Annotated in this window: 119 protein-coding genes, 6 tRNA genes and 2 riboswitches (2 of these 127 running past the window's edge); of the genes, 104 read left to right on the forward strand and 21 right to left on the reverse strand. The window is 40.5% G+C overall.

Going from position 1 to position 115,343, the window contains the following annotated elements; all coding sequences use genetic code 11:
* From dnaJ to ABD010_RS09595, 30 genes are all read left to right on the forward strand, one after another.
* Positions 1 to 546: the final stretch of a molecular chaperone DnaJ gene (gene dnaJ / locus ABD010_RS09450; RefSeq protein ID WP_343812385.1), read on the forward strand. Its footprint begins 576 nt before the window's first position; only the last 546 of its 1,122 coding nucleotides appear in the window; its start codon lies beyond the left edge, outside the window; it ends in the stop codon at positions 544 to 546.
* 64 nt (positions 547 to 610) lie between these two features.
* Positions 611 to 1,549 carry a 50S ribosomal protein L11 methyltransferase gene (gene prmA / locus ABD010_RS09455; RefSeq protein WP_343812387.1) on the forward strand — a complete coding sequence of 313 codons (939 nt, stop codon included), beginning with the start codon at positions 611 to 613 and terminating at the stop codon, positions 1,547 to 1,549.
* Positions 1,550 to 1,559: 10 nt separating this feature from the next.
* On the forward strand, positions 1,560 to 2,327 hold the full coding sequence (locus ABD010_RS09460) for a 16S rRNA (uracil(1498)-N(3))-methyltransferase (RefSeq protein WP_343812617.1): 768 nt from the start codon (positions 1,560 to 1,562) through the stop codon (positions 2,325 to 2,327).
* A complete protein-coding gene (gene mtaB, locus ABD010_RS09465) occupies positions 2,327 to 3,679 on the forward strand; it encodes a tRNA (N(6)-L-threonylcarbamoyladenosine(37)-C(2))-methylthiotransferase MtaB (protein WP_343812619.1) in 1,353 nt (450 codons plus the stop codon). The genes ABD010_RS09460 and mtaB overlap by 1 nt, the downstream gene beginning before the upstream one ends.
* Positions 3,680 to 3,771: 92 nt before the next feature.
* Positions 3,772 to 4,443 (forward strand): deoxyribose-phosphate aldolase, encoded by a 672-nt coding sequence (deoC, locus tag ABD010_RS09470; protein ID WP_343812389.1) that lies wholly within the window; start codon positions 3,772 to 3,774, stop codon positions 4,441 to 4,443.
* A gap of 112 nt (positions 4,444 to 4,555) precedes the next feature.
* Complete coding sequence (gene rpsU, locus ABD010_RS09475) at positions 4,556 to 4,732, forward strand: 30S ribosomal protein S21 (protein ID WP_343812391.1); 177 nt, start codon at positions 4,556 to 4,558, stop codon at positions 4,730 to 4,732.
* 16 nt (positions 4,733 to 4,748) lie between these two features.
* A complete protein-coding gene (locus ABD010_RS09480) occupies positions 4,749 to 5,195 on the forward strand; it encodes a GatB/YqeY domain-containing protein (protein ID WP_343812393.1) in 447 nt (148 codons plus the stop codon).
* Between the two features lie 275 nt (positions 5,196 to 5,470).
* Positions 5,471 to 6,754 (forward strand): NfeD family protein, encoded by a 1,284-nt coding sequence (locus tag ABD010_RS09485; protein WP_343812622.1) that lies wholly within the window; start codon positions 5,471 to 5,473, stop codon positions 6,752 to 6,754.
* Positions 6,754 to 7,743: a flotillin-like protein FloA gene (gene floA, locus ABD010_RS09490; RefSeq protein WP_343812395.1), complete on the forward strand. Its 990-nt coding sequence runs from the start codon at positions 6,754 to 6,756 to the stop codon at positions 7,741 to 7,743. Before ABD010_RS09485 ends, floA begins: the two co-directional genes overlap by 1 nt.
* Before the next feature lie 27 nt (positions 7,744 to 7,770).
* Complete coding sequence (locus ABD010_RS09495) at positions 7,771 to 8,232, forward strand: hypothetical protein (protein WP_343812396.1); 462 nt, start codon at positions 7,771 to 7,773, stop codon at positions 8,230 to 8,232.
* A gap of 94 nt (positions 8,233 to 8,326) precedes the next feature.
* The gene (gene yqfC, locus ABD010_RS09500) at positions 8,327 to 8,608 is read left to right on the forward strand and encodes a sporulation protein YqfC (RefSeq protein ID WP_343812398.1); all 282 of its coding nucleotides are present in this window, start codon (positions 8,327 to 8,329) and stop codon (positions 8,606 to 8,608) included.
* 27 nt (positions 8,609 to 8,635) lie between these two features.
* Entirely contained in the window at positions 8,636 to 9,838 is a 1,203-nt protein-coding gene (gene yqfD, locus ABD010_RS09505; RefSeq protein ID WP_343812400.1) for a sporulation protein YqfD, read from the forward strand.
* Between the two features lie 2 nt (positions 9,839 to 9,840).
* Positions 9,841 to 10,800, forward strand: coding sequence for a PhoH family protein (locus tag ABD010_RS09510; protein ID WP_343812401.1), 960 nt, complete (start codon positions 9,841 to 9,843; stop codon positions 10,798 to 10,800).
* Positions 10,801 to 10,880: 80 nt separating this feature from the next.
* Positions 10,881 to 12,998, forward strand: a complete 2,118-nt coding sequence (locus ABD010_RS09515; protein WP_343812402.1) for an HD family phosphohydrolase — start codon at positions 10,881 to 10,883, stop codon at positions 12,996 to 12,998.
* Positions 12,998 to 13,462, forward strand: coding sequence for an rRNA maturation RNase YbeY (gene ybeY / locus ABD010_RS09520; protein ID WP_343812403.1), 465 nt, complete (start codon positions 12,998 to 13,000; stop codon positions 13,460 to 13,462). Before ABD010_RS09515 ends, ybeY begins: the two co-directional genes overlap by 1 nt.
* Complete coding sequence (locus ABD010_RS09525) at positions 13,452 to 13,823, forward strand: diacylglycerol kinase family protein (RefSeq protein WP_343812404.1); 372 nt, start codon at positions 13,452 to 13,454, stop codon at positions 13,821 to 13,823. Before ybeY ends, ABD010_RS09525 begins: the two co-directional genes overlap by 11 nt.
* A gap of 565 nt (positions 13,824 to 14,388) precedes the next feature.
* Positions 14,389 to 15,291: a GTPase Era gene (gene era / locus ABD010_RS09530; RefSeq protein ID WP_343812405.1), complete on the forward strand. Its 903-nt coding sequence runs from the start codon at positions 14,389 to 14,391 to the stop codon at positions 15,289 to 15,291.
* Between the two features lie 96 nt (positions 15,292 to 15,387).
* Positions 15,388 to 15,540 (forward strand): YqzL family protein, encoded by a 153-nt coding sequence (locus ABD010_RS09535; RefSeq protein WP_343812406.1) that lies wholly within the window; start codon positions 15,388 to 15,390, stop codon positions 15,538 to 15,540.
* A gap of 33 nt (positions 15,541 to 15,573) precedes the next feature.
* Positions 15,574 to 16,317: a DNA repair protein RecO gene (recO, locus tag ABD010_RS09540; protein WP_343812407.1), complete on the forward strand. Its 744-nt coding sequence runs from the start codon at positions 15,574 to 15,576 to the stop codon at positions 16,315 to 16,317.
* A 301-nt stretch (positions 16,318 to 16,618) separates the two neighbouring features.
* On the forward strand, positions 16,619 to 17,497 hold the full coding sequence (glyQ, locus tag ABD010_RS09545) for a glycine--tRNA ligase subunit alpha (protein WP_343812408.1): 879 nt from the start codon (positions 16,619 to 16,621) through the stop codon (positions 17,495 to 17,497).
* Positions 17,497 to 19,581 (forward strand): glycine--tRNA ligase subunit beta, encoded by a 2,085-nt coding sequence (gene glyS, locus ABD010_RS09550; RefSeq protein ID WP_343812409.1) that lies wholly within the window; start codon positions 17,497 to 17,499, stop codon positions 19,579 to 19,581. The genes glyQ and glyS overlap by 1 nt, the downstream gene beginning before the upstream one ends.
* A 98-nt stretch (positions 19,582 to 19,679) precedes the next feature.
* The gene (ccpN, locus tag ABD010_RS09555) at positions 19,680 to 20,306 is read left to right on the forward strand and encodes a transcriptional regulator CcpN (RefSeq protein ID WP_343812410.1); all 627 of its coding nucleotides are present in this window, start codon (positions 19,680 to 19,682) and stop codon (positions 20,304 to 20,306) included.
* A gap of 18 nt (positions 20,307 to 20,324) precedes the next feature.
* Positions 20,325 to 21,125 carry a pyruvate, water dikinase regulatory protein gene (locus ABD010_RS09560; protein WP_343812411.1) on the forward strand — a complete coding sequence of 267 codons (801 nt, stop codon included), beginning with the start codon at positions 20,325 to 20,327 and terminating at the stop codon, positions 21,123 to 21,125.
* 511 nt (positions 21,126 to 21,636) lie between these two features.
* On the forward strand, positions 21,637 to 23,451 hold the full coding sequence (gene dnaG, locus ABD010_RS09565; protein WP_343812412.1) for a DNA primase: 1,815 nt from the start codon (positions 21,637 to 21,639) through the stop codon (positions 23,449 to 23,451).
* Between the two features lie 31 nt (positions 23,452 to 23,482).
* Positions 23,483 to 24,604: an RNA polymerase sigma factor RpoD gene (rpoD, locus tag ABD010_RS09570; RefSeq protein ID WP_343812413.1), complete on the forward strand. Its 1,122-nt coding sequence runs from the start codon at positions 23,483 to 23,485 to the stop codon at positions 24,602 to 24,604.
* A 468-nt stretch (positions 24,605 to 25,072) separates the two neighbouring features.
* Positions 25,073 to 25,486 carry a c-type cytochrome gene (locus tag ABD010_RS09575; protein ID WP_343812414.1) on the forward strand — a complete coding sequence of 138 codons (414 nt, stop codon included), beginning with the start codon at positions 25,073 to 25,075 and terminating at the stop codon, positions 25,484 to 25,486.
* Between the two features lie 99 nt (positions 25,487 to 25,585).
* Positions 25,586 to 26,326, forward strand: coding sequence for a tRNA (adenine(22)-N(1))-methyltransferase (locus tag ABD010_RS09580; protein WP_343812415.1), 741 nt, complete (start codon positions 25,586 to 25,588; stop codon positions 26,324 to 26,326).
* Positions 26,289 to 27,407 (forward strand): Nif3-like dinuclear metal center hexameric protein, encoded by a 1,119-nt coding sequence (locus tag ABD010_RS09585; RefSeq protein ID WP_343812416.1) that lies wholly within the window; start codon positions 26,289 to 26,291, stop codon positions 27,405 to 27,407. Before ABD010_RS09580 ends, ABD010_RS09585 begins: the two co-directional genes overlap by 38 nt.
* 45 nt (positions 27,408 to 27,452) lie before the next feature.
* Positions 27,453 to 28,769: a DEAD/DEAH box helicase gene (locus ABD010_RS09590; RefSeq protein WP_343812417.1), complete on the forward strand. Its 1,317-nt coding sequence runs from the start codon at positions 27,453 to 27,455 to the stop codon at positions 28,767 to 28,769.
* 15 nt (positions 28,770 to 28,784) lie between these two features.
* On the forward strand, positions 28,785 to 29,678 hold the full coding sequence (locus tag ABD010_RS09595) for a deoxyribonuclease IV (RefSeq protein ID WP_343812419.1): 894 nt from the start codon (positions 28,785 to 28,787) through the stop codon (positions 29,676 to 29,678).
* Positions 29,679 to 29,843: 165 nt separating this feature from the next.
* On the opposite strand, the gene ABD010_RS09600 is transcribed toward ABD010_RS09595, so the two are convergent.
* Complete coding sequence (locus ABD010_RS09600; protein WP_343812421.1) at positions 29,844 to 30,125, reverse strand: DUF2624 domain-containing protein; 282 nt, start codon at positions 30,123 to 30,125, stop codon at positions 29,844 to 29,846.
* 155 nt (positions 30,126 to 30,280) lie between these two features.
* Here ABD010_RS09600 and ABD010_RS09605 point away from each other — a divergent pair, with 155 nt between their 5' ends.
* The gene (locus tag ABD010_RS09605; protein WP_343812423.1) at positions 30,281 to 30,676 is read left to right on the forward strand and encodes a hypothetical protein; all 396 of its coding nucleotides are present in this window, start codon (positions 30,281 to 30,283) and stop codon (positions 30,674 to 30,676) included.
* Positions 30,677 to 30,740: 64 nt separating this feature from the next.
* On the opposite strand, the gene ABD010_RS09610 is transcribed toward ABD010_RS09605, so the two are convergent.
* The gene (locus ABD010_RS09610) at positions 30,741 to 31,067 is read right to left on the reverse strand and encodes a hypothetical protein (protein WP_343812425.1); all 327 of its coding nucleotides are present in this window, start codon (positions 31,065 to 31,067) and stop codon (positions 30,741 to 30,743) included.
* A gap of 77 nt (positions 31,068 to 31,144) precedes the next feature.
* On the opposite strand from ABD010_RS09610, the gene ABD010_RS09615 reads away from it, so the two are divergent.
* The 16 genes from ABD010_RS09615 (at position 31,145) to ABD010_RS09690 (ending at position 44,615) form a co-directional block, all read left to right on the forward strand.
* A complete protein-coding gene (locus ABD010_RS09615; RefSeq protein ID WP_343812427.1) occupies positions 31,145 to 31,801 on the forward strand; it encodes an NfeD family protein in 657 nt (218 codons plus the stop codon).
* A gap of 198 nt (positions 31,802 to 31,999) precedes the next feature.
* On the forward strand, positions 32,000 to 33,628 hold the full coding sequence (locus ABD010_RS09620; RefSeq protein WP_343812429.1) for a Na/Pi cotransporter family protein: 1,629 nt from the start codon (positions 32,000 to 32,002) through the stop codon (positions 33,626 to 33,628).
* Between the two features lie 739 nt (positions 33,629 to 34,367).
* Positions 34,368 to 34,442 (forward strand) — tRNA-Asn (locus ABD010_RS09625).
* A 3-nt stretch (positions 34,443 to 34,445) separates the two neighbouring features.
* Positions 34,446 to 34,522 (forward strand) — tRNA-Met (locus tag ABD010_RS09630).
* 18 nt (positions 34,523 to 34,540) lie between these two features.
* Positions 34,541 to 34,616: transfer RNA gene (locus ABD010_RS09635), tRNA-His, on the forward strand.
* Between the two features lie 13 nt (positions 34,617 to 34,629).
* Positions 34,630 to 34,706 (forward strand) — tRNA-Ile (locus ABD010_RS09640).
* 10 nt (positions 34,707 to 34,716) lie between these two features.
* Positions 34,717 to 34,809 (forward strand) — tRNA-Ser (locus ABD010_RS09645).
* A 190-nt stretch (positions 34,810 to 34,999) separates the two neighbouring features.
* A tRNA-Phe gene (locus tag ABD010_RS09650) sits at positions 35,000 to 35,072 on the forward strand.
* 182 nt (positions 35,073 to 35,254) lie between these two features.
* Entirely contained in the window at positions 35,255 to 35,866 is a 612-nt protein-coding gene (gene sodA / locus ABD010_RS09655) for a superoxide dismutase SodA (protein WP_343812431.1), read from the forward strand.
* 120 nt (positions 35,867 to 35,986) lie between these two features.
* On the forward strand, positions 35,987 to 37,258 hold the full coding sequence (locus ABD010_RS09660) for an MFS transporter (protein ID WP_343812433.1): 1,272 nt from the start codon (positions 35,987 to 35,989) through the stop codon (positions 37,256 to 37,258).
* A gap of 71 nt (positions 37,259 to 37,329) precedes the next feature.
* Positions 37,330 to 39,396: a peptidoglycan D,D-transpeptidase FtsI family protein gene (locus ABD010_RS09665; RefSeq protein WP_343812434.1), complete on the forward strand. Its 2,067-nt coding sequence runs from the start codon at positions 37,330 to 37,332 to the stop codon at positions 39,394 to 39,396.
* Between the two features lie 262 nt (positions 39,397 to 39,658).
* A complete protein-coding gene (locus ABD010_RS09670) occupies positions 39,659 to 40,624 on the forward strand; it encodes a PstS family phosphate ABC transporter substrate-binding protein (RefSeq protein ID WP_343812436.1) in 966 nt (321 codons plus the stop codon).
* Between the two features lie 117 nt (positions 40,625 to 40,741).
* The gene (gene pstC, locus ABD010_RS09675; protein WP_343812438.1) at positions 40,742 to 41,668 is read left to right on the forward strand and encodes a phosphate ABC transporter permease subunit PstC; all 927 of its coding nucleotides are present in this window, start codon (positions 40,742 to 40,744) and stop codon (positions 41,666 to 41,668) included.
* A 1-nt stretch (position 41,669) separates the two neighbouring features.
* Complete coding sequence (gene pstA / locus ABD010_RS09680; protein WP_343812440.1) at positions 41,670 to 42,548, forward strand: phosphate ABC transporter permease PstA; 879 nt, start codon at positions 41,670 to 41,672, stop codon at positions 42,546 to 42,548.
* Between the two features lie 56 nt (positions 42,549 to 42,604).
* On the forward strand, positions 42,605 to 43,381 hold the full coding sequence (gene pstB / locus ABD010_RS09685) for a phosphate ABC transporter ATP-binding protein PstB (RefSeq protein ID WP_343812624.1): 777 nt from the start codon (positions 42,605 to 42,607) through the stop codon (positions 43,379 to 43,381).
* A gap of 280 nt (positions 43,382 to 43,661) precedes the next feature.
* A complete protein-coding gene (locus ABD010_RS09690; RefSeq protein WP_343812442.1) occupies positions 43,662 to 44,615 on the forward strand; it encodes a calcium/sodium antiporter in 954 nt (317 codons plus the stop codon).
* 59 nt (positions 44,616 to 44,674) lie between these two features.
* Here the strand turns inward: ABD010_RS09690 and ABD010_RS09695 are convergent, their stop codons facing one another.
* Positions 44,675 to 45,244 (reverse strand): hypothetical protein, encoded by a 570-nt coding sequence (locus ABD010_RS09695; protein WP_343812444.1) that lies wholly within the window; start codon positions 45,242 to 45,244, stop codon positions 44,675 to 44,677.
* A 13-nt stretch (positions 45,245 to 45,257) separates the two neighbouring features.
* Entirely contained in the window at positions 45,258 to 45,473 is a 216-nt protein-coding gene (locus tag ABD010_RS09700; RefSeq protein WP_343812446.1) for a hypothetical protein, read from the reverse strand.
* 175 nt (positions 45,474 to 45,648) lie between these two features.
* Here ABD010_RS09700 and rpmG point away from each other — a divergent pair, with 175 nt between their 5' ends.
* From rpmG to ABD010_RS09720, 4 genes are all read left to right on the forward strand, one after another.
* Complete coding sequence (gene rpmG / locus ABD010_RS09705; protein ID WP_021291115.1) at positions 45,649 to 45,798, forward strand: 50S ribosomal protein L33; 150 nt, start codon at positions 45,649 to 45,651, stop codon at positions 45,796 to 45,798.
* Between the two features lie 122 nt (positions 45,799 to 45,920).
* On the forward strand, positions 45,921 to 46,466 hold the full coding sequence (locus tag ABD010_RS09710) for a 5-formyltetrahydrofolate cyclo-ligase (RefSeq protein WP_343812450.1): 546 nt from the start codon (positions 45,921 to 45,923) through the stop codon (positions 46,464 to 46,466).
* A gap of 23 nt (positions 46,467 to 46,489) precedes the next feature.
* Positions 46,490 to 47,503 carry a ThiF family adenylyltransferase gene (locus tag ABD010_RS09715; RefSeq protein ID WP_343812452.1) on the forward strand — a complete coding sequence of 338 codons (1,014 nt, stop codon included), beginning with the start codon at positions 46,490 to 46,492 and terminating at the stop codon, positions 47,501 to 47,503.
* 356 nt (positions 47,504 to 47,859) lie between these two features.
* Positions 47,860 to 49,416 carry a rhomboid family intramembrane serine protease gene (locus ABD010_RS09720; protein ID WP_343812454.1) on the forward strand — a complete coding sequence of 519 codons (1,557 nt, stop codon included), beginning with the start codon at positions 47,860 to 47,862 and terminating at the stop codon, positions 49,414 to 49,416.
* An 87-nt stretch (positions 49,417 to 49,503) separates the two neighbouring features.
* On the opposite strand, the gene ABD010_RS09725 is transcribed toward ABD010_RS09720, so the two are convergent.
* Positions 49,504 to 50,367 carry a hypothetical protein gene (locus tag ABD010_RS09725; protein WP_343812456.1) on the reverse strand — a complete coding sequence of 288 codons (864 nt, stop codon included), beginning with the start codon at positions 50,365 to 50,367 and terminating at the stop codon, positions 49,504 to 49,506.
* A gap of 139 nt (positions 50,368 to 50,506) precedes the next feature.
* On the opposite strand from ABD010_RS09725, the gene ABD010_RS09730 reads away from it, so the two are divergent.
* The 3 genes from ABD010_RS09730 (at position 50,507) to ABD010_RS09740 (ending at position 53,796) form a co-directional block, all read left to right on the forward strand.
* Positions 50,507 to 50,725, forward strand: coding sequence for a YqgQ family protein (locus ABD010_RS09730; protein ID WP_343812458.1), 219 nt, complete (start codon positions 50,507 to 50,509; stop codon positions 50,723 to 50,725).
* Positions 50,718 to 51,674, forward strand: a complete 957-nt coding sequence (locus ABD010_RS09735) for an ROK family glucokinase (RefSeq protein WP_343812460.1) — start codon at positions 50,718 to 50,720, stop codon at positions 51,672 to 51,674. Before ABD010_RS09730 ends, ABD010_RS09735 begins: the two co-directional genes overlap by 8 nt.
* A 208-nt stretch (positions 51,675 to 51,882) precedes the next feature.
* The gene (locus ABD010_RS09740) at positions 51,883 to 53,796 is read left to right on the forward strand and encodes an LTA synthase family protein (protein ID WP_343812461.1); all 1,914 of its coding nucleotides are present in this window, start codon (positions 51,883 to 51,885) and stop codon (positions 53,794 to 53,796) included.
* 42 nt (positions 53,797 to 53,838) lie between these two features.
* Here the strand turns inward: ABD010_RS09740 and ABD010_RS09745 are convergent, their stop codons facing one another.
* Complete coding sequence (locus tag ABD010_RS09745; RefSeq protein WP_343812462.1) at positions 53,839 to 54,009, reverse strand: DUF2759 family protein; 171 nt, start codon at positions 54,007 to 54,009, stop codon at positions 53,839 to 53,841.
* 147 nt (positions 54,010 to 54,156) lie between these two features.
* On the opposite strand from ABD010_RS09745, the gene ABD010_RS09750 reads away from it, so the two are divergent.
* A complete protein-coding gene (locus ABD010_RS09750) occupies positions 54,157 to 54,786 on the forward strand; it encodes an MBL fold metallo-hydrolase (RefSeq protein ID WP_343812463.1) in 630 nt (209 codons plus the stop codon).
* Between the two features lie 239 nt (positions 54,787 to 55,025).
* On the opposite strand, the gene ABD010_RS09755 is transcribed toward ABD010_RS09750, so the two are convergent.
* From ABD010_RS09755 to comGA, 8 genes are all read right to left on the reverse strand, one after another.
* Complete coding sequence (locus ABD010_RS09755) at positions 55,026 to 55,268, reverse strand: DUF2626 domain-containing protein (protein WP_343812464.1); 243 nt, start codon at positions 55,266 to 55,268, stop codon at positions 55,026 to 55,028.
* A 129-nt stretch (positions 55,269 to 55,397) separates the two neighbouring features.
* The gene (locus ABD010_RS09760) at positions 55,398 to 55,772 is read right to left on the reverse strand and encodes a hypothetical protein (RefSeq protein ID WP_343812465.1); all 375 of its coding nucleotides are present in this window, start codon (positions 55,770 to 55,772) and stop codon (positions 55,398 to 55,400) included.
* The gene (locus ABD010_RS09765) at positions 55,744 to 56,196 is read right to left on the reverse strand and encodes a competence type IV pilus minor pilin ComGF (RefSeq protein ID WP_343812466.1); all 453 of its coding nucleotides are present in this window, start codon (positions 56,194 to 56,196) and stop codon (positions 55,744 to 55,746) included. Before ABD010_RS09765 ends, ABD010_RS09760 begins: the two co-directional genes overlap by 29 nt.
* Positions 56,144 to 56,488: a competence type IV pilus minor pilin ComGE gene (comGE, locus tag ABD010_RS09770; RefSeq protein ID WP_343812467.1), complete on the reverse strand. Its 345-nt coding sequence runs from the start codon at positions 56,486 to 56,488 to the stop codon at positions 56,144 to 56,146. Before comGE ends, ABD010_RS09765 begins: the two co-directional genes overlap by 53 nt.
* Positions 56,472 to 56,903 (reverse strand): competence type IV pilus minor pilin ComGD, encoded by a 432-nt coding sequence (comGD, locus tag ABD010_RS09775; protein ID WP_343812468.1) that lies wholly within the window; start codon positions 56,901 to 56,903, stop codon positions 56,472 to 56,474. The genes comGE and comGD overlap by 17 nt, the downstream gene beginning before the upstream one ends.
* A complete protein-coding gene (gene comGC, locus ABD010_RS09780) occupies positions 56,904 to 57,218 on the reverse strand; it encodes a competence type IV pilus major pilin ComGC (protein ID WP_343812470.1) in 315 nt (104 codons plus the stop codon). It abuts the gene before it with no gap.
* Between the two features lie 11 nt (positions 57,219 to 57,229).
* Positions 57,230 to 58,285 carry a type II secretion system F family protein gene (locus ABD010_RS09785; protein WP_343812472.1) on the reverse strand — a complete coding sequence of 352 codons (1,056 nt, stop codon included), beginning with the start codon at positions 58,283 to 58,285 and terminating at the stop codon, positions 57,230 to 57,232.
* Positions 58,245 to 59,255 carry a competence type IV pilus ATPase ComGA gene (comGA, locus tag ABD010_RS09790; RefSeq protein WP_343812474.1) on the reverse strand — a complete coding sequence of 337 codons (1,011 nt, stop codon included), beginning with the start codon at positions 59,253 to 59,255 and terminating at the stop codon, positions 58,245 to 58,247. The genes ABD010_RS09785 and comGA overlap by 41 nt, the downstream gene beginning before the upstream one ends.
* Positions 59,256 to 59,345: 90 nt before the next feature.
* Between comGA and ABD010_RS09795 the strand changes: the two genes are divergently transcribed.
* Positions 59,346 to 59,861: a shikimate kinase gene (locus tag ABD010_RS09795; RefSeq protein WP_343812476.1), complete on the forward strand. Its 516-nt coding sequence runs from the start codon at positions 59,346 to 59,348 to the stop codon at positions 59,859 to 59,861.
* A 51-nt stretch (positions 59,862 to 59,912) separates the two neighbouring features.
* Positions 59,913 to 60,095, forward strand: a complete 183-nt coding sequence (locus tag ABD010_RS09800; protein WP_343812478.1) for a YqzE family protein — start codon at positions 59,913 to 59,915, stop codon at positions 60,093 to 60,095.
* Positions 60,096 to 60,131: 36 nt separating this feature from the next.
* Here the strand turns inward: ABD010_RS09800 and ABD010_RS09805 are convergent, their stop codons facing one another.
* Both ABD010_RS09805 and ABD010_RS09810 read right to left on the reverse strand, forming a co-directional pair.
* Positions 60,132 to 60,908 (reverse strand): YqhG family protein, encoded by a 777-nt coding sequence (locus ABD010_RS09805; protein WP_343812480.1) that lies wholly within the window; start codon positions 60,906 to 60,908, stop codon positions 60,132 to 60,134.
* Positions 60,898 to 62,550 carry a DEAD/DEAH box helicase gene (locus ABD010_RS09810; RefSeq protein ID WP_343812482.1) on the reverse strand — a complete coding sequence of 551 codons (1,653 nt, stop codon included), beginning with the start codon at positions 62,548 to 62,550 and terminating at the stop codon, positions 60,898 to 60,900. Before ABD010_RS09810 ends, ABD010_RS09805 begins: the two co-directional genes overlap by 11 nt.
* Positions 62,551 to 62,690: 140 nt before the next feature.
* A riboswitch (glycine riboswitch) is annotated at positions 62,691 to 62,778 on the forward strand.
* A 3-nt stretch (positions 62,779 to 62,781) separates the two neighbouring features.
* Positions 62,782 to 62,881: riboswitch (glycine riboswitch) on the forward strand.
* 58 nt (positions 62,882 to 62,939) lie between these two features.
* Between ABD010_RS09810 and gcvT the strand changes: the two genes are divergently transcribed.
* From gcvT to gcvPB, 3 genes are read left to right on the forward strand one after another with little or no spacing between them, the layout of a single operon-like run.
* Positions 62,940 to 64,046: a glycine cleavage system aminomethyltransferase GcvT gene (gene gcvT, locus ABD010_RS09815; RefSeq protein WP_343812484.1), complete on the forward strand. Its 1,107-nt coding sequence runs from the start codon at positions 62,940 to 62,942 to the stop codon at positions 64,044 to 64,046.
* A gap of 12 nt (positions 64,047 to 64,058) precedes the next feature.
* Positions 64,059 to 65,408: an aminomethyl-transferring glycine dehydrogenase subunit GcvPA gene (gcvPA, locus tag ABD010_RS09820; RefSeq protein ID WP_343812486.1), complete on the forward strand. Its 1,350-nt coding sequence runs from the start codon at positions 64,059 to 64,061 to the stop codon at positions 65,406 to 65,408.
* Entirely contained in the window at positions 65,401 to 66,873 is a 1,473-nt protein-coding gene (gene gcvPB / locus ABD010_RS09825; protein ID WP_343812488.1) for an aminomethyl-transferring glycine dehydrogenase subunit GcvPB, read from the forward strand. The genes gcvPA and gcvPB overlap by 8 nt, the downstream gene beginning before the upstream one ends.
* A gap of 211 nt (positions 66,874 to 67,084) precedes the next feature.
* On the opposite strand, the gene ABD010_RS09830 is transcribed toward gcvPB, so the two are convergent.
* A complete protein-coding gene (locus ABD010_RS09830) occupies positions 67,085 to 67,450 on the reverse strand; it encodes a rhodanese-like domain-containing protein (protein WP_343812490.1) in 366 nt (121 codons plus the stop codon).
* A 381-nt stretch (positions 67,451 to 67,831) separates the two neighbouring features.
* Here ABD010_RS09830 and ABD010_RS09835 point away from each other — a divergent pair, with 381 nt between their 5' ends.
* From ABD010_RS09835 to ABD010_RS09845, 3 genes are all read left to right on the forward strand, one after another.
* Positions 67,832 to 70,396 carry a vitamin B12-dependent ribonucleotide reductase gene (locus ABD010_RS09835; protein WP_343812492.1) on the forward strand — a complete coding sequence of 855 codons (2,565 nt, stop codon included), beginning with the start codon at positions 67,832 to 67,834 and terminating at the stop codon, positions 70,394 to 70,396.
* 203 nt (positions 70,397 to 70,599) lie between these two features.
* Positions 70,600 to 71,019, forward strand: a complete 420-nt coding sequence (gene mntR, locus ABD010_RS09840) for a transcriptional regulator MntR (protein ID WP_343812495.1) — start codon at positions 70,600 to 70,602, stop codon at positions 71,017 to 71,019.
* Positions 71,020 to 71,094: 75 nt separating this feature from the next.
* On the forward strand, positions 71,095 to 71,982 hold the full coding sequence (locus ABD010_RS09845) for a patatin-like phospholipase family protein (protein ID WP_343812496.1): 888 nt from the start codon (positions 71,095 to 71,097) through the stop codon (positions 71,980 to 71,982).
* Between the two features lie 14 nt (positions 71,983 to 71,996).
* Here ABD010_RS09845 and ABD010_RS09850 read toward each other — a convergent pair whose 3' ends face one another.
* Positions 71,997 to 72,371, reverse strand: coding sequence for an SA1362 family protein (locus ABD010_RS09850; RefSeq protein ID WP_343812498.1), 375 nt, complete (start codon positions 72,369 to 72,371; stop codon positions 71,997 to 71,999).
* Between the two features lie 273 nt (positions 72,372 to 72,644).
* On the opposite strand from ABD010_RS09850, the gene ABD010_RS09855 reads away from it, so the two are divergent.
* From ABD010_RS09855 to spo0A, 26 genes are all read left to right on the forward strand, one after another.
* Positions 72,645 to 73,154, forward strand: a complete 510-nt coding sequence (locus tag ABD010_RS09855; RefSeq protein WP_343812500.1) for a YqhR family membrane protein — start codon at positions 72,645 to 72,647, stop codon at positions 73,152 to 73,154.
* Between the two features lie 80 nt (positions 73,155 to 73,234).
* Positions 73,235 to 73,663, forward strand: coding sequence for a type II 3-dehydroquinate dehydratase (gene aroQ / locus ABD010_RS09860; RefSeq protein ID WP_343812502.1), 429 nt, complete (start codon positions 73,235 to 73,237; stop codon positions 73,661 to 73,663).
* 81 nt (positions 73,664 to 73,744) lie between these two features.
* On the forward strand, positions 73,745 to 74,806 hold the full coding sequence (locus tag ABD010_RS09865) for a M24 family metallopeptidase (RefSeq protein WP_343812504.1): 1,062 nt from the start codon (positions 73,745 to 73,747) through the stop codon (positions 74,804 to 74,806).
* An 18-nt stretch (positions 74,807 to 74,824) separates the two neighbouring features.
* Positions 74,825 to 75,382, forward strand: coding sequence for an elongation factor P (gene efp / locus ABD010_RS09870; protein WP_343812505.1), 558 nt, complete (start codon positions 74,825 to 74,827; stop codon positions 75,380 to 75,382).
* Positions 75,383 to 75,566: 184 nt separating this feature from the next.
* Positions 75,567 to 76,493, forward strand: a complete 927-nt coding sequence (gene spoIIIAA, locus ABD010_RS09875; protein WP_343812506.1) for a stage III sporulation protein AA — start codon at positions 75,567 to 75,569, stop codon at positions 76,491 to 76,493.
* The gene (gene spoIIIAB / locus ABD010_RS09880; protein ID WP_343812507.1) at positions 76,490 to 77,002 is read left to right on the forward strand and encodes a stage III sporulation protein SpoIIIAB; all 513 of its coding nucleotides are present in this window, start codon (positions 76,490 to 76,492) and stop codon (positions 77,000 to 77,002) included. Before spoIIIAA ends, spoIIIAB begins: the two co-directional genes overlap by 4 nt.
* Before the next feature lie 18 nt (positions 77,003 to 77,020).
* On the forward strand, positions 77,021 to 77,227 hold the full coding sequence (spoIIIAC, locus tag ABD010_RS09885; protein ID WP_343812508.1) for a stage III sporulation protein AC: 207 nt from the start codon (positions 77,021 to 77,023) through the stop codon (positions 77,225 to 77,227).
* Positions 77,228 to 77,232: 5 nt separating this feature from the next.
* Positions 77,233 to 77,625 carry a stage III sporulation protein AD gene (gene spoIIIAD, locus ABD010_RS09890; RefSeq protein WP_343812509.1) on the forward strand — a complete coding sequence of 131 codons (393 nt, stop codon included), beginning with the start codon at positions 77,233 to 77,235 and terminating at the stop codon, positions 77,623 to 77,625.
* Between the two features lie 29 nt (positions 77,626 to 77,654).
* Complete coding sequence (gene spoIIIAE / locus ABD010_RS09895; RefSeq protein WP_343812510.1) at positions 77,655 to 78,857, forward strand: stage III sporulation protein AE; 1,203 nt, start codon at positions 77,655 to 77,657, stop codon at positions 78,855 to 78,857.
* Positions 78,858 to 78,868: 11 nt separating this feature from the next.
* Positions 78,869 to 79,495 (forward strand): stage III sporulation protein AF, encoded by a 627-nt coding sequence (gene spoIIIAF, locus ABD010_RS09900; RefSeq protein WP_343812511.1) that lies wholly within the window; start codon positions 78,869 to 78,871, stop codon positions 79,493 to 79,495.
* Positions 79,492 to 80,127, forward strand: coding sequence for a stage III sporulation protein AG (gene spoIIIAG / locus ABD010_RS09905; RefSeq protein ID WP_343812512.1), 636 nt, complete (start codon positions 79,492 to 79,494; stop codon positions 80,125 to 80,127). The genes spoIIIAF and spoIIIAG overlap by 4 nt, the downstream gene beginning before the upstream one ends.
* A gap of 9 nt (positions 80,128 to 80,136) precedes the next feature.
* The gene (locus tag ABD010_RS09910; protein ID WP_343812513.1) at positions 80,137 to 80,691 is read left to right on the forward strand and encodes a SpoIIIAH-like family protein; all 555 of its coding nucleotides are present in this window, start codon (positions 80,137 to 80,139) and stop codon (positions 80,689 to 80,691) included.
* 469 nt (positions 80,692 to 81,160) lie between these two features.
* Positions 81,161 to 81,667: an acetyl-CoA carboxylase biotin carboxyl carrier protein gene (gene accB / locus ABD010_RS09915; protein ID WP_343812515.1), complete on the forward strand. Its 507-nt coding sequence runs from the start codon at positions 81,161 to 81,163 to the stop codon at positions 81,665 to 81,667.
* A 13-nt stretch (positions 81,668 to 81,680) separates the two neighbouring features.
* A complete protein-coding gene (gene accC / locus ABD010_RS09920) occupies positions 81,681 to 83,042 on the forward strand; it encodes an acetyl-CoA carboxylase biotin carboxylase subunit (protein ID WP_343812517.1) in 1,362 nt (453 codons plus the stop codon).
* A 15-nt stretch (positions 83,043 to 83,057) separates the two neighbouring features.
* A complete protein-coding gene (locus ABD010_RS09925; protein ID WP_343812519.1) occupies positions 83,058 to 83,447 on the forward strand; it encodes an Asp23/Gls24 family envelope stress response protein in 390 nt (129 codons plus the stop codon).
* Between the two features lie 158 nt (positions 83,448 to 83,605).
* Complete coding sequence (gene nusB, locus ABD010_RS09930; protein WP_343812626.1) at positions 83,606 to 83,986, forward strand: transcription antitermination factor NusB; 381 nt, start codon at positions 83,606 to 83,608, stop codon at positions 83,984 to 83,986.
* Between the two features lie 15 nt (positions 83,987 to 84,001).
* Entirely contained in the window at positions 84,002 to 84,853 is an 852-nt protein-coding gene (gene folD / locus ABD010_RS09935; RefSeq protein ID WP_343812520.1) for a bifunctional methylenetetrahydrofolate dehydrogenase/methenyltetrahydrofolate cyclohydrolase FolD, read from the forward strand.
* Positions 84,850 to 86,202 carry an exodeoxyribonuclease VII large subunit gene (xseA, locus tag ABD010_RS09940; RefSeq protein WP_343812522.1) on the forward strand — a complete coding sequence of 451 codons (1,353 nt, stop codon included), beginning with the start codon at positions 84,850 to 84,852 and terminating at the stop codon, positions 86,200 to 86,202. The genes folD and xseA overlap by 4 nt, the downstream gene beginning before the upstream one ends.
* On the forward strand, positions 86,192 to 86,425 hold the full coding sequence (gene xseB / locus ABD010_RS09945) for an exodeoxyribonuclease VII small subunit (protein ID WP_343812524.1): 234 nt from the start codon (positions 86,192 to 86,194) through the stop codon (positions 86,423 to 86,425). Before xseA ends, xseB begins: the two co-directional genes overlap by 11 nt.
* A gap of 2 nt (positions 86,426 to 86,427) precedes the next feature.
* A complete protein-coding gene (locus ABD010_RS09950) occupies positions 86,428 to 87,312 on the forward strand; it encodes a polyprenyl synthetase family protein (RefSeq protein ID WP_343812628.1) in 885 nt (294 codons plus the stop codon).
* A gap of 675 nt (positions 87,313 to 87,987) precedes the next feature.
* Positions 87,988 to 88,566: a hypothetical protein gene (locus tag ABD010_RS09955; RefSeq protein ID WP_343812526.1), complete on the forward strand. Its 579-nt coding sequence runs from the start codon at positions 87,988 to 87,990 to the stop codon at positions 88,564 to 88,566.
* A gap of 34 nt (positions 88,567 to 88,600) precedes the next feature.
* Positions 88,601 to 89,422, forward strand: a complete 822-nt coding sequence (locus ABD010_RS09960; protein ID WP_343812528.1) for a TlyA family RNA methyltransferase — start codon at positions 88,601 to 88,603, stop codon at positions 89,420 to 89,422.
* A 13-nt stretch (positions 89,423 to 89,435) separates the two neighbouring features.
* A complete protein-coding gene (gene ahrC, locus ABD010_RS09965; protein ID WP_343812530.1) occupies positions 89,436 to 89,885 on the forward strand; it encodes a transcriptional regulator AhrC/ArgR in 450 nt (149 codons plus the stop codon).
* An 18-nt stretch (positions 89,886 to 89,903) separates the two neighbouring features.
* Positions 89,904 to 91,610 carry a DNA repair protein RecN gene (recN, locus tag ABD010_RS09970; protein ID WP_343812532.1) on the forward strand — a complete coding sequence of 569 codons (1,707 nt, stop codon included), beginning with the start codon at positions 89,904 to 89,906 and terminating at the stop codon, positions 91,608 to 91,610.
* A gap of 396 nt (positions 91,611 to 92,006) precedes the next feature.
* The gene (spoIVB, locus tag ABD010_RS09975; RefSeq protein WP_343812533.1) at positions 92,007 to 93,209 is read left to right on the forward strand and encodes a SpoIVB peptidase; all 1,203 of its coding nucleotides are present in this window, start codon (positions 92,007 to 92,009) and stop codon (positions 93,207 to 93,209) included.
* 245 nt (positions 93,210 to 93,454) lie between these two features.
* A complete protein-coding gene (gene spo0A, locus ABD010_RS09980; protein WP_343812535.1) occupies positions 93,455 to 94,237 on the forward strand; it encodes a sporulation transcription factor Spo0A in 783 nt (260 codons plus the stop codon).
* Positions 94,238 to 94,315: 78 nt separating this feature from the next.
* On the opposite strand, the gene ABD010_RS09985 is transcribed toward spo0A, so the two are convergent.
* Both ABD010_RS09985 and ABD010_RS09990 read right to left on the reverse strand, forming a co-directional pair.
* Positions 94,316 to 95,671: an aspartate kinase gene (locus tag ABD010_RS09985; protein WP_343812537.1), complete on the reverse strand. Its 1,356-nt coding sequence runs from the start codon at positions 95,669 to 95,671 to the stop codon at positions 94,316 to 94,318.
* 71 nt (positions 95,672 to 95,742) lie between these two features.
* Entirely contained in the window at positions 95,743 to 95,976 is a 234-nt protein-coding gene (locus ABD010_RS09990; RefSeq protein WP_343812539.1) for a DUF2627 domain-containing protein, read from the reverse strand.
* A gap of 147 nt (positions 95,977 to 96,123) precedes the next feature.
* Between ABD010_RS09990 and ABD010_RS09995 the strand changes: the two genes are divergently transcribed.
* The 9 genes from ABD010_RS09995 (at position 96,124) to ABD010_RS10035 (ending at position 106,955) form a co-directional block, all read left to right on the forward strand.
* Positions 96,124 to 98,187 (forward strand): sigma 54-interacting transcriptional regulator, encoded by a 2,064-nt coding sequence (locus tag ABD010_RS09995; RefSeq protein WP_343812541.1) that lies wholly within the window; start codon positions 96,124 to 96,126, stop codon positions 98,185 to 98,187.
* A gap of 182 nt (positions 98,188 to 98,369) precedes the next feature.
* The gene (gene bcd, locus ABD010_RS10000; RefSeq protein WP_343812543.1) at positions 98,370 to 99,464 is read left to right on the forward strand and encodes a branched-chain amino acid dehydrogenase; all 1,095 of its coding nucleotides are present in this window, start codon (positions 98,370 to 98,372) and stop codon (positions 99,462 to 99,464) included.
* Positions 99,465 to 99,494: 30 nt separating this feature from the next.
* Positions 99,495 to 100,601, forward strand: a complete 1,107-nt coding sequence (gene buk / locus ABD010_RS10005) for a butyrate kinase (RefSeq protein ID WP_343812544.1) — start codon at positions 99,495 to 99,497, stop codon at positions 100,599 to 100,601.
* Between the two features lie 4 nt (positions 100,602 to 100,605).
* Positions 100,606 to 102,027 (forward strand): dihydrolipoyl dehydrogenase, encoded by a 1,422-nt coding sequence (lpdA, locus tag ABD010_RS10010; protein ID WP_343812546.1) that lies wholly within the window; start codon positions 100,606 to 100,608, stop codon positions 102,025 to 102,027.
* Between the two features lie 21 nt (positions 102,028 to 102,048).
* Positions 102,049 to 103,041, forward strand: a complete 993-nt coding sequence (locus tag ABD010_RS10015) for a thiamine pyrophosphate-dependent dehydrogenase E1 component subunit alpha (protein WP_343812548.1) — start codon at positions 102,049 to 102,051, stop codon at positions 103,039 to 103,041.
* A 15-nt stretch (positions 103,042 to 103,056) separates the two neighbouring features.
* Positions 103,057 to 104,040 (forward strand): alpha-ketoacid dehydrogenase subunit beta, encoded by a 984-nt coding sequence (locus ABD010_RS10020; protein WP_343812550.1) that lies wholly within the window; start codon positions 103,057 to 103,059, stop codon positions 104,038 to 104,040.
* Positions 104,041 to 104,061: 21 nt separating this feature from the next.
* Positions 104,062 to 105,321, forward strand: coding sequence for a dihydrolipoamide acetyltransferase family protein (locus tag ABD010_RS10025; RefSeq protein ID WP_343812552.1), 1,260 nt, complete (start codon positions 104,062 to 104,064; stop codon positions 105,319 to 105,321).
* A gap of 89 nt (positions 105,322 to 105,410) precedes the next feature.
* Positions 105,411 to 105,842, forward strand: a complete 432-nt coding sequence (locus ABD010_RS10030) for a BrxA/BrxB family bacilliredoxin (protein WP_343812554.1) — start codon at positions 105,411 to 105,413, stop codon at positions 105,840 to 105,842.
* A 132-nt stretch (positions 105,843 to 105,974) separates the two neighbouring features.
* Positions 105,975 to 106,955 (forward strand): aromatic acid exporter family protein, encoded by a 981-nt coding sequence (locus ABD010_RS10035; protein WP_343812556.1) that lies wholly within the window; start codon positions 105,975 to 105,977, stop codon positions 106,953 to 106,955.
* Between the two features lie 34 nt (positions 106,956 to 106,989).
* On the opposite strand, the gene prli42 is transcribed toward ABD010_RS10035, so the two are convergent.
* The gene (gene prli42, locus ABD010_RS10040) at positions 106,990 to 107,127 is read right to left on the reverse strand and encodes a stressosome-associated protein Prli42 (RefSeq protein WP_343812558.1); all 138 of its coding nucleotides are present in this window, start codon (positions 107,125 to 107,127) and stop codon (positions 106,990 to 106,992) included.
* Positions 107,128 to 107,242: 115 nt separating this feature from the next.
* Here prli42 and ABD010_RS10045 point away from each other — a divergent pair, with 115 nt between their 5' ends.
* The 6 genes from ABD010_RS10045 to argC form a co-directional block, all read left to right on the forward strand.
* Entirely contained in the window at positions 107,243 to 108,895 is a 1,653-nt protein-coding gene (locus tag ABD010_RS10045; protein ID WP_343812560.1) for an acyl-CoA mutase large subunit family protein, read from the forward strand.
* Positions 108,896 to 108,907: 12 nt separating this feature from the next.
* Complete coding sequence (gene mce / locus ABD010_RS10050; RefSeq protein WP_343812562.1) at positions 108,908 to 109,732, forward strand: methylmalonyl-CoA epimerase; 825 nt, start codon at positions 108,908 to 108,910, stop codon at positions 109,730 to 109,732.
* Entirely contained in the window at positions 109,732 to 111,279 is a 1,548-nt protein-coding gene (locus ABD010_RS10055; protein WP_343812564.1) for an acyl-CoA carboxylase subunit beta, read from the forward strand. The genes mce and ABD010_RS10055 overlap by 1 nt, the downstream gene beginning before the upstream one ends.
* A 44-nt stretch (positions 111,280 to 111,323) precedes the next feature.
* Positions 111,324 to 112,448 (forward strand): M20/M25/M40 family metallo-hydrolase, encoded by a 1,125-nt coding sequence (locus ABD010_RS10060; protein ID WP_343812630.1) that lies wholly within the window; start codon positions 111,324 to 111,326, stop codon positions 112,446 to 112,448.
* 182 nt (positions 112,449 to 112,630) lie between these two features.
* On the forward strand, positions 112,631 to 113,872 hold the full coding sequence (locus tag ABD010_RS10065; RefSeq protein ID WP_343812566.1) for a DNA polymerase IV: 1,242 nt from the start codon (positions 112,631 to 112,633) through the stop codon (positions 113,870 to 113,872).
* 681 nt (positions 113,873 to 114,553) lie between these two features.
* Positions 114,554 to 115,343, forward strand: partial view of an N-acetyl-gamma-glutamyl-phosphate reductase gene (gene argC, locus ABD010_RS10070; protein WP_343812568.1) — the 5' portion only. 251 nt of this gene lie beyond the right edge of the window; only the first 790 of its 1,041 coding nucleotides appear in the window; its start codon is at positions 114,554 to 114,556; its stop codon lies off the right edge, out of view.

Raw genomic sequence — 115,343 nt, forward strand, 5'->3', positions numbered from 1 at the left:
GGTAAAATTATTCCTGAAAAATGCGGCACTTGCGGCGGAAGTGGAAAAGTGACCAAAAATAAAGAAATTCATATTTCCATCCCAGCAGGAATTGACGAGGGACATCAAATCAGAGTCTCCGGAAAAGGTGAAGCAGGCGTAAACGGAGGTCCTCCCGGCGATTTGTTCGTTGTAATTCAGGTACGGCCGCATGAATTTTTCCGGCGTGAAGGCGATCATATCCATTGCGAACTGCCAATAACGTTTGCACAGGCTGCACTTGGTGATGAAATGGAAGTACCGACCGTACATGGCAAAGTTATGCTGAAAGTACCAGCAGGAACGCAGACCGGCAAAACATTCCGCTTGAAAGGGAAAGGTGCACCAAATGTTCGTGGATACGGCCATGGGGACCAACATGTTCAGGTAAGAGTAATTACACCAAGCAAGCTGACTGATCACCAAAAGGAATTGATTCGCGAGTTTAATGAAATTGGCGGAAATGAAGCAACTGATGAACAAGGCGGTTCATTCTTTCAAAAGTTCAAAAATGCATTTAAGAACTAAACGGTGTTTTCTGAAACACCGTTTACATAAATGAGTCTATATTATCAGGAAATGAGTGAATTACATGAAATGGTCGGAAATATGCATTCATACAACAAATGAAGCTATTGAACCAATTTCTAACATTCTTCATGAAACAGGTGCCAGTGGAGTTGTGATCGAGGATCCAACAGATCTTACAAAGGAACATGAAAGTAAATTTGGCGAAGTGTATGAGCTGAATGAAGAAGAATATCCGGAAGAAGGCGTATATATTAAAGCATATTTGCCGGTTAACAGTTTCCTGGGTGAAACCGTTGATGAAATTAAACAGGCAGTCAATAACCTGATGCTGTATGATATTGATCTCGGCAGAAACCAGGTTACGCTTAGTGAAATCCGGGAAGAGGAATGGGCGACTGCATGGAAAAAATACTACAAGCCTGTTAAAATTTCAAAAAAGACTACTATTATTCCAACCTGGGAAGAATATGAACGTGTATCAAGTGACGAATTGATTATTGAGCTTGATCCGGGAATGGCATTTGGAACAGGAACACATCCGACAACCGTATTAAGCATTCAAGCAATCGAACAATATTTGCAGCCTGGTGATCTGGCGATTGATGTTGGTTGTGGTTCCGGTGTGCTCAGTATTGCATCAGCATTGCTTGGCGCAAGCGAAGTTTATGCTTATGACCTGGATGATATTGCAGTTAAAAGTACTTCGATTAACTCCAAGCTAAATAATACCGATAAGCAGATTCATGTCAGGCAGAATAATCTGCTGGACCATATTGATATGGAAGCAGATGTTATTGTGTCCAATATACTGGCAGAAATTATCGTCAGGTTTACTGACGATGCATGGAATAACCTGCGTACCGGTGGTGTTTTTATCACGTCAGGAATTATCCAGGCTAAGAAACAGCTGGTGTTGGATGACTTGGAGAAACACGGGTTCAGGATTTTGGAAGTAAATGAAATGGAAGATTGGGTGGCTATAGTTGCCAAGAAGATTTAGTTGAAAAGTGGTGCTGATATTGCAACGCTATTTTGTCCCTGAAGAGAACTGGCGGGAATCTATTGTTTTGATTCATGACGATGATGCACATCATATTCACCGTGTTATGCGTTGTCATGAAGGAGATCGGATTATATGCAATCATCCGGGTGGAAGCGCAGCAATATGCCGGATTATCTCTATCGGTCCAGCTGAAGTTCGCACAAGTATCGATGAGTGGCTGAGTGAATCTGCGGAATTGCCGGTTGATGTTACGATTGCCCAAGGGATTCCGAAGAGCGATAAATTTGAACTTGTGCTGCAGAAAGGCACAGAACTTGGTGCAAATGCTTTTATACCAGTTCAATCTGAGCGATCAGTTGCTTTATGGAATGACAAAAAAATGGAAAAGAAATTAAGCAGATTCCAGAAGATTGTTAAAGAAGCAAGTGAACAAAGTCATCGGAACAGGATACCTGATATTTTGCAGGTATTATCTGTGGAGAAGATGGCTGCATATTTGGACAAGTATGATGTTAAATTGTTTGCATATGAGGAAGAAGCAAAGAGTATGCCGGGTAAATCGCTTGGCAGTGTAATTAATAATCTGGAAAAAGGAAGTAATGTACTTGTCTATATCGGTCCGGAAGGCGGTATTTCTGAAAAAGAGGCGGCCGTCTTAACAGAACATTATTTTACGCCAATCAGACTGGGTCCCCGGATACTTAGAACAGAAACGGCCAGCTTATATGTATTGGCAAGCATTTCCTATCATTTAGAAGAATTGAGGTGTACATGATGACAACTGTTGCCTTCCATACGTTAGGATGTAAAGTGAATCATTATGAAACAGAGGGAATCTGGAATATGTTTAAGGATAACGGGTACGAACGTGTGGATTTCGACCGCCAGTCAGATGTTTATGTTATCAATACCTGTACGGTAACCAATACCGGTGATAAAAAAAGCAGGCAGGTCATCCGCAGAGCAATTCGTAAAAATCCTGACTCCATTATTTGTGTAACAGGCTGCTATGCACAAACATCGCCTGGTGAAATTATGGAAATTCCAGGTGTGGATATTATTGTTGGAACACAGAATAGAAAGAAAATGCTTGATTACATTGAAGAACACAAAAAGACCCGTGAACCGATTAATGGTGTATCCAACATTATGAAAAATCGTGTGTTTGAAGAGATGGATGTCCCTGAATTCACCGATCGGACAAGGGCTTCGTTAAAAATTCAGGAAGGCTGCAACAACTTTTGCACATTCTGTATTATTCCATGGTCACGTGGTCTGCTTCGATCAAGAGACCCTGAAAATGTGGTGAAACAAGCACAAAGCCTCGTTGATGCGGGGTATAAGGAAATTGTGCTTACAGGTATCCACACTGCCGGCTATGGAGAAGATATGAAAGATTATAATTTTGCAAAACTTCTCAGAGAATTGGAGACGAACGTTGAAGGTTTAAAACGGATTCGCATTTCATCGATTGAAGCCAGTCAGATTACGGATGAGGTAATTGAAGTGCTTGACAAGTCGGAAAAAATTGTGCGTCACCTGCACATTCCACTTCAGTCCGGTTCTGACTCTGTGCTCTCAAGAATGCGTAGAAAGTATTCCAGTGACTTTTATAAACAAAAGGTTAATAAAATCCGAAACGCACTTCCTGGATTGGCGATAACATCAGATGTCATTGTCGGTTTTCCGGGTGAAACGGAAGAAGAATTTACAGAAACCTGTAACTTCATAAAAGATATCGGCTATTCCGAGCTGCACGTATTTCCATTTTCGAGACGGACCGGAACGCCTGCTGCCAAAATGGATAACCAGGTAGATGATGATGTAAAAAATGAACGGGTTAGCCAAATGATAGAGCTTTCCGATCAGCTTGCCAAAGAATATGCTGCAACGTATGAGAATGAGGTGCTTGAGGTTATTCCGGAAGAGCATGCATCAGAAGGTGATCAAAACATGCTTGTTGGCTATACAGATAATTATTTGAAGGTACGATTTAACGGTTCACAGGATTTAATCGGAAAAATTGTCCGTGTGAAAATTACCAAGTCCGGTTATCCGTATAATGCAGGAACCTTTGTGCGTGTTATGGATAATGCGACAAACGCCAATATCGGAGCTGCACAATAATCCCGGATCGTTCCGGGATTTATTTTTGTGCAGTATCATGCTATGATGAAATTAGAGGTACGTACAACTTAAATGAAAGGAAGAACCCTTAAATGACTATGGATCTGGCAAAATATATTGATCATACCCAATTAAAACCTGATACGAAGAAGGAAAAGATTGAACAGATTATCACTGAAGCAAAAACACACGGATTCGCTTCTGTTTGTGTAAACCCGTATTGGGTTCCGTATTGCTACGAGAAATTACAGGAAACGGATGTAAAAGTATGTACAGTTATCGGATTTCCGCTGGGGGCTACCACTACTGCCGTAAAAGAATTTGAAACGAAGCAGGCTATTCGGGATGGAGCAACAGAAGTGGATATGGTTATCAATGTTGGTGAACTTAAGTCCGGGAATCAGGATGCTGTACTTGCTGATATTCAGACTGTCGTGGAAGCAGCCGGTAATGAAGCATTGACAAAAGTTATTATCGAAACTTCCCTACTGACTGATGATGAAAAAGTGCTTGCCTGTAAACTTGCCAAACAGGCCCGGGCAGATTTTGTTAAAACGTCCACCGGATTTTCCGGCGGCGGTGCGACAGTTGATGATGTTAAACTAATGCGCGAAACTGTCGGCTCTAACATGGGTGTGAAAGCATCGGGAGGCATTCGCTCTCTCGAGGATACAAAGGCAATGATTGATGCTGGTGCAACCAGAATCGGGGCCAGTGCCGGAGTGGACATTCTGGCTGGTAATAAAGGTAAAGCGGATTATTGATTCAAAATTATAAGTTGACCTGCATACGGGGTTATATTATAATTATCAATGACATGTAAAGTTCTGCATGTTTGTATACTTTGTTTTATGCTTCGGAGGGAGGGAAATTAGCATGTCAAATACAACTCGCGTTCGTAAAAACGAGAATCTCGAGGATGCTCTTCGCCGCTTCAAGCGCAGCGTTTCAAAAAGCGGTACACTTCAGGAATACCGTAAGCGTGAACACTATGAAAAGCCAAGTGTAAGACGCAAGAAGAAATCTGAAAATGCCAGAAAGCGCAGATATTAAAAGAAGGTGCAAGAGCATGACATTAATGGAACAGCTGAACCAAGACATGAAGCAGGCCATGAAAAGTAAGGATAAGGAAAAATTAACAGTTATCCGAATGGTCAAAGCTTCAGTGCAAAATGAATCGATTAAACTTGGTAACAAAGATCTTTCCGAAGATGAAGAATTGACAGTTCTGTCAAGAGAACTGAAACAAAGGAAGGATTCCCTCCAGGAATTTAAATCAGCTGGGCGAGATGATCTTGTTAAAAAACTTGAAACTGAAATCAATATTTTACAAGAATATATGCCTCAACAGCTTTCCGAAAGTGAGCTGGAGGCAATAGTTCAGACTACGATTCAGGAAGTGAATGCCACTTCCAAAAAAGATATGGGAAAAGTTATGAGTGCAGTCATGCCCAAGGTTAAAGGAATGGCTGATGGTTCACAGATTAACAAATTGGTTCAAAAGCATTTAAATTAATATTTTATTGGAAGCCCCGTCAATTTGGACGGGGCTTTTTAACGCGTATGGGTAAAACATCAACCACTAGGAAATAATTGAGTTCAATTATTTGTAAATCTGCTCCCCATTTTATTCCGAATGTGATACTATTTATGTAAGAATTGAAACCATTTTACTATTTTTCCGTATGTAAAATTGACACCATTAAAAGCGGGAGGGGGTGAGGGCGTTTGCATAAATTTTACAAATACATAATCATGCTTCTCATCGCTGCATCTTCCCTTTTTATCGCAATGTCTTCGATTCAGGCGAATGATGGTGGTAAGTCTGTTTATATTATACCGGTAAAAGATGAAGTGGAACGTGGACTCGAGTCATTCATTCAGCGGACAACTGACGAAGCGGTTAAGGACGGTGCAGATCATATCATATTTGAGATTGATACACCTGGTGGGCGTGTTGATGCTGCTGGCAACATTGCAGAAATCCTCCAGAACTTGGAAATTCCGACTACATCTTTTATTGTTAATCGTGCTTTGTCGGCGGGGTCCTATATCGCACTCAATACGGATACTATTTACATGGAACCGCAAGCAACAATGGGGGCAAGCGGGGTGATTAATCAGGATGGCACCGCTGCCGGCAAAAAAGCTCAGTCGGCGTGGATAGCAGCGATGAAAACCGCTGCGGAATCAACGGGTAAGGACCCGTTATATGCAGTAGCGATGGCTGATCCAAGTATTAATTTACCTGAATATGGTGCTGGTGAGGGAAAATACCTGACCCTCGGAGCGGAATCAGCTAAGGATGTAGGGTATTCTGCTGGTACTGTTCAGGATCGAAGTGAATTATTGACGGAACTGAACCTTTCCAATGCAACAGTCATTGAGAAAGAACCGACACTGTCTGAAAAAATTGCCCGATTTATAACGAACCCTGTTGTGGTGCCCATTCTTTTATCGCTTGCCAGCCTTGGGTTAATTATTGAAGTGTTTTCACCAGGGTTTGGTATTCCTGGTACAGTGGGTTTATTGTCATTAATCCTGTTCTTTTACGGGCACGTTGTTGCAGGACTTGCAGGTATGGAAGCGATTGTTTTACTGATTATTGGACTGATGCTGATTTTGGCTGAGTTTTTTGTCCCGGGTGGTATTGTCGGGATACTTGGGATTGGTGCAATCATTGCTTCATTAATTATGTCCGGACAGGATTTAGGGCATATGGCAATGAGTATAGGCATTGCTTTTATCGTTGCGTTAATTGCTATTGTTATCCTATTTAGGAATGTAGGGCTGGAAAAAGGTATTTTCCGTCATATTATTCTTAAAGACAGTACAATGACAGAACAGGGATATGTATCTGCGTCAAATCGGCTGGAACTGATTGGACTTCGGGGTCGAACAGCAACTCCCTTACGTCCTTCAGGAACTGCAGTCTTTGATGATGAGCGGATTGATGTTGTTACGGAAGGCAGTTTTATCGCCCAGAATCAGCCCGTTAAAGTTGTGAAAGTTGAAGGAGTTCGCGTAGTGGTGAGAGAGTTAATGAACAATGAAAATGAACAGGAGGAATCTTGATGGATATTCAACTTATGCCAATAATTATTATTGCAGTTATATTAATTGTTGTGGCGGTATTATTTACGTTTATCCCTGTGATGCTTTGGATCAGTGCTCTGGCAGCAGGGGTTAAGGTCGGTATTTTTACGTTGGTTGGGATGCGGCTGCGTAGAGTTATTCCTTCCAGGGTCATCAACCCGCTGATTAAAGCACATAAAGCCGGGCTGAGTGTAACGACAAACCAGCTTGAAAGTCATTATCTGGCTGGTGGTAATGTTGACAGAGTAGTCAATGCATTGATTGCTGCACAACGCGCAAACATTGAGTTGAGCTTCGAACGGACGGCGGCGATTGACCTTGCCGGGCGTGATGTACTTGAAGCCGTTCAAATGAGTGTAAATCCTAAAGTAATTGAAACCCCGTTTATTTCCGGTATCGCAATTGACGGGATTGAAGTAAAAGCAAAAGCGAGAATCACAGTTCGTGCTAACATTGATCGTCTAGTCGGTGGTGCTGGTGAAGAAACTGTAATCGCCCGTGTCGGTGAAGGAATTGTAAGTACAATTGGTAGTTCGGTAACACATGCGAAAGTATTGGAAAATCCGGACTCCATCTCCCAAAATGTTTTGTCGAGGGGACTTGATGCCGGCACTGCATTTGAAATTTTATCGATTGATATTGCAGATATTGATATAGGTAAAAACATTGGCGCTATTTTGCAAACAGATCAGGCCGAAGCGGATAAGAATATTGCTCAGGCCAAAGCTGAAGAGCGCCGTGCCATGGCTGTCGCACAAGAACAGGAAATGGCTGCAAAAGTTGAAGAAATGCGTGCTAAAGTGGTGGAAGCTGAAGCAGATGTACCACGTGCACTTGCAGAAGCGCTGCGTTCCGGAAATCTTGGTGTAATGGATTATATGAATTACAAAAACATTGATGCCGATACCGATATGCGTGACTCCATTGGAAAACTATCACAGGATGATGAGGAAGATAGCAATAAATAAGAACTGAATCTGGAAAGGAGCCTTGCAATGGAGCAATTTCTCCCTTTTCTTATACTTATCATCTTTGGGCTTGTTAGCGCCTTTTCGTCCAAATCAAAAGAAAAAAAAGCCATGAAATCGGAAAAAAAAATAGTTGATAAGCAAAACCCAGCTAATAATTCAACCGAAAAAAAGACTGCAGAAACAAGTGCGCAGCAGACATACGATACAGATTTTGGTGATAAGGAAGAACACCATGCCTTGCATAGGGAAAAAGAAAGGTCGCAGACACAAATTGAAATGGATAAACGTAAATATGAGAGTCTTATGTCTTCACAACGGCGTACGTTGGACAAAGGTCTTTCTGCTGAACAGAAACGGTTTAAGAAAAGAGTCAGGAGCAATCTGAATAAAAAAGGACTGGTCAATGGTGTTATCATGTCAGAGGTTCTAGGAAAGCCAAGGTCAATGAAACCATATAACAGTTCAATATCCGAAAAAAGAAAATAAATAAAGCGAACCACTTTCAAACATCCAGTTGCTGAAAGTGGTTCTTTTTTACGCTCTTAACCGCATAAATATGATGTGAGAGGGGGCCACAGCTATGAAAAAATTACAGCAGCGAATCGCTCCATTGCTGACAAAGTATTTGGACCTTCCATCGGATGTCATGCTGGAATTGCCGAGAATCACAACAATCGGACAAATTCATGTATACATAGAAAATCACAAAGGACTTGTTGTGTATTCCGATAACGAGCTGACAGTGAGGGCAAATAAAGGATTGATACAGATTACAGGAAAATCATTCGTATTAAAAACGATGCTGCCTGAAGAAATCCTGCTGGAAGGTACCATAACGGACATTAAATTCATTTCTGAATAAATGATACCAGGGGCAAAGGGTGAGAATATGAAACAAATGCAAGGTTCTTATTTAACGGGCTATGTCACCATTAGAATTAACGGGTTAAAACCGGAAAATTTTTTTCAGGCGTGTGCTGATAAAGGTGTTTTTGTCTGGAATATTCGAAAGGAATCGGATATAGTCTGTACTGGGAATATAAGGTTAAAAGATTTGAAAACCATCAAAAGGATTAAACGGACATCTGACTGTAAAATTAGTTTTGTTGGCAAAAAAGGACTGCCGTTTATTCTCAAGAAATTGACAATTCGGAAAGAAATTATTACTGCTTTTGTGATGAGTATACTGCTCATTTTCTTTCTGTCCAATATTATTTGGGAAGTTCGAATTACCGATGTTCCAACAGATTTGGAGGAGGAAATCAGTAAGCAGCTGGAGGAATATGGCATTCATCAGGGAGCATGGACGTTTTCGATTGCTGAATCGAGTGTGATTCAGCAAAAACTGATTCATGATATACCGGAGCTTCTATGGGTCGGCGTGCACAAGAAAGGGACAACCTTTGTTCTGGAAGGTGTCGAAAAAACAATCGTAGAAGAGGAAGAAAAGGAAGGACCGAGAAACCTTGTGGCCGCTAAAAAGGGTGTTATTCAGAAGATGTATGTATCCAAGGGTGTTCCGAAAGCTCAGGTGAACGATTACGTGGAGCCTGGTGATCTATTGGTCTCCGGCAAGCTGCGGTTTGATGAAAATAAAAAGGACAAGAAATACGAACTGGTCGAAGCTGAAGCTGATATTATCGCCAAAACCTGGTACGAGGTTTCGGTCACAGTTCCACTCGAAGCTAGTCATGAATTACTTACGGGTGAACGGAAAAGTAAATATTACCTTAAATTAAACGATTTTGAGTTACCTGTTTGGGGATTTGGTTCACCGGAATTTGATAATATTCATAAAGAACGAAATGTAAATGATTTATATTTTTTAAAATGGGAACTGCCGTTTAAAATGGTTGAAACTATTTTAAGCGAAAAGAAGTATAACAAAGTAAAGCGAAGTAAAGAAGAAGCAATTAAAATTGGAATCAAACAGGCAAAGAGAGAACTTCAGCTCCAGCTCGGAAATGACGCAAGGGTTGTCTCTGAAAATATTTTGCATGAAACCACTGAGAATGGTAAAGTTAAATTAATCTTATATATGACAGTAAAAGAAGATATTGTAAAGGAAGTACCAATACGTCAAGGAGATTGATTATGTCAGGAAACTTTAAAACAATAGATTTACAGCTGAAAACACCAAGTGAAGCGTTGGAACTGTTTGGTACGAATGATAAATTTTTGAAACAGATTGAACAGCAAATGGATATTACCATTGTAACAAGAGGCGAGCAGGTGCATGTATCAGGGAATGAAGAAGATGCAGCCTTGGCGGAAGATTTGCTAATAACGCTACTGTCGGTGGTCAGGAAAGGATTGACGATCACTGAACGGGACGTTGTGTATGCAGCTGATTTGGCTAAAAAGGGAAAACTGAATCAGTTTGAAGCTTTGTTCGAAGATGAGATTACAAAGAATGCGAATGGAAAGTCCATTCGGGTGAAAACACTTGGTCAAAAAAGTTATATCGCCGCAATTAAATCACATGATCTTGTTTTTGGAATAGGACCAGCAGGAACAGGCAAAACTTATCTTGCCGTAGTGATGGCGATTCGCGCCTTGAAGAATGGTGAAGTGAAACGGATTATTTTAACCCGTCCGGCAGTTGAAGCGGGTGAAAGTCTCGGTTTTCTGCCTGGTGATTTAAAAGAAAAGGTTGATCCATATTTAAGACCATTGTATGATGCACTTCACGATGTGCTTGGAGCGGAACATACGTTACGCCTGATTGAACGGGATACAATTGAGATTGCTCCGTTGGCGTATATGCGCGGAAGAACATTGGATGATGCATTTGTCATTTTGGACGAGGCTCAGAATACGACACCGGAACAAATGAAAATGTTTCTGACCCGACTTGGCTTTGGCTCCAAAATGGTCATCACCGGTGATATTACCCAGATTGATTTGCCAAAAGGGGTTAAATCCGGCTTGTACACAGCGAATAATTTACTCGCTTCCGTTGATGGTATTTCCTTTATTCGACTAACACAAACTGATGTAGTAAGACACCCGCTGGTGCAGAAAATTATTAATGCCTATGAAAACGCTAAGTAAGGTTTGATGAAAAAGTGTAAGACCCTATCGATAAGGGGTCTTATTTCTGTATCTACATTTCGGATGTTGAGGTGACAGTCATGAAAAAACTTCTGCAACATTTAGTACATATTCGGCCCAGATGGGTGATTGCCGTTGCGGTCTTTCTTTTGGGTGTCTTCTTCTTTGTCATGACTGTAAACAATGTATATACCGAGACATACAATATTGAAAGGTTTTCGAAAGCGAATGAAACAATCCGTTCGCCGATTACGATTGAAAATAAACAGGATACTGAGCGGAAAACACGTGAGACAGTTCAGTCGGTGGGCGATCGTTATCATATTTCCACTGAAATAACAAAAGAACGCCTTTCCTATGTGGAAGAAACCTTTGAAGCTGTTGCGAAGGTTGAGGATGATGCTTTTAAAAGCGGTAAGCAAAATCCGGCAACTTCTATTTCGGGTCAGGAAAAAGTTGGTCGCCTGAAACAAATATTGTCTCCGGAAATAACCGAAAAAGTCGATGATGGATTATTTTATGAACTATTGGGTATTAAAGAAAGTAAACGTTCAGCTGCAAAAGGATTGCTGATTTCCTCATTGGAGACCGTACTGAACGAGGGAGTGCGCACGGAAAATATTAAAGTTGCGGAAGCCGAAGTAAAACAGAGCATTAAATATTCATCCCTGGATAAAAGCTTGAAAGAACCATTGCAAAAATTGGGTGAATTTGCCGTTGTGCAGAATTCGTTTTTCGATGTTGAAAAGACAATGCAAGCAAGGAAAGAAGCCGCGAGCAATGTTGAACCGGTTATTATCCGGGCCGGAGAAATAATTGTCAGGGAAGGGCAGACAATTACTGACGAAATTTATGAAGAGTTGGAGTTAGTCGGTCTTTTAAATCAGGAGCGTAACGTTTTTCCTGTAATTGGACTCGCGTTGCTGATTTTGTTGGTTGTAGCAGTCATCGGTTCTGAAATGATTCACTTATTCAAAAAGGATCAGTTGGATAAAAGAAAAATTGCTGCAGTTCTGTTTATCAGTCTTATTGTTGTTGTTGCCATGAAGGTGGTCAGTTTATTTTCGGCAACAGGAAATCCGCTGTTTTTTGCAGTGCCGGTTGCGACTGGTTCACTGCTGATGAAACAATTGATTGACGAGCGCTTTGCAATTGTTCTGTCTATGCTTTACGCCATTTTGGGAAGTGTTATTTTCAATGGCCAAATACCAGGCTTATTGAATATAGAAGCCGGAATTTACTTTTTCTTTGCACAGTTGGCCGGTATTATTTTCCTGATTAATATCAAGGACAGGCTGGCTATTATTAAGGCAGGAGGAGGCATGGCTGTTGTTAATACGCTGACTATACTATTATTCTTATTCCTGTCATTTGAGAAATATTCATTCAGTGATTTACTGGTTTATGCGGGATATGGTATTTTTGCGGCATTGCTGTCAGCAGTTTTGACAATTGGTCTGCTGCCATTTTTTGAAACAGGATTGGGTATTTTATCGGATATAAAGTTACTCTCATTGGCCAGCCCAAATCACCCATTGCTTCGGAAAATTCTTACGGAAGCACCGGGAACTTACCACCATTCTGTGATGGTTGCAAATCTCAGTGAAACTGCATGTGAAGCAGTGGGAGCGAATGGACTTTTGGCAAGAGTCGGGGCATACTACCATGATATCGGGAAAACGAAAAGGCCGCATTATTTTATTGAAAATCAGGTATCGATTAAAAATCCGCATGATTTAATTGATCCATTTCAAAGCGCGGAAATCATCATAAATCATCCGTATGATGGGGCTGATTTACTTAAAAAACATAAGATGCCAGAGGAAATTATTGATATCGCAGAGCAGCATCACGGTACAACGCTGCTGAAATATTTTTATCATAAGGAAACAAAGGAGAATAAGAATGTAAGTGAAGACATGTTCAGATATCCGGGCCCCAAACCGCAGACCAAGGAGGCAGCGATTATAAGTATTTGTGACTCGGTGGAAGCTGCGGTACGGTCTTTAAAGGAGCCTACTAAAGAAAAGATTGATGAAATTGTGGCATCCATTGTAAAAGACCGGTTAATGGATGGACAGCTGAACGAGTGTGATCTTACATTAAATGAATTGGATAAGGTGCATCAGACAATCTGTGAAACGTTAAAAGGAATTTTTCATTCAAGGCTTAAATACCCGAACAAGGAGGCTAATTAATGCATATTGATTTTCATGATCAAACCAACTCAATCTCCTCCGATTACGTGGATTTGCTCCAGCGGCTGATCCTGTTTACAGCGGATGCCGAGGGGATTGCCCCAGGTACGGAGGTTTCCATATCATTCGTAAATAATAAGGAGATCCAGGAACTGAACCGGAATTATCGCCAGCGGGATACGGCGACAGATGTCATTTCGTTTGCAATGCAGGAAATTGGTGAAGGAGAATTGGATATCATCAGTGAAGATATGCCAGTAGTGCTTGGAGACATTGTAATATCAGTCGAAAAGGCACAGGAACAAGCTGATGAATATGGGCATTCATTTGAACGGGAACTCAGCTTCCTGGCAGTTCATGGCTTTCTTCATCTGCTTGGTTATGATCATATGAATGAAACGGACGAAACAAAAATGTTTAAGCGGCAGCATGACATATTGGGTGAGTTTGGAATTGAACGGTAAGGACAGAAAGCGGGAAATTGGTTTCCTGTTTGCCTGGAATGGACTGCGTGAAGTATTAAAGTCAGAGAGGAATTTCAGAATTCATCTAGTCGCAGCAGTGTTCGTAATTGCAGCAGGTCTGTTTTTCCAGCTGAATCTGTTGCAATGGACAATCATTTTTTTGACAATCGGGTTGGTCTTGATCACCGAAATAATCAATACAGCTGTTGAGAAAATGATTGATTATATCAAACCGGAAATAAATCAAAACGCGAAAATAATTAAAGACATTTCCGCCGGGGCAGTATTACTAGCAGCCATTTTAGCCGTCATCATTGGATTGCTAATCTTCGTTTCGGAAATGAAGGAAACCTTTATGTGAAGTTGCTATCTGATTTATGCTTCCGCTATTTTTACGTCGATGACTCTTTGCTGGAATCGACATCGTTGTAGAAAAACGGATGATACCACTACACTAGTCCGGGTGAGCGGAGGGCGGTGACTCCTGCGGGAAGCACGAGTCCGAAGACCCCGCAGAGCGGTTTTCTCAAGGGGGCTAAGGCCGTGCCCGCGGTAAAGAAGACACAGTAAAAGTGGTCTTCTTGAATTGATGTCGCACTTATGCTGGCAGTGAAAGCATCCGCCCGAAGCGATCCCGGACGGTAGGGCGAGAAAGTGGAAAACATTCCAACAGTTAAGTCGCAGTTTATGGATATCAAAGGACAATACGTGGGAAATAGCACTTGTCTTAACTTCGCCTGAAAACCTTCTCTGATTTGGAAGGTTTTTTGTTTATCTCTTTAACCGACACAGGAGCAATGTCGATTGAAGTTGAGAAATAAGGAAAACAAAAAAGTTTTTAAAGGTTTTGTCGGATATATGAAAGATGATTGATTTTATAGTATGATGAAGATAGCAGATAGAATAAATTCGCTGGAGGATACATCATGGCTAACGAATACAAATCAGGGTTTGTAGCAATTGTAGGCAGACCAAATGTTGGAAAATCCACATTCATGAATAATGTAATTGGGCAAAAAATTGCTATAATGAGTGATAAAGCACAAACAACACGGAACAAAATTCAGGGTGTACTGACAGAACAGGATGCCCAGCTTATCTTTATTGACACACCAGGAATTCATAAACCGAAGCATCGTCTTGGTGATTTTATGGTTAAAATTGCCGAAGATACATTGAATGAAGTTGATGCTGTATTGTTTATGATAAATGCAAATGAAGGCTACGGCAGAGGAGATCAGTATATTCTGGATCGTCTCCAGCAGATCAATCGCCCTGTATTTCTGATTATCAACAAGATTGATTTAATTCACCCGGAAGAGGTTTTTTCACTGATCGAACAATACAAGGATAAATACGATTTTGCGGAAATTATTCCAATTTCGGCGCGAGAGGGTAATAATGTCAGCCACATGCTTGACGTACTGAAAAAATATGTTCCGGAAGGCCCGCAATATTATCCTGAAGACCAGATTACTGATCACCCGGAACGGTTTATTATCAGTGAGCTGATACGAGAGAAAGCGCTTCAACTTACGAGGGAAGAAGTTCCACATTCGATTGCAGTTGTGATGGAGAATATTGAAGAACGTGAATCTGATGCTGTATATATACAGGCAACGATTATTACCGAGCGAAAAACGCAAAAAGGTATCATAATCGGTAAACGGGGCAGCATGCTGAAAAATATAGGCAAGGATGCAAGGAAGGACATTGAGTCATTATTGGGTTCCAAAGTTTACCTGGATTTATGGGTGAAGGTTCAAAAGGATTGGCGGAACAAACAGTCACAACTAAGAGAGCTTGGTTTCCGCAGTGATGAATATTAAACTTGGTAAAATTTATTACTAATTGTTTCGCAGGCAATGGTAATTCTAAGGAATAAGTACTTTTTCAAATAAGCTAAAAGAAAGGTGGGGTTTCTTGTGATCGACTTTACCTGGAGATTATTTAGTCAAACAGGAAACATTGAAACCTATTTATTATTGAAAGAGTTGGAAGAAGGAAAGCCGAAAGCCAATAATTCATTTAAAAAACAGGATAATGAGCAAGTGTCATCGTTTGATACAAACATGTAAGACCAGCATAAAATCGGGAAAAGGTGATACTGATTGCTTGAGAAAATGGAAGGTATCGTACTAAAAACACAGGATTACAGTGAAACGCATAAAATTGTGACGATTTTCACCAATAAACTGGGAAAAATCAGTGCAATTGCAAGGGGGGCAAAAAAACCTAAAAGTAGAATGGCTGCTGTTACGCAGCCATTTATACTGGGGGAGTTTTTTGTATATGTCAGCTCCGGATTAAGCACTATTCAACAGGGTGAAATAATTCAGTCACATCGTGTTATACGGGAAGACATTGTTAAAACTGCCTATACAGCGTACATTGCTGAATTGACAGATAAACTGGTAGATCCGAAAAGTCCGGATATTTATTTGTATAAGCAGTTGTGTCAGACGCTGGACTGGATTTCCGGTCATGAAACTGCCGAGGTTCCAATTATGATGTACGAGTTCAAGTTATTTGCAAAAGGTGGTTTTGCGCCAATTGTTGATCGATGTGCAAACTGCGGACGAATGGAGGCACCCTTCTCATTTTCTGTTATCGAGGGCGGGCTGCTGTGCAGACGGTGCAGACATATTGATCATGGTGCGGCCAGTATTCCTGATTCAGTGGCAAAGTTGCTGCGGCTGTTTGCCAGTGTCGGTTTGGAACGTGTTGGGACCATTTCAGTCAAGCCGGAAAATATTCGACTGCTTCGTCAATTGATTGATTCTTATTACGACCAATATGGTGGATATTTTTTAAAGTCCAAAAAGTTTCTAAATCAACTTGATAAGCTTACCTGAGGATAATCTGTTGACAATTGTGGTGAGAATAGAGTATGATATTTTTTACATAATTTTAACATGATAAGACTCTGCGGAGATGGAGAATAGTACGTAATGAATCCTGTTGTGAGCGAGTTCGGGATGGTGAAAGCCGGACAATGGGGCATTAGGGAATGGCCCTCCTGAGCAGCATGTATAGAGTGGCTCTGGATGAATAGAGCAAATAGGGTGGAACCACGGACTGACAACCCGTCCCTATGTCTTGAAAGAAGACATAGGGACGGGTTTTTTAATGATAATAATGATGGAGGTTACAAGGATGACAATCCAGGAAATGATTTTAACACTGCAAAAGCATTGGTCAGATCAAAACTGCATTTTAATGCAGGCATATGATGTTGAAAAAGGAGCTGGGACAATGTCGCCGATGACACTGCTAAGGAGTCTGGGACCCGAGCCATGGAATGCAGCATATGTTGAGCCGTCAAGACGTCCGGCTGATGGACGGTATGGTCAAAATCCCAACAGGCTTTATCAGCATCATCAGTTTCAGGTGGTAATGAAGCCATCGCCCGAGAACATTCAGGATTTATATTTAGAGTCGCTGCAGGCACTTGGAATTGACCCGCTTGAACATGATATCCGTTTTGTGGAAGATAATTGGGAAAATCCAACGCTCGGTGCTGCGGGACTGGGTTGGGAAGTGTGGCTTGATGGCATGGAAATTACCCAGTTTACATACTTCCAGCAAATCGGCGGATTGGAGGCGAGCCCGGTTACTGTTGAGTTGACTTATGGAATTGAACGTTTGGCGTCCTATATCCAGGATAAAGAGAATGTGTTTGATTTGGAATGGACGGATGGTTTTACAGTAAAAGACATCTTTTTGCAGCCGGAATATGAACATTCCACGTATACCTTTAAAGAATCAGATACAGATATGTTGTTTCAGATGTTTGCCATGTATGAAAAAGAGGCAAAGGATACGATGGAAAAAGGTTTGGTATTCCCGGCGTATGACTATGTACTTAAATGCTCGCATACGTTTAACCTCCTCGATGCTAAAGGTGTAATTTCTGTTACAGAACGGACCGGCTATATTTCAAGGATTCGCAATCTGGCACGAAGTATTGCTAAATCATACGTGGCGGAACGGAAGAGACTCGGATTTCCAATGCTTAAGAAGGAGGTAAAATAATGCGTGCAGATGTATTGCTGGAAATTGGACTTGAAGAATTGCCATCCCGGTTTGTTGATGATGCAGAAAAGCAACTGAAGACTAAGACGGAAAAATGGCTGGACAAATCACGAATCGATTATGGTTCCATACAATCATATTCTACACCAAGAAGGCTTACCGTACTTATCAAGGACATCGCCGAAGAACAGTCTTCACTAGAAGAGGAAGTGAAAGGCCCATCATTAAAGATTGCCCAAACAGATGATGGCAAATGGACGAAGGCAGCCATTGGTTTTACGAAAGGTCAGGGTAAATCGGTCGATGATATTATTACTAAAGATCAGAATGGTGAAACGTATATTTTTGTTCGAAAGGTCACAACAGGTGGGAAAACAGCCGACTTGTTGACGAAACTGGATTCGATAGTTGAGGCTATTCAATTTCCAAAAAATATGCGCTGGTCAGATGTAACAATGCGTTATGCACGGCCGATTCGCTGGATTACCGCCCTGTACGGGAACGAGGTGATTCCGCTGTCAGTTGCCGGGGTTGACTCAGATAAATATACTTATGGCCACAGGTTCCTGGGTGAAAAAGTTGCTGTTACAGAGCCCAGCAAATATGAAACGCTGTTACGAAACAATTATGTCATTGCAAATCCCGATGATCGTGAACGAATGATCCTGGAGGGTATTCAAGCTATTGAACAGAAAGAAGAATTTACAATTCCTGTTGATCCGGAACTGCTTAATGAAGTTCGGAATCTGGTGGAATATCCAACAGTATTTAAAGGTTCTTTTGATCATACATTTTTACAGCTTCCGTCAGATGTTCTGGTAATATCAATGAAAGAACATCAACGCTATTTTCCTGTGAAGTCAGCTGACGGTAATTTACTTCCATACTTTATCGGTGTACGAAATGGTAATGATTACGCCATTGAAACTGTTGCAAAAGGAAATGAGAAAGTATTACGCGCAAGACTTTCCGATGCTAAATTCTTTTTCGAGGAAGACCAGTCACATTCCATTGATTATTACCTGGAAAAACTGGAGCGAATCATTTTTCAGGAGAATCTTGGTACTGTCGGTGATAAAGTTCGACGGGTGGTTTCATTAACAGAACGGCTCATCAGCAAATTAGGAATTGGTGAAACTTCCGGCAACCACGCCACTCGTGCAGCTGAAATTTGCAAATTTGATTTACCGACTAACATGGTAAATGAATTTACAGAACTGCAGGGAATTATTGGTGAAACGTACGCCTTGCATTTTGGCGAAGATGAGTCGGTAGCAGAAGCGATTGCCGACCATTATCTGCCTGTCCATGCAGGTGATCAACTTCCGGGGGCGGTTGAAGGTGCCATTGTCAGCATTGCTGATAAGCTGGATACCATTATGGGTTGTATCGCAGTAGGTCTCGTTCCAACAGGCTCCCATGATCCGTATGGTCTCAGACGACAGGCAGCAGGAATTCTGAAAATCTTGTTGCATTATAAATGGAATATAACTGTTGAAGCATTATTGGATTTGGCACAGGACGTGTACCGGAATCTCCCGGTTAAACAAAATGACGCTTCTGCTGTACGGACGGAGCCGGAGCAGTTCTTTCAATTGCGAACAACGTATTTGTTAAGAGATATTTCTGTTGAACAAGATGTTATTCAAGCTGTTTTGGACAGGGGCATCGGGGTGGTTACTTATTCATTTGATAAAGCACGATTATTGTCCGAAAAAAGGAATGATCCTTCCTTTAAATTTGTACAAGAAGCCTTAGTACGCACTTTAAACCTGGCGAAAAAAGCGGATCATTCGAAGGTTGATTCAACAAAGTTTGTGACACCATCTGAACAGAGGTTATACAATATTTTTACCGATGTTGCAAAAAGGTTCAGTAATGTCAATGATGAGCATCAGGCGGGAGCTGCACTTTCAATTCTCAGTGAGCTGGCGGATCCAATTCATGAATTCTTTGAACACAATATGGTGATGGCTGATGATGCTGCAATTCGCAATAACCGTCTTGGGCTTGTTAATTCAATTTCAGACTTGATTCGTGATTTTGCTGACCTGTCAGCTATTGAGTGGAAGCAGCAATTTTAAGTCAGGAAGCAGTATAACTAAATTTTCTTTTTCACTCTATTTAGTCTATAATATTGATTAATAGTATGACATATTTATTCCGTCAGGGTGGTGGAAAAGTGGAATTATCAAATAGACAAGAGCAAATAATTGAAATTGTCAAAATGAACGGTCCGATTACAGGAGAACATATTGCAAATCGACTGGATTTAACAAGGGCAACCTTGCGACCGGATCTGGCCATCCTGACGATGGCCGGATTTCTGGAAGCAAGACCTAGAGTCGGATATTTTTATACAGGTAAAACCGGATCAGAGCTCCTGACCGAAAAAATAAAAAAGTTTAAGGTGCATGAATATCAATCGGTACCCATTGTGGTTAAAGAGGATGCATCTGTCTACGATGCTATTTCCACGATGTTTTTGGAGGATGTCGGAACACTGTTTGTCGTGGACAACAAAGCTTGTCTTACAGGTGTTCTCTCACGTAAGGATTTGCTGCGGGCGAGTATCGGCAATCAGGATTTGAACGCTATACCGGTACATATAATCATGACAAGAATGCCCAATATCACTGTTTGCTATAAGGATGATCGGATTATTGATGCAGCCCAGCAACTTATAAATAAGCAAATTGATGGGCTGCCGGTGGTGAAGGAAAAAGATAACGGGCTGGAAATTATCGGCAGAATTACAAAGACTACGATTACAAAAGCGTTTGTTGAATTAATTATGGATGAGCATTAATAAGGGAGGCACTTCGGTATGGCTGTTAAATTAGTATATGTATTATCTGATTCTGTCGGGGAAACTGCTGAATTGGTTATCAAGGCAGGTTTAAGTCAGTTTAATAATGGCGAATACAAAATCCAGCGGGTTCCCTATGTGGATGACAATAAAACAATTGATGACACGATTCAGCTTGCACAGGAAACGAATGGTATTCTAGGGTTCACATTGGTTGATCCTGATCTGCGTAAATATGTGAATCAGAAAGCCGCAGAAAAGGATATCGAGGCAATTGATATTATGGGACCGATGATGGATGCGATGGAACGTGTCTTCGAGAATTCACCGAGGTTAAAACCAGGTCTTGTTCATAAATTGGATGAAGATTATTTTAAACGGGTAGAGGCTATTGAGTTTGCGGTTAAGTATGATGACGGCCGGGATCCGCGTGGTATAGCCAGGGCAGATATTATTTTAATTGGGGTATCCAGAACCTCAAAGACACCACTTTCCCAGTACCTGGCCCATAAACGGCTGAAGGTTGCGAATGTCCCTATCGTTCCGGAAGTGGATCCCCCGGAAGAGCTTTATGAGGTGAGCCCCGATAAATGTATTGGATTAAGAATAAGTCCCGAAAAATTAAATGAAATACGCAGGGAACGGTTAAGAGCATTGGGACTAGGAGACCAGGCGACCTATGCCAATATGGAGCGGATTCATCAGGAACTGAAATTTTTCAATCAAGTTGTGGAAAAAATCGGATGCAAAGTTGTCGACGTCTCCAATAAGGCTGTGGAAGAAACGGCTAATCATATTCTGCATATGATACGGAAATAAATGATTGTATAACAGATGTTTTATCAGAATCAGTCACTCTAACTTCAGGCGCCTAGTGATGAACGAGATCCGCTGTATCTCCGTAAGTTACTACACGGGCGCTTGTGCTTCTTTTAACTGTTAAGAAAGGTGTATTAACCAAGTTTTCTAATATAAATAAGATTAAATGGTAGCATACATCATTGTTTTATATTATAATTATTTTCTGTGTGAAAATATCATATAGCTATTTCAGGTATTCAGAATAATAAAACATTAATAAAAAGGAAGGATTCGATCTATCCTTTGTAGAATTAATATATAACATACCGGAATATGCTATATTCATGGGTTTATGATGGAAATTATGGTGGTACAATAATAAAAGTGAATATATCAGGTATTGAAAGTATCATCCTTCTAAGTACAAACATCATAGAAGGAAATTTTTTTCGACTTCCAAAAAAATATTGTCGAAACATGAAGGATATTCTTCATGAGTATCGAATTATAATAAAGCATGGTGGTTAATATGCCAAATCGAATATCTGAAGAACAAATAGAAGAAGTCCGTAAATCCAATGATATTGTTGATGTCGTTGGAGAATATGTTCAACTGAAAAAGCAAGGACGTAACTATTTTGGACTATGTCCATTTCATGGGGAAAAATCACCATCTTTCTCGGTCACACAGGAAAAGCAAATTTTTCATTGTTTTGGGTGCGGTAAAGGTGGAAACGTGCTTACATTTATTATGGAGATAGAGGATTTCACCTTTTATGAAGCTATAAAATTGCTGGCTGACCGAAGCGGGATTGATTTGCCGGAAGCAGCCCTCAACAATCAGACCTCTGTTTCAGAGGAAAATCAGAATGTCCTTTCGGCATATGAATGGGTTACAAAACTTTATCACCATTTATTACGTTTTACAAAGGATGGTAAAGAAGGATATCAATATTTTAAAGACCGTGGCATTAGTGATGAAACAATTGGAGCATTTCAGTTGGGGTTTGCACCCAACGCCAAGAATTTCACATCTGAGTTTCTTGAAAAAAAAGGCTTTCATCAGCAAGTTTTAGTGAAATCGGGTCTCATTTCACTTAATCAGGATAATAGTGTATCAGACAGGTTCAGGGGCCGGGTTACCATCCCGATCCGAAATCATCTAGGTAAAACAGTTGGCTTCGGGGCAAGAACGATTACCGGTCAGGAACCTAAATACCTAAACAGTTCGGAGAGTGAGCTGTTTCAAAAAGGTAAGCTTTTGTACAATTTTGATTTGGCCAAAAAGCATATCCGCAGACAAAATGAGGCAGTTTTGTTCGAAGGGTATATGGATGTGATATCTGCATACCAGGCAGGCGTTAAAAATGCAGTGGCAACAATGGGAACATCATTGACTGATTTCCAGGCGAAACTGTTGAGGCGCTATGTCGATTCGGTAGTACTTTGTTATGATGCCGACAATGCAGGTACAGAGGCAACTTATAAAGCTGCATTGCTGCTTCTGCGCGCAGGCTGTATTGTAAAAGTAGCCAATTTACGTGAGAACACTGATCCTGACAGTTTTATTCACGAATATGGCGGTGAAATTTTTCAGGAGGAAGTCATTCGATCAAGTAAAACCTTCATGAGTTTTTATATGCAGTATATAAAAAAGGATTATAACCTTCGCAATGAAGGAGACCGTATCCAATATATAGAAGATGTTTTAAAACAGCTTGCAATGATTGACAGTTCCGTGGAACGGGAATATTACATGAAAGAGCTGAGTAATGAGTACAATATCTCCATGGATACTTTAACAGAGGAACTTAATGGTCATCGCCGGAAGTCGGGAATTCATAAGGATAAGAGAGAAGAGAACAGATATACTAATAGGGTATCAGGTTTTCAACCGTCAAACCAACTGCTGCCGGCATATCATAATGCGGAAAGGAAGCTCTTGGCACACATGCTGCAGAATGTATCAATTACAGATAGGGTGCAGCAGGAACTTGGAGCATCATTCAATGTAGATGATCATAAGGTGATTGCGACACATTTATACGCATTTTATGAAGGTAATCATCAAGCGGATATTAGTATGTTTCTGGAACAACTGTCAGACAGCAGGTTAAAACAGCTCGTAACAGAAATTGCAATGATGCCGCTGATTGATAATATCAGTGACGGCGAGATTAATGACTATATACGGGTTATCCGCGCGGAACAGAGTAACATGACAGATATTAAGACATTGCGCGAACAGCAAAAATTGGCTGAACAGCAAAATGACCCGGTTAAAGCCGCGAAAATTGCCATGCAAATTATTGAGTTGCAGAAGCAGTTGAAGCATATAAATTGAATTTTAATAGCAGTTGAAAGGAGGGGGACTCATGGCCGAAAATAAGCCTTCACAGACAAAAGAAAATGAACATGAACTGACACTTGACCAGGCGAAAGATCAACTTCTTGATCTGGGTAAGAAGCGCGGGGTGTTAGCTTATGAAGAAGTAGCTGACCGTTTGTCCAATTTTGAGCTTGAATCTGAGCAAATGGATGAATTTTATGAGTACCTTACAGAGCAGGGTGTAGAAATAATTGGTGATTCAGAAGAGGACCCGAAGATGCAGCAAATTGCCAAGGAGGAAGAATTTGATTTAAATGATTTAAGTGTTCCGCTTGGGATAAAAATTAATGACCCTGTTCGCATGTATTTGAAAGAAATTGGCAGAGTGGATTTGTTATCCGCTGCGGAAGAAATTGATCTTGCGCATCGAATTGAAGATGGTGAAGAAGAAGCAAAAAGGCGTCTGGCTGAAGCTAACCTTCGTCTTGTGGTCAGTATCGCCAAACGCTATGTCGGACGAGGTATGTTGTTCCTTGATTTGATTCAGGAAGGAAATATGGGTCTGATTAAAGCTGTAGAAAAATTTGATTACCGGAAAGGATTTAAATTTAGTACGTACGCAACATGGTGGATTCGCCAGGCAATCACTCGTGCTATCGCGGACCAGGCCAGAACGATTCGGATTCCGGTCCACATGGTGGAAACGATTAATAAGCTCATTCGTGTGCAGCGCCAATTGCTGCAGGATCTGGGTCGTGAACCAACACCTGAGGAAATTGGCGAAGAAATGGAACTATCACCAGATAAAGTAAGGGATATTCTGAAAATTGCTCAAGAACCAGTATCCCTGGAGACGCCAATTGGGGAAGAAGATGATTCCCATCTCGGTGACTTTATTGAAGATCAGGAAGCAGTTTCTCCATCAGATCATGCGGCATATGAATTGTTGAAGGAACAACTGGAAGATGTGCTGGATACCCTTACGGACCGTGAAGAAAATGTGCTTCGTCTTCGATTTGGACTTGATGACGGTCGTACACGGACACTTGAAGAGGTTGGCAAAGTATTTGGTGTCACACGGGAGCGTATCCGTCAAATTGAAGCGAAAGCACTGAGAAAGCTGAGACATCCAAGCAGAAGCAAACGATTGAAGGATTTTCTAGAATAATTGATGTTACATTGGCAACAGTGTTAAGGACGCTGCCAAATTCTTAAATCAAATACATCAGGATGATTGTTTTGACTGGGTCATTACTTGTTTCCCTGATGTATATTGTTATTTCAAATTTCAAATTTGCCCTGAGCCATATGAATAATCATACAGTTCAACTGGATAGCAGTACTGCAAACTGTAGTACTGTAGTTGTTTGTGGTCTATTCTAATCTCCTTGTTTTTTATAAAAGAGTAAAACAAATGGTTATTTCATAAGCTGCGGGTAACACTAAGAGTATGATGGCCGATAACCGAACGGACACGCTTTTTTTGACTGTGATAAGCGGGATGAACGGTTATCTGGTTACCATCTGTTACGTTATTAAAAAATTCACATCTTATCCCTTTAAACTAAATTGTTTTTAAAGTAAAATAGATATAGCTTTAAAAATAGAATAAGGGATTACATAAGGAGGAAGCAGAATGAAAAACAACCCGGTCATCCCGTATGCCATCATTGCTGTTGTAGGTATATTTTTAGTAATTATTATCTCAGTTGTTGGTATCGACCAGCGTCAGGCAATTGAGGATGAGCATGAGAATGGCGGTGAAAAGCAGGAGCAGTCATCGGGCGAATCCCAGTCTGGAGATTCTAAGGGTGGTGAAACAACCTCAACCGATCCTGCCAAAATTTTTGAAAGTACTTGTGCAAGCTGTCATGGTGCAGATCTTTCCGGTGGAGTTGGACCGAATCTTCAAAAGGTTGGATCCAAGTACTCCAAGAAAGAAATTAGGGACATAATCAAAAACGGATTCCCTGATGCTGGAATGCCTCCTGGGTTATTACAGGGCAAGGAAGCAGATGCAGTTGCAAAATGGCTCTCCCAGAAAAAATAACCTGGACTATTTTATAGAAGATAAGAAATTGCTAAAAAGAGTGAGCTTACTGGTATCATGCAGCAAGCTTGCTCTTTTATGCTATTGAAGGAGAATGGCATGTCAAGTTTAGTAAAGCTTTCAAAACGTTTGAAATTGGTAGCATCGTATATTGAGGAAGGAGTTGTCTTCGCAGATATCGGATCCGATCATGCATATTTGCCTTGTTATGTCTGCCAGCGGGGTACGGAGGTGTTCGCTATAGCCGGTGAAGTAAGTCAGGGACCGTATAATAGTGCAGCAGCTTCTGTAAATCATCATAACTTATCTTCACAAATAGAAGTTCGTCTTGGTGATGGCTTGGAAGTATTGAATGAAAATGAGGTGGATCAACTTGTGATTGCCGGAATGGGTGGTACATTAATCACGTCCATTCTAAAAAATGGTAGGGAGAAACTTGGTCGGACTAATCGTATCATTACCCAGCCCAATGTTGATGAACGCAGTGTTCGGAAATGGTTTTGGATGAACAACTATCACATCACACATGAATCGATTATGGAAGAAAACGGACATATCTATGAGGTAATTGTTGCGGACAAGGGTCGGGACACCGAACATGTGACGGATGAAAACTTGGAGAAGCGGCTATTATTTGGTCCGCTTTTCCTGAAAACGAAACCCACACTCTTTCGCCAAAAATGGGAAAGACAAAAAGAAAAGCGGCTGCGGGTAATTTCGCAATTAAAAAAGGCAAAGGTTCAGGATCAGATAAAATTGGAGAAAATCGGCACTGAAATTAAGTGGATTGAGGAGGTTTTGCATGACGAAGCAAGAAATAAAGAGCAGCGAAATATTTGATGTCATGGAAACATGGGCACCGGGATTTTTAGCTTATAATTGGGATAATGTTGGGCTGCAGACTGGTTCGTATCATAAACAAGTGGAAAAGGTAATGATTACGCTGGATGTTCTGGAATCTGTCGTTGATGAAGCGATTGACCAAGAAGTTGATTTAATTATTGCCCATCATCCGCTATTATTTAAATCATTGAAAAAGCTGGATATGGATGATACAAAGGGGCGTATTCTGCAAAAGCTTATCCAGCATGATATTTCCGTATATGCCGCACATACGAATCTGGATGCGGCAGAAGGCGGTGTGAATGATATGTTATGTGATTCACTCGGCATAGAGGACAGACAAACTCTGCTTCCCGAGTATACAGAAAAGCTCGTAAAAGTGACGGTTTACGTGCCGAACACACATGCCGATGAAGTCAGGAACGCTATCAGTGAAAGCGGCGCAGGGCATATTGGTAATTATAGTCATTGTACATTTCAAACGTCAGGACAGGGCACCTTTATGCCGCTGGAAGGGACAAATCCTTACATCGGTACAGCAAATGAACTGGAATTTGTTGATGAGGTAAAAATTGAATCAATCGTTCCCCAGCCGAAGCTTGCTCCTGTTCTTAACGCCATCACAACATCTCATCCATACGAGGAGCCTGCCTACGATATTTATCCAATGGAGAATAAAGGTATAACACTTGGTGTTGGCAGAATTGGTAAGCTAAAGACAGACGTGAGTTTAAAATCATTTGGTGAGCATGTGAAAAAGATGCTTGACATAAAAAATCTCCGGATTACAGGTGATCTGTCAAAGAAAATCAAGTCGGTAGCCATTTTAGCCGGAAGCGGAGAAAAATATTGGGAGAATGCACTGGAAATGGGTGCCGATGTATATATTACCGGTGACATGACATTTCATGCGGCACAGGATGCATGGCAGGCAGGGTTGTCTGTCATTGATCCAGGGCATTACGCAGAAAAAATCATGAAACATGCAACAAAGGAATTTTTGGAACGGACGTATCATGATACAGAACTGGAAATTATCGTTTCTAAGGTGAATACAGACCCATTCCAGTTCATTTAATAATCTTTTTAAAAGAATCACTATTGCCAAGAAGGAGCACAAACCATGGAGAATGAATTTAAAAGGTTCCAGTTTAATACGGCTATTGAAAAGTCGATACAGCAGCTCGGATTCAGGAAGCCGACTGAAATTCAGCAAAAGATTATCCCTGATATACTGAATGGGTCAAGTGTTATTGGTCAGTCACATACCGGATCCGGTAAGACCCATGCTTATTTGCTGCCGTTATTTGACAAGATTGATGAAAACAGACGGGAAGTACAGTCTGTTATTACTGCACCTACCAGGGAACTAGCCATGCAAATACACGAGGAAGTAAAAAAGTTAATCCGATTCGCGGATAAGGAAAATAACTGGAAAGTAAAATTATTAGTTGGCGGTACAGACAAAAAGCGGATGACTGAAAAACTGTCACAAAAGCCTCCACACATTATTATTGGAACTCCCGGCCGGATTTTGGATATGGTTAAAAATGACGCTATTTCGATATATAAGGCTGATTCATTTGTAATTGATGAGGCTGATTTGATGCTTGATTTAGGATTTATTAATGATGTCGATCAGCTGCTTGTGCGGGCACATACGGATATTCAGCTTCTTGTATTTTCAGCTACCATTCCACAACGTTTGGAGTATTTTTTCAGAAAATATCTTGAAAACCCATTACATGTTAAAATTGATGATAAACCTGTCCCGGAAAAGATGGAACATAGATTGATTGCCGTAAAGCATCGTAATGCAGCGGATATTATCATGGAGATTTCAAAAGCAATTCATCCATATTTGGCGATTATTTTCACCAATGGGAAAGACCTTGCTGATGACCTGTCATCCCTTCTTCAGCAAAGAGGACTAGACGTTGGGCTGATCCACGGCGGATTGAAGCCAAGGGAACGGAAGAGGGTATTAAAAGATATACAAAACCTTCGTTATCAATACATCGTTGCAACTGATCTTGCATCAAGGGGTATTGATATTAAAGGTGTGAGCCATGTTATCAATGCACAGTTGCCGAAAGAAGAAGAATTTTATATCCATCGTACAGGGAGGACAGCACGTGCGGGATTGGAAGGAACTGCAATCAGTTTGTACAATGAACAGGATGAAAAACTGATCAGCAAGCTGGATCAAAAGGGTCTTAAATTCATTTATTGCGATGTAAAAAAAGGGCATTGGCAGGATGCTAAATCCTGGAATGAACGCAGCAAACGTTCAAAAACTTCCAACAATCTGGACCAGCAGGCATGGCAACAGGTTCGACGTAAGAAGAAGGTAAAGCCTGGATATAAGAAAAAGATGAAAAAAGAGCAGGAACGAATAAAGAATCGTATTGCTAAAAAAACAAAACCAAAAAGAAAATAATGGGAGTGGAGAATATTGTTAAAAATTGGATCACACGTATCAATGAGTGGAAAGAAAATGCTTCTTGGTTCAAGTGAGGAAGCTGCATCGTATGGTTCGAATGCGTTTATGATTTATACTGGTGCACCACAAAACACCAGGAGAAAGCCTGTCGAAGAGCTTAATATTGAAGCTGGCAGGGAACACATGCAGGAAAATGGGATTGTAGATCTGGTTGTGCATGCGCCTTATATTATTAACATCGGGAATACCGTCAAAAAAGAAACATTTGAACTTGGCGTTTCTTTCCTGCGTAATGAAATCGACCGAACAGCAGCTATCGGTGCAAAACAAATTGTGCTTCACCCAGGCGCACATGTTGGTGCTGGTGCTGATAAAGGGATTGAAAAAATTATTGAAGGGTTAAATGAAGTGCTTGAAAAAGACAAAGACGTGCAAATTGCCCTGGAAACCATGGCTGGTAAGGGTACAGAAATTGGCAGGTCCTTTGATGAATTAGCGAAAATTTTTGATGGTGTCAAACATAATGATAAGTTATCGGTCTGTTTGGATACATGCCATATTCACGATGCAGGCTATAATGTAGTTGATGATTTTGATGGCGTATTAAATGAATTCGATAAAATTATCGGACTTGATCGACTGAAGGTTGTCCATGTGAACGACAGTAAAAATGTGCAGGGAGCACATAAGGATAGGCACGAAAATATCGGCTTCGGTCATATTGGTTTTGATGCATTGCATTATGTCATCACGCACCCACAATTGAGTGAACTGCCTAAGATTTTGGAAACACCGTATGTTGGGGAAGATAAAAAGAATAAAAAGCCGCCATATAAATTCGAAATTGAAATGATTAAAAACGGTAAATTTATTCCTGATTTAAAAGATCAGATTGTAAATCAATAAGCCACTGACTGGGACATATTAAAAGAAAAATCCTGTAATAATTTGGAAATAGGAAATAGTGCATTGGCCGCCCCGAAAATATTCACTGCTGCCTGCATAAACTCGGCATCGGCTAAAAACTTTCGCTGTGTTTTTTTACTGCGGGCGGCTCAGAATTTTGATTGGTTAAAACAAATACTCCAATCCATGTTCCTGGATCATTTTTTCGAATAATCGCTGTGCTTTTTGAGCAGTACGTTGATCTGTTATTTGTGTCAGGTCTTTATACAGTTGCTTCTGTCCAGTTTTACTGAATGGATCAACGGTGTTTTGTTTCAAATACGTTTCAATCTGTTTTGCCTGATTCAAACTTATGCTGAAACCATATTGGTTGCTGTAGTGAAGCAGCTCATCTGCCGATAATTGCTTTAGCTTATTCATAACCAGTTCTTTTATGAAATTTGTCATATTCGGTCTCCTTTACGTTTATTGCTTAAACAGTATATGCACATACCCATAAAATGTTTATGAATCAGCTTCATACCATTAACTTACATTATTATTTTTTGGGTTTCTCCATAAACTAAGCTTGCACCTCAAAAAAGGAAGCGAGGTTTTAGTGTATGGATGAGTCCCGTGAAGAGCGGATTAACGATGCAAGAGATCCGCAAAGAAACCGACTCGATGACCAGGATATTGCAGCAACAAATATGAATGGACAAGGGATAAATACCGAAGATCCACAAAGTACAAGGGATGAAGAATTTGCTGCAGAAATGACGGCCGATGATGTAACAAATGATGTTGATCATGATGAAGATGTAATCAGCGCATACGGCTGGATAGGAGCCGCATTATCTGTCATTTCATTCTTTGTAATGCCGATTATCTTGGGTGCTGCAGGGATTATTTTAGGTTTCATTTCGAGAAGCAAAGGTGCTGATACACTGGGTAATATTGCTATTATTGCCGGTGCAGCATCAATTATCATCACATTATTTGTGCTCCCATTTGTATAGAGAAAGGAGGCTGATTAGAAATCATAATCAGCCTCTTTTCTTTTGTAAAAAAACTTCATGTTTTCTAATAAAGTGGGAAATAGTAATATTTACCAGCTTTAATTTTCAATGGTTTGGCGTCAGGGTTTAACCTTTTGAAATCATCCAGAATTTGATCAATATCGATGGTTTGTACGGATTCCTGGTTAAGTTGTTCAACAATGGATAAAACTGTCTCACCTTCCTGTACTTTTATATGGGCTGCTTGTGAATGTGTAGATGTTGTAGAAGTAACCTGATTTCTGGCTGAATGGCTTGAATCATCCATTGTTCCGACCGTTAAATCTTTATACGTACTCATAATGAACAATAATGCTAATATAAATAAACCAAATTTTATGAGTGGATTCATGATTACTTGCCCCTTTTTTGAAACATTTTGCAGTGTATTTGCGTATTAATACTGACAGGAAAAGGAGGTTCACTCACATGGATGTATTCTCATTGGATTGGATTGGCTTTGTGGTTACCGGGCTTGGCACACTTTTTTTAATCGGTGAGATATTGGTGAATATGCGTGGGTTCTTTGGTTTGATGGGTATAGCCTTTATCACCGTTTATTTTGCTGCATATCTGGAAACAAGCTCCTTTATCATCATGCTTATTGTGTATTTTATCGGATTATTACTTATTATTATTGACGGAAAGCTGGTTAATGATGGGACGTTGGCAACGTTAGGGATGGCATGTATGCTGATTGCCGTAGCTGTTACAGCCCCAAATCTTAATGCTGGTCTTTATGCAGTCATCGGTGTTTTGGTTGGCGGAGCTTCCTCGTTTTTCTTTTTGAAGGTTTTCAAGCGACGGAATATGTGGACAAAAATAACTTTGATGGATAAATTGACTTCTGAAAAAGGTTATAACAGTATGAATAATGAGTATGCCAGGTTATTGTATCAGGAAGGCGAAACGTTAAATAACTTGCGTCCGGTCGGAACCATACAGGTAAATAATAAATATTACAGTGCCATTTCCAATGGACAATGGATTCCTGAAAAATCGAAAATAAAGGTTGTTCAGGTTGACGGAACCCGGATTCTGGTTGAAAAAGTGAATACAAGAACAGAAGAGAAAAATACTCAATGACGTTATGTTTTTTGAGTATTTTTTTCTGTTTCTGCATCAAAAGTAAAATGTTCGGGTAGTTAATAATGATAGAAGTGTCGAGAAATGTAAATTTATTGTTAAGTTTTTATTCTTATCCTTTACAAATAGTCTGTATTTCTTTAATAATGGTGAAGGTATGCTTATGCTATTACTTCTTGAAAAGGGACTGATTAACTTTTGGATATCGATGTACAACAGCTGATTTTTGAATTTGTTGGTGGACTGGGGATATTTTTACTTGGTATTAAGTTTATGGGAGAAGGGCTGCAAAAGTCTGCGGGGGATCGCCTCCGTGATATTCTTGACAAATTTACAAGCAATCCTTTTTTAGGTGTGCTTGCAGGTATGGTTGTAACCATATTAATTCAAAGCAGTTCTGGTACAACAGTATTGACAGTAGGTTTGGTAAATGCCGGTTTTATGACGCTCAGACAAGCTATTGGTGTTATTATGGGTGCCAACATCGGTACAACGGTTACCGCATTTATTATAGGTATTGATTTGGAGGCATATGCACTGCCGATTGTAGCTGTCGGTGCCTTTCTGATCTTTTTCTTTAAAAGTCAAAAAGTCAGTAATATTGGACAGGCTATCTTTGGCTTCGGGGCATTATTCCTCGGTTTGAAATTTATGGGAGATGCAATGGCACCACTGGAAGGACTTGAATCGTTCCATGACTTAACGGTTAGTATGAGTGATAACCCAATTTTAGGTGTTGTCATCGGCACAATCTTTACAGTTGTAGTTCAAAGTTCCAGTGCAACGATAGGTATTTTGCAGGGGCTGTTTGCAGAAGGAGCAATCGACCTCCGAGCAGCATTGCCGGTATTATTTGGCGATAACATTGGGACAACTGTTACGGCTATACTGGCTTCAATTGGTACAAGCATAGCGGCAAAACGGGCAGCATTTGTGCATGTTATTTTTAACTTGGTTGGTACAACTGTATTTCTTATCTTATTAGGTGCATTTACAAATTATGTGATATTTTTGCAATCCAGTTTAAATTTGAACCCGGAAATGACGCTTGCTTTTGCACACGGAAGCTTTAACCTTGCAAATACAATTATTCAATTTCCATTTATCGCAGTGTTGGCATGGATTGTTACGAAAATGATTCCTGGTGAGGATACCATAATCGAGTACAAACCGAAGCATTTGGATCCAATTTTTATTCAACAGTCATCTGCTCTGGCATTGGATCAATCCAAGGCGGAAGTAATTCGTATGGGTGAATATGCATCCAAGGGGCTTGAAGAGACCAATCTGTATCTCACTACAAATTCACAAAAGCATTCCGAGATGGCTATGCAAGTAGAGGGAGCATTGAATAACCTGGATCAGAAAATAACCGAATATCTTGTGAATATTTCCGGTGAATCGATGTCTGAACTGGAAAGTGCCCGCCATACTGCATTAATGAACTCGGTGCGCGATATTGAACGAATTGGTGATCATTTTGAAAACATCATTGAACTGATCGATTATAAGATTTCAAACAAAGTAACGTTAACAGAACAAGCTCAGGACGATCTGAACAATATGTTTGATTTAACGATTATGACGGTAAAACAAGCGGTTAAAGCACTTGATTCGGATGACCGTGAAGAAGCGCTTGCTGTGATTCAAAAAGAGGATCAGATTGATAAAATGGAGCGCACCTACCGCAAAAAACATATCATTCGCATGAACGAAGGATTATGTAATGGATCTGCAGGAATTGTCTTCGTGGATATTATCAGTAACCTTGAACGGATCGGTGACCACGCAGTCAATATTGCAGAAGAAGTATTGGGTGAGGAATAATTCTGTAAAGTATGTAAAATGAAATGGTGAGGCTGGGACAAAAGTGTTTCATCAACTGAAAAAACGAATTAAATGGTAAGCTCTGCCGCTCTGGAAATATACTTCGCTTTCACTTTCGAGCATAAGTGCGACAACAGCTTTAGAAAACTTGGTTGTCACCAAGCCTTTAGGTGACAGCCATAGTTGCACTTATGCAGTAAGAAAGTTTTATACTTTCTTATCTGCCAAGAAAATCACTTTCGCTGTGTCTTCTTTACCGCGGGCGGCTGTTGAGCCCTCCTCGTGCTTGGTGCTCGTCGTGTTGCAAGCATATTCGGAGAAGCAGCACTCCTCGGAACTGGTAGGGGATTCGGTAGAAGTAGTGCTCGTCGCACTGCGGGGTCGCATCTAGGCCTTTCCTCCCGCAGGAGTCTGCGTATATTTCCCCGCTAGTCTCTAGATTTTTTCGTCTTTAGAGTTACACTTTTTAATTTGTCCCAGCCTCCCTTCATGTTCGCAGTTAAGTATAAAACCCATTTTTACTGCATTCGTGCAACTATGGCCGTCACCAAAATTGTGTTGAAAATATTATTGAAAACCTGACATAAACATGCTATAGTATATGGTGTTGCTTAATAAAGGGGATAAGCGCCCGGAAACAAAAAAGTGTAAAAGTTATTGACAGAATCTGTCGTACATGGTAAATTATATTTCGTTGCTGATAAAAATCCTTTATATCAACGTACATATTTTTGACTATTCCACAGTAGCTCAGCGGTAGAGCGATCGGCTGTTAACCGATTAGTCGCAGGTTCGATTCCTGCCTGTGGAGCCATATGGCGGTGTAGCTCAGCTGGCGAGAGCGTACGGTTCATACCCGTGAGGTCGGGGGTTCGATCCCCTCCGCCGCTACCATTTAATTACATATAAACGGCGGTCGTGGCGAAGCGGTTAACGCACCGGATTGTGGCTCCGGCATACGTGGGTTCGATCCCCACCGGTCGCCCCATAAAAAAATAGTTGGACCCTTAGCTCAGCTGGTTAGAGCTATCGGCTCATAACCGATCGGTCGCAGGTTCGAATCCTGCAGGGTCCACCATTTTTAGCTCGGAGGTATACCCAAGTCTGGCTGAAGGGATCGGTCTTGAAAACCGACAGGCGGGTCAAACCGCGCGGGGGTTCGAATCCCTCTACCTCCTCCATACATATTATGTCCCAGAAAAAGTAACATACGGCTTTGTAGCTCAGTCGGTAGAGCAAGCCGTCCGTTTTAATGATTAAGTTTCTGGGAGAAGGCCTGCGAGAAGTGCTGCGTCACTGAAATAACCTGCAACACGACGAGCCGCACAAGCTCAGGAGATTTAAATACGATTAAAACTACCAATATCATACGGCTCTGTAGCTCAGTCGGTAGAGCAAGGGACTGAAAATCCCTGTGTCGGCGGTTCGATTCCGTCCGGAGCCATCATTAAAACAGGCATAAAGCCTGTTTTTTAATTCCCTGAAAAAGGATGTTTTTTTGAACGTATTTGCGGGAAGAGACTTGTATGCAAATAATTTGCAAGTGCATTCAAGCTCTGATAGGCTTGCTTTAAAAGGTTGAATTTTCAATCCTTTAAAAACATATTTTTGTGGGAGGAATTAATAATGGCAAAATTTGAATTACCAGAGCTACCTTACGCATACGATGCTTTAGAACCAACAATCGATAAAGAAACAATGAACATCCACCACACAAAGCATCATAACACTTATGTTACAAAACTGAATGCCGCAGTGGAAGGAAATGCGGACCTTCAGAATAAATCAGTTGAAGATCTAGTAAGCAGCATTGATTCCGTACCGGAAAATATTCGCACTGCTGTCCGCAATAATGGCGGCGGACATGCTAATCACAGCTTATTCTGGAAAGTAATGTCACCAAACGGCGGCGGCGAGCCAACAGGTGAGCTTGCTGATAAAATAAATGGTAAATTCGGCAGCTTCGACAAATTCAAGGAAGAGTTTGAAACTGCTGCAAAAGGCCGTTTTGGTTCAGGCTGGGCTTGGCTTGTAGTTAATAATGGTGATTTGGAAGTCATGAGTACACCAAATCAGGATACACCTTTGATGGAAGGTAAAACACCTTTGCTTGGCCTTGACGTTTGGGAGCACGCTTATTATTTAAAATATCAAAACAAGCGTCCTGATTATGTTTCGGCATTCTGGAACGTTGTAAACTGGGACGAAGTTGCAAAAAATTATGACGCTGCAAAGTAATAATTATTAAAAGCCAAAGACACGGATAGTTCATATCCGTGTCTTTTTAATGCTCAAATATCCGTGCATATCTACGTGCATTTTGCTCAAACTAATAGCAGTTAAAGGGGAGCAATTGATATGCACAAGAGTATCCAGAATATAGCTGGCAAAGTCGATATAGACAAGGATTTAATATTCCTGCTGGTAATAGGCGGACTATACGCCTTAGGCATATTTCTGTCCAACACGTTTGTTAACATATATTTATGGAAACAGTCAGGTGATTATGTAACCATTGCAATGTACAATTTGGGAATATATCTGTTGCAGCCAATTACGTTTATTTTTGCAGGGAAAATTGCGAAAAAGGTTGACAGGGTGATTGTCCTGAGAGTGGGGGTAACCGTATTATCCCTGTTTTTTTTAAGTGTACTTATTATTGCAGAGGATGCATCCGTCTATAATTTTCTGCTGGGAAGCCTTCTGGGGATCGGTTATGGATTTTATTGGCTGGCATTTAATGTACTGACATTTGAAATAACCGAACCGGAGTCGAGAGATTTTTTTAACGGGTTTTTAGGGATACTTCAATCATTCGGTGGCATGATTGGTCCGTTGCTGGCAGGTACCATTATTTTAAAAATGCCTGCTACCATGGGATACACGACGATTTTTACGATTTCATTCGTTTTGTTTATTAGTGCTGTAATCTGCAGTTTTTTTCTGAAACGCAGACAGGCAGAAGGATCATTTCATTTTAGACGTGTACTGATTGAAAAGCGGAATAATAAAAACTGGGGCAAGATTTTAAATGCCCACGTTTTCCAGGGACTGCGCGAAGGGATCTTTTTATTCGTCATTGCGATTTGGGTGTATTTAACTACGAAGAGTGAATTCGCCCTTGGTATGTTTAATTTGTTTTTATCTGGTCTGTCACTCGTATTTTATTTTGTTGTGACGAAATGGATTAAACCGTCCATGCGAAAAAAATCAATTTTATTCGGTGCTATCCTGCTGTACGTGTCCATTTTCATTATATTGTTCGACATTTCTTATTATAAGCTTATGATTTATGCTGCGATAATTGGTATTGCCTACCCGATTATTAATGTTCCGTATGTATCTATGACGTATGATGTAATCGGAAAGGCTTGGAAAGCAAAGGATTTTCGAATCGAATATATTGTGGTCAGAGAATTGTTTGTCAATATTGGACGGGTTGTGGCGATATTGTCCTTCCTGATTGCTATTTATGTGTTTCCTGCTGAAAAGATTATCCCATTTTTATTAATCATCTTTGGCGCCGGCCATTTGTTTATTTACTTTTTTGTAAAGGATATATTTTTGGGAAGTCCGCATAAAAAAGATTTCATGATTAAGGAACAATTAACGGATGAAAAGGATCGATAATCCTCTTAGAATTTCCAGTATTTTAATGCTATAATAAGAATACTTGGAAGTATAGATTTAGGGGGAGTCCAATGGTTCAACGAAAGACGAAAAAGAAAAAGGCACAGCTTCCTTTTCGTTTAAATATATTGTTTTTTATCGTTTTTCTGCTGTTCTCAGTCTTGGTTTTGCAGCTTGGAGTTGTGCAAATTTTGAACGGGGAAGAATTTCAGGAAGAAATTGATAAGACGGTAAAAGAAAATACGGAAATACCTGTACCGCGGGGAAGAATGTACGATCGGAATCACAATTTAATCGTTGGTAATAAACCGCTTTATTCCATAACCTACACCCCGGCTAAAGGTGTTACAGCGGAGAAACGGCTGAAAGTAGCTGAGAAACTGTCACGTTTTATTTCCATGCCAAAAGAAGATGGCGAGTATGGGGTTACGGAACGGAATAAAAAAGAGTATTGGTATCTTAATCATACAGAGGAAGCAAAAAATCTTCTTTCCGATAAAGAAGTTGAAAAAATGGATACAAGTAAGGAATATAACACCATTCTGAAACGCATTAAAAAGGATAAAATTGATGGCTTTACCGATAAACAACTTGAGGTAATGGCAATTAAAAAAGAAATGGATCAGGCAATGACGTTGACACCACATGTTATTAAGAACGAAAATGTAACGCCCGAGGAATTTGCCAAGGTGTCGGAACATCTGGATATGCTTGATGGAATAAATGCCACAACTGATTGGGACCGCGTCAAACCATATGGTAAAACGTTCAGCAATTTTATTGGGTCCATTACATCCCAATCACAAGGTATTCTTGCCGAGAAGGAAAATTACTATTTGTCCCGCGGATATAAACGAAATGACCGGGTCGGTAAAAGTGGTCTCGAAGAACAGTATGAAAGTCTGTTGCGTGGCCGGAAAGAAAAAATTCAGTATACAACCAACAATGACGGAAAAGTAATTGATTCCGAAGTAGTTGTGGAAGGACAGCGGGGTAAGGATCTGGTTCTGACAGTTAATATGAAGCTGCAGAAAAAAGTTAATAAAATTCTGCGTGAAGAATTAAAAGCGGGGATTCAGAAATACCCATACAAGAACCGTTATATGAATGATGCGTTAGCTGTCGTTATGAATCCGCAGACAGGAGAACTCCTTGCAGTGGCGGGACAGCACTATAACCGGGAGACGAATGAATTTGAAAAAGCCGGATTGAAAGCATTGTATGCAGCCCATGAACCAGGCTCTGCAATAAAAGGTGCTACTGTACTTTCCGGCTATGAATCGGGAGTTATTGATATTGGAACCACGTTTTATGATGCACCAATTAAAATTGCCGGAACACCGGAGAAAAGTTCGTATTCGCAACTGGGATTGATTAACGATGTAAACGCGTTGAAACGTTCTTCCAACGTTTATATGTTTTATATTGCAATGCGAATGGGAGGGGATTTTAATTACGAGCGGAATGAAAGCTTGAATTTTGATCCATCTGCTTTTCAGGAAATACGGAATTATTTCAGTCAATTTGGACTTGGTGTTTCAACCGGGGTCGATTTTCCATATGAATCGGTTGGATATGAAGGACCTAATCCGAAAGCGGGTAATTTGCTTGACTTTGCGATTGGACAGTATGATACATATACTACACTGCAGCTTGCTCAGTATGTATCAACGATTGCAAATGACGGCTATCGTGTCCAACCTCATTTTTTGAAGTCAGTTCGGACTCCGGTGCCCCACGAGGAAGATTTAGGGCCGGTATATAAAAGTGTTAATACACAAGTATTGAATAAAATTACCATGGAAGATAAATATCTGAATCGGGTACAGGAGGGTTTTCGCAGGGTTTATCAAGAAGTCCATGGAACAGCATATTCCCATTTTGCAGATAAACCATACAATCCAGCAGGCAAAACAGGTACCGCTGAAAATGATATTTACGAAGATGGTAAAAAGATAATGGAAGCCGAAAATCACACGCTTGTCGGATATGCACCATACAATAAGCCTGAAGTGGCTTTTGCCGTTGTTGTCCCCCAAGCTGGTGTTGTACTAAATCAACATCCAACCAGTAAGAATATTGGAGAGCGTATTCTTGATTCTTACTTTGAATTGAAGAAAGAGAATAAATCCGAATAGCATTTTTGCTTTCTTACCTGCTTTAAAAAGTCTGGACCATTATTCATGGTTACAGGCTTTTTTTGTTATGTTTTGGTTGACCTTATAAGAAAATTCAATAAGACGTGGCGAATGCCTGCGATTTTCTAAAGTTATTCAATAACTTTACATATTCTTTACAAGTAATTAATAAGGAGTTAACACTCGTTCGTTATGATGAAGTTGCAGGAAAGGAAAAAGCCATATCTTTTCTGACAATTAACCATAACAGGGGGCTTAGAAATTGAAGAAAAGACTTTTTTTCGTCACGTTGACAGCTTTACTGACAACACTGGTTTTGGCTGCATGCGGAAATGCAGAAGGGAGTGGAAGTAATGATGGCAACAAAGGATCATCTGAAAATGCCTCAACAGAAATCAAGGTTGATGGATCATCTACCGTATTCCCGATTATAGAAGCAGTAGCAGAAGAGTATCAAAAGGCAAATCCGGATGCAAAAGTAAATATCGGAGTTTCCGGTACAGGTGGCGGGTTTGAAAAGTTTATCGCTGGTGAAACACATGTCTCCAATGCTTCCAGGCCAATTGAACAAGAAGAAAAGAAATTACTGAAGGAAAACGGAATTGACTATACAGAATTTGAAATTGCACTTGATGGACTCTCCATTGTGGTAAATAAACAAAATGATTGGGTGGATCAGCTGACTGTTGAGCAATTAAAAAAAATGTGGTCTGAAAACGGCGGGGTAGAAACATGGTCAGATTTAAATAAAGCATGGCCTGATCAAAAAATTACATTTTTTAGTCCAGGAGCAGATTCCGGGACATTTGACTATTTCAGTGAAGTGGTTCTGGCAGATGCACAATTCCGGAAAGATGCCACGTTGTCGGAGGATGACAATGTTCTTGTACAGGGAGTGACAGGCTCTAAACACGGAATTGGCTATTTTGGTTACGCATATTACGCTGAAAACAAAGACAATTTAAAGGCGGTTCCCATAGTAAACGGTGAAGGAAAACCGATAATGCCCAGTAAAGAAACAATTCAGTCCGGTGAATACAATCCATTTTCCAGACCACTGTTCATCTATGTAAAGAACGATGCCCTGAACAATGAAACGGTATATGACTTTATGAAATATACATTCGAAAATGCTGGTAAAATGGCGGAGGCTGTAGGATATGTTGCCAAGCCTGAGAGTGCATATGAAGATGCTTTAAATAAAATTAAAGATCTGGCAGGCAAATAAATCAGAATAAATCTTTCCTGAAGCAGGTTAGGGTCTAAAGAGGTGAATTCTCTATTCACCTCACTTTCCTGCTTTATTATTGAATTAATTGATGATCTTGCGGAGGAGTATCTAAATATGTCTGTTGACGTTAAAAAAATGATAAATGAAAAAAAATCAAACCGCTTATTGCTCAGGTTTAATGAAAAAGCAGCCCCAGCAGTTTTCATTATTTGTGCAATAATTTCTGTACTGACCACACTCGGAATTGTTATTACGTTATCAGTTGAAACACTCACTTTTTTCAGTCGGGTGTCATTTATTGATTTTTTAACCGGAACTGAGTGGTGGCCATTTGGTGAAAATCCGAGTTATGGAATTCTCCCACTTATTTCCGGGACCTTATTAATTACTGGTATTGCAATGATTGTGTCGATTCCGACCGGTATTGCGTCAGCAATTTATTTAAGTGAATTCGCCTCTGATAACATACGCAAAGTGGTGAAGCCAATTTTAGAAGTATTGGCAGGAATACCAACGATTGTTTACGGTTTTTTCGCTTTGACCTTCGTAACTCCTGTTTTACAGCAGTTCATATCAAGTCTGCCGATTTTCAATGCACTTAGTCCTGGAATTGTTGTAGGAATCATGATCATTCCAATGATTGCTTCCTTATCTGAGGATGCGATGAATTCAGTTCCTAATGCAATGCGGGAAGGTGCACTGGCAATGGGTGCGACAAAATTGGAAGTTGCTATGAAGATTGTTGTTCCTGCTGCACTGTCAGGAATTATTTCATCATTTGTATTGGGGATTTCTCGGGCAATTGGAGAGACAATGATTGTTTCAGTCGCTGCCGGATCAACCCCAAAACTGACAATGAACGTAACTGATTCAATTCAAACAATGACCGGATATATCGTTCAGGTTAGTTTGGGTGATGCATCTTACGGGTCAACAACGTATTACAGCATATACGCTGTGGGGATGACGCTGTTTGTCTTCACATTATGCATGAACTTGTTATCACAATATATTTCTCGTCGCTTCAAGGAGGATTACTAGTATGAATTTGGTTGATAAACAGGTGATTCAACGCAGGATGCCAAGAAGGCTTGTAACAAACCATTTTTTAAAGCAGCTATTTTTTCTTGCCGTTGCAGTGGGAATAACGATCCTGGCAATTTTGTTATATCGTATCATCACACAAGGGATCAGTTACTTGGATTGGGGGTTCATAACCAGTTTTGCTTCCAGATTTCCGGAAAAAGCTGGCATCAAAGCAGCAATTGTCGGATCATTCTGGTTAATGACTATTACAGCACCTGTTTCATTGGTGATTGGAGTTGGAACGGCCATTTACCTTGAAGAATACGCCACCAGGAACAAATTCACCCATTTTATTAAGGTGAATATATCGAATCTTGCCGGGGTGCCATCCATTGTCTATGGACTATTGGGGTTGGCCATTTTTGTTCGTCTGCTGGAAATGGGTAGAAGTATTTTGGCCGGTGGACTGACGATGAGTCTGTTGATTCTGCCGATTATTGTAGTGGCTGCGCAGGAAGCTATTCGTGCTGTACCTGTCGACCAAAAAGAAGCATCGTATGCAATGGGGGCTACAAAATGGCAAACGGTTCGGCGTATTGTCCTTCCTGCTGCAATGCCTGGGATTTTAACGGGAGGTATATTGGGACTTTCCCGTGCAATTGGTGAGACCGCACCACTGCTGATGATAGGGGCATTATCGTTTATTGCGTATTTACCGGAAAATATCTGGTCCGGTTTTACGGTGCTTCCGATTCAAATATTTAACTGGACAGGGAGGCCGCAAGACGGATTTCATCTTATTGCAGCAGCCGGTATCATCGTACTCTTGTTCATGTTGCTTTTCATGAATTCGATCGCCGTAATTATACGAAATAAATTTTCCAAACGAATCTAGGAGGAGATATCATGCAAAGTTTAGCACTTGAAAAAAATACACCTGGTTTGGGTGAAATGAATTATGATATTGAGCCGGAAAAATCCATTTATGCGGTTGACGATTTTAGCCTTTGGTATGGAGACAAACAGGCTTTGCATACGATTAATCTGGACATTCCAGTTAATAGGGTGACCGCAATCATTGGTCCCTCTGGATGCGGCAAGTCAACCTTTATTAAAGCACTTAACCGCATGGTGGAATTAGTGCCATCTGTCAAAATGAGCGGGAAGATTATGTATAAAGATGAAAATATACTAACTGCAAAATATAAAGTGGAAGATTTGCGCACGAAGGTTGGTATGGTATTTCAGAATCCAAATCCATTTCCAAAATCTGTATATGAAAATATCGTATTTGGTCTGAAGATTCATGGGATTAAAAAAAGGCAGATACTTGATGAAATTGTTGAAAAAAGTTTAAAGGGTGCAGCACTCTGGGATGAAGTAAAGGACCGGTTGAACGAGAATGCCCTCGGGTTATCCGGCGGGCAGCAGCAAAGACTCTGTATTGCGAGATGTCTGGCAATTGAACCGGATGTGATTTTGATGGATGAACCGACATCAGCATTGGACCCTGTTTCTACATCAAAAGTGGAAGAACTGGTTGATACGCTGAAACAGAACTACAGTATTGTAATTGTTACGCATAACATGCAGCAGGCAGCGAGGATTTCTGATAAAACTGCTTTTTTTCTGAATGGCGAAGTGATTGAATATGACAATACAGATAAATTATTCTCCTACCCGGTGGATAAGCGTACTGAAGATTATATTACCGGACGCTTCGGATAATAAAGGAGGTGTGATATTTTCCACGGGCTGCCATTTGAAGCAGCCTTTTCCTATATTTGGGCATATTTGATCAAATGTGCAGAAGAATAATATGTTGTATATGAATACATGAACAATTGAAGTACACTAATATAAAGTAAAGGGATAAATGATATGATACTAGTTACAGGCGTCACAGGAAACATTGGTAAAGTGGTCGATTATCATTTTCTAAATAAAGGCAGCGCGGGATAATCCTGAACAGTGAGCAAATACGCGAATGAGAAGGGAAGAACAACGAATGGCTTACATTTTATTAATTATTGGATTTGCATTGTTGATAAAAGGAGCTGATCTTTTTGTTAACGGATCCTCCAATATTGCAAAACTTCTCCGGGTTCCAACTATTTTAATTGGGTTAACCATTGTGGCTTTTGGAACAAGTTCACCGGAAGCGACTGTCAGTATTATTGCAGCACTGGAAGGAAGCGGCAATGTTTCGCTGGGTAACGTAGTTGGAAGCAACATTTTTAATATTACCCTCGTTGTGGGGGCTGCTGCTTTTTTATATCCTTTGAAGGTTGAAAGTGAGACCATTAAGAAGGAAATACCATTTACATTACTAGCGAGTACAGTATTGCTTATTCTTATGAGTGACATTGCATTGCAGGGGTTCAGCAGCAATCTGCTTACACGCAGTGACGGATTCATCTTCTTATTGTTTTTAACCATCTTTATGTACTATGTGATTGAGATTGGCTTAAAAAGCCGGAAAGATACAGCGGACGAACCAGTACCTGAAGATCTCTCCTGGGGGAAAAATATATTTATTACCTTATTAGGGCTTGCAGCAATAATATTTGGAGGGAATTTGGTAGTAGATAATGGTACAGAAATTGCTTACTCACTTGGTATGAGTGAAACCTTAGTGGGGTTAACGATTATTGCAATAGGAACATCCCTTCCAGAACTGGTAACATCTATTTCTGCAGCATTGAAAAAGGAAAGTGAAATCGCACTGGGAAACATTGTGGGGAGCAATATTTTCAACATCTTATTTGTCCTTGGATCCTCGGCCGCAATATCCCCAATAGCGGTGGATGATAAAGTTTTTATTGATGTCATACTCATGATTCTACTAACTGTTGTATTATTGGTTTTTTCAAGGACCAGCTTCAAGGTTGGAAAGCGTGAAGGATTGGTGCTTGCTGCCGCCTACATTATTTATCTCGTTTATATTATATTACGCAATTAATGAAAAAGGGTTTCATCCTTTTGCTGTTAAAAAAAGAGCGGAAGCATTTGCTTTCGCTCTTAATTCGTCAGTTTTTCCGCTATCTCATAATGACTCATATCACTGTTGAACTTAAATTTACCCAATTGAACTTTTTTTGTATAGTCATGGTTTTCCATGTAGCGGGTAAATTTATCTGCATTATTAATAATATCATTTTCAGCCAGTTTATTGCTGATGACTGATGGAGCCATTCCGGATTTTATCTTTAGCGTATACGAAACAGTGTCTTTTTTGTCGGAACCCTCTTTGGAAGAGTCCTCCGATTTGTTGTCACTGTCAGACTTATCATTGTTACTGTTATCATCATTTTTTTTATTTTGCTTATCGGTGTCTTTATTTTTCTGTGTTGATTTATTCTGTTCTTTTTCCTTGGTTTTGTTTTCACTGTTGTCTGAGTTGACCGAAACCGAAATGTATTCCGATTCATTGAGCACATGATATCCTTCATCTTCAATACTGGCAATCATTTCATCAGTTGATAATTTCTGTGAAGCATCTCGCTTATCAGCGGTAAAATAAAAGGTTGCCAGTATGATAACCCCTGCCACCAACAGACCCAAAGCAAATGAACGGATTGTTTGTTTCATATTATCCTCATCCTTATCCTTTATGTACACTGTCGTTCGACGAGTGATCCGACAGCAATTCCTCTTCCAAATTTTTCACTTTCTTTTTCAGCTGATGGGTGTCCTGCATTGTGGTAATGGAAAGTTGTTCCACCTGGCTTTCGACATCATCAAATCTGTCGCTCATAAATAGCGATAAAATCAGTAATACAACAGCGATTGTAATGACCGATGCTATTGCATAAATCATAGTTTTCCCTCCATTCCTCTCTAATAGTTATAACATACAATTAACGAAAGGAAAATCATCAAAATTTAACATTTATGTTCTTGAACATTTGCCGTACTTCTGCTATTATAGTTAAGTCTGAGTAGAATTTACAGCAGTAGAAAAGCAGGACTTTACAGTTTGGAGGGAAATTATTATGCGCGTAAACATTACATTAGCATGTACAGAAACAGGCGATCGCAATTACATCACTACTAAAAATAAGCGTACAAATCCGGAACGCATTGAGCTTATGAAATATAGCCCGCGTCTTAAAAAACACACATTGCACCGCGAAACAAAATAATGGTATTTTTTGTATAGAACTCCTGTCCTTAAATAGTGACGGGAGTTTTGTTGTAATGCAGGCGTTTGTGCTTTTATGGCCTTTTAATATATGCTATTAATGGTAATAGGGGGGGGATTGCTGTGGATAAGAAAGAAATGCGAAAGCAAGCTATTAAACGGTTGAAAGATATTCCGGACACTGAAAGAAAGCTTATTGAGGAAAAGCTTTTGGATAATTTGTTACATTACCATGGCTGGAAAGAAGCTCGTTCAATTGGTGTAACGGTTTCGAATGGGTTTGAATGGACAACAAGACCGATAATTGAAAAAGCTTGGGAGGAAGGGAAAGCTGTTTGCGTTCCAAAGTGTCTTCCAAAATTGCGCAAGATGGATTTTTATCAGATACATACGTATGATCAGCTGGAAATTGTCTACTATAATTTGCTTGAGCCAAAGCCGAATAATTGTAAGAAAGTGAACAAGCAGGAGATTGATCTACTGATCACTCCTGGGTTATTGTTCGACCAAAAAGGTTATCGTGTTGGATTCGGCGGTGGTTATTATGATCGGTTTTTGGCTGATTTCCCTAATCGGACTGTTTCACTCGCCTCAGAGGAGCAAGTGGTTAACGAGCTGCCTGTTGAATCGTATGATGTTCCGGTAGATGCGATTATTACAAATACGTAACTAAATTGTTAGGGGGATTTGCAATGGATTTCACTCGCTATTCCAGGCAGATGTTATTTTCTCCTATAAAGGAGAAGGGGCAGCAAAATCTGGCTGACAGTTCAGTTCTGGTAGTTGGTGCCGGGGCATTGGGAACGGTAATATGCAACCATCTTGTCAGAGCGGGGGTTGGCAAAATCCGTTTAATCGACCGCGATTATGTGGAACTGAGTAATTTGCAGCGGCAAATGCTCTTTGATGAAGATGACGTCAGCCAAGCACTGCCAAAAGCAGTTGCCGCCAAGCGTAAACTGGAAAAAATGAATCGTGATGTCACGGTGGAAGCTATTGTGGGCAATGTTACAAAAGAAAATATGGAGTCGCACATCCAGGGAATGGATGTGGTCATGGATGGTACTGATAATTTTGCAACACGATTTTTGTTAAACGATGCCTGTGTTAAACACAGTATTCCATTTTCATATGGTGGGGTTGTAAGTTCCAGAGGCATGACTGCATTGTTCATTCCGGATGAAACACCTTGTCTGCGCTGTCTCATAAAAGAAGGGGGAGAAAGCGGTCAAACCTGTGATACGATCGGAGTCATTGCTCCAGCAGTTGATCTTGTTTCATCTTTACAGTGTACGGAAGTAATGAAATACCTGACGGGAAACAAACAACACTTACGGAACACACTGAAGACAATTGATATATGGTATAACCATCAGTATGATATGAAGTTTCCAGAGTTGGATCCAGCGTGCCCCGCATGTGGAACACATGAATTCCCGTCATTAACCAAGTCGGCAAAGGAACTGGAAACCATTTTATGCGGACGTGATACGGTGCAGATTCATCAACAGGAAGCAATGAATTTGGATGAGTGGGAAGATCGGCTGTCAAGTGTTTCCGACACAACAAGAACGCCATTTTTATTAAAGGCAGTATTTCAAAATGAGTTGAAGCTTGTCATTTTTCCTGATGGCCGTGTTCTTGTTCAGGGAACAGAGGATGCAACGGTGGCAAGAATAATGTATGACCGCTATATCGGATCCTAATGTATAAAAAAGATGCAGTGGAAAAAACTAAAAACACCAATTACAATAAAGAAAAGGGTGTTAGGATGAGAGTATTTATAATTCTCGCCTCCGCGTTGACCGTTGTATCTGTGATTTTTAAATGGCGATACAGAATCGTGAACACGTTGCTTGCGATAAGTTTTTTAAGGAAGATTGCCATAATGATTACCATGAATATGCCGGAAATCCGAAATAAGGTGGTTCCGAATCTGTTTGGCCGCCCTTCCTGAATATCATTTATGACGAAGAAGCTGTGTATTCACAGCTTCTTCGTATTTTTATAAGCAAAAATGCCGTTGTTTTGATATGATGGTTCAAGGGAGGAGAGAAATCTAATGTACCTTTACGAACAGTATTCTATGTATAAACTGGCATATTCGTTAGTTGAAAACGATAATTTTGATATTATACATATAAATGAAAATGACGAAGAAATATGGCTTGAAAAATACGAAAAAAAGAAATCACTTGTTATCCGGCTTGTGCATAACAGTTTCCAATGGAGCAATCATTTAAAACGTGATATAGCAGCCGTGTTTCAAAAAACGAAAGCCCTGAAAAGATTTCTTCAAGGTAAAAAAGTTGAGATACATAATGTATATATTGCCGGGGATACACCCGTAGATGACTGGCAATTATTAAAAAAACCAATGCAGTTGAATGAGAAAAATCCTATGCAAATGCATGTGTACTATTTAACTGACGATACGCGAATTACGGAAAAGAAAAGACTCAGGGAAGCAATCGGCAGTTCAGGACCTGCAGCTGATAATGAACATTTGGATATTGAGGAACAAGTCAATTACTATAAATCCCGTTTGGATGGGCGGTATCAAAAAAGAAAACAGGAGGATAAAGACGTATTTTCGAGGGGAAAACCTTTTTTTACGTATTTTCTGCTGGTAATTAATGTATTAATATTTATGATGCTGGAACTTAATGGCGGGAGTAAAAACATAGAAACGCTGATTGAATACGGTGCCAAATATAACCTGGCCATTATGGAGGATAATGAATGGTGGCGTATCCTAACATCGATGTTTCTTCATATTGGCCCTGTTCATTTATTTATGAACATGCTTGCCGTTTATTTTTTAGGTGTTGCCGTTGAGCGGATTTTTGGATCATGGCGGTTCCTATTCATATACTTTTTATCCGGGATTGGTGGCGGATTAGCCAGTTTTGCTTTAACAACACATGTTTCAGCAGGGGCATCCGGAGCTTTGTTTGGACTTTTTGGTGCGTTACTCTTCTTTGGATTAATTCATAAGCGGATATTCAACCAGACAATGGGTAAAAATTTAATGATAATTATCGCAATTAACATCATTCTCGGAATTACTGTTCCAACGATTGATATGGGTGCTCATATAGGCGGGCTTGTAACAGGGTTTGTCGCTTCAGCCATTGTACATCTTCCGACGAAAAGAAGTCTGCGCGTTCAACTCCCTGCCTTTATTTTGTATGCTGTGATTATTTTCTTTTTGATCACCTTTGGAATCAGAAATAACTTGCAAAATCCTTCATATCAGTTGATGAAAACGGAACAACTTGCAAAAAGTAATCAATTTGAAAAAATGGTAGAGACAGCTACAGAAGGTTTGGAATACGAAAGTGATATCAAAGATAAACTGCTGTTTCAACGTTCATATGCGTACTTGCAGTTAAATAAAGCACAACTTGCAAAGGAAGATTTGAAGCAGGCTGTAAGCTTAAATGAAGACTATATGAGGGCACATTACAATTTGGCGATCATTTATTATCACAATAATAATTTATCAAAAGCGAAAGAACACATTACCAAAGCTTATAAGTTGAAGCAGGATAATCCAGATAAAGAATTGAATGTAAAAGATTTGTATAAAGAAATAACAGGAACAAATGTAGAATGATATGGAAGCTGGGACAAATCGAAAAGATGCATATTCATGGTTTTACGGGTTTCCTTTTCATTAAACACTGTTGTCCCAGCCTCTACTTCAATCGAATTCCGGGTATTGCTGAATCAGTTTTTTCTTATTTCCGTTCAATGCATACACTACTAATAGATGCTCCTTATTTTTACCAAATAATATAAGCGGAACATAACTTTTCATTTTTTCACTGTTTTTAGCAGCCAGGATGTAATTCTTGTATAACCCTTCCCATAATTGACCGATTATTTGATTGGTCTGCTCTTGTGTAAAAGATGGTAATGACTGATTATTATACTCATATAATTGTGTCAGAGGTACGGTGATATAGTTATTTGGATTAATTTTGAAATGACGGGTAAGGTTCTTCCAATAATATACCAATTGCTGGTTCGTTGTGTGTTCAAGAAGCCGGACCCACTCATCTTCCATTTCACTTTCCGGGATTTTAAACGATTCCAGTGGAGTGTTGGGCGAATCGATGACGTATAACTGATCATAGGACATTCTGTGCATACTTTTGATTTGATCATCAGGGTAATGCACTTCACCATGGTGATATGCTATTGTCTGGAAGTGACTGCTGTCATCTCCTGCCAGTTTTTGTTTCATACGAATTTTAGCTGTGTCTTCCATCCATTTGCTTTGTATACCCCGAAGTCTTCCGTTATCAAAAAGTAACGCAGCATCCTGACGCAGATACACATTACGTTCACTTTTCGAATTCGTTTCCCAGGAAATTTCATACGAATCCTTATCTGTCTGCTCAATTAATGACAGGCGTGTGGATACGTGCTCAAACTCTGTTTTCTCATCCATTGGAAAATATGTAATCGCAGGCAAGGATTCATTATCAAATAGATACAGGAGAACAGCAGGTATAACGACTATAAACGCAATTACAATTCCGGTTGTCCATTTTTTCATCATAACCATCCTTTTGCTTCTTCTTCAGGTAAATATATGTGAACAGCGCCGTGTTTATGTTTGAAACCTGTCCTCGAATTCATCGTGTGATTTAGATTCCTTATTCATGCAGGATTTGCTATAATAAGGTTTGGTGATAAAAATGAAAACAGTTTATGATGTTCAACAGTTGCTTAAACGATTTGGGACAATTGTATATATAGGGAACAGGATAGCTGAACTGGAACTGATGGAGGATGAGCTCCGGGAGCTGCATCAAACAGGGTGTATTGATAGTGACCAATACAAGACAGCTGTATTACTGTTGAGAAAGGAAGCAGGACGGTTGCGTGGTAACAGGAGGGTGAGTTCGGATGAGTAATATCTTAATTGGAATTGATGTTGGAGGAACTACAGTAAAAATTGGCATAATTAACGAAATCGGTAATATCCTGGATAAGTGGGAGATACCCACCAATACAGATAATCAAGGTAAATCCATTTTGTCCGACATTTGGGAATCCATTCGTAATAAGGTTTCCCTCGAAAATGTTGCTGGTATTGGAATTGGTGTGCCTGGATTTATCGATCAGGATACCGGAGATGTTTATGAGGCAGTAAACATCGGCTGGAAACAGGTTGAACTAGCTAAAATTATGAAGGAAATGAGTGGGTTGCCCGTTTTTGTGGAGAATGATGCAAATGCCGCAGTCTTGGGAGAAAACTGGAAAGGCGCGGGTGGACAGGTGAAAAACCTGATTGCAATAACCGTTGGAACCGGTATTGGCGGGGGCATTATCGCAAATGGTTCCATCTTAAACGGTGTTAGCGGAACTGCCGGTGAGATTGGACATATAACAATGGATCGTGATGGTTCTCCATGTAATTGTGGAAGAAATGGCTGTTTGGAAACCATTTCTTCAGCGACAGGAATTGTTCGTCAGGCGAATGAAAAAATAGCTGAAAACCCGGGGAGTGCGCTGGCCAATCTTTATGATGAACAAGGTGATTTAACGGCTAAAGATATTTTTCAGCTTGCCGATTCCGGGGATACACTATCTAAAACTATCATAGAACACGCTTCAGATGTTCTGGGGTTGGCTATTGCAAATCTTGCAGTCGTAATCAACCCCTCACGAATTCTTATCGGTGGTGGTGTTTCCAAAGCAGGAGCTGACTTTGTGAACCTGATTAATGATGCTTTTCACAAATTCACACTTGCAAAGGCTGGAGAGGTATGCGAGCTGAGGCTCGCACAACTTGGGAATGATGCGGGAATCATTGGAGCAGCGTTTTTAGTAAAGCAAAAACTTGAAAAAATCACTTTTTAGATTTAATGTACACAACCAATCTATTGGTATAGGAGCTTTCCGCTAACATTTTAATAAATTTTATTGTCATTCTATGAAACTTTTCATATGCTAAATCGTCATATAATAAGATAGGATAGAAGTTTAAAGAAAGATGATACGGGTATTCATTAACTGAATAATGAATGCAAATGTAACAATGGTATGTTTAATTGTAGGAGGAACAAAGATGAAATCCAAACTTCCCAAAATTCCTTTGTTTATAATTGCGACAATATTGTTTGGTGTTAAGACATATATTATATACCGCTTTTTATTTAATATTGAACTGGATAATGCAATGCAGGAGCTGATTCTGGCAATCAATCCGTTTGTCTCAGCGTTTTTGATCTTTGCAATCAGTGTATGGCTCAGGAAACCGGGCAGTCAAATGAAATTTCTAAGGTATACTGCCTTAATTGGATCACTGATTTTGTATTTTAATCTGGTTTTCTATCGCTCATTTACTGATTTTATTACGATACCGCAATTGTTACAGGCGAGCAATATGGGAGATTTGGGTTCCAGTATTTTAACTCTCCTGAAAGTCTATGATGTGCTGTTATTTGCGGATGTGGTAATCATCTGGTATTTGAGCAGGAAAAAATCCGATGTATTGTCAGTGAGCTATCCAAAAAGCGGAAGGGTGTTTGCCCTTGCGATGTCATTAATGTTATTGGCGGGTAACTTTTTCCTTGCTGAAATGGAACGTCCGCAGTTATTTACCCGCGCATTCGACAGGGAATACCTGGTAAAAAACATTGGAATATTTAATTACCACATTTATGATCTGGCTCTGCATTCGAAGGTAAAATCACAGAAGGTTTTTGCAGATGGAAATGAGCTGCCGGAAATTAAGGAATATGTAAAAACGAAGGTGCAAAGTGATGGTAAATCACCATTGTATGGCATTGCAGAAGATAAAAACCTTATTTTCATTTCAGCAGAGTCAATGCAAAGCTTTGTTATTAACAGTAAGATGAAGGGTGAAGTCATTACACCATTTCTTAACAGTCTTGTAAAAGATGACAGTACGTTTTACTTTAAAAACTTTTACCACCAGACACAGCAGGGTAAAACGTCTGACTCGGAATTCCTGTTGGAGAATTCATTGTACCCTCTGTCAAGGGGAGCCGTATTCTTTACACATGGCCAAAATGAATATCATGCTTTACCGGAAATATTAAATCAGGAGAATTACTATACTTCTGTTTATCACTCTAATAATAAGAGTTTCTGGAACCGGGATCAGATGTATAAGAGTCTTGGATACGATCATTTTTACGGAGAAAAAGCTTTTGAAGTAACGAAAGAGAATTCAATCGGCTGGGGACTGGAAGATAAAGCATTCTTTGAGCAATCAATGAAATATTTACAGGCACAAAAGGAACCATTCTATACGAAATTTATTACGTTGACAAACCATTTTCCGTTTGAAATTCCAAAAGACAAAGCGTCAATCGAAAAATTTGACTCAAATTCAAGGACGCTGAACAATTACTTTCAGACAGTCCGGTACACGGATGAAGCGCTTGAGCAGTTCTTTAACCAGTTAAAGGAATCGGGACTGTATAAGGATTCTGTAATTGTCATAATGGGCGATCACTATGGAATCAGTGAGAACCATAACAAAGCGATGGCTAAGTATTTAGGCAAGGATGAAATAACTCCTTACGATCATGTACAATTGCAGCGTGTACCACTATTTATTCATATTCCAGGCTATGACAAAGGTAAGGTAATGTCTGAAGTATCCGGACAGATTGACCTTAAACCGACATTACTGCATATGCTTGGCGTAAGCACAAAAAATGACATCTACTTTGGAAATGATTTATTTAGAGATGACCGGAAAGACTTTACAGCATTTCGAAATGGTGATTTTGTAAGTGATCAATATGTATCAACTGGTGGAGTATGTTACCAGCGTCAAAGTGGTGAACCGGTAAATATAAACCAGAATGTAAATGAAGAAACGAAGCAGAAAGATCCATGTAAATCAATCACAGAGCAAGTGGAAAAAGAACTGGGATATTCTGATGACATTATTTATGGAGATTTGTTCCGCTTTATTGATTTTTCCAAAAGCGGCATCAGTAAATAAAGGAGATAAAAAAACTAACTGTCTAAATGACAGTTAGTTTTTTTACGACATTTTTCCAACTTCATGAATAATGGTCATGATGGAGAAAAAACCGAAAACGAGTGCCGATGCCGCAGAAAATCCAAGGGCAAACAGATTTTTGAATTTAAGCTGACGTACAACGGATACAACAGATAAAATGGCAACTGCCAAAAGTGTAATTCCTAGAACCATTATTAATCCTCCTTGTGAACTTTCAATGTCTGTCACTATTCGAATGAGTTCATATGTATTATTATGTAACTAAGCATTGCTAAATATTAGTTTATAGTATAAAAACATTTTTGTCGAGTGTAAAACGATTTTTATGGAGGGTATGCTATGGATATCAGACGATTATCACTTGGACCATTGGGAACAAATTGTTATATTATCTATCATGATACAGAAGCATTGGTGGTTGACCCGGGCGGAGAGGCTGACTCCGTTATTAGCTTTTTAAGGGACAAGCAGATAAGGCCTTTAGCGATTCTGCTCACTCACGCACATTTTGATCATATTGGCGCCGTTGAATCGCTAAGAAATGCTTACGATATTAACGTTTATATTCATTCGATGGAAGATGAATGGCTGGGCAATCCAAATCTGAATGGGTCGAAATTATTCATGGGATCTGAAATTTATACCAGAAAAGCTGAAGCTTATTTAGAACCGGGGCATCTTCGAATTGGTGGATTTTCATTTGAAATATTGCATACGCCAGGTCATTCTCCCGGAAGTGTCAGTTTTGTTTTTCATGATCATCATACTGTAGTTGGCGGCGATGTGTTATTCAATCGGGGGATTGGCAGAACGGATTTACCCGGTGGGGATATGGAACAACTGGGAGAGAGTATCAAAAATTTATTATACAATTTGCCTGATACGTATAAAGTTCTCCCGGGTCACGGCTCGGAAACAACAATAGGTGATGAAATGCGGCATAATCCATTTTTCCCTTTGGATAGATGAGTAGCAATACTCGGGTTTGTGAATCCGGTAAATGAACAAATTTTATAATTTCCTATGCTAATAAAAACCCTTCTTATGTTAAGAAGGGTTTTTAGGGGGATGTGCTCTGTTCTAAGTTGCTTAGGGATAAAAAGTTAAGCTACGTTTACAACTATAATGGCATACTTAATACATGTCAATAAACATTCTGTGAAAAATGAAAAAACCCTGCAAAAAGATATGTAAGCAGGGTTTCGTGATTAATGCCCGAATCCAGGAACCAATATGAATTCTGAATACCAGGTAAAACCAACTAAAAATAATGTACAATAAGCTCCGAAAAGATACATATACATGCGTTCAGATAATTTCAAGTAGCCTACTGCAAGGAAAAATGCTGTTTGAACAAGGAACAGTAACGACAGGTTTGACATTTCACCCACATAGAACATTACTGTAAAAATTGCTGTCCAAAAAGCAAGGACACGAAACATCCGATCCATGTTTTCCTCCTCCTTTTGGTAACCTTATCATTGTTATTATAAACGACCAACTCCATAATGTAAATAAAACTGTTGAAACAACTACTGTTTTTGCGGGACTTTACTATAGTTTTGTCCATTTGTATTAGTTTATTCAGGATCTGCAGCTAGTTGATGCGGCAGTGAAATAACTGATTGCCGGTTTGTGGTAATTGTAAAATAAAGATGGTGTTCGTTGGTATCTAATATCTTATATTGGATTGCTACGTCACCATAGGGGAAATGATAGGTTACCGGACTTTCGGGCAGATTATGATCCTGCAGGCTTTCGATGAATTGAGCACGACCCATTTGGAATAACGTTTCAATTTTTAGTTGTTCTGTCTGTCTTTCGGTGATCTGCAGTTCATTCTTGTAAAGCTGGATGCTGGCGGTAACTATAATGATAACAAGAGCCGTCGTGAACAATACATATGGTAAAATAAACCCATTCCGATCAGTGATAAATTCGAATCGTTTTTTCATACTGCTCCCCTTGTTTTGTTGTTATTAGTACATGAACCCCATTGCGGACTTTTTTAAAATTAACATTTTGCACCTCTCTCAAAAAAACTTCATGTCCCTTTCCATCAACCTGCCGGCGGATAAGATCATCGTACTTTTCAAACGTTACGATGGAATCATTAAAATGATGCAGACTAATTGCATCAGATTGAATCTTGATGATATCCGTAGAGGCAATGATGTCATCCCGCAGAAAATAAAAGAACTGCTGGACAGACATTGCATCATAGTTTGTGGTGTAGTTCATTGATTTTGTTAAAAACCCGATTAGAGGCAATGTCAGAAAGATAACTGTAATCATAAGCAGTACCGAAATAAAAGTAATCCCTTTTTCATTTCGTTTGGTATCCATATAAACATGATTGTTGTTGTTTGTTTTTAACATTTTTCCATTCGGCACATCCTTTCAGCAATGATTCTTCCACGGTAAAATGAATGGCAACCGGTGTATTATCAACATGTACAGTATAAGGTTTTATCGGGTCTGAAACATTGTTTTGTAAAGAAAACTGAAGTTCCTCATGTAAACTGTTTAGAATTTCCTGTTTCTGATGAAGGATATCCCGATGAAGCATGATGGTTGTCTTGATCGGAATGAACGTTGTAATAACCGTGACAAGAATGGACAGCGCAACCAGCGTTTCAATCAGTGAAAAACCTTTAGTATTCTGCAACATAGCACCTGCCTTTACCAAATGGACATACGACTTTGAACCGATTATGCGACGTATGAATAAAAATGGTGCCGGCTTTATTGATCAGTCCATCATCATTAAATGCGATCTTCTTTAAAGTTGTATCATTTATTTGCCATCCATCAGGGACTTTTCGTTTCAGGACCACTTCTTTGGCGGTACTTGTGATGGAATAGCTGAAGTTGTTATGAAAACTGAGTTTATACGACGATGTTCTTGAACCGTACGAAAGGCTCTGCAAATACAGGATATCCATTTCCATTGTCTTGAAAAACTGTTTTTCAACTTGTGTTTCAAGTGTTGAAACGTGGATTGGTGCACTCAAAAGCAACAGGATGGAGATAATTGCCAGCACAAACAGAACTTCCAATAATGTGAAGCCATTTTTCTTTTTCATTTAATTTGTAGAGGACTCGTCCTTATTGACTTTACCATCGACTAAAATAAGTGTGGTACCATCTGGACATGTTTTTTGTTCCTCAGTGATATAATCACTTTCTAACTCGTTGATCGAAGTTGGGAAGGCATCGTTTTCAATATAATAAGCATCTACTTGTGCCTGTACCAATTCCTCAAGGGCATTACATCCGGTTTCGTTAACTTCCTTGCTTTTATCGCCTAAATTAGGAACGATCAAAATAATTAGCACCGAAATTATCATCAAAACAATCAGCATCTCGATTAACGTAAATCCTTTTTGATTTTTAAACATAACATCATCTCCTAAATCGTTTTAATAAGTTGAAACATCGGCCACATCAATGTGACATAAATTAAAATAATTAGGCTTGCTAAAATGAGAAAGAATGCAGGCTGAAGGTACGTTAATATCTTCATGATTTTTCGATTCAGTTCTTCAGTTAAAACCGCTGCATACATTTCCAAATCTTTTTCCAACGCATTGACGTCCGCATTCTTTTGAAAAATAACGGCAATCTGTTTGTCGATGAGTGGTAAATTTTCCAGCAGATTTGTGATATAGATGCCTTTATTCAATTCATCGGTCATCAGAGTGGAAAAGTACGACAGAATAGGAAGTTTATTTTGGTTTCGCATGACAGATAATATTTCTTTTATCGACATTCCGGTTTTGAGTAATGAGCTGAAATGTGTTGCAAAGAGGAAGGAGGTATGCAGCTTTTTGTAATTCCGATAAACAGGAATGGAGCGTTGAATCATGATTTGCTTCTCAATACTGATTTTATGCTTTATACCTTTTGAAAAAAGTATCCCCGCTACAAGGAGAATTCCGAAAATCATCATAAATTTCGTCAATACATCAATGACAATTATTGATATATATACTGTAGAAGAGCCTCCGGAGTTGTTAAAGAGATCGATAAAAGATGGAAGAACGGATTGTTTAACAAAATAGATCAGCAATCCAAAAACAAATAACAGTATGATTGGATAACGGATGGTTTCCTGAAATTTTTTGGTGTAACGGATTCGCTGTTCAAACATTGCATTGCATTTTTCAATACTTTGCCGAATATCACCATTTGCTCTGATGAAGTAAAGATAAGAAGTGATTGCGCGGGAGAACCTTCCAGTATTTTCAAGTGCTTCATCAAACGTCCTGCCGTTTTTCAGCGAGGTTACGATGGTGGATGCAACTTGATCCAACTGTTTATCCCATTTAATGATTTCAAGTGCTTCCACCAATGTATAGCCGTTATCCAGAAGCCTTACCATCCGTTTTAGAAACCGGAGTTGCAGATCGTTCGACATCATTTTTTTATTTGCTAGCCAGATAAACTTCCTTATTGATATATCCATACGCATATGCCTTCTTTCGTAAATGGCCAAAGGAATGGAAATTGAGCATTGAATATTCCTCACCAGCCAATTGTTTTTCTAGACGCAAGCCATCCAGCAGTTCCATGATTGCAGCTCGCCGAGTAATATTATTATTTATGACCACGGGCAAAAGTTGTAATGATGCTATCGCAATAAGTGATTGTTTTAAATCGGACAGTTTCAGACCCATTTCAAGAAGACGGTGCACGGTCCCTGCTGTGTTTTTTGCATGCAGTGTACTCAGAACAAGATGGCCTGTAAGCGATGCATCAAATGCAAACTCAGCAGTGTAGCGATCTCTGATTTCTCCGACCATAATAATATCCGGGTCATGCCGCAATGCCGCTTTTAATCCTGTTTGATACGTTATCCCGGCTTTTTCATTTACCTGTACCTGCAGTATATCGTGAATGTCTTTTTCGATTGGATCTTCAAGTGTAATCGTCTGGTATGACTTTTCAGCAAGGATTGTCTGCAGGAGAGCATACAGGGTGGTGGTTTTACCACTCCCGGTGGGACCTGTAAATAAAATGATTCCTGCGCGATTGCTGATCCAATTTTTGATTTTTTTTAACTGGGCTGGAAACAGAAAAAGCTGCTCAAGTGAAAGGCTGTCTTCCTGCGGGAGTACGCGGATTGCCAAACTTTCCGTATGGTGTACGGGAAGGGTGGACAGACGCAGTGAAAAATGCTGGTTTAACGTATTATGGATAAGCGTCCCGTTTTGTGGTTTTCGGACTTCACCTATGTCCATTCCTGATGTAAACTTGTAATATGTGAGCAATGATTGGTATTGATGGATTGGAATGGTTTTGTGAAGAATTCGTTTTCCCAAAATGCGAAAGTAGATATCGGCTTTGTCTGTGAATGGATAAAAGTGGATATCTGATGCTTGAAGCTTAATCGCGGATTGCAGAAGTTTTTCCGAAAGTGAGAAAGAAATGTTCAAATCATATTTCACCTCCTTTGGAATACTGTATTCGACATAAATTGATAAAACCCTTCTTTTTTTCAAAAATTTTTTTGTAAGGAGTTTTGGATGATGACCATTTACTTAATCGGCTTTATGGGAAGTGGAAAAAGTACCGTTGGAAAAGTGTTAGGAGGAAGGATCAGGGGAGGTCATGCTGATACAGACGTTTTCATTGATGCACAGTACGGTACGATTTCAGAAATATTTCGTATTCATGGTGAGAATACTTTCCGAAAATATGAGTCAGCAGCATTGGAGAACCTTTCTGCTGAACATGAAATCGTGTCAACTGGCGGTGGAATTGTTGAACGACAGAAGAATATTTCCTTGATGAAAGCGAACGGAGTTATTGTGTACTTGCAAACGGCTTTTACTGAAATTCAAAGCCGATTGATGCATGATACAGAAAGACCATTGTGGAATACTGATATGGAGAAAAAAGAAAAACTTTTTCGACGCAGAAGCCAGCTGTATCAGGGTTGTGCAGATATTGCCATTCAAACTGATCAAAAAACTCCAGACGATATCGCTGGTGAAATCCAGGAAGCAGTTGAAAAGTTTCTTGCAGCGAATAAAGGATGAAGAACGAGCAGATACTATTACTGACAATTTTCAGTTAAAAGAGGTGCTTTCATGAATAGTAATGAATACATTAAGTTTATGACACAGGAGTTTACCTCATATATTGATTCAACATCTGAGGAGCGGAAATCACGCAAATCAAATCGGAAATCGGAACCATCTGCATATTCAAGCAAATGGCTGGGGGTATTGCCGTTTGCTTTAAAATCTGCAATTCGAAAAAACAGCAGTTAAAAACAGGCTGATATAACTTACAGCCTGTTTTTTACTTTATTGGGCCAGATATATTAACCCACCGTTAATTGGTTCAAATGTTACATACGGGTCATAGCGGTTTTTGATTTCTTCGATTTCCTTGTTCATTTCTTGTTCCTTGTCGCCATCATCACTTCGATAAAAATGCTTCAACAAATTTATTTCCTCATTCATTGTTGTAATGGAGGCATCAGCCCATTCGTGGCTTTGCTCGTTTATATAACCTTCCAGTACATTTTCAATTCGGCGGTAACCACTTTTTAGTTTTATAATTGGCGAAATGGTATAGCAATAATCGGAAATCGTTGTTTGCAGCGGTATGTTTTTTAGTGTTTCCATCATGTCAAGATGCATAGCGCCATTTATAAGCTGAAGCCCGATTGAAATCATTTCATCCCTTTTCTGTTTCCCTCTGTAGCTGATTTTAATATTAACCACAAGCCATGGAAACAAGGCAGTTTGCTCTCCGTTCGTGACTTTTTGAAACAGTTTTGTATATTGTTCATTTTGTTTCAAGTGGTTTGTGATTTGCTGGAGCCTTGGACTTCCAAAATGAATCCATTCGCCTTTTTGATCGCGTTTCGAATGATTGGTAATAAAGGTAAGTTCCATTGGCTGCCCTGGTTGACCAATTTTTTTGATGTAATGCCAATAAAACGGACGATTCATTAGTGCCCGGTCCATTTCCTCCGTCAGCTGGACGTTCAGGATTCCTTCATTATCTGATGAGACTGTACAGTGGTGAGATGTAAAATAATCATGTAAAAAGTTTTGGAGATTTTCAATTGCCATATTGTTGCTCCTTTAATTCATTGTTGGCATCATTAATCACGGAAGAGAGATTGTCCAGTTTAATTTTTGTTTCCCCGGTGGATGATGATTCCGAAAATATCGATTGGATTTCTGTTTCAATGTCAGAAATATTTAATTCTGCCAGTATACTATCAAGGTTTCCAATAATCTTTTCAAATAAATTAATTTTTTCGTAGAGTAGAGACATAATATGTTCCTCAACAGTGTCCCGAATAGCGAAATTATAAATTCGCACATCGTTCTCCTGGCCATATCGGTGAATTCGACCAATCCGTTGCTCCAATCGCATCGGGTTCCACGGTAAATCGTAGTTTATAAGGTTGTTGCAAAATTGGAGATTGATACCTTCACCACCGGCTTCGGTTGCGATCAATACTTGTGCATGATTTTCAAACAGGTGCTTCATCCAATCCTTTTTACTCTTCTTAAATCCGCCTCTGAAGGGAACAGAAGAAACGCCATGCTGTTTTAAATACCATTGTAAGTAAATTTGGGTTGCTCGGTATTCAGTGAAAATTATGATTTTCTCATCGTTCATCTGTTTTACAATTTCAAGAACCTTTTCCGCTTTTGAATGCTGCTGCAGTTGTGCGATTTTATCGGTTACCGGCTGAATTACGTGTTCATTCCCATCATTCCGAGCCATTTTGTCAAGCGATAAATAGCATGCCTCGCGGGATGAGCACAATTCACGCAGCAGTGTGATTCTTGAAAAAGCGGGGAATCCTTCAGTCATTGATTCCAAGTGATTATACGTCTCTCTTTCCTCTTCTTTAAAATCAACCCATATTGTTTCAATATTACGTTTAATGTTATCAAAGTCCGTATTTTCACGGGTGTTTCGAATCATTACCTTTTGGATTAACTGTTTCAAGTATGCATCCTGCTTCAATTTGTTGCGGTTTGTTCCGTATTGTTCCAAAAAAGATTCGTAATCACCGAGATGTCCGGGTTTTAAAATGGACACAAGGTTAAATATTTCCACAAGCCGATTTTGGACAGGTGTTGCAGTCAACAGCAGACAATAGGTTTTTTTTAACGATCGGACAAATGCGAAATTTTTTGTCTGATGATTTTTTAATTTATGCGCTTCATCGATCAGGATGAAGTCATAATCTATATCCAGTATATTTTCACGGTGTGGTGAACGTTTCGCTGTATCTATGGACGAGATTATAACGGAATGATCACTCCATTGATAATTTTTACGGTGAACGATGGCTGGAATATAAAATTTTTCATTTAATTCTTTTGCCCACTGATTTACTAATGAAGCAGGGACCAGAATCAATGCTTTTTTCACCAGGCCACGAAGCATGTATTCCTTTAAAATTAATCCCGCTTCAATCGTTTTTCCCAGGCCCACTTCATCAGCGAGAATTGCCCGCCCATTCATCTCCTCGATGACTTGCGTTGCACAATTTATTTGATGGTCCAGAAAGTTGACTTGCGGCAGAAATTCGAGCGTACGCAGCCCGGTGAATGATGGTGCCATAGAAGTCAGTTCCGCGTCATAGGCCATCTGAAAAAGGTTCCAGGATGAGAGGCTTTCACCGCGATCCGCCGCATCCTGAAAGTTATTGATGAAATTGGAATCTTTTTCAATTCTGATAGCTTTCATAATCCACTTCCTTTTCACAAATGAAATGATAATATGTCTACTTCTGTGTCATGTCTTATGATATAATGTATGCAATATAAAATAGAATTTCCATTTGTATGATACATATTATAACCAAATAAGCAATTTTCATTATGCGAATGAATACAAGGGGAGAGTTTACTGTTCAGTAACGCCGAAGGAGCAAACTTATGTGAATCTCTCAGGCAAAAAGACTCTTGTAGGACGCAGCTCTGGAGAGAGTTTACGACTTGTAAACCACCAACGAAGCAAGCACTTGTAATCTTGAAACCGATTTAACTGTGCGCAACTTTCTGGTCAAAGGACAGAGATTTCCTGATTCTGTATCAGTGAAATCTCTATTTTAATGCAAAAAAGGAGTGGATGATATGAGTGATTTAAAACGAACACCCTTATTCCCGGAATATGAAAAGCTGGGAGGCAAGACAGTCGATTTTGGCGGTTGGGATTTGCCCGTTCAATTCAAAGGCATTAAACATGAACATGAAGTCACCAGAACAAAAGCAGGGTTATTTGACGTGTCACACATGGGAGAAGTGTTTGTGAAAGGACCAAAAAGTTTGCCATTCCTGCAAAAGGTTATGACAAACGATATCTCCAAATTAACACCGAAACGTGCACAGTATAATTTTATGTGTTACGAGGATGGTGGTACAGTAGACGATCTGATCGTTTACATGTTGGATGAAGATTTCTATTTGCTTGTCTTGAATGCAGCAAATACACAGAAAGATTTTGAGTGGCTGAATGAGCAGAATAATATTGGTGCCGAAATCCAAAATGTATCGGCTGACTATGTTCAACTGGCATTGCAGGGTCCTGATGCAGAAGCGATTCTGCAAAAGTTAACCAATACCGATTTAAGTACCATTAAATTTTTTCGTTTTGAAAACCCCGTTTCGTTTTCCGGCGTTGATAAAGGTGCAATTGTATCACGCACAGGATATACAGGAGAAGATGGGTTTGAAATCTATATTGAGTCAGGTTCGGGAAGGGATTTATGGAATACAATTCTTGAAGCAGGTAACGACTTTGGCGTTGAACCAATCGGATTGGGAGCAAGGGATACACTCCGCTTTGAAGCGAAGCTCCCGTTGTATGGACAGGAGTTGTCAAAAGATATCACACCTGTGGAAGCGGGGATGAAGTTTGCCGTTAAGGTTAATAAAGATTCTGATTTTGTCGGGAAAGAAACATTGGCAGAACAAATTGAATATGGAGCAGATCGAAAACTAATCGGCATCGAAATGATTGACAAGGGAATCCCACGGACCGGATATCAGGTGTATAAAGATGAAACAGAGGTTGGATTCGTAACTACCGGCACTCAGTCACCAACATTGCAAAAGAATGTGGGCTTAGCGTTGGTCAGAACGGAATTTACTGAACTTGGTACGGAGTTGGATGTCCAGGTTCGGAAACGTAAATTAAAAGCGAAAGTTATTAAAACACCATTTTACAAGCGTGATAAATAAGGAGGGGATCACATGGAATTTCGTTATTTGCCGATGACAGCAGATGATAAGCAGCAAATGCTGGATACAATAGGTGTCGATAGTACGGAAACGTTATTTTCAGATATCCCGGAAAAAATCCGGTTTAAAAATGAACTTAATCTGAAGAAGCCAGCAAATGAAGCACAATTGAAAAAAGAACTGTCATCAATGGCGAACAAAAATGCTAATCTAACTGAATATACATCATTTTTAGGAGCTGGGGTGTACGATCATTTTATTCCGTCGGTTGTCGATCATGTTATTTCGAGATCTGAGTTTTACACTGCATATACACCATACCAGCCTGAGATATCACAGGGGGAACTGCAGGCAATTTTTGAGTTTCAGACGATGATTTGTGAACTGAGCGGGATGGCTGTGGCAAATTCCTCCATGTATGATGGTGGAACAGCACTGGCAGAAGCTGTAACGCTAAGTGCCGGACAGACAAAACGAAAGAAAATTCTTGTTTCCAAGGCTATACATCCTGAGTCCCGGGCGGTAATTGATACGTATGCGAAAGGACCACATCTTGAGGTTGTAGAAATTGACCATCGGGATGGGAAAACAGACCTGGAACAGCTGAAAAATGAATTGGACGAAAATACGGCGAGTGTTGTGATGCAATATCCGAACTTTTTCGGACAGGTTGAACCGTTGGAAAAAATAAATGAAATCATCCGACAGCAGAAAAAGACAATGTTTATTGTGTCCAGTAACCCGCTTGCACTTGGGTATTTGACACCACCTGGTGATTTTGGTGCGGATATTGTTGTCGGTGATACACAAGTATTTGGTATCCCTGCACAATTTGGCGGACCACACTGCGGTTACTTTGCAACGACTGATAAATTAAAGCGGAAAGTTCCTGGCCGGCTGGTGGGGCAAACAACAGACGAAGATGGTGTCCGTGGATTTGTTCTGACATTGCAGGCACGTGAGCAGCATATCAGGCGTGATAAGGCCACTTCCAATATCTGCTCAAACCAGGCTTTGAACGCATTAGCAAGTTCTGTTGCAATGAGTTCAATCGGCAAGCATGGCATCCGGAAAATGGCGGAATTAAATATGCAAAAGGCCCGTTATGCCAAGCAGCAATTTGAAAAGAACGATATTCCAGCAATATTTGGCGGTCCATTTTTTAATGAGTTGGTGGTAAAGCTTGCGGTTGATCCTGAAACTGCAAATGAAGAGCTCCGTACGAAAGGAATCATCGGCGGGTATGATCTTGGCAGGGATTATCCGGAACTGAAAGGGCATATGTTAGTAGCTGTAACAGAGATTCGGACAAAGGAAGAGATTGACACTTTTGTGAAAGAATTGGGGGATATCCATGGCTAATACAAACTTTCCATTGATTTTTGAACGAAGCAAAGAAGGAAGAACAAGTTACAGTTTTCCGGAACTGGATGTACCTGAAACGGATTTGGACAGTGAATTTGAGGATATGTATGTACGACAGGAGGCCCCGGATTTACCGGAAATAAGTGAACTGGAAATTATGCGTCATTACACAGCATTATCAAATCGGAATTATGGTGTTGATTCCGGTTTTTACCCACTTGGATCGTGCACGATGAAATACAACCCAAAAATTAATGAAGATGTTGCAAGGCTGCCTGGATTCAGCCATATTCACCCATTGCAGGATGAAAAAAGCGTCCAGGGTGCAATGGAAATGATGTATGATCTGCAGCAGGCATTGGGGGAAATCACTGGAATGCATAAGGTCTCACTGCAGCCTTCAGCAGGTGCACAGGGTGAGTGGACCGGTTTAATGATGATACGTGCATATCATGAGGCAAATGGTGATTATAACCGCACACAGGTCGTTGTACCAGATTCAGCGCACGGCACAAATCCTGCATCGGCTAAAGTTGCCGGGTTTGATGCAGTAACGGTTAAAACGAACGAACATGGTCTGGTTGATTTGGAGGATTTGAAGCGGGTTGTTACTGAGGAAACTGCAGCACTCATGCTGACGAATCCTAACACATTGGGACTGTTTGAAACGGAAATCCTGGAAATGGCTGAAGTCATCCATGGTGTTGGCGGCAAGTTGTACTATGATGGGGCAAATCTGAATGCCATCATGGGCTACACGCGTCCCGGCGACATGGGTTTTGATGTTGTGCATTTGAATCTGCACAAGACGTTCACAGGGCCACATGGCGGTGGTGGCCCGGGTTCAGGTCCGGTTGGTGTGTCAGATGAGCTTGCAGCCTTTTTGCCAAAGCCCTTGCTCGTAAAACAGGACAATGAATATCGGTTTAATTATGATCGTCCCCAGTCAATTGGACGTGTTAAACCATACTATGGCAACTTTGGAATAAATCTGCGTGCTTATACGTATATTCGGACGATGGGTGCAGAAGGCCTGAAGAAAGTCAGTGAGTATGCGGTCCTGAATGCAAACTATATGATGCGGAAACTGGAGAAGGAATATGTTCTGCCGTATCCACAGCATTGTAAACATGAATTTGTTTTATCTGGTAAAAAGCAGAAGAAATTAGGTGTTCGTACATTGGATATCGCTAAGCGTCTGCTTGACTATGGTTATCATCCGCCTACCATCTATTTCCCATTGAACGTTGAGGAGGCTTTGATGGTTGAACCGACTGAAACCGAAGCAAAAGAAACACTGGACGGCTTCGTTGATACAATGCTTACCATTTCAGATGAGGCTAAAAATGATCCGGAACTTGTTCAGGAAGCTCCGCATAATACAATCGTAAAACGGATGGATGAGACAACTGCAGCAAGAAAACCGATATTGCGCTATCAGCGAGAAAATAATAATAGATAGGACAAGCTGATTTTCAGCCGATTAGAAAACGTGGTTGTCACCAATCTTTTAGGTGATAGCCATCGTTGCACTCATGCAGCACATTTAACTGCTAAAAAGTAGCAACTGCCCTTATACTATTGTGGGTGGTTGCTATTTTAGCGTATCCGTCGGTATACTACTTTAAAAACGGACGGCAGAAAAAATGGGCGGGAATGTATTTCCCGTCCATTTATTTTATCTTACCGGACCATTTCTTAAATCCGCCTTTAAGTTGACTTATATCCTCATATCCTTTTTTATGGAGAAGTTGTGCAGCTCTTGCTGATCTTGAACCGCTTTGACAATAAAGGTAAACCGGCTTATCTTTTCTCAGTTCGATAAGACGTTGCTTCATCTGTGTAAGTGGTATGTTACGTGCTCCCAGGATGTGTCCTTTTTTAAATTCCTGAGGTTCTCGTACATCAATTAATTGAGCTTTGCGATATCCTTCACGAAATTGATCTTCAGTCAATGTTTTTAAGAAGTTCCGTTGTCTAAAGTACCTAAACATCAGAAATCCAAATACAATTACTAAAGCAATTACTAAAAATTCCATTTATGATCCCCCGTATTTCTCTTATGTGTCTACTCTATTATATGTTGGAATGGTTTATTTTTCAAAGTATTTTTCTTTTGGTCCGCGATTTTGTTGTATTTTGGCTATATACGATATTTCATTTGGAATTGCAAACTGCAAAATTGTTATAAAGTACAAAAATATATTCAGATAGCTGATTTATACTCGATATTTTGCGTTTTAATCTTAATTTTCTTGTGTTGACATTTGCAATTCGTTTCGTTCAATTTTCTATATATAGTGTTCTTTATAAAATACAAGCACAATATATTGTTTTTATTAGGTGGAGTGTGATATGTTTATAGCAAGAAAGTAATGAGTACGTTTTGATACTTGAATCTTGATTAAGGGGCGATGGATATGTCGATTGCTGTAGAAAAGAGCAGAAATATCGATTTGCAAACATTAAACGCGGATATCAAATTATTTCCACAGGTTCATCCTGTGACAGATGACATGAAACTGACACATAAAGGAGTGTCCCGATTAGTCATGCTGGACAGGTATGCCTTTAAGGATACAGAGAAAAAGACATTAAAGGAAGGAGATTTCGTTGTCCTTACAGTGAAGGCGGATCCGAAATTCCCTGCCCGAGGATTAGGATATGTGAAATCTGTAAATTGGTCAAGCAAACAGGCAAAAATAAAGGTGGATGCAGAATTTTTATCTGTCCTGGACGAGGAAGATGAAGCGTCATCCGGAATTGTTACACGATCATTGGATGTAATCGACAAACCATTGGAAGTATTTTATGAACAAATTGCCAAGCGAAACGCTACTGGGCTGGCAAATGTAGAAACAACAGATGAAAAACAAAAGGAATGGTTCGAGAAATTTAATGATGAGCTCAGCAGGATGAATTTCATCCCGGCAGGTCGTGTGCTATATGGAGCTGGAACTGAGACGGATGTAACGTATTTTAATTGTTATGTCATGCCTTATATCCGGGATTCCCGGGAAGGCATTTCCGACCACCGTAAACAGGTGATGGAAATAATGTCACGCGGTGGCGGGGTAGGAACGAATGGTTCTACATTAAGGCCGCGAAACACACTGGCAAGAGGAGTTAACGGTAAATCATCCGGGTCGGTATCATGGCTTGATGACATAGCCAAGCTTACACACCTGGTGGAACAGGGCGGTTCAAGGCGAGGCGCCCAAATGATCATGCTTGTGGATTCACATCCGGATGTAATGGAATTTATCATTTCAAAAATGCAGAACCCGCGTATTCTACGTTATTTGATTGAGAATACAGAAGATGAACAGATTAGGCAGTTAGCACAGGAGAAGCTGAATTTTAAGCCGTTAACTGAAACAGAATCTGATTTATATCAGGGAATTCTTAATTATCGTTCCATGCCTGGACAGGGAGGATTTTCCCAGGCGGCGTTCAAAGAGGCGGAACAGAAACTGTTGACGGGCGGAACATATACAGTTCATAATTCCGAATTTCTTACCGGTGCAAATATTTCCGTGTGTATTACAAAGGATTTGATGAAAGCAATCGAAAACGATGAAATGTATGAACTGCGTTTTCCAGATGTGGAAAATTATACGCCAGAGGAAATGGCGGTGTATAATGACAAATGGCATGAAATCGGTGATGTTCGCGAATGGGAAGAGATGGGATATGGAGTACGTGTTTACCGCAGAGTTCGGGCGCGTGAATTATGGAACCTGATTAACATTTGTGCAACATATTCAGCTGAACCGGGAATATTTTATATTGATAATGCCAACGAGATGACGAATGCCAGAGCCTATGGAGACCAGGTTGTTGCAACTAATCCATGTGGTGAACAACCACTTGCACCATATTCCGTATGTAATCTTGCAGCGGTTAATCTGGCTGAAATGGCTGATAAAGAAAATAAACAGGTTAACTTTGAAAAACTTAGACAAACCGTGAAAACGGGGGTTCGAATGCAGGATAACGTCATCGATGCCACACCATATTTTCTCGAAGAAAACAAAAAGCAGGCACTTGGTGAACGAAGAGTCGGTCTGGGTGTTATGGGACTTCATGACTTATTGATTTACTGCGAAACTGAATACGGTTCTGCAGAAGGAAATAAATTGGTTGACCGGATTTTTGAAGCAATTGCAACCACTGCATACCGTGAATCAATCGAACTGGCAAAAGAAAAAGGAAGTTTTCCTTTTCTTGTTGGAAAAACAGATGAAGAAACCAGATCATTACGTGAAGCATTTATCAATACCGGCTATATGCAAAAGATGCCGGAAGATATCCGGGAGAATATTATGGAGAATGGAATCCGCAACTCGCACTTGTTAACAGTAGCTCCAACCGGGTCCACCGGTACAATGGCAGGTGTATCAACCGGACTTGAGCCATATTTTTCATTCTCCTACTACAGAAGCGGACGACTTGGCAAGTTTATTGAGGTGAAAGCAGATATTGTTGAAGAATATCTGGATCGAAACCCTCAACAAGTTTCGGAAAATTTGCCGGGATTCTTTGTGACGGCAATGGATCTTGCGCCGGAAGCACATGCTGATACACAATGTGTTATCCAGCGTTGGGTGGACAGTTCCATTTCCAAAACAGTTAACGCTCCAAAAGGATATACAGTGGATCAAGTGGAGAAAGTATACCGCAGATTATACAACGGCGGGGCAAAAGGCGGCACCGTTTATGTTGATGGGAGCCGTGACACCCAGGTTTTGACATTGAAGGCCGAAGAGAATTCATTTGGTGAACAAACAGAACTTTTTGATGAAGATACGGAAAAGCCAAAAGTCGTGTTAATGGACACCATTCAGGAACTGGATAAAACGGATGTAACAATCGGCTCAGAAGTCGGCGATACGTGTCCGGTATGCCGAAAAGGCAGTGTGGAAGATATTGGCGGATGCAACACTTGTACAAGCTGTGGAGCTCAATTGAAATGCGGATTATAAGCATTTGCGGGAGAACGGATAATTTCCGTTCTCCTTTATTTAAAGAAATGGGAAAAACTTTTCCAACGTCATCCTGTCATATACAAAGGGGATAATGCCCGCATTTCCTATAGTTTGCCTAATATTTGTGATTCCTGTATGCTCTTTACTAAGAAACATTGTTGTACATACTAAAAATTTATTCATTGAAATGAGCTGATAACATGCCAACTCCGAGTATGGAAGATTACATCGAACAGATATACAATTTGATTGAGTCCAAAGGTTACGCACGTGTATCGGACATTGCTGAAGCACTGGAAGTTCATCCATCTTCTGTGACAAAAATGGTTCAAAAACTGGATAAAGATGAATATTTGAATTATGAAAAATACAGAGGATTCATTTTAACAGCGAAAGGCAAAAAAATTGGCGAACGTCTCGTGTTCCGTCATGAATTGTTGGAAGATTTCCTTGAGATAATCGGGGTGGATGAAGATAAAGTTTATGAAGATGTGGAAGGTATTGAACATCATCTTAGCTGGACTTCCATCGACCGAATAGGTGACTTGGTGCAATATTTCAAAGAAGATGAGCAACGAATTACAGACTTACGGCATGTTCAACTGAACAAGGAAAAATGATTTGTACTTGTACATCAGTTCTAAACCAGCTGTTGTTTTCTTAAAATGATAGAAAGCACATCTGGGAGGTTACTCATGAAAATTGATGCTGTTTTTTCCGGCGGGGGTGTAAAGGCATATGCCTTAATAGGGGCATTACAAAGTATTGATGAGAACAATCTGGCATTTGAACGTGTTGCCGGAACTTCTGCAGGAGCAATAATGGCTGCTTTCATTGCAGCAGGCTTCCGCACGAAGGATATCGGTGAGCTTATCCAGGATTTGGATATTCAAAAATTATTGGATCCACCAAAAATAAGTTCTATCATTCCGATTACAAAGTGGCTTTTTTTGTACTTTCGCATGGGCCTGTATAAAGGGGACAGACTGGAAAAATGGTTGTATACCCAATTGGCAAAAAAAGAAATCTATACGTTCAATGATTTAAATCAGGACAGTCTGAAAGTGGTTGTCAGTGATATTTCACTGGGAAAAATGGTCATTATCCCTGATGATTTGCAGCGAATCTACGGGATTGACCCGAAATACTTTCCAGTCTCTAAAGCTGTCAGAATGAGTGCGGGGTACCCGTATTTTTTTGTTCCAAAGAAATTACCGGGGCAATCGAAACGGAAAAGTCTTATAGTTGATGGTGGACTGCTCAGTAATTTCCCATTGTGGATTTTCGAAAATGAAAGCAAGGAACAGGTTCGCCCGGTCCTGGGAATTAAGCTCAGCGCGTATTCCGGGAAACAGGAACCGCGAAAAATCAGCAATGCACTGGATATGTTCCATGCTCTTTTTTCCACTATGCTGCAAGCGCACGATGCACGCTATATTTCATCTTCACATACGAATAATATTTTATTTATTCCTGTAAAACAGGTTGCATCGATGAATTTTGCGATTGGTGAGACGGAAAAGGAACGATTAATAAGACAGGGAAGAGAACGAGCAACGGAGTTTTTGAAAAAATGGCCATAAAAAAACCAAGCCATTCAGAAACTAGCTCGGTCTTTTCGTTTTGATTTATTGCCATCAATTACGCGCAAATGGGAAGCACGCTTGTGTTTCCTTTTTTTATGCTGGAAAGGTTTGGTTCGATTGGATGATCCAGATTTTGGTTTTGCCTTTGTGTTTGCATATTTCGCTTTGGATTGCTTGACTGCCTGCTTAAATTTTCTGGAGTCACTTGTTGGATTGCGTTTTTTCACCAGAACAAAATAGACAAGTGCAGAAATGGCAGCACCAAACGCAAGCATCAGCAATACCGTAATAAGAAAGGACGCTGTATTTGTAAATAGCTGTGAAACTACTCCGATAACAGCAAGACCAATGACTGTATAAACAACGATCGAAAATTTATTATTCATCAGTACATCCTCCTTTCGCATTTAGCCCCTTTATATTCTATATACCACATTTTCTTCATTTTATAGCATTACTTTTATAATAAATGCACATTTTTACATTATTACCTCTCAAAAACATTATATGCATTATTACTATTATTTCCCATTTATTTAAAAATAAACAATTCAACCCCTTTACATATTATTTTACTAGAAAAGTGCCCGTAAAACTAGTTATAAAAGCCATGATTTGATTTGGTTCATTTGGTAACACTAAAAATGGAGGTGGAAAGAATGAAAGTTGATAAAGAACTTAGTCAAAATAATCGGGAAGAATCCATGTCCGTTACAGCAAAATCTCTTGTTACAGGGTTTGCGGGCGGTTTAATCTGGAGTACCCTGGGTTTAATTATGTATTTTTTCAGTTTCTCGGAAGTAGCTCCCAGAAGTTTTGTTCTACGTTCCTGGAACACGGCTGAATGGACAAGTGGCTGGCTGGGCAATGTTCTCTCAATTATTATTATCGGCTTACTGTCACTCATCAGTGCATTTATTTACTATGGATTGTTCCGGAAAGTTAATACACTCTGGATGGGAGCCGCATTCGGAATTGTTTTGTGGGTTATTATCTTTTTTGTCCTTCAGCCGGTTTATCCAAATGTTCCCGATCTTGTGAATTTAAACAGTTATACAATTGTTTCAACCATTTGCCTGTATATTCTTTATGGAACCTTTGTTGGTTATTCCATTTCATATGATTATGCTGACACAGTCAAAAAAGATGAACAGCAAAAGGAAAACTAAAATTCAAACAATTATTCAAATGCGATTGTTTATGATAAACTGTACTAGTCTGATTATATACAAGGGAATGGAATAATGTTATGAAACGTCTTTTGTTGTTGAACGGCCCAAACATTAATTTGCTGGGAAAACGGGAAGAAGAATACTATGGTGAATTTACAATGCAGCATATCGAAGAAAATCTGGCCGCATTGGTTACGGCGCACGGGTTTAAACTGGACACCCGGCAATCCAATCATGAAGGCAGACTGGTTGATTATCTTCAGGAAGCAAATGGAGAATATGAAGGGATCATATTTAATCCTGCTGCATATACACATACCAGTATTGCGCTTCGTGATTGCATTAAGGCGATTGAAACTCCTGTGATTGAAGTACATATTTCCAACGTGCACAGCAGGGAGGAATTTCGTCGCCATTCTATGCTGGCGCCTGTTTGCTATGGCCAAATCGTTGGGTTGGGGGTTTCAGGCTACCGGCTGGCTGCGATGGCATTCATGGACTGTTAAGAAAGCATAATACTTTTTTACCGCATAAGTGCAACCTACAGAAAGGGTTAGTTTTCTAAAAAATTGGGGAGGAATGATGGCGTGAATAAGATTGAAAAATTGCGAAAATCATTAGGGGAAAATAATCTGGATGCGATATTAATTACAAGCCCTTATAACAGAAGATATATAACGAATTTTACCGGAACTGCCGGAGTGGCAATTGTCAGCATGAATGACTCCAGGTTTGTCACAGATTTTCGATACATAGAACAAGCAACTGAACAAGCTGCTGATTTTAAAATTGTTGAGCATAAAAAACCAATTCATCAAGTTATAAATGAACAGTTAAAGGAATTAGGTGTTCAAAAGGTCGGTTTTGAAAAAGATCATGTAACATTCTCCACGTATGAGCTGTACGAAAAAACAATGGATGTTAAACTTGTTCCTGTAAGCGGACTTGTTGAGGAACTTCGGCTGATCAAAACAGCGGAAGAATTGGACGTTTTGAAGCAGGCAGCCAATATAGCAGAAGATGCTTTTTCACATATCCAAGCCTATATTAAACCAGGTGTAAAAGAAATCGATATTTCGAATGAACTGGAATTTTACATGCGTAAACTGGGGGCTGAATCATCCAGTTTTGATACGATTGTCGCTTCCGGCTATCGTGGTGCATTACCGCACGGTGTTGCTTCTGATAAAAAAATACAATCCGGTGAACTGATAACATTGGATTTTGGTGCATATTACAATGGATATTGTTCGGACATCACCCGTACTGTCGCAGTTGGCGAATTGGATGATGAGCAAATGGAGATATACAATATTGTTCAGGAAGCGCAAAAAAGAGGTGTAGAGGGACTAAAACCTGGGATGACCGGAATAGAGGCTGATGCACTGACCCGGGATTATATTACCGAAAAGGGATACGGTGAATATTTCGGACATTCCACTGGTCATGGTGTCGGATTGGAAGTTCATGAAGGACCCGGACTTTCCTTCAGATCAGAGAAAAAATTAGCACCCGGCATGGTCGTAACCGTAGAACCGGGAATTTATGTACCTGAAGTAGCCGGATGCAGGATTGAAGATGATATTGTTATTACTGAAAAGGGCTATGAGCGTTTAACATTAGCTCCAAAAGAACTAATTACTTTATAGTGTCGAGGAGGATTTTGCATGATATCGGTAAACGATTTTAAAACTGGTTTAACTATTGAAGTGGAGAATGAAATATGGCAGGTTATGGATTTTCAACATGTAAAACCAGGAAAAGGTGCTGCGTTTGTTCGCTCAAAACTCCGTAATTTACGAAATGGCAATATTCAGGAAAAAACGTTTCGTGGCGGGGAAAAAGTAAACCGGGCACATATTGAAAATAATAAAATGCAATATTTATACGCATCTGGGGATACGCACGCATTTATGGATACGAATACGTATGAACAGCTTGAACTTCAGACGAGTCAAATTAAAGATCAATTGAACTATATGAAAGAAAATATGGAAGTTTCTGTTGTCACGTACGAAGGTGAGGTACTCGGAGTTCAACTCCCGAATAACGTTGAACTCACAGTAACTGAAACCGAACCCGGAGTAAAAGGTGATACGGCCAGCGGCGGTTCAAAACCGGCAACAATGGAGACCGGTTTGATTGTCCAAGTTCCATTCTTTGTCAATCAGGGCGAGGTTTTGGTTATCAATACTGCGGATGGCAAATATGTTTCAAGGGCATAAATTAGATAGTTTCAACGTCGAAGAGCGGTCCAATCGGGCTGCTCTTTTTTTATGTCCAGGAAATAGTTTGTCCGTTGCTAAACGGGCGCTTCCACTCTTCCTCTGTACAATCATTTCGCTTCTGTCATATTTTAATGGGACAAACATACATTTATAAAAAAGCTTATTTCAGTGAGGTAATACAATGGAAGAAATTTTACGATTATTCCCGGATTCAATCAAAAAGGTGATTGAGCGGCATACATTGCACCGTCAGCATGCATTACAGGAAATTCGAGTTCGGTTGTTTCGGCCGATTGAACTTATTTTTGATGGGCATGCGGAATGGCTGAAATCAACCATACCTTATAAGCGGGATGGTGTGCATATATTAAATCAGATAAGTGATTTTTCACTTTATCGGATGGAGGATGAGCTCCGCGAAGGATACGTTACTATTGAAGGAGGGCACCGAGTCGGGCTCGCCGGAAAAGTCAATACACTGAATGGATCGGTTAAAGCAATTCAGCATATTGCCTATTTTAATATACGAATTGCCAAACAAAAAATTGGTTGCGCGGAAAAACTAATACCCTTTCTTCATCAGGAAAGTTACCTGAATACGCTTATTGTGGGGCCGCCACAGTCGGGTAAAACTACTCTGATACGTGATGTTATTCGATTGATATCTACCGGATGGGGCCGAAATGTCGGATATAAAGTAGGTGTTATTGATGAAAGATCCGAAATAGCCGGTTCTAAAAAGGGGGTCCCCCAACATGATATTGGCTTGCGGACCGATGTTATGGATGCATGTCCAAAAGCTGAGGGAATGATGATGATGATTCGCTCCATGTCCCCTGAAATACTGGCGGTAGACGAAATAGGCGGAAATTCTGATGTCGAAGCGCTGATGGAAGCGATTAATGCGGGAGTTACCATTATGTGCACAATCCACGGAAAGTCGCTTGCAGAATTACAGAAGAGACCGTCACTAAAAGTTTTATTTCAGGCAGATATTTTTCAACGTGTAGTTATTTTGGACAGATATGGACAACCTGGGCAACTCCACCAAATCATGAACCAGCGGGGTGAAACAATATACAGAGAAACCGGGGTGCTTGGAAGATGAAGTGGATAGGAGCAATGCTGCTGATCGGCACAACTACATGGGCAGGTTTTCAAATCAGTAAAAGACTGAATGAGCGGCCTAAACATATCAGACAAATGAAAAATGCATTGCAAATTCTGGAGGCAGAGATTTTGTACAGTCAGTTGTCGCTAAAAGATGCTTTTATGACTATTTCCAAACAAATTCCAGAGCCAGTCAGCTCATTCTTTGAAACTGCCGCACTCTCACTTGAAGAAAAAAATACTGATTTGTTCAGTATGTGGAATCAACGGTTGATTGAACTCTTTACCTCATCCGCATTAGGTGGAAATGAACATGAAATCCTTAAACAATTTGGCAGAACACTTGGTCAGCATGACTTTGACCAGCAACAAAAACATATTCAGCTTACAATTAAACATCTGGACCGTGAGCTGGAGGACGCTAGGGACAATCAGTTTAAATATGGCAAAATGGCTAAAAGCTTGGGCTTGCTGAGCGGCTTATTCATTGTATTATTGCTCATTTAGGAAGAAAGGGGAACATCCATGGCTATTGATGCATCCATTTTATTTCAAATTGCAGGTATTGGAATTATTGTGGCATTGATTCATACCATTTTGAAGCAGATGGGGAAAGAAGAAATTGCCCAATTTGCCACTTTGGTTGGATTTATCATCGTCATGGTAATCGTCATTAATGAGCTTTCCGACCTGTTTCAGCAAATTAAGTCAGTATTCCTTTTCCAGGGGTAGTTGATATGGAAATTATTCAAATTGTCATACTCGGTCTTATTGCCAGTATTTTATATATCATATTGAAAGATGTAAATAAGGCGTTTGCTTTTTTTCTGATTCTTATTACCGGTATCATCATTTTTCTGATGGTCATCAGGCAAATTACTGTAATTTTTCAACTGATTGAATCCCTTGGCGAAAAAGCAAATGTGAATGGGATGTATATGACTACCATCTTAAAGATTATTGGTATTGCGTACATTGCCGAGCTTGGAGCAAATTTAACCAAGGACGCCGGACTGAATTCAGTGGCAACAAAAATTGAACTTGCCGGCAAAATATTTATTTTATTACTGGCAATACCGATTATAACAGCCGTAATTGAAGCTATCATAAGTTTTATCCCGTCAGCCTAATCCGATTCTGAAAGGAGTTTTTAATGTGAATGGTACGAAATAGATGGATTGTTTTTGTCTTATTCACTGTGATACTTCTCTTTTCAGTTCAGTTAAAGGTTTATGCCTCTCCTGATTCTGACGCGCCTGAAGCAAACGAAACTTCTGAATCAACCGAAAAACAGATGGTGGACAGCATTTCTCTCGATGGTGTACAGAAATATTGGAAAAAACTTGTAAATGAATATGACGGCTATTTACCAGTTCTTGAGAAAACCAGTGTAGCAGAGTTTATTAAAGACAATGGTTCTTTATCTGTTAAAAGTACTGTGAAAGGTCTGATTGAATATTTGCTGCATGAGCTGATCGTCAACGGAAAACTATTGGGATTGCTGTTGATGCTTGCATTGTTTTCCATTGTCCTGCAAACCATGCACACTGCTTTTGAACAAAGCACAGTTAGTAAAGTCGCCTATTATGTGGTTTATATCGTGCTGATATTTCTGGCATTAAACAGTTTTTATCTGGCGGTATCGTATGCTAAAGCTGCTGTTGATACGATGAGTGGGTTTATGATTGCTTTGCTCCCGCTTATGCTTGGGTTGATGGCGACACTCGGCAATGTTATTACCGTTTCCTTTTTTCACCCGATTATTGTGTTTCTGATTCATTCCAGCGGTGTGCTGGTCTCAAAATTTATTTTGCCGTTACTGTTCTTATCAGCATTATTGTTAATTGTCAGCAGTTTGAATGAAAATTATAAAGTTACCCATCTGGCTAATCTTTTTAAAACGGTGGGAATGGGAACGTTAGGCGTTTTTTTAACGATCTTTCTGGGAGTAATGTCAGTTCAAGGTGCTTCCAGTGCCATTCAGGATGGGGTTGCCATGAAAACAACCAAATTTATAACCGGAAATTTTATTCCTGTAGTTGGCCGAACCTTTACAGATGCTGCCGACACGATATTAAGTGCGTCCTTGTTATTGAAAAATGCTGTTGGAATTGTAGGAGTTGTCATCATTGTATTTATAGCCATTTTTCCGGCGCTGAAAATCGTCGCCATTGCCATAACGTATAAACTTGCGGCAGCTGTTTTGCAACCTGTGGGGGACGGGCCGTTAATTACCAGCCTGAACACAATAAGTAAATTTATGCTTTATATTCTGGCTTGCTTGCTGACGGTGACCTTGATGTTCTTTTTGTCAGTAGTCATATTAGTTGCAGCCAGTAATATTACATTGCTCCTTCGCTAGGGGGAATTTTGATGGAAGTGCTAGTTGACTGGGTCAGTAAGATTATTATTTTCCTGTTGTTGGCCTCGATAATTGATTTGCTGATACCGGCAACATCTATGAAGAAGTATATCAAACTTGTGGTCGGACTGATTTTAATTTTAATTTTATTAAAACCGGTTTTTTATTTATTTGATTTGAATATTCAACAAGCTGTCATGACAACATTTCAACAGATTGAAATGGAAAATACAGCTGCTGATCAGGTAAAAAATAAGATGAAAACACAAAAAAATGAAATACAAGCATCACAACATGCATATGTATTAGAACAGATGACCTCAAAGTTAAAAAAAATGGCTGACGATCCACTGAAGAACGATTATCAGGCACAAATTTCAGACATCAATTATCAATTTGCAACGGAAGACGAACTCACATTTGAAAATCTTTCGGAGGTAGTTGTCTATGTAAGGGGAGCAGAAAATGAGGGAATAACAGTGGATACAGTGGAGGACATCACCATTAACACGGACAAGCCGGTCATCAATGATACTGGAAAGAAGCTGGAAGGGATAAAGTCACTGCTTTATAAAGTGTGGGAAATTCCCGAAGAAAAGCTGAAACTTACGGTTAAATGGGAGGGAGGGTCAACTTGAAGGAGAAATTATTACGTTTTTTAAGATCCAAAAAACCGGAACAATCAGACAAGCTGTCCCGGAAAAGCGGCTATATTATCATCATTGGTCTAATCGGTCTGCTGTTAATCATCATCGGAAACTCTTTTTCCCCGGACCCTGAAGAGGAACAACAAACAATCAGAAATATTCCGGAACAGACGGAAAAGCCTGCAACTGAAACGTTTTCCGACAAGTCCAAAAGTTCTTCTGATGTCAGCGAAATTGAGGCAAGTTATGAAAAGGAATTGACGGACATGCTAAATAAAATTAACGGAGTTTCAGACACTGAAGTAATGGTGAACTTGAATTCAACAAAAATTAAAGTATATGAAAAGAATTTGATTACCGGCCAGCAAACAACTAAAGAAACAGATAAGAAGGGCGGAACAAGGGAGATTGAGGACAGTTCAAAAGAGACACAAGTTGTCCTGGTAAGGCAGGGAGACAAGGAGGTGCCACTGCTTGTTCAAACCAAAAAACCGGAAGTAAGGGGGGTATTTATTGTTGCTGAAGGAGTGGATCATGCAACAGTAAAAAAATGGATTATAGATGCAGTATCCAAAGTACTTGATGTTCCAACACATAGAGTTTCTGTAATGCCAAAAAATTAGGAGGATGGAATGATGTTAAAGAAACAAACAGTTTGGCTGTTGACGATGTTGAGCTTGATGATTGTATTAAGTGTTTATTATGTAACTTCACCAAGTGGAGGGGATTTTGCCTACGTGGATGATGGCAGCAATGAAACGGAGCAGGCATCATCATCGGACAAAGCCAATAAGGGAGAAGCTAAGGTCGATGACGTTTCCAATCTTGGAGAGGACCAGCTATTTACAATGATAGAAATGGAGATTCAGAATGAAAGAAGTAAAGTGAAAGATCGCTTGAATGACGTAGTAGCTTCCAGCAGTGCTTCTATTCAGGAAAAAAATGAAGCGCGCAGTAAAATGAATCAGCTTGATGAATATACGTCCAAAGAAGCAATTCTGGAAAAATCAATTTTAACCTCAAAAGATTATAAGGATGTTCTTGTCCGCTATGATGAAGATAAGGTACATGTTCATGTAAAAACGGATAAATTGTCCAAAACAGAAGCGGTAAATATTATGCAGATGGTTTACGATGAATTCGGAGACATCCCTGTCAGTGTTGACCCACAACCTGTTGAAGGATAATTCCCAAGAGATGATAGTAAAACCGGACTGAACTGAAGTCCGGTTTTTTTAGTTGGCAGATAAGAAAGTATAAAACTTTCTTACTGCATAGGTGCAACTAAGGCTGTCACCTAAAGGCTTGGTGACAACCAAGTTTTCTAATCAGACCAAGCAAACTCTAATCCCCTTCATCGCTGTAATCCGTATTTCCTGCTTTGAAGACAATTTTGGTTTAATATCCTGTGGTGAAAGAAAGAACTACGCTGAACTAAGTTTTCTGCTGAACCATGCCAAATGGGCATTAACGCTTTCGAAGTATGAAAATTATTCGCATAATCCAATAAACACTGATATAATTACTCAGTGGAAACGTTTTACGATTGAAGAAACAAGCGTAGTTGAAGGCAGATAGAAGCTTGTCGTAAAATGGTAGTAAATGAATGATTACATCTGAATTTATTTAGAATGAAATGAAGGGGTGCGAAACACAATGTTAAAAGTACAAGAAATACGTGAATTAATAAAGTTAGTTGATCAATCAGCAATCGACGAATTCACTTACGAATCAGATGGAACAACCGTTACCATGAAAAAGTCAGGTGCGGAGTCAACTGCTGCCCCTGTAGTACAGGAACAGCGGCCGGTCGAACGTCCGGTTGAAACGACTGAAATAAGAGAGCCTGAGGTAAAGGTTGAGGAGAAGAAAGAGACTGTACATACCGAACAAACGGACCAGGAAGAACCGCCAGCTGATTTTGATTATGAGATTGTTTCTCCGATGGTTGGAACCATGTATTCTTCACCTAATCCGGAAAGCGATGCATATGTAAATAAAGGTGCAAAGGTAGAGAAGGATACGATTGTTTGTATCGTGGAAGCAATGAAACTTTTTAATGAAATTGAAGCGGAAGTATCAGGTGAGATTGTAGAAGTATTAGTGGAAGATGGAGAATTGGTGGAATATGGTCAGCCATTATTCAGAGTTAAGACGAAATAAGGGGATGTAGCTTGTGATTAAAAAGCTGTTAATTGCAAACAGAGGTGAAATAGCCGTTCGAATTATCCGTGCTTGCAAAGAAATGAGCATCGATACGGTTGCGGTTTATTCGGAAGCGGATAAAGATGCATTACATGTGCAGATGGCAGATGAGGCATATTGTATTGGCCCTACACTCAGTAAGGACAGTTACCTTAATTTTACTAATATAATGAGTGTGGCAACCTTAACAAAAGTGGATGCCATTCATCCAGGTTATGGATTTTTGTCTGAGAATGCGGACTTTGCCGAAATATGTAAGGCATGCAACATTACATTTGTCGGTCCAAGTTCCGAAGCTATCCAAAAGATGGGTGTAAAAGACGTTGCGAGGGAAACGATGAAGAAAGCTAATGTTCCGGTTGTCCCTGGCTCAGAAGGTGTTATTGAAAACGAAGAAGAAGCGATCAAAGTCGCAGGGGAAATCGGATATCCGGTTATTATCAAAGCGACTGCAGGTGGCGGTGGAAAGGGTATCCGGGTTGCTGAAAACGAAGAAGACCTGCTGAAAGGGATTCGGGTAACCCAAAAGGAAGCTGAAACAGCATTCGGAAACCCTGGTGTGTATCTTGAAAAATATATTCAGGATTTTCGTCACGTGGAAATTCAAATACTGGCAGATCAACATGGAAATGTTATCCACCTTGGTGAAAGGGATTGTTCGATTCAGCGCAGGCTGCAAAAACTTGTTGAAGAGTCACCTTCCCCAGCATTGACACCCGAGATTCGTGCCAAAATGGGTGAGGCATCTGTGATGGCTGCAGGAGCAGTCGATTATGTAGGGGCCGGTACGATTGAATACATTTTTGACCGTAACACACATGAATTTTACTTCATGGAAATGAATACCCGTATCCAGGTGGAACATCCGGTTACGGAAATGGTCACAGGTGTTGATTTGATTAAGGAACAAATTCATATAGCAAATAACGAAAAACTTTCCTTTAAACAGGAAGACATTGAATTTGACGGCTGGGCTATTGAGTGCCGAATTAATGCGGAAAACCCGTATAAGAACTTCATGCCTTCACCTGGAAAAATTGAAACGTATCTTCCGCCTGGTGGTTTGGGAGTTCGGGTCGATTCTGCTGCGTATCAGGAATACAGTATACCCCCGTTTTACGATTCCATGGTAGCCAAATTAATCGCGTATGGTCCGACCCGTACAGAGGCAATAAACCGTATGCGCCGCTCATTGGATGAATACGTTGTTGAAGGTGTTTATACGACAATTCCATTTCATCGGCAAATAATGGAACATGATGTATTTATAAAGGGTGACTTCAACACGAAATTCCTGGAGGAAAATCCGATTGAAGAAAAGAAGGATATATAAAGGAGGAGTTTGAGTATGAGCGAACAGCCTTTATTGGACGTAAGTGGAGATACGAGTCTGGGCAAGGTCGAGATTGCACCGGAAGTCATTGAAGTGATAACCGGTATTGCCGCTTCAGAGGTTGATGGTCTGTCATCAATGCGAGGTAACTTTGCTACTGGGGTCGTTGAACGGTTTGGTAAAAAGTCCCACAGCAAAGGTGTTAAAGTAGAGCTTACCGAAGAGGGTATACTCATCGATTTATTTGTTGTGTTAAACTTTGGTGTTTCCATTCCGCAGGTTGCACAAAAAGTTCAGGATAATATCCGCCAAACGCTGAAAAATATGACTGCCCTTGAGATTGACGAAATAAATATCCATGTAGTTGGAATTCAAATGGATGATGAGGCAGATGATAACGAATAATATGTTCGAGGTCAGGGGAGTTGTTCCCTTGGCCTTCATTTCTTTTTAATGTAAAAAACGGCTGTAAATACCAGCACTATCCCGAAACGCATGTGGCTTTGCATAAATATTCATGTTATTATTTGAACAGAGAGATGACTTAAAAGGAGCAATTGATGATGAAACGTCACGCAGCAAGAGAAAAAGCGCTTCAAATCCTGTTTCAATTGGATATGAATGACAATGACCCAAAACAGGCCGTAGAGGATCATCCGGAAACATTAGAACTGGATGAATTTTTGATGACACTTGTGCAGGGTGTAGCAACACACAAAGTAACAATAGATCAAACAATCGCCGGCCACTTAGACAACTGGTCAATCGATCGGATAGCATCTGTGGAAAAAACAATTCTAAGGATAGCAGTTTATGAAATTAAATATGAAGACGATATTCCGGTCGGGGTTTCCATAAATGAAGCGGTTGAGCTGGCCAACGTATACGGGGATGAGAAATCCGGAAAATTTGTGAATGGTGTTTTATCCAGCATAATTGCCTGAAAAGGAGATGGGGAAATGACCGCAGAAGTTATTAATGGGAAAGAATTGTCGCAGTCACTTCGTAATGAGATGACAGAAGAAGTATCACAATTAAAAGAGCAGGGAATCACTCCACATTTAACCGTTATCTTAATTGGTGATGACCCTGCTTCAAAATCCTACATCAGGGGTAAAGAAAAAGCATCATATGAAACTGGTATATCATCAGAATTGATAGAATTGCCTTCTTCAACCACTGAACAGGAGTTATTAAGCCAAATTTATGATCTGAATGATGATAACAATGTTCATGGTATTCTGGTTCAATTGCCGCTTCCTTCACACATTCATGAACAACACATTATCGAAGCGATTGATCCAAAAAAAGATGTGGATGGTTTTCATCCGGTGAATATTGGAAGAATGATGATCGGAAAAGATACATTTCTTCCCTGTACACCCCATGGTATTATAACGATGTTAAAGTCAAGACAGATTTCAATTGAAGGGAAAAATGCAGTTATTATCGGCAGAAGCAATATTGTCGGTAAACCGGTCGGCCAATTGCTGCTGAATGAAAATGCTACTGTTACATATTGCCATTCAAAAACAAAAAACTTAGTGGATCACACGAAAAATGCAGATATTCTTGTTGCTGCAGTTGGCAGACCAAATGCGATTGATGATGAATTTGTGAAAGAGGGTGCAGCGGTAATCGATGTTGGGATTAACAGGTTGGATGACGGAAGTCTGACCGGTGATGTTGACTTTGACAGTGTAAAGGAAAAAGCATCCTATATAACTCCGGTTCCAAGGGGTGTTGGTCCGATGACAATTACCATGCTGTTAAAAAATACAATAAAAGCTGCGAGAGGATTTCATCAGTGAAAGATAAGTATTTAACGGTTACTGCGCTTACAAAATACATTAAAAGAAAATTTGATACAGATCCGCATTTAAAGAATATTTGGCTTGGAGGTGAAATTTCCAATTTTAAACACCATATTCGAGGACATATGTATTTAACGATTAAAGATGACAATAGCCGAATACAAGCTGTGATGTTTGCTGGAAATAACCGTCGCCTGAAATTCACTCCGGAAAACGGAATGAATGTTTTAATTAAAGGTGAAATAGGTGTATTTGAGCCTTATGGCCAGTATCAATTATATATTCAGCAAATGGAACCGGATGGAATTGGTTCCCTGTACCTCGCCTTTGAACAGCTTAAAGAAAAATTAAACAAGCTTGGTTATTTTCATAAAGACCGTAAAAGAGAAATACCGAAATATCCCAAGAAAATAGGGATCATTACATCACCGACAGGAGCAGCCGTACGAGACATTATCACAACGTTAAGACGAAGGTATCCGATTGCGGCAACAACTGTTATTCCGGTGCTTGTTCAAGGCACTGCTTCTCCGGAATCCATTCGGAAGGCCATTGACCGTGCCAATAATTTGGGGAATTATGATGTGCTGATTGTTGGACGTGGAGGTGGTTCGATTGAAGAATTGTGGAGTTTTAATGAAGAAATTGTGGCTGATGCCATTTATCGTTCAGCAATCCCGGTTATTTCAGCGGTTGGCCATGAAACAGACGTTACCATAAGTGATTACGTTGCTGACCTTAGAGCTCCTACACCAACCGGAGCGGCTGAGCTTGCAGTTCCTTCCCAGCTGGAACTTTCTGAAAAGATTATCGGTATGGAAAGATCACTAACAAGAATCATGCATGAACAGCTTTCTGGCAGCAGCCAAATGTTGAACAGACTGAAACAATCCTATGCCTTCAGATATCCGGAACAATTGGTTACACAGAAGGAACAGGAACTGGATAAGCATGTTGACCGTCTAGATAAAGTGCAAAAAAGCCAATATGAACGAAAAAAAGAAGCCTATACCAGCCTGAAGATAAGGTTATCGGCTCAGCATCCGTCTGTTCAGTATGAGCGGGCTGTCAAAGAAATGAATCAGCTTGTAAAACATATGAATCAATTTATGAATCAAATCCTGGAACAAAAAACGGCAAGGTTAACCAGCGCAATTGAGAAATTGACATTGTTGAATCCGCTGGAAACAATGAAACGCGGCTATGCCATTCCATATTCCAGTTCAGGAAATATTATGAAATCAGTTAAGCAAATTAATAAGGATGACCAGATCGCTGTGAGGTTTTCCGATGGTACTGCGGATTGCCATGTACTGGGAGTAAAGGAGGACAACGATGGAAAATGAAAATAATGTCTCTTTTGAAGAGGCAATGGATCAGCTTGAGCAAATTGTGGCAAAACTTGAAGAGGGAGATGTAGCCCTGGAAAAAGCAATCACTTACTATCAGCAGGGAATGAAGCTTTCCAAGGTTTGCAATGATAAATTAAAGAATGTGCAGGAAAAGATGACACAGATTGTAAATGAACAGGGAGAGCTTGAGATTTTTGAGGTAGGAGAGGAAGAGTGACTGTGCAGAACGATTTGGACAGATATATCGAGGAAGGAAAAATGGTCACTGAAGAAAAAATGACAAATGAATTGCGCAATCTTGAAATACCTGAACAATTGAAGCAATCCATGCTGTATTCCATCGAGGCCGGCGGTAAACGCCTTAGGCCAATCCTTATGATGGCCAGTTGCGGGGCGTACAGCAGTGACAGAAGTAAGGTATTGTCAACTGCTGTGGCGCTGGAAATGATTCATACGTATTCATTGATTCATGATGATTTGCCGGCAATGGATAATGATAATTTAAGAAGGGGAAAACCAACAAATCATAAAGCTTTTGATGAAGCTACTGCAATACTTGCTGGCGATGCACTATTAACATATAGCTTTGAACTGATAACACAGGATTCAAGGCTTACTGATCGCCAAAAAGTTTTTTTGACAGGTTCATTATCGCAAGCCAGCGGACCAAAAGGGATGGTTGCAGGTCAGATTCTGGATATGGATGCTGAAACGAAAGACGTGACACTGGAAGAGCTGGAAACCATTCATATGTTTAAAACAGGTGAGTTGGTCAAATTTGCCGTCAAAGCGGGTGCTTTCATCGGCAATGCTTCCGCAGAGCAGCTGACCTATTTGGATGAATTTGCCCATTACTTGGGGCTGATTTTCCAGGTGCAGGATGATATTTTGGACGTTACCGGTGATCCGGAGAAAATAGGCAAACCTGTTGGAAGTGATGAGGAAAATGAAAAGAATACGTATCCCAGGTTACTTGGCCTTGATGGCGCAATCGAAAAGAAACACCACTACGTAAATAAGGCAAAGGAGGCATTGGAAAATGCCGGTGCAGATTCCTCGTACTTAATGCTTCTGACGGATTATTTCAGTAATCGTGAATATTAATATGTATAGATGATCCCAATAAAATATGTTATAATAATACCAGAAAGGAATGGTGCAGTATTCTAGTCAGTCCTCCGTTCCTCAAGGCGGGGCTAAAAATCCGCCAAAGGGCACATCGATGAAGTTCCTTGTGTTGGCTTGAGGCGCCCAGCCTTGGGTCAGTGCTGGGAGTTAAGGTTTTCGGGCGATCCACAAAGGCATGTGGGCGTTGACCCGATTACCGCGGAGGCCCATCTCTGTAGTGGTAACTAAGCCTAGGAACCATTATGGAATGGGGTATGAACCTGTAGAACGAGGTAAGGGACACCTTGTTTTCAGCGTAGCCTGCCTTGAGTGGTGATGAGGGGATTAGGGCTTGTGAATTTCAATCCGGCGGCCACCGGTTTGTTATTTTTATCCCTATGAAATCAGCGCTGCAAAAGAGGCTAGGGAGCGGCCAAAGACTGCTGAGGAAATCTCCTAGACTGTTCCCGGACATTTAAAAGGGATTATAGTGCGGACTTAGTGGTAATCCAGTCCGGCTTTTGGTGACAAGGCCGAGATGGTTTTAATGGGGAACCGCCCATATGGCAACATAGGGTAACCATCTGGGAAAACCAACTGGACCTATGCCGCAGTTTTTACCTTTTAGATGACCATTCCTTTGTACATATATTGTTTAGAACGAGGTTAATGATGAACTCACAATTAAAAAAATCAATTAAATTCAGTGTTACCATTGCCGTTATCACGTTTGTGCTAGCGGCTGTTTTTTCAGTAGTGTCCACATCCATTCTCAGTGATGTTGTTTGGATAATTGGCTCCATGATTGTGCTCATTATTGTTTTGATTGGGGTACTTTTCGATATGTTGGGTATCGCATCGACCGCTGCTTCTGAACCGCCCTTTCATGCGATGGCAGCAGAAAAAGTACAAGGTGCAAAAGAAGCAGTTGCCATTATCCGAAATGCGGACAAATTTGCCAGCTTCTGTAATGATGTAATTGGTGATATCTCGGGTATTGTAAGCGGTACCGCTTCAGCAATCGTCGTATTGCAGATTTCAAACATGTTCGGTCACTCTGAAGGGACTTCATTTCAGATTACATTGTCGGTTACTGTAACCAGCATTATTGCGGCATTAACTGTTGGAGGTAAAGCCCTTGGAAAATATGCTGCAATAAACTCATCCACTAAAGTGATTTTTTTTGCGGGTAAAGTTGTGGCATTTCTCGAAAAAAATCTTAGAGTACGTTTGCTCCCAAAAAGCAAGTGATAAGAAACAATAATTAGACAAAGGATACTATACGATGGCAAAAAAAAGGCTTGACGTTCTGTTGGTTGAACGAAATTTAATTGAGACGAGAGAAAAAGCAAAGCGTGTTATTATGGCTGGACTTGTTCTCAGTAATCATAATCGGCTTGATAAGCCAGGAATGAAAGTTGATGAAGAAATTCCACTGACGATTAAACAAAAATTAATTCCCTACGTTGGACGTGGTGGACTGAAGCTTGAACGGGCATTGAAATATTTTCCCATTTCGCTTGAGAATAAAATAATGGTGGATGTTGGATCATCGACAGGGGGATTTACTGACTGTGCACTGCAAAATGGTGTACAGTATTGTTATGCAATCGATGTGGGCTACAACCAGTTGGACTGGAAACTCCGGAATGATGACAGGGTTATTGTAATGGAGCGCACTAATTTTCGGTACGTTACTTCTGATATGCTGATGTATGACTTGCCGGACTTTGCCAGTATTGATGTGTCGTTTATTTCGCTGAAACTGATTCTTCCGGTTCTAGCTGATTTATTAAAGGAAAACAGTGATGTTGTTGCTCTGATTAAACCGCAATTTGAAGCAGGTCGCGACAAGGTGGGGAAAAAAGGAATAATACGGGATAAAGCAGTACATCTTGAAGTGCTGAAAAATATAACAGCTTTTGCCGAAAATACAGGTTTTCATGTTCTGGATGTAACTTACTCCCCTATAACAGGTGGAGACGGTAATATTGAATTTTTGGCGCATTTAGGGTGGAAAAAAGAAAGACTGCATCCTGATGATTACATTGATTTCAATACTGTTGTAGACAACGCACATACAAAATTAAAGGCTGAGAAAGCTTAAATGGAGGCATTCCATGAGTAAAATACAACGTCATATAAAAATCCGCGAACTGATAACAGAAAATGAAGTGGAAACACAGGATGAACTTGTGGATCATCTGAAGTCACTCGGATATAACGTGACTCAGGCTACTGTATCCAGGGATATTAAAGAACTCCATCTTGTAAAGGTTCCCTCAACGAGCGGAACATATAAATATAGTCTTCCCGCTGATCAGCGCTTTAATCCACTTGATAAACTAAAAAGATTAATCATGGATGCTTTTGTTAAAATTGAGCATGCAAATCATTTTATCGTGTTAAAAACATTGCCTGGAAACGCACATGCCATTGGAGTTCTGATTGATAATTTAGGCTGGGATGAAATTATGGGAACCATTTGCGGTGATGATACATGTCTGATTATATGCAGAACAGAGGAAGATTCGGTTCGTACAAAGGACCGCTTTTTGGGTATGTTGTAACGTTGGGGGTGTCATATCGTGCTCACAGAACTTTCGATTAAAAACTTTGCAATCATCGACGAAATTTCGTTTACACTAAATGAAGGACTATCTGTTCTTACCGGTGAGACAGGAGCCGGGAAATCAATTATCATTGACGCCATTAAATTGCTTGCAGGGGGACGCGGCTCAGTTGAGTTTGTTCGACATGATACTAAAAAAGCCGAAATTGAAGGTTTATTCACGATTGATTCGACCAATCATTCGGTTTATCGGACAGGCGAACATTATGGGATTGATATTCAAGATGAAATGGTAGTTCTCCATCGGGTTGTAACTGCAGGCGGAAAAAGTATATGTCGTGTAAACGGTAAACTGGTGACACTTGCTATTTTAAGGGAATTTGGCAGACTTTTGATTGATATCCACAGTCAGCATGAAACGCAATCATTGATGGATGCGGATAACCATATTAATTTACTGGACATGTATGACGAGAAAAACATTACAAAAGCTAAAAATGAATATCTGAAACTTTATAACAAACTTTTCTCACTCCGAAAAAGGTATCGTCAATTAAGTGAAAATGAACAGGAAATGTCACAGCGGCTCGATCTGCTGCAATTTCAATATAATGAACTTGAACAAGCTGAATTAGTGCCAAATGAAGATATAGATCTGGGAGAAGAGCGGCTTCAGCTTGCAAATTTTGAACAGATCTACAGAAGTCTTCAAGATGCGTATAATGCATTATATGGAGAGCAAAAAGGTCTGGAATGGTTAAATATAGCCAGCCAGGCACTTCAGAATAACAAGGATTTCGATAATTTTATCGCTGACAAGGCAGAGGAAATGTCCAATCATTATTTCATGGTTGAAGAACTCATGTATGATGTACGAAATTATACAGAAACGCTGCACCATGATCCTCAGCGGTTAAATGAAATTGAGTCCCGCTTGAATGAGATCAACCGACTAAAGAAAAAATACGGAACAACGGTAGAAGAGATGCTGGAATATATGGCAAAAACAGAAGAGGAAATTGAACAGATAACAAATAAAGACTCACATCTCAGTAACTTACATGATGAGATTGAGGAAATAAAAAAGGATGCATATCTTGAGGCTCAACAACTTCATGATTTACGACAACGTGCAGCAGATTCCATGACGGAAGAAATTCACAAGGAATTGAAAGGTCTTTATTTGGAGAATGCATCTTTTTTTGTTTCATTTAATACAAAGCAAGGATATCAATCTGCAGATATTCATTTGCATCAAAACGGATACGATTATGTGGATTTTCTAATTTCCACGAATGCTGGCGAACCCCTCAAAGAATTGAACAAAGTTGTATCAGGTGGGGAATTGTCAAGAATAATGCTGGCTTTGAAAACAATTTTTGCGAAACATCAAGGAATAACAAGTGTAATTTTTGATGAAGTGGACACTGGAGTCAGTGGCAGGGTGGCACAGGCAATAGCTGAAAAAATAAATCTTATTTCCGAAAAATCCCAGGTTCTGTGTATTACGCATTTACCACAAGTTGCTGCAATGTCAGATACACATATTCTGATTAATAAACAGGAGAAAAATAATCGGACATACACAGACATCCGGGAGTTGTCAGCAGACAGGAAGATTGAAGAACTCAGCAGAATGTTAACAGGCACGAAATTAACCGATACAGCTAAGAGGCACGCAGAGGAACTGCTGGAATTGGCTTCAGCTCATAAAGAAAAATAATGGATAAATTTATGGAAAAGCCAGAAGCTAAAACGACTGGCTTTTTTTAATTGCTCTTTTTTAAATGTTATTGCTAATATGCCACATACAGTTAATCACCACCGTACTTTGGTACTTTGCCGGGGATTCGCCGTATAAATGTGCAATCGCGCCGTACTTTCGCCTCCAGACGCCGATAGACTGCAAAATGACAGCGAGCATATTCCAGCTGCGTGGTCGGTGAGTCCAGCTTTAGATTTTGTAGTCGTTTCAACAAACACCTATACGAAAACAGCCATTATTATTAAAGGAAATGTTACACATCTTTTCTTATTATCCACCAGTTTAAAAAAATGCTGCGAAGCCAAATTAAAAGTGAGAAATAAATAAGGTATGGGTCAGGAATGAGGAGAGTGAATGAATTTGGTTAAAAAAGGAATTTGGATGGGTTTACTGCTCCTTTTTATAATTTCAGCAGTGCCTTTTGCGCAAAACCATCTTTCCATACCTGATCATATGCCAGCTGATCATCAATCCGCTGAAAAACTCGCGGTATTCGAAGCTGGTGGAGAAACCGGACCATGGCAGTTGCTGAGCAAATTAACAGGAATTCCGGGAACTACGGCAGAGGCCTCTGAACTGGACGACCTTCGGATAATTCCCGGAGGACAATCAATTGGTGTTCAGCTTCATACACTTGGGGTTTTAGTCGTTGGTCATCATCAGGTAAAAGGTGCAGATGGAATGGTGTCTCCAGGAGAAAAGGCAAATATAAAAGTCGGAGACGTCATTTTAAAAATGAACGGCAAAGATATTCAAAAAATGGAAGATGTAAAACCGATTGTAGAAAAAGCCGGTAAAAATAACGAGCCGCTTAAATTAACCATAAAACGTGGAGACAACAAAATAAAAACTAAACTGGATCCGGTTAAAAACAAAGAAGATAACTATCTGATTGGGCTTTATATACGGGATTCGGCAGCAGGAATAGGGACAATGACTTTTTACGATCGGGATTCAAAAAAATACGGTGCATTGGGACACGTCATATCTGATATGGATACTCAAAAACCGATTGAAATTTATAACGGAACAATCGTACGTTCAACAGTTACCTCTATCCAGAAAGGGGATAACGGGAAACCCGGTGAAAAACAGGCGACATTTTCGATGGAGGAAGATAGGATTGGAACCATTACGAAAAACAGTCCATTCGGTATTTTTGGTGAATTAAACAAACCGCTTAACGACGGTAATTACACCAAGCCAATGCCCGTCGCAAAGTCGCATGAAGTTAAAGAGGGACCTGCAAAGATATTAACAGTAATTGACGGAGAGAAAGTGGAAGAATTTGATGTTGAAATTGTGAGCAGTGTTCCCCAAAGTCATCCGGCGAAAAAAGGAATGATTGTTCAGATTACTGATCCGGAGCTGCTAAAGAAAACAGGTGGAATTGTTCAGGGTATGAGCGGCAGTCCAATTATTCAGGATGGAAAAATTATTGGAGCTGTGACACATGTGTTTGTTAATGATCCAACATCGGGTTACGGAGTTCATATTGAATGGATGCTTCAGGAGGCAGGCATTATTGAAGGAGATGCTCAGAACAAAGCAAGCTGATTAAGTGACTTGTTATAGGATTCACCTATGACAAGTCATTTTTGTTGTTTCATATCCGTCCGCCATATATTTTTCGACAATATATGTCATTATATATCAAATTTAATCGATATAGCGTAAAAATTAATGTATATTAAAGAAAATCAAAAAAATTATAAAGTTTTTTAAATAAAAGAAGGATATTTGATTCTTATGTCGAATATGTACTGTGGAAGAGCTCGAATTACATAAAGGAGGAAGTTTCAGTGGATAAAATTTCAGTATGCTTGGTTGACGACAACAGGGAACTTATTCAGTTAATGGAGGAGTATTTTGATTCAACTGATGATATTGAGGTCATCGGAACTGCTTTTAATGGCAGAGACTGTCTGGAAATGATGGAAGAAAAAGAACCGGACGTATTAATATTGGATATTATTATGCCGCATGTCGATGGCCTTGCAGTTTTAAATAAATTGCGTGAAACAGAACGAAACAGCTATCCGAATGTGATTATGCTCACCGCTTTTGGGCAGGAAGAAGTAATGAAAAAGGCGGTTGATTTGGGGGCATCCTATTTCATTCTTAAACCATTTGACTTGGACAATCTCTCCGATCAGATTCGTCAGGTTCAAGGAACAAACACTTCCATTCCTGCGAGTACGAAAAAAGTTGGAAGCAGGGATCTGAAGAAGAAAGATCTGGAGGCGAGTATTACGAATATTATTCATGAAATTGGAGTTCCAGCCCATATTAAAGGTTATATGTACCTCAGAGAAGCAATTACAATGGTTTACAATGATATTGAGCTTTTGGGGTCCATTACAAAGGTACTGTATCCGGATATTGCCAAGAAATTTAACACGACAGCTTCACGGGTTGAACGCGCCATTCGGCATGCGATAGAGGTTGCCTGGAGCCGTGGGAATATCGAGTCAATTTCCAAACTGTTCGGTTATACGGTAAGTATTTCCAAGGCAAAACCGACGAATTCTGAGTTTATCGCAATGGTAGCTGACCGTCTGAGATTGGAGCATAAGGCAAGTTAGTGTTATATAAAAATTGCAAATAATTATCCCGTATCACCCTAATGGTGGTACGGGATATGTTTTTTCTGTAGTTATTTGTTATTCGTCATCATTAAAAAACACTTCATACAATGATTTAATCGCACTTTCCAAATCATCGGACTGAATCCCAAACATCATGGAAACGTCCGAGGACCCCTGATTAATCATCTCAATATTAACATTCGCTTGCGTAAGTGCTGTTGCAGCCTTTTTGGCAATTCCGACTGTACTCATCAGTCCTTCTCCGACAATCATAACCATAGCAAGATTTCGGTGCATTTTTATATTGTCCGGCCCCAGTTCATCCTGGACACGTCTTAACACTTTTTTCTCTTTTTCGTATGGAAAGTTGAAGTCGCGAATAATGACTGACATATCATCGATCCCTGATGGTGCGTGCTCGAATGAAATCGATTCGTCTTCCAGTATCTGAAGTAATTTTCGTCCAAATCCGATTTCCCGGTTCATTAAGTATTTGCTGACGAACATACTTGAAAAACCGGTGTCCCCAGCAATTCCTATAACGCATTTTTCGTGATGTTTTTTTTCAGCAACGATTAATGTTCCTGGAGCGTATGGGTTGTTTGTATTTTTAATGCTGACGGGTATTTGATGCTGAAAGGCTGGTATGAGTGCTTCATCATGAAAAACCGAAAAGCCGGCATATGATAATTCACGCATTTCCTTATATGTTAATGTCGTGATTTCTTTTGGGTTGTTAACAATTGTGGGATTTACGGAATACACCGAATCAACATCGGTGAAATTCTCATACAGATCTGCTTTAACCCCTGCAGCAACAATTGATCCGGTTATATCTGATCCCCCCCTGGGAAACGTCATCAGTTGTCCATCATTTGTATAACCGAAAAATCCGGGAATGATCATGATTTCATCGTTTTCACGAAGCTTGTACAGTTTTTCATAGCTTTCATCCAAAATTTGTGCTTGCCCCGGGTCGTCACTGACGATAATGCCGGCATCTTTTGGATTAAGATAGGTAGCATTTAATCCCAATTTTGTCAGATACATGCTGATAATTTTTGCGCTGCTGTCTTCACCAACCGATTTCAGTTTATCCATTTTGGTCCTGTCAGAAGAATCGTCTGAAATAATTGTTAAAATGGATTGTTCCAAGTCCTGTAAAAAATGTTGCTCAATTTCAAGTTCTTCGGCAATTTCCAAAAAACGATTGAGAACTGTCTGAAGCCGTTTAGCGTAGTCTTCCTTATTAAGGACGCTTTCGGCCAATTGAATTAACAGGTCGGTGACTTTGACATCTTCTTTATTCCTTTTTCCTGGCGCGGAAACGACGATTATTTTCCGTTCAGGATCATCTTTGATAATGTCACCGACTTTTCTGATTTGTTCTGAATTTGCTACGGAACTTCCCCCGAATTTCGTTACTTTCATTAAAATCTCTCCATTTTTACTTTTTTTATAGTTTAACATATTTTCTAAATATAAAAAGATGACTTTAAAGGTCATCTTTGATTTCTTTTCGTATGAAGTTGTCTTTTACGGTCGCGATGGACAATAAAGCCGCCGATAAAAGCAATCCCTGCTATAAATAGCACAAGACCTGCCGTAAATTGAATGCCGATATGCAAAAATATTGGATTATAATCATCAAATAAAGTATCACGCATGAGTTTAATTCCATATGCCGAAATCAACCCTGGGATAAACAGCAGTAAAGCTGCAATGATGCGAACCATATTACTTCCCTCACTAATTCTCTCTGAAAGATTTCTTTTTTAATTATAGCAGATGCTTGTTCAAAATAGAAATTAAATCATATTTGCTAAATATTGCAGAATACCGTATGATGATGATATGCAAAGTATTGCAAGGTGGGGGAATTCATGAAAAATGTATTGATTGTTGGTGCGGGTAAAGGTGGAAGTGCCTTGCTGAAGATTTTGTACAATACGGATCGCATGAAAATGACCGCTGTCGTCGATCACAATCCCGATGCTGCCGGAATTATACAAGCCAGCGAAATGGGTATTCCTACAGGTGAAAACTGGCGGGATTGGATTCACAAAGATATCGATATTGTGATTGAAGCCACAGGAAATGAAGATGTACTGAACGATTTACTGGAAACCACCAGTCGATCAACCGTTGTAATTCCCGGGTCAGTTGCTTACATAGTATCAGAACTGTTGGAAGAAAAGGAATTATTGGTTAAACGGCTTCAGTTGCAAAGTGAGAATCAGGAGTTGATTCTAAATAATATTCGTGACGGCATGATTGTTATTAATGACCAGGAACAGGTTCAGTTTGTCAATAAGAGTGCTGAGCGGATTACAGATGTGGCAAAAGATCACTTCATTGGTAAAAACATCAAGAATGTAATTGCCGGGACAAGACTTCCGCATGTAATTCGAAGCAGAAGGCGGGAGGTTAACCAGAAGCTCGTTCTGGAAAACGGTAAAAAGGTGATTACAACCAGAATGCCGATTATTAATATGGAAGACAGGCTTATTGGGGCTTTTGCTGTTTTTAAGGATATTACTGAGGTTGTGAACCTGGCCGAGGAAAATACCGATCTCAAGGAAATCAAAACGATGCTGGAAGCGATTATCCAATCATCCGACGAAGCAATCAGCGTCGTGGATGAAAGTGGAACAGGCATTATGATAAATCCGGCATATACCAGAATAACCGGACTCAGGGAGTCTGACATAGTTGGGGCGCCAGCTACGGCAGATATTTCTGAAGGTGAAAGTATGCATATGAAGGTTTTGAAAACCCGTCGTGCAGTTCGTGGAGTCCGAATGAAGGTCGGTCCTGGCAAACGGGACGTACTCGTTAATGTGGCGCCGGTGATTGTTGACGGGAAAATAAAGGGAAGTGTCGGTGTACTGCACGATGTCTCTGAGATTAAGACACTGACAAGTGAGCTGAAACGTGCAAGGCAGATTATTCGGAATCTGGAGGCAAAATATACGTTTGATGACATAATTGGTGCATCAGAAGAAATGAAAATATCGCTTGAACAGGCGAAGGTCGGTGCAAAAACTCCTGCTTCGATTTTGCTTAGGGGTGAATCAGGTACCGGTAAGGAATTGTTTGCGCATGCCATTCATAATGAAAGTGACCGCAAGCATAATAAATTTATCCGGGTAAATTGTGCTGCCATCGCCGAATCGATATTGGAAAGTGAACTATTCGGTTATGAGGAAGGTGCTTTTTCCGGAGCAAAACAAGGTGGTAAGAAAGGTTTATTTGAGGAGGCAAATCTCGGCAGTATATTTTTGGATGAAATAGGCGAATTATCGCTGCACATGCAGGCAAAATTGCTTCGGGTTTTACAGGAGAATGAAATTGTCCGTGTAGGCGGAACAAATCCGATTACACTGAATGTTCGAATCATAACTGCTACCAATGTCAATCTGGAAAAAGCGATTATGAACAAAACGTTCAGAGAAGATTTGTATTACCGCTTAAACCGGCTGCCGATTTATATTCCATCACTACAGGAGCGAATTGATGACCTCCCTGACTTAATACGCCATATCATTAATAAAACCAATCAGGATTATGGGCGCAATGTTAAATCTGTCAGTGAACAAGCCTTTGAGTATTTAAAAACCTATCATTGGCCGGGAAATGTCCGTGAACTGGAAAATGTCATTGGCCGGGCTATGATTTATATGGATATGAATGAAGAAGTAATACAGAAAAACCATATTCCTGATTTGACTGGAACAGCTGCCAGGAAAGATGACAGAAAAGCAGTCATCCCGGCAATCCCTGATCAAAGTCTGCAGCAGGCTGTAAATAACTTTGAAAAAGAATATATCCGGAAAGCATTTGAAAAAAATAATTATAATAAAACGAAAACTGCTAAAGAACTGCAAGTCTCCATCCGCAATTTGTATTACAAGCTTGAAAAGTATAGCATGCAAAATTTTTCATAACTGCAATTATTTGCAATGAGAAAAAAGATAAAATAAAGCGCTTACAACAATTCGTGGTTGGCATGTTTTTTGCATGTAAATTAATGGTGAAAATAAAAATAGTGAGTTGTGCAGTGATAAAGCCAACTACTAGTTGCAGACAGGTTGACTTCCGGTGCAACTACAACAAGGAGGAAATAAACATGGAGATTTTTAAGTATATGGAGAAATATGATTATGAACAACTGGTTTTTTGTCAGGATGAAAATTCGGGACTTAAGGCGGTTATCGCAATTCATGATACAACACTCGGACCAGCACTTGGCGGAACAAGAATGTGGACGTACAGTTCCGAAGAGGACGCAATCGAGGATGCGTTGCGGCTTGCAAAAGGAATGACTTATAAAAATGCTGCGGCGGGTCTGAACTTAGGCGGTGGAAAAACTGTCATCATTGGAGATCCTAAAAAAGACAAAAACCCTGAAATGTTCCGTGCATTTGGGCGTTACATCCAAAGTCTCAACGGCCGCTATATTACCGCAGAGGATGTAGGTACGACAGTGCATGACATGGATCTTATTCATATGGAAACAGACCATGTAACCGGGATTTCACCGGAGTTTGGTTCATCCGGAAATCCATCGCCAGTTACCGGGTATGGAGTATATAAAGGTATGAAGGCAGCAGCGATGGAGGCTTTCGGTACTGATTCACTTGAAGGGCGAACGGTGGCAATTCAGGGTGTCGGAAATGTTGCGTATGCTGTTTGCGAACATTTGTATAAGGAAGGTGCAGAAATTATTGTAACGGATATCAATCAGGATGCAGTACAACGTGCAGTGGATGCATTTGATGCAAAGGCTGTTGAACCTGATGATATTTATAGTGTAGATTGTGATATTTATGCTCCATGTGCGCTTGGTGCAACGATCAATGATGAAACCATTCCGCAATTGAAAGCGAAAGTAATAGCTGGTTCTGCCAACAATCAATTAAAAACTTCCGAACATGGTGATATCATTCATGAAAAGGGAATTGTCTATGCGCCGGACTATGTGATTAATTCCGGTGGGGTAATTAATGTAGCGGATGAACTTAATGGATACAATGAATCGAGGGCAATGAGAAAAGTGGAAACCATTTATGATAGTTTAATGCGGGTATTTGAAATCTCCAAACGCGATAATATTCCGACGTATGCGGCCGCTGATCGCATGGCAGAGGAACGTATAGCATCCCTGCGCAAGTCGCGTAACCAATTTTTACTGAATGGACATCACACGTTGAGCAGACGGTAATCCTGCTATTGATGATGGGGAGAGATGGCTATGGTGCTTCAGCATTTTCGAATTTTGGTTGTTAATCCAGGACCCGACAGGACGAAAATTGGTGTTTTTGACGACTCGGTATGTATTTTGGAGGAAAGCATTCGACATGACCGCAGCGAATTGAATTCATTTCGGCGAATAGCGGATCAGGCTGAATTCCGTAAATCAAATATTTTGGAACAGCTTGACAAGGATGGCATGAATATTTCACGATTTGACGCGGTTTGTGGTCGGGGTGGGCTCCTCCGCCCCATCAAAGGCGGTACATATCGGGTGAATGAACCGATGCTGCGTGATCTGCAAAACAGCTTTTATGGTGAGCACGTTTCAAATCTTGGTGGAATCATTGCATATAAAATAGCGCACGGTCTTAATATCCCGTCCTTTATAGTTGATCCGGTTGTAGTTGATGAGTTGGATGAGATTGCGAAAATTTCCGGAATTCCCGAACTCTCCAGAAAAAGCATTTTTCATGCGCTGAACCACAAAGCGGTCGCAAGAAAGGCTACCCATGATATGGGGAAGTCATATGCAGACTCCAGTTTGATTGTTGCGCATATGAGTGGCGGAATTACAATTGGTGCCCACTGCTATGGAAGGGTAATTGATGTAAATAATGGCCTCCATGGTGAGGGGCCGTTTTCAACTGAACGTGCGGGGACGGTCCCGGCAGGAAGTCTGGCATCGTTATGCTTTTCCGGTCAATATGATTTGGATGAAATAATGCAAAAGTTGGTTGATAAGAGCGGCTTAAACGCATACTTGCGGACCAGTGATTTGACGGAAATCGAAACTCGAATCACTGATGGTGATCAATATGCCAAAAGAATATATGAAGCGATGGCTTATCAGATTGCCAAAGAGATAGGTGCAATGAGTACCGTATTAAAAGGGGAGATAGATGCGGTTATTTTAACAGGTGCGCTTGCACATGGGAAATTATTGGTTGAAATGACATCCAATCGTGTAAACTGGATAGCGGATGTAATGACATATCCGGGAGAAGATGATTTACAAGCTTTAAACAGTGGAACATTAAGGGTGCTGATGGGAGAAGAACTTCCAAACAGCTACCCTGATCATTTACAAGTAGATAAGGGAGTGTAAATATATGGCAAAAGAATACGATCTTGTTGTGCTCGGAGGCGGAACTGGCGGATATGTGGCAGCAATCAGGGCTGCACAAATCGGCATGCAGGTTGCAATAGTCGAAAAGGGCGAGCTGGGAGGCACCTGTTTGCATAGAGGCTGTATTCCATCCAAAGCATTGCTGCGCAGTGCGGAAGTATTTAAACAGACGAAAGAAGCGCATACATATGGGGTGGAAACAACTGATGCGGCACTGAATTTCAGTAAAGTGCAGGAGCGGAAAAGTGGAATCGTTAATCAATTGCATAAAGGTGTTCAAGGTTTGATGAAAAAAGGAAAAATTGATGTCTTTAATGGGTTTGGACGGATTCTAGGTCCAAGTATTTTTTCACCGATGCCTGGAACCATTTCGGTAGAATACGAGAATGGCGATGAAAATACGATGATTGTGCCCAAAAATGTTTTGATTGCCACCGGTTCAAAACCTCGTTCGTTGCCTGGCCTCCAAACTGATGGAACCGTTGTCATGACTTCTGATGACGCACTGCAGATGGAACAGCTTCCCAAATCCATTATTATTGTAGGTGGTGGTGTTATTGGAATCGAATGGGCTTCCATGCTGACTGACTTTGATGTCAATGTTACAGTAGTTGAGTATCTGGACCAGATTTTACCTACTGAAGATCAGGATATAGCCAAGGAGGCAGAAAAACTTCTGAAGAAAAAGGGAATTACATTTGTGAAAGGTGCAAAAGTATTATCTGACACGCTTGAAAAAGAAAGTGGAGTATCCATTCAGGCGGAGATAGATGGGAAAGCAGAAACATTCACTGCCGATAAAATGCTTGTATCTGTCGGACGTGATGCAAACACAGTAAACATCGGGTTGGAAAATACCGATATTGTTGTAGAGAAGGGGCATATTCAAACAAATAATTTTTATCAGACGAAAGAATCACATATTTATGCGATTGGAGATGTAATCGGTGGTATGCAGCTTGCCCATGTAGCCTCACATGAAGGCATTACCGCTGTTGAGCACATGGCTGATACCAATCCATTACCAATCGAATATGACAATGTTCCTACCTGTATTTATTCAAATCCGGAAGTGGCAAGTGTTGGATTGACCGAAAGACAGGCGAAAGAAAAAGGATTTACGGTAAAGACAGGCAAATTTCCTTTTCAGGCGATTGGCAAAGCATTAGTTTACGGTGAGTCTGAGGGGTTTGTAAAAATCATCACGGATGAAGACAGCGAAGACCTGCTTGGCGTGCATATGATCGGTCCGCACGTGACTGACATGATTAGTGAAGCAGGACTAGCAAAAGTTCTGGATGCTACCGCCTGGGAAATCGCACACAGCATTCATCCGCATCCAACACTCTCCGAAGTAATGGGTGAAGCCGCGCTGGCTGTAGAAGGAAATCAGATCCACGGATAACTTTAAAGGGAGGGATTCAGAATGGCAAAAAATCGCCATGAAACATTAGGCCTGACAGACAATCAGGTAATGGAAATGTATAAGACAATGCTTTTAGCAAGAAAAATTGATGAACGGATGTGGCTGTTGAACCGTGCTGGGAAAATACCGTTTGTCATTTCCTGTCAGGGGCAGGAGGCAGCACAAGTGGGTGCATCATTTGCTTTGAACAGGGATACAGATTATGCGGCCCCATATTATCGTGATATGGGAGTTGTATTGGCTTTTGGTATGACAACCAAAGAGTTGATGCTTTCCGGCTTTGCCAAAGCGGAAGACCCCAATTCAGCCGGACGCCAGATGCCGGGGCATTTTGGACAGAAGAAAAATAGACTCTTGACTGGTTCATCACCGGTTACAACACAGCTTCCACATGCAGTTGGGGTCGCGCTGGCTGCTAAAATGGATAAGAAAGATATTGTTTCACTCGTAACACTTGGTGAGGGTTCTTCAAATCAGGGTGATTTTCATGAAGGACTTAACTTTGCCGGTGTTCATAAGTTACCTGTAATTACAATGGTTGAAAACAATAAATATGCGATTTCGGTTCCACTCGAAAAACAAATCGCATCTGAAAGTGTATCGGTACGGGCTAAAAGTTATGGTATGCCAGGTGTAACAGTAGATGGGAATGACCCACTTGCTGTGTACGAAGCAGTGAAAGAAGCGAGAGAACGGGCAAGCAGAGGTGATGGCCCTACATTAATTGAGGCGGTATCCTATCGGTTGACTGCGCATTCAAGCGATGATGATGACCGTCAATACAGAGACAGTGCCGAAGTTGAAGAGGCTAAAAAGAAAGACTCATTAATTACATTTGCAGCTTATTTAAAGGAAGTGGGCTTGCTGACCGATGAAGTGATGAAGGAAATAGAGGGTGAAATTGGAAACCTAATCGATGAAGCCACTGATTATGCAGAAAATGCACCATATGCAGAAGCTGAATCTGCATTAAAATATGTATACGAAGAGTAGGGAGGGAATTACGCAATGCCAGTTATGTCATATATACAAGCTGTAACAGCAGCAATGAAAGAGGAAATGCAGCGTGATGAAAATGTATTTGTCTTAGGGGAGGATGTCGGAAAAAAGGGTGGTGTTTTTGGGGCCACTAAAGGACTGTATGATGAATTTGGTGAACAGCGGGTGATTGACACCCCACTTGCGGAATCGGCGATAGCAGGTGTTGGTATTGGAGCTGCCATGTACGGTAAGCGTCCGGTGGCTGAAATGCAGTTTGCGGATTTTATCATGCCTGCTGTCAATCAGATCATTTCCGAAGCAGCCAAAATCAGATACCGCTCCAATAATGACTGGAATGTGCCAATGACGATTCGTGCACCATATGGCGGCGGTGTCCACGGGGCACTGTATCATTCCCAGTCGGTTGAAGCAGTTTTTGCAAACCAGCCCGGGCTGAAAATTGTTATGCCGTCAACTCCTTACGATGCCAAAGGATTATTAAAAGCATCTATTCGTGATAATGACCCGGTAATGTTTTTTGAACATAAACGTGCATATCGCTTATTGAAAGGTGAAGTTCCGGAAGATGATTATGTTCTTCCAATAGGCAAGGCTGATGTGAAGCGTGATGGATCTGATGTTACCGTAATTACATACGGATTGGCCGTTCATTTCGCGCTTCAGGCTGCAGAAAAATTGGAGGAAGAAGGAATTGATACACATATTCTGGACCTACGTACCGTTTATCCACTTGACAAAGAAGCAATTGTTCAAGCAGCATCCAAAACGGGTAAAGTATTGCTGATTACGGAGGACAACAAAGAAGGAAGCATTATTGGAGAGGCAGCAGCGATTATAGCGGAAAATTGCCTGTTTGATTTGGACGCACCCGTACAACGACTTGCCGGCCCTGATGTTCCAGCAATGCCGTACGCTCCAACAATGGAAAAATATTTTATGATTAATCCGGATAAAGTTGAAAAAGCAATTCGCGAACTGGCTGAATTTTAATCAGATGAGGAGGGATTTCATATGGCCACAGAAAAGATAAATATGCCCCAGCTCGGGGAAAGTGTGACAGAAGGTACCATTAGCTCATGGCTGGTTGGTGCTGGTGATAAAGTAAAAAAATACGATCCGATTGCCGAAGTCATGACAGATAAAGTAAATGCTGAAGTTCCGTCTTCATTTACAGGGGTCATAAAGGAGCTTGCTGCACAGGAGGGCGACACAATCGAAGTTGGGGAGCTTATGTGCTATATCGACATTGAAGGTGGGGGGACTCCGGTTGAAGAAGATTCAAAAGCACAGCAAGAAGCTGGTGACAAGCAGCAATCCAATACGGAAGCTTCCGGAGGTCAATCCATGAAGAAACGGTATTCCCCTGCCGTTTTGCGTCTTGCCCAGGAAAATGACATTGACTTGGAGAATGTGAACGGATCCGGTAGGGCGGGAAGAATAACACGGAAAGATATTGAAAAAATTATTGCATCAGGTGAGAGACCAAAAGCTCCGGAGCCAAAAGAAGAACCGTCCAGACAGGAAACGAAGAAACCGGAGAAACCAGCGGCACCGCAAGTTTCTGCACAATCGGGTGATATTGAAATCCCTGTTACAGGTGTACGAAAAGCAATCGCAGATAACATGGTGAGGTCAACGACGGAAATACCACATGCCTGGATGACTGTTGAAGCTGATGTAACAGAACTTGTGAAATACCGTAATCAGGTCAAAGATAATTTTAAACAAACGGAAGGGTTCGGTCTGACATTTTTTGCGTTTTTCGTTAAAGCTGTTGCACAGGCTATAAAAGAATATCCGCAATTGAACAGTACATGGGCAGGCGATAAAATTATCCAGCGTAAGGATATTAATTTATCCATTGCTGTTGCCAAAGACCAAGAGTTATTTGTGCCGGTTATTAAAGCTGCGGATGAAAAAAGCATTAAAGGAATCGCTAAAGATATATACGATTTGGCAATGAAAGCCCGGTCAGGTAAGCTGACCCCAGAAGATATGCAGGGCGGTACATTTACGGTGAATAATACCGGATCATTTGGTTCCATTCATTCGATGGGTGTCATTAATCATCCACAGGCGGCCATTCTGCAGATTGAATCCATTGTAAAACGCCCTGTTATCATCAATGATATGTTCGCAGCCCGTGATATGGTTAATTTGTCCTTGTCACTTGACCACCGGATATTGGATGGTCTTGTCTGCGGCCAATTCCTGGCAAGGGTTAAAGAAATACTGGAAAATATCAATAAAGATACAACAAACATATATTAGGAAGTATTTGAATTGAAATATGCCCCCAAAATTGATAAGCTGAATACAGGTTATAACACTAATTACTCTAATAAGGGGATGGAATTGATATGGATTTTAACCTGTTCATGAATGACGTTGTGGATGCAGCGCGTAAAGATATATCAGAGGCTGGGTATGAAGAGTTAACTAGTCCCGACGCAGTGGATAAGGCAATGACACGCGAAGGATCCACGCTCGTTATGATTAATTCGGTATGTGGTTGCGCTGGCGGTGTTGCACGTCCTGCTGCAGCTAATGCAATTCATTACGACAAGCGTCCTGATCATTTGGTGACTGTATTTGCGGGGCAAGATCGTGAAGCCACTGATAAAGCCAGAGAATACTTTGAAGGGTATCCGCCTTCATCACCTTCATTTGCTTTTTTGAAAGATGGCAAAATCGTTACGATGCTTGAACGTTCTGATATCGAAGGCTACAGTGCAGTAGATGTGATTGGTAAGCTTCAGCATGTATTTGATGAGCATTGTAAGGAAATATAATTTAACCGATCATTTCGGTATAAAGGGGCTGTCTCAATATTAACGGGTCAGCCCCGTTTTATTAGGTCAAATTTAAAGGTGAGGATAAACGGAAATCTTATCCGTTTAATACATCGCAAGGGAGAATGCAGCGTGATTATTGGCCCTCGGACAATTAAGACAGCAATAGGCACAACCATTGCTATTTCGATTGCTCAATTTATGGATTTGTCCAATTTTGTGTCAGCTGGTGTCTTAACGATTCTGTGTATTCAGCCATCCAGGAAAAAATCTGTTGTAAGTGCCTGGCATCGTTTTGTAGCATGTATCCTGGCAAGTCTGTTTGCATTTGCATTCTTTGAAACAATTGGTTACAACCCATTGGTGGTAGGGTTAATGCTTGCCTGTTTTATTCCCACTACTGTTTTTTTGAAAATAACACAGGGGATTGCAACCAGTTCGGTTATTATTTTAAATTTATATAGTGCCGGCGACATTCCGATTGAGTTTTTAATTAATCAGTTTTTTTTGATTGTGGTTGGCGTTGGTGTTGCTCTTTTGATTAATTTATACATGCCCAGTCTGGATAAACCACTCAGGGAAAAGCAAGTGGAACTGGAACAAAACTTTCAAAAAATCCTGCATGAAATTGCTTTGTACATACGAACCGACAAGCAGGAATGGGATGGCAGGGAAATTACAATTTGTGAAAACATATTACAGGAAGCATCGGATTTGGTATCATTGGATAGAGAAAATCATTTATTGCGAAACAAACATCCGTATGCGGATTACTTCACGATGCGCAACCGTCAGTTCGAATTGTTGCAACGGATGATGCCATTGGTGAGCCGCTTACCAAAAATTGATTCCATTTCGATCAAAATTGCCGATTTTTTTGAGGAACTGTCCGAAGCGGTTCATCCGGGGAATACTGCCGTTATCTATTTGGAACAGCTGGAGGAACTGCGCAGGGATTTTGACCGTGAACCACTTCCGGATACACGGAAAAAATTCGAAACGCGTGCTAATCTGTTTCGGCTGCTTCATGAAATTGAAGACTACCTGTTATTGAAAAAGAAATTTAAGGAAAGTGACGTTAAAAAGAAAACAAAAAAGACCGGTACCAATTAAAGACCAGTCTTTGACAGAGCTATTTGATTAATGATTATATAAGCATTGCCAGGCCAGCCGTCAGTGATGACAAAAACATTGCAATAATCATGAGATAAATAATGATTTTCATTCGTCGGTCACGTTTTGACTTTTTTCTTGGTGCTTGTGTTTTCGTTTGTTGATTTGCCAATTTAAATCCTCCTTCAATCCCAATTCATACTTGTATTTTATCGTTTTATCGGGGATTGGACAAGTGCTATCTTTTATATCAAACTATATTATAAGAAATTGGGGGTTGCATCAAAATGAAAGATGACAAATTTTCCAGCAAACATGCGGATTGGGAACAGTCTGTTGATAAAACAGTCAAGCGGTTTCCTGAGCGAAAGGAACCTTTCACAACATCTTCCAATATTGACGTCGGCCGGCTTTATTTTCCTGAAAATGATCCGGACTATGAAGATAAACTCGGGTATCCGGGGATTTATCCGTATACAAGGGGCATTCAGCCGACCATGTACCGAAGTCGTTTCTGGACGATGCGTCAATACGCCGGATTTGGGTCGGCCCAGGAAACGAACAAACGATTCCGTTATTTGCTTGAACAGGGTCAAACGGGACTTTCGGTAGCTTTTGACCTGCCGACACAAATTGGTTATGACTCAGATGATGTGATGGCTGAAGGAGAAGTAGGTAAAGTTGGGGTTGCGATTGATTCACTGCATGATATGGAGCAGCTGCTCGATCAGATTCCGCTTGATAAAGTCAGTACATCCATGACGATTAATGCACCGGCTTCCGTATTACTGTGTATGTACATAGCTGTTGGGGAAAAACAGGGAGTACCGCTTGAAAAACTGACTGGTACGATTCAGAACGATATTTTAAAAGAGTATATTGCCCGCGGAACGTATATTTTTCCGCCGAAGCCGTCAATGCGTCTAATTACGAACATATTTGAGTTTTGTCAGCAGCATGTACCGAAATTTAATACAATCAGTATTTCCGGTTACCATATCCGGGAAGCGGGCTCTACTGCCGTTCAGGAGGCGGCATTTACCATTGCGAATGGGATGGCTTATGTTGATGCTGCATTGCAGGCAGGCCTTGATATTGATAAATTTGCACCGCGGCTGGCGTTTTTCTTTAATGCACATAACAATTTTTTTGAAGAAGTGGCAAAGTTTCGTGCTGCGAGAAGAATATGGGCAAAAATTATGAAAGAAAAATATAAGGCGGAAAATCCGAAAAGCTGGAAGATGCGGTTCCATACGCAAACTGGCGGTTCCACACTTACAGCTCAACAGCCTGACAACAATATTGTCCGTGTGACCATGCAAGCGCTTGCTGCAGTTCTGGGTGGGACACAGAGTTTGCACACCAACTCCAAGGACGAAGCGTTATCATTGCCAACGGAAGACTCAGCCCGGATTGCGCTCAGGACCCAGCAGATTATTGCAAATGAAAGCGGAGCCGCGGACACCGTTGACCCGCTTGGAGGTTCCTATTACGTGGAGGAGCTGACAGACCGGATTGAACAGGACGTGGAAAAATACCTCGAGCAAATTTCGGAACTCGGCGGGGCTGTTCAGGCTGTAGAAGAAGGCTTCATGCAACGCGAAATTCATCATAATGCTTATGAAACGCAAAAGAAAATTGAAAAAGAGGAAGAAATCATTGTTGGACTGAATCAATACAAATTGGATGAGGAAGTGAATCCTGATTTGCTCAAGGTTGATGAAGCGCTTGAGCAGGCACAGATTGGTTCGCTTCAGAAGGCAAGACATGTGCGTGATCAGGAAGCGGTCGATCAAACATTGTCAGCGATTCGTGAACAGGCAAAAGATGCAGAAGCTAATTTGATTCCGTATATTCTGGATGCGGTCCGGTCGTATGCAACAGTCGGGGAAATTTGCAATGTGCTGCGTAATGAATTTGGTGAGTTTACGGGAGCATAAGGGGGGATATTCATGAAGAAAATACGAGTATTAATCGCAAAACCGGGACTTGATGGACATGACAGGGGAGCATTGGTCATTGCCCAGGCGCTTCGTGATCACGGGATGGAAGTTATTTATACCGGATTACGACAGTCTCCTGTCCAAATAGCCCAGGCTGCTATACAGGAGGATGTCGATGTAATTGGGCTGTCATCGCTTTCGGGTGCACATAAAACATTATTTCCAAAAGTAATCGAAGTGTTGAAGGAACGTGATGCCGGCGATATACCGGTTGTTGGCGGCGGTGTAATTCCGGAAGAAGATATTCCTCTTTTACTTGAAAAAGGAGTTAATAAAATTTTTACAAGCGGGTCATCAACCGAGGCATTGGCTGTTTATATCAAGCAACTGATTAACCCTGATGCTTTTAAGGCGGAGGGACCAAATAAAATTTCCCATATCGGGGTTGCCGTGGAAACGATCGATAAGGTACTGCCGTTTTATACGGATACACTCGGTTTGGAGCTGGAAGGTGTTGAAACAGTCGAATCGGAAGCTGTTAAAGTCGCCTTTTTGAAGATTGGGGAATCGCGTTTTGAATTATTGGAACCGCTCAATGAAACATCTCCGATACAGAAATTTATCGAGAAAAAAGGGGAAGGAATTCATCATATTGCATTAGATGTTGATGACGTCGAAAACAGATTGAAAAGGTTTAAATCACAGAGAATTCCATTGATCAATGAGGAAGCAAAACAAGGCGCACATAACAGCCGGATTGCTTTCCTTCATCCAAAAGCAGCCAATGGAGTTTTGTTTGAACTGTGTCAGCAACAAGAGGGAAGTGATTCGTAATGGATATATTTGATAAAATTAATGAACTGTATGATAAACGGAGAAAAGTTGAGCTTGGCGGCGGTGACGAACGTATCGATAAGCAGCATGAAAAAGGAAAATTGACAGCAAGAGAACGAATTGACTATTTACTTGATGAAGGATCATTTGTTGAATTGAACCCATTCATGGAACATCGGGAAACGGATTTTGGCATGGGAAATCTGAACGGAAATGGTGAAGGTGTCGTTACCGGATATGGGAAAATCAATGGACAGGCAATTTATCTGTTTGCTCAGGACTTTACCGTATATGGCGGTGCGCTTGGTGAAATGCACGGTAAGAAAATTGCTGCTGTAATGGATTTGGCCGCAAAAAGCGGGGTTCCGTTTATTGGATTGAATGATTCCGGTGGAGCGAGAATTCAAGAAGGTGTTTCATCGCTTGACGGGTATGGACATGTGTTTTATCGTAATTCTATCTATTCTGGCGTTATTCCGCAGATTTCCGTAATTATGGGGCCGAGTGCCGGTGGAGCAGTTTATTCTCCGGCTATCACCGATTTTGTTATTATGGTGGAAAAAACATCGCAAATGTTTATTACCGGCCCTAAAGTAATTGAAACAGTGACAGGGGAAAGTATAACTTCTGAAGAACTTGGTGGTGCCGAGGTGCATAATGCCAAAAGCGGTAATGCACATATTAAGGCGGAAAGTGAAGAGGATGCGCTGGATCATGTAAAAAGACTGGTCAGTTATTTGCCTGCCAACAACCAGAAAAACCCAGCTCTTAAACAAGTCCAGCTGGATGATGAGACACGTCCTGATTTGACAGACATTGTGCCATTCAATGCAACACGTCCGTATGATGTCAAAAACGTGATTGAACAAGTGGTTGATCCAGACAGTTTTTATGAAATTCATAAAGACTTTGCCAAAAATATCGTCGTTGGATTTGCACGAATAAACGGACAAACGATTGGACTGGTATGCAACCAGCCTAAATATATGGCAGGCGGACTGGATATTGATTCCAGTGATAAAGCTTCCCGTTTCATCCGTTTTTGTGATGCATTCAATATTGCCTTAATCACATTTGAAGATGTCACCGGATTTTTCCCTGGTGTGAAGCAGGAGCATGGCGGGATTATCCGCCATGGTGCCAAAATTTTATACGCCTATTCAGAGGCAACAGTACCAAAAATAACGGTTATCACAAGAAAAGCTTTCGGCGGGGCGTATGTTGCCCTGAACAGTAAATCAATTGGCGCTGATTTGGTGTATGCATGGCCAAATGCGGAAATAGCGGTTATGGGACCTGAAGGAGCAGCGAATATTATTTTTGCAAAAGAAATCGCCGAAAGTGGTGATCCGGAAGCAACACGGCAGGAAAAAATTGACACGTATCGTGAAAAGTTTGCCAATCCATATGTTGCGGCAGGACTGGGGATGATCGATGATGTAATCGATCCGCGAGAGACCAGGGTGAAGCTGATTCAGGCATTGGAAATGCTCTATCATAAATCAGAAGAGAGACCTAAGAAAAAACACGGCAACATTCCACTATAAGAGGATGTTCAAAAAGTCCGGTAAAAAGAGCAGGAGGTACAATGATGACAGCTATAAATAAAGAAAGATTGATTGATGAATTTTTCGAATTGGTCCAGGTTGATTCAGAAACGAAACATGAGTCAAACATCGCGCGAGTACTGACCAAAAAGTTTACTGAATTAGGCTTGGATGTTACAGAAGATGACAGTAAAGAAACAACCGGTCACGGTGCCGGCAACCTTATCTGTACGCTGAAAGGGACGACACAGGACGCTGATCCGATTTATTTTACATCGCATATGGATACGGTTGTTCCTGGTAATGGCATCAAGCCCTCCATTGAAGATGGTTACATTGTTTCCGATAGAACCACCATTTTAGGTGCTGATGATAAAGCTGGACTTGCAGCAATATTTGAAACCATCCGCAGCCTAAAAGAAAATAATATCGAACATGGTGATATTCAATTTGTCATTACGGTTGGTGAAGAGTCGGGTCTTGTTGGTGCGAAAGCGTTGGACGGATCCCTTTTGAATGCTAAATACGGGTATGCAATTGACAGTAATGGTGCAGTCGGTGACATCATCGTTGCTGCTCCTACACAGGCAAAACTGTTTACGACAGTGAAAGGTAAAACTGCACATGCCGGTCTTGCACCTGAAAAGGGAGTTTCTGCCATCACAATCACAGCTAAAGCAATCGCTAAAATGCCCCTCGGCCGAATCGATGAGGGTACAACTGCAAATATTGGCCGGTTTGAAGGCGGTAAGCAAACCAATATCGTTTGTGATCATGTGGAAGTACTTGCCGAGGCAAGATCACTCATTCCCGAAAAAATGGAAGATCAGGTTGCGAAGATGAAAGATGCTTTCGAAAACACGGCTGAAGAACTCGGCGGATCTGCTGATGTTGAGGTGACCGTGATGTATCCCGGTTTTAACCAGCAGGACGGAGATCAGGTCGTAGAAGTCGCAAAACGCGCAGCTGAAAAAATCGGACGGGAAAGCAAATTGAAGAAAAGCGGGGGCGGCAGTGATGCAAATATTATTGCCGGACTTGGCATCCCAACCGTAAATCTTGCTGTCGGATATGAAGAAATCCATACCACGAATGAGCGGATTCCGGTTGATGAATTGGTAAAAATTACGGAAATGGTAACTGCTATTGTAGAGGAAGCTGCAAAATAATACCGTTTTGATAATAACCCTTATGCATCGGTCATAAGGGTTATTTTAGCAGTTAATAAAGTATAAAATCCTTTCTTACTTTATAAGTGCAACTATGGCTGTCACCCAAAGATTTGGTGACACCCAATTTTTCTAATGTTATAATGGATAAAACAAACAGATGTTCGCAAAGGATGTTAATCATGCAGCCTAAAAAAGGCAGAGTAATTTTCCACGTTGATATGAATTCATTTTATGCATCTGTGGAAATGGCCTACGATCCAAAATTGAAGGGGATACCTTTAGCTATTGCCGGCAATCCCGAGGAACGGAAGGGAATTGTTGTAACGAGCAGCTATGAGGCGCGGGCCAAGGGTGTCAAAACTACGATGCCGCTATGGCAGGCAAGAAAGTTGTGCCCGGAACTGCGTGTGCTTCGTCCGAATTTTGACCGGTACCGGACCGCTTCACGGGAAATATTCAAGATGATGGCTGAGATAACCTCACTCGTTCAGCCGGTCTCCATCGATGAAGGGTATATGGATGTTACGAACAGTCAGGAATTTGAAAACCCGCTGAAGATAGCTGAAAATCTGCAGTCCAGAATTAAACGTGAACTCGACTTGCCCAGCAGTATTGGTATTGCGCCGAATAAATTTTTGGCAAAAATGGCTTCGGATATGAAGAAACCAATGGGAATTACGGTATTACGTAAGCGTGACCTCCCCCACAAACTTTGGCCCTTACCCATTGAAGAGATGTATGGAGTTGGTGAAAAAACAGCTGTAAAACTGCGGGGGGTGAATATCACTACAATCAGCGACCTGGCCAAGGGAGACCCGTATCAGTTGAAACAAGTACTTGGAATTAATGGTGAACGGTTGCAGAACAGAGCCAACGGAATTGATACAAGAGCAGTGGATCCAGAAGCCGTTCATGAATTTAAAAGTATTGGTAGCTCGCAAACACTTCCAAGTGATACGACTGACGATGCTGAGATCCGCAAACTGATGAATCAACTGGCGGATAATGTGGATCGGCGTATGAAGCGGAAACAGGCTGCCGGGAAAAGCATTCAGATTACCATTCGTTACCATGACCGGAAAACAATAACCCGGAGTAAGAAACTGCACTCCTATATTGAACACAAGGACGACATTTTGTATTTCGCCAATGAACTATTGCATAAGCACTGGAATCTGGATCCGATCCGCCTGTTGGGAATTACTGTTCAGGATGTGGAAGAGAAGCAGTATATCGGCAAGCAACTCGATTTGTTTACGTATGAAACAGAAGCAAATAAAGAAAAATTGTATAGTACCATCGAAAAGCTAACTCAAAAATACGGAAAAAACACATTCAAACAATTAAATAATAATTCTGATGATCAGCAGCCAAGAACCAGTTTTCAAAAGGACTTCCTGGATGATTACAGAAAAGAGTAGCAGAAGGATTAAAATGACAATCAGATGGTTAAGCCAATCATTTTAAATTTTTTGAAGGACATAGACCCGGTGAACAATCCGGCTATGTCCTTTTTTAGTTGCATAGGAAACTATAAAATTTAATACTTATGGATAATTTTTATATTAATGAAAAACCACGTCCGGCTCCAGCGCCCAGCAATAGCAGAGGTTTTGATGGGACGAGCTTTAGCGCAGTCCCAAACTTCACACTTCCTCACTACGATAAAGAAGACTTGCCGATTGGTGAAACCAGAGGCTTAGTCGCACTTATACCCTTGCGGTGAAAGTCAACATCGGTTCGTACTTTAAAGAAGGCCGACTAAAACCGGCCTCCCGCGCCAGCGTCGACACACCCCTATGAAGGGGCGTGTTTCCTTTTCGCTTTCGAGCATAAGATTCACTTTGACTTTCGCCATTATTGGCGATAAGTCAAGTTCATCTAATCTCATTGCGGATTAAGGAAGATCGGCTAACTACGCCGCTTTGCGCGGCAACGCCGACCCACACTAAATGGCAGGGCGCAGTTTGTACGTTGCTAAACGGGCGCTTACGCCTTTGTTCTGTGAAGTAAATTATTATAAAAATTTTAAAATTAGTATTGAATAATTATACATATATATGTATAATTATTCTCAAATCATTTTACGGGGGAGGATATTCATGAAGGTAGGAATTATTGGCGCAAGCGGTTATGGAGGTGTTGAGTTGATCCGCAACCTGTATCAACATCCGAATGTTTCACTTGAATTGCTTGTTTCCAGTTCAACACAAGGTGAACAGCTTACAGCTCAATTCCCGCATTTGCACGGCATTTTAGCGTTGCCTTTGGATGGATTTGATGAAAACGAAATACGTTCACAGGTTGATATTTTGTTCTTTACAACTCCGGCCGGTGTAGCCAAAGAACTTGCCCCCAGTTTTGTTGAAAAGGGAATTCAGTGTATTGATTTATCAGGGGATTTCCGACTGAAACGCGGAAGTCTATACAAAGAATGGTATAAAGATACACCTGCACCAAAGGAATATCTCGACCTGGCAACTTATGGCCTTCCCGAATTATACCGGGATAAAATCGGTAAAAGTACGTTTATTTCGAATCCCGGCTGTTATCCAACGGCTGCATTGCTCGGAATGGCACCGGTGTTGCAGTCAGGATTGGTGAATTTTTCCATGCCGCTTATCATTGATGGAAAAACGGGTGTATCCGGAGCGGGAAGGAAGCCGGCAAAGGGAATGATGTTTTCAGAGGCAAATGAAAATACGAAGGCATACAAACTTGGAGGTCACCGGCATGTACCCGAAATGGAACAGATTGCCGCGGATATTTCCGGAATGGACTCTCCAGTAATTTTCAATCCGCATCTTGTTCCGATGACCAGAGGGATTTTATGTACCATTTACATCCAGTTGCATGAAACCATCAAGCATGGAGAAGTCAATCAGCTGTATG

The organism is Virgibacillus siamensis (assembly GCF_039522605.1).
Classification (GTDB): Bacteria; Bacillota; Bacilli; order Bacillales; family Amphibacillaceae; genus Lentibacillus; species Lentibacillus siamensis.

Excerpts from the sequence above, each read along its gene's own strand:
- ABD010_RS09715 (WP_343812452.1), top strand. The coding sequence starts at position 46,490 with ATGGATTTCACTCGCTATTCCAGGCAGATGTTATTTTCTCCTATAAAG.
- comGC (WP_343812470.1), bottom strand. The coding sequence starts at position 57,218 with ATGTTTAAAAATCAAAAAGGATTTACGTTAATCGAGATGCTGATTGTT.
- ABD010_RS09720 (WP_343812454.1), top strand. The coding sequence starts at position 47,860 with ATGTACCTTTACGAACAGTATTCTATGTATAAACTGGCATATTCGTTA.
- efp (WP_343812505.1), top strand. The coding sequence starts at position 74,825 with ATGATATCGGTAAACGATTTTAAAACTGGTTTAACTATTGAAGTGGAG.
- spoIIIAE (WP_343812510.1), top strand. The coding sequence starts at position 77,655 with ATGGTACGAAATAGATGGATTGTTTTTGTCTTATTCACTGTGATACTT.
- aroQ (WP_343812502.1), top strand. The coding sequence starts at position 73,235 with ATGAAACGTCTTTTGTTGTTGAACGGCCCAAACATTAATTTGCTGGGA.
- ABD010_RS09760 (WP_343812465.1), bottom strand. The coding sequence starts at position 55,772 with ATGAAAAAACGATTCGAATTTATCACTGATCGGAATGGGTTTATTTTA.
- xseB (WP_343812524.1), top strand. The coding sequence starts at position 86,192 with ATGGAAAATGAAAATAATGTCTCTTTTGAAGAGGCAATGGATCAGCTT.
- pstC (WP_343812438.1), top strand. The coding sequence starts at position 40,742 with ATGTCTGTTGACGTTAAAAAAATGATAAATGAAAAAAAATCAAACCGC.
- ABD010_RS09985 (WP_343812537.1), bottom strand. The coding sequence starts at position 95,671 with ATGAAAGTAACGAAATTCGGGGGAAGTTCCGTAGCAAATTCAGAACAA.
- spoIIIAA (WP_343812506.1), top strand. The coding sequence starts at position 75,567 with ATGGAAGAAATTTTACGATTATTCCCGGATTCAATCAAAAAGGTGATT.
- era (WP_343812405.1), top strand. The coding sequence starts at position 14,389 with ATGGCTAACGAATACAAATCAGGGTTTGTAGCAATTGTAGGCAGACCA.
- gcvT (WP_343812484.1), top strand. The coding sequence starts at position 62,940 with ATGAGTGATTTAAAACGAACACCCTTATTCCCGGAATATGAAAAGCTG.
- ABD010_RS09590 (WP_343812417.1), top strand. The coding sequence starts at position 27,453 with ATGGAGAATGAATTTAAAAGGTTCCAGTTTAATACGGCTATTGAAAAG.
- ABD010_RS09605 (WP_343812423.1), top strand. The coding sequence starts at position 30,281 with ATGGATGAGTCCCGTGAAGAGCGGATTAACGATGCAAGAGATCCGCAA.
- ABD010_RS09735 (WP_343812460.1), top strand. The coding sequence starts at position 50,718 with ATGAGTAATATCTTAATTGGAATTGATGTTGGAGGAACTACAGTAAAA.
- ABD010_RS10020 (WP_343812550.1), top strand. The coding sequence starts at position 103,057 with ATGCCAGTTATGTCATATATACAAGCTGTAACAGCAGCAATGAAAGAG.
- ABD010_RS09700 (WP_343812446.1), bottom strand. The coding sequence starts at position 45,473 with ATGATTTATGCAATAGCATCGGTCATTACAATCGCTGTTGTATTACTG.
- comGE (WP_343812467.1), bottom strand. The coding sequence starts at position 56,488 with ATGTTGCAGAATACTAAAGGTTTTTCACTGATTGAAACGCTGGTTGCG.
- ABD010_RS10060 (WP_343812630.1), top strand. The coding sequence starts at position 111,324 with ATGACAGCTATAAATAAAGAAAGATTGATTGATGAATTTTTCGAATTG.
- ABD010_RS09725 (WP_343812456.1), bottom strand. The coding sequence starts at position 50,367 with ATGATGAAAAAATGGACAACCGGAATTGTAATTGCGTTTATAGTCGTT.
- ABD010_RS09810 (WP_343812482.1), bottom strand. The coding sequence starts at position 62,550 with ATGAAAGCTATCAGAATTGAAAAAGATTCCAATTTCATCAATAACTTT.
- rpoD (WP_343812413.1), top strand. The coding sequence starts at position 23,483 with ATGGCCGAAAATAAGCCTTCACAGACAAAAGAAAATGAACATGAACTG.
- bcd (WP_343812543.1), top strand. The coding sequence starts at position 98,370 with ATGGAGATTTTTAAGTATATGGAGAAATATGATTATGAACAACTGGTT.
- ABD010_RS09580 (WP_343812415.1), top strand. The coding sequence starts at position 25,586 with ATGTCAAGTTTAGTAAAGCTTTCAAAACGTTTGAAATTGGTAGCATCG.
- ABD010_RS10055 (WP_343812564.1), top strand. The coding sequence starts at position 109,732 with ATGGATATATTTGATAAAATTAATGAACTGTATGATAAACGGAGAAAA.
- ABD010_RS09665 (WP_343812434.1), top strand. The coding sequence starts at position 37,330 with ATGGTTCAACGAAAGACGAAAAAGAAAAAGGCACAGCTTCCTTTTCGT.
- spoIIIAB (WP_343812507.1), top strand. The coding sequence starts at position 76,490 with ATGAAGTGGATAGGAGCAATGCTGCTGATCGGCACAACTACATGGGCA.
- sodA (WP_343812431.1), top strand. The coding sequence starts at position 35,255 with ATGGCAAAATTTGAATTACCAGAGCTACCTTACGCATACGATGCTTTA.
- ABD010_RS10025 (WP_343812552.1), top strand. The coding sequence starts at position 104,062 with ATGGCCACAGAAAAGATAAATATGCCCCAGCTCGGGGAAAGTGTGACA.
- ABD010_RS09510 (WP_343812401.1), top strand. The coding sequence starts at position 9,841 with ATGTCAGGAAACTTTAAAACAATAGATTTACAGCTGAAAACACCAAGT.
- ABD010_RS09805 (WP_343812480.1), bottom strand. The coding sequence starts at position 60,908 with ATGGCAATTGAAAATCTCCAAAACTTTTTACATGATTATTTTACATCT.
- ABD010_RS09755 (WP_343812464.1), bottom strand. The coding sequence starts at position 55,268 with ATGGATCGGATGTTTCGTGTCCTTGCTTTTTGGACAGCAATTTTTACA.
- pstB (WP_343812624.1), top strand. The coding sequence starts at position 42,605 with ATGAATTATGATATTGAGCCGGAAAAATCCATTTATGCGGTTGACGAT.
- ahrC (WP_343812530.1), top strand. The coding sequence starts at position 89,436 with ATGAGTAAAATACAACGTCATATAAAAATCCGCGAACTGATAACAGAA.
- ABD010_RS09855 (WP_343812500.1), top strand. The coding sequence starts at position 72,645 with ATGAAAGTTGATAAAGAACTTAGTCAAAATAATCGGGAAGAATCCATG.
- mntR (WP_343812495.1), top strand. The coding sequence starts at position 70,600 with ATGCCAACTCCGAGTATGGAAGATTACATCGAACAGATATACAATTTG.
- ABD010_RS10030 (WP_343812554.1), top strand. The coding sequence starts at position 105,411 with ATGGATTTTAACCTGTTCATGAATGACGTTGTGGATGCAGCGCGTAAA.
- yqfD (WP_343812400.1), top strand. The coding sequence starts at position 8,636 with ATGAAACAAATGCAAGGTTCTTATTTAACGGGCTATGTCACCATTAGA.
- ABD010_RS09830 (WP_343812490.1), bottom strand. The coding sequence starts at position 67,450 with ATGGAATTTTTAGTAATTGCTTTAGTAATTGTATTTGGATTTCTGATG.
- ABD010_RS09960 (WP_343812528.1), top strand. The coding sequence starts at position 88,601 with ATGGCAAAAAAAAGGCTTGACGTTCTGTTGGTTGAACGAAATTTAATT.
- spoIVB (WP_343812533.1), top strand. The coding sequence starts at position 92,007 with ATGAATTTGGTTAAAAAAGGAATTTGGATGGGTTTACTGCTCCTTTTT.
- rpmG (WP_021291115.1), top strand. The coding sequence starts at position 45,649 with ATGCGCGTAAACATTACATTAGCATGTACAGAAACAGGCGATCGCAAT.
- comGD (WP_343812468.1), bottom strand. The coding sequence starts at position 56,903 with ATGAAAAAGAAAAATGGCTTCACATTATTGGAAGTTCTGTTTGTGCTG.
- ABD010_RS09795 (WP_343812476.1), top strand. The coding sequence starts at position 59,346 with ATGATGACCATTTACTTAATCGGCTTTATGGGAAGTGGAAAAAGTACC.
- spoIIIAF (WP_343812511.1), top strand. The coding sequence starts at position 78,869 with ATGGAAGTGCTAGTTGACTGGGTCAGTAAGATTATTATTTTCCTGTTG.
- mtaB (WP_343812619.1), top strand. The coding sequence starts at position 2,327 with ATGACAACTGTTGCCTTCCATACGTTAGGATGTAAAGTGAATCATTAT.
- floA (WP_343812395.1), top strand. The coding sequence starts at position 6,754 with ATGGATATTCAACTTATGCCAATAATTATTATTGCAGTTATATTAATT.
- rpsU (WP_343812391.1), top strand. The coding sequence starts at position 4,556 with ATGTCAAATACAACTCGCGTTCGTAAAAACGAGAATCTCGAGGATGCT.
- ABD010_RS09995 (WP_343812541.1), top strand. The coding sequence starts at position 96,124 with ATGAAAAATGTATTGATTGTTGGTGCGGGTAAAGGTGGAAGTGCCTTG.
- ABD010_RS09910 (WP_343812513.1), top strand. The coding sequence starts at position 80,137 with ATGATGTTAAAGAAACAAACAGTTTGGCTGTTGACGATGTTGAGCTTG.
- dnaG (WP_343812412.1), top strand. The coding sequence starts at position 21,637 with ATGCCAAATCGAATATCTGAAGAACAAATAGAAGAAGTCCGTAAATCC.
- spoIIIAD (WP_343812509.1), top strand. The coding sequence starts at position 77,233 with ATGGAAATTATTCAAATTGTCATACTCGGTCTTATTGCCAGTATTTTA.
- ABD010_RS09600 (WP_343812421.1), bottom strand. The coding sequence starts at position 30,125 with ATGACAAATTTCATAAAAGAACTGGTTATGAATAAGCTAAAGCAATTA.
- ABD010_RS09800 (WP_343812478.1), top strand. The coding sequence starts at position 59,913 with ATGAATAGTAATGAATACATTAAGTTTATGACACAGGAGTTTACCTCA.
- gcvPB (WP_343812488.1), top strand. The coding sequence starts at position 65,401 with ATGGCTAATACAAACTTTCCATTGATTTTTGAACGAAGCAAAGAAGGA.
- ABD010_RS09845 (WP_343812496.1), top strand. The coding sequence starts at position 71,095 with ATGAAAATTGATGCTGTTTTTTCCGGCGGGGGTGTAAAGGCATATGCC.
- ABD010_RS09990 (WP_343812539.1), bottom strand. The coding sequence starts at position 95,976 with ATGGTTCGCATCATTGCAGCTTTACTGCTGTTTATCCCAGGGTTGATT.
- gcvPA (WP_343812486.1), top strand. The coding sequence starts at position 64,059 with ATGGAATTTCGTTATTTGCCGATGACAGCAGATGATAAGCAGCAAATG.
- glyQ (WP_343812408.1), top strand. The coding sequence starts at position 16,619 with ATGACAATCCAGGAAATGATTTTAACACTGCAAAAGCATTGGTCAGAT.
- deoC (WP_343812389.1), top strand. The coding sequence starts at position 3,772 with ATGACTATGGATCTGGCAAAATATATTGATCATACCCAATTAAAACCT.
- accB (WP_343812515.1), top strand. The coding sequence starts at position 81,161 with ATGTTAAAAGTACAAGAAATACGTGAATTAATAAAGTTAGTTGATCAA.
- ABD010_RS09575 (WP_343812414.1), top strand. The coding sequence starts at position 25,073 with ATGAAAAACAACCCGGTCATCCCGTATGCCATCATTGCTGTTGTAGGT.
- buk (WP_343812544.1), top strand. The coding sequence starts at position 99,495 with ATGGTGCTTCAGCATTTTCGAATTTTGGTTGTTAATCCAGGACCCGAC.
- mce (WP_343812562.1), top strand. The coding sequence starts at position 108,908 with ATGAAGAAAATACGAGTATTAATCGCAAAACCGGGACTTGATGGACAT.
- ABD010_RS09850 (WP_343812498.1), bottom strand. The coding sequence starts at position 72,371 with ATGAATAATAAATTTTCGATCGTTGTTTATACAGTCATTGGTCTTGCT.
- ABD010_RS09730 (WP_343812458.1), top strand. The coding sequence starts at position 50,507 with ATGAAAACAGTTTATGATGTTCAACAGTTGCTTAAACGATTTGGGACA.
- ABD010_RS09955 (WP_343812526.1), top strand. The coding sequence starts at position 87,988 with ATGAACTCACAATTAAAAAAATCAATTAAATTCAGTGTTACCATTGCC.
- nusB (WP_343812626.1), top strand. The coding sequence starts at position 83,606 with ATGAAACGTCACGCAGCAAGAGAAAAAGCGCTTCAAATCCTGTTTCAA.
- ABD010_RS09485 (WP_343812622.1), top strand. The coding sequence starts at position 5,471 with ATGTCTTCGATTCAGGCGAATGATGGTGGTAAGTCTGTTTATATTATA.
- ybeY (WP_343812403.1), top strand. The coding sequence starts at position 12,998 with ATGCATATTGATTTTCATGATCAAACCAACTCAATCTCCTCCGATTAC.
- ABD010_RS09925 (WP_343812519.1), top strand. The coding sequence starts at position 83,058 with ATGAGCGAACAGCCTTTATTGGACGTAAGTGGAGATACGAGTCTGGGC.
- ABD010_RS09480 (WP_343812393.1), top strand. The coding sequence starts at position 4,749 with ATGACATTAATGGAACAGCTGAACCAAGACATGAAGCAGGCCATGAAA.
- ABD010_RS09515 (WP_343812402.1), top strand. The coding sequence starts at position 10,881 with ATGAAAAAACTTCTGCAACATTTAGTACATATTCGGCCCAGATGGGTG.
- ABD010_RS09750 (WP_343812463.1), top strand. The coding sequence starts at position 54,157 with ATGGATATCAGACGATTATCACTTGGACCATTGGGAACAAATTGTTAT.
- ABD010_RS09785 (WP_343812472.1), bottom strand. The coding sequence starts at position 58,285 with ATGGATATATCAATAAGGAAGTTTATCTGGCTAGCAAATAAAAAAATG.
- yqfC (WP_343812398.1), top strand. The coding sequence starts at position 8,327 with ATGAAAAAATTACAGCAGCGAATCGCTCCATTGCTGACAAAGTATTTG.
- ABD010_RS09495 (WP_343812396.1), top strand. The coding sequence starts at position 7,771 with ATGGAGCAATTTCTCCCTTTTCTTATACTTATCATCTTTGGGCTTGTT.
- lpdA (WP_343812546.1), top strand. The coding sequence starts at position 100,606 with ATGGCAAAAGAATACGATCTTGTTGTGCTCGGAGGCGGAACTGGCGGA.
- glyS (WP_343812409.1), top strand. The coding sequence starts at position 17,497 with ATGCGTGCAGATGTATTGCTGGAAATTGGACTTGAAGAATTGCCATCC.
- ABD010_RS09740 (WP_343812461.1), top strand. The coding sequence starts at position 51,883 with ATGAAATCCAAACTTCCCAAAATTCCTTTGTTTATAATTGCGACAATA.
- spoIIIAC (WP_343812508.1), top strand. The coding sequence starts at position 77,021 with ATGGCTATTGATGCATCCATTTTATTTCAAATTGCAGGTATTGGAATT.
- ABD010_RS10065 (WP_343812566.1), top strand. The coding sequence starts at position 112,631 with ATGCAGCCTAAAAAAGGCAGAGTAATTTTCCACGTTGATATGAATTCA.
- ABD010_RS10045 (WP_343812560.1), top strand. The coding sequence starts at position 107,243 with ATGAAAGATGACAAATTTTCCAGCAAACATGCGGATTGGGAACAGTCT.
- ABD010_RS09745 (WP_343812462.1), bottom strand. The coding sequence starts at position 54,009 with ATGGTTCTAGGAATTACACTTTTGGCAGTTGCCATTTTATCTGTTGTA.
- ABD010_RS09660 (WP_343812433.1), top strand. The coding sequence starts at position 35,987 with ATGCACAAGAGTATCCAGAATATAGCTGGCAAAGTCGATATAGACAAG.
- folD (WP_343812520.1), top strand. The coding sequence starts at position 84,002 with ATGACCGCAGAAGTTATTAATGGGAAAGAATTGTCGCAGTCACTTCGT.
- pstA (WP_343812440.1), top strand. The coding sequence starts at position 41,670 with ATGAATTTGGTTGATAAACAGGTGATTCAACGCAGGATGCCAAGAAGG.
- ABD010_RS09690 (WP_343812442.1), top strand. The coding sequence starts at position 43,662 with ATGGCTTACATTTTATTAATTATTGGATTTGCATTGTTGATAAAAGGA.
- ABD010_RS09610 (WP_343812425.1), bottom strand. The coding sequence starts at position 31,067 with ATGAATCCACTCATAAAATTTGGTTTATTTATATTAGCATTATTGTTC.
- ABD010_RS09765 (WP_343812466.1), bottom strand. The coding sequence starts at position 56,196 with ATGTTAAAAACAAACAACAACAATCATGTTTATATGGATACCAAACGA.
- ABD010_RS09615 (WP_343812427.1), top strand. The coding sequence starts at position 31,145 with ATGGATGTATTCTCATTGGATTGGATTGGCTTTGTGGTTACCGGGCTT.
- ABD010_RS09585 (WP_343812416.1), top strand. The coding sequence starts at position 26,289 with ATGACGAAGCAAGAAATAAAGAGCAGCGAAATATTTGATGTCATGGAA.
- prmA (WP_343812387.1), top strand. The coding sequence starts at position 611 with ATGAAATGGTCGGAAATATGCATTCATACAACAAATGAAGCTATTGAA.
- ABD010_RS09835 (WP_343812492.1), top strand. The coding sequence starts at position 67,832 with ATGTCGATTGCTGTAGAAAAGAGCAGAAATATCGATTTGCAAACATTA.
- ABD010_RS10015 (WP_343812548.1), top strand. The coding sequence starts at position 102,049 with ATGGCAAAAAATCGCCATGAAACATTAGGCCTGACAGACAATCAGGTA.
- ABD010_RS09695 (WP_343812444.1), bottom strand. The coding sequence starts at position 45,244 with ATGAAACAAACAATCCGTTCATTTGCTTTGGGTCTGTTGGTGGCAGGG.
- ABD010_RS09560 (WP_343812411.1), top strand. The coding sequence starts at position 20,325 with ATGGCTGTTAAATTAGTATATGTATTATCTGATTCTGTCGGGGAAACT.